Raw genomic sequence first — 97,275 nt, 5'->3', positions numbered from 1 at the left:
TTATGTCCCGGTTCGGCCTCGACGGGGGCGCGCCCCAAACGCTGGACCAGATCGCGGTCGTTCAGGGGGTGACCAGGGAGCGGGTTCGCCAGATCGAGAAACGCGCCCTGGCCCTGCTGAAGGTGCCGTGCCTGGAACAGTATCTGCGGGACTGATCCCGTGGGGGGACTGAGCGCCTGCTGACACAGTCGCTGTGGCACGGTTCTACTTCTCGACTCATGAACTGCCGCACGATACTCCGTGGCCGAGACTGATCTGCCCGCAGACAGGGCAACTGCAACACTGGAGCCATGTCTTCCACACCTTCCGCACCCGCGTCTCTGCCCGCCTCCGTTCGAATCGGAGAGGGCACGGGTGGGCTGACCGTGGTGCGGGTGGCCGGCCGCGGCGGCTCCGCCGAGGTCTACCTGCATGGCGCGCAGGTGACCGGGTTCAGGCCCGCCGGCGGTCTTCCCCTGCTGTTCCTGAGCGCGGCGAGCCGGTTCGAAGCCGCCGCCGCGATCCGCGGCGGCGTTCCGATCTGCTTCCCCTGGTTCGGCGCGAACGCGCACGACCCGGCCGCGCCTTCGCACGGCTTCGCCCGCCTGACCGAGTGGGACCTCGTCGACGCCCACGAGAGCGGCGACGACGTCGTGCTGGTCTTTGGCCTCACCGACACCCCCTCCACGCGCGCCTCGGCCTGGCCGCACCGCTTCGAGGCCCGGTACACGGTCACGGTCGGCGCCCGGCTGACCCTCACTCTGCAGGTCACCAACCTTGAGATGGATGCCGTCACGTTCGAAGAAGCGCTGCACACCTATCTGCGCGTGACGGATGTGCGTGTCACAACGGTCTCCGGGTTGGAAGGCATCCCGTTCGTGAACCAGGTCACCGGGCTCACCGAACCCGCGGAGAGCACTCCCGTGGACTTCACCGCCGAGACGGACCGCCTCTACCTGGGCAGCCGCGGCAGCGCCACCGTGGAAGAACCGAACGGACGCAGGGTCACAATCGAAGCCGACAGGTCGGACAGCACCGTGATCTGGAACCCCTGGATTGCCAAGGCTGCCGCGATGGGCGACATCGGCGACAACGAGTGGCCGGGCATGGTCTGCGTGGAAACCGCGAACGTGCGCCGGGATCAGGTGCGGCTCGACGCCGGCCAGAGCCATACCATGAGCGTCATGTTCGAGGTCTCCGCCTGATCCGCCGGACCTGCCTTCGCCACCCGCCGCACACCTTTCTTAAACTTTTTTCGACATTGGCGTGACGAATTCCGGCCGGCCCGCGTCATACTAGTGTCGCCCGGGCAAGTCCTGCGCGCCGCAACAGATTGGATCCCACATGGCTGACCCGAGCACCTCCGCACCAGCATCCGGTCCCCGGACCGGACCGGGGAAAACCATCATCACCGATAGCGTCGTCGCTAAGATCGTCGGCATCGCCGCTCGCGAGGTTCCGGGCGTGCACGCGCTCGGCGGCAGCGCGGCGCGGGCCCTCGGGGCACTTCGCGAGGCGATCAGCGGGACCGACCTCTCCCCGGGGGTGAGCGTCACGGTGAAAGACGGCTCGGCATCCGTCGCCATCTCCATTGTGGTCGAGTACCCGCACGAACTGCAGAAGGTGTCGGGCGACGTGCGCTCCGCGATACAGAGCGCGATCGAGACGATCGTCGGCATGCAGGTCAGCGACGTCGAGGTGACCGTCAGAGACGTGCACCAGGTGTCAGACGACGACACCGACTCGGACATCGACGAGGCAGAGACAACGCTGCCCGTCTAGTCCAACCCAGCTTCAATTTTTTCCATCCCCCTCACCAGCACCTAAACAAACAGAAAGACATAAGGACACATCATGGGCTTCATCGGATTCCTCATTCTCGGACTCATCGCCGGCGCAATCGCCAAGGCCATCCTCCCGGGCAACCAGGGCGGCGGCTGGGTCATCACCCTCATCCTCGGCGTGCTCGGCGCGTTCCTCGGTGGTTTCCTCGGCTCGGTCATCTTCGGCACCGGCCTCGAGAACTTCTTCGACATCTCGACCTGGCTCCTTGCCATCGCCGGCTCCGTCATCGTTCTGGTCATCTACGGCGCACTCACGGGGCGTCGCCGGGCCTAAGCCACGGTCTCTGCCACGGCAACACGAAAGAACGGGCGCACCATTGGGGGGTGCGCCCGTTTTTTTTTGCCCATTTCTGTGACCGGTGGGGCGTTTCCCGGGTGTCAGTCGCCGGCGACGTCGTGCAGGTGATGCACCGGATCGTGCACAAAGTACTGCGCCATTGTGGCCACGGTGAATCGGGCGCCGTCGCTACGGCGCCCTGTGCGCCCCAACCGCTCCACCGGAACGGCGGCGAAGGCGTCGGCGACGGATGCCGCAGCCTCAGCGAGTTCGCGGGCCACGACCACCGGATCCTGCTCGTTGTACCGCTCGGCCACCGCCGTGGCGTCCTGGTCCCAGTTCGGGAAAGCCGGGTCGTCCTCGGCCAGCATCATCGCCAGGCGCTGGTCGAACATTCGGAAGACGTCGCGAACGTGGGCCGCGTACTCCAGGGCGGACCAGGTGTGGTCATCGGGGCGCGCCGCGGCATCCGCTCGTTGCAGCACCGGCTGCCAGCGCGCCGCGTTCTCGCGAACTAGGCGGGGGATCAGATCGAAGTCGGCCTCGGCGGCGGCGAAACCGCACTCCGGGCAGGACCGCTCGAGCACCCAGGTCCAGTCTTTAGTGTCCGTGATGATTGCCATGCGGAGATCCTATCGTCGGGCCGGTTCGAATGCGGTGCCATTCGGTCGGATCGGGCGGCCGACAGGCTGCCCGGGGCAGGTGCCCGGGGCAGGTCGGCTAGGCGGTGGTGACCGGGCGGGGGGTCCCGGTCGGACGCGGGCCGCGCATGAACCGCTTGACATTCTCGTCGACGATCATGTCGCTCGGGCGCAACGGACGGGTCAGGTAGAGGCCGTCGAGGCTGGTTAGCCGGCTGAGGGCCACATAGGTCTGGCCGGGGCTGAACACGCGCGCTCCGAGGTCGACGACCGCGCGCTCGTAGGTGGCGCCTTGTGACTTGTGGATGGTGACCGCCCACGCCAGCCGCAGCGGAAACTGGGTGAACTCGGCCACGACGTCTTTGCGAAGCTTCTTCGTGGTCGGGTTGTAGGTGTACTTGAATTTCTCCCACACCGCCGGTTCCACCTCGTGCGTCTCACCGTCGATGTCGACGTAGACCGTGGAATCGACGCGGGTGACGGTGCCGATACTGCCGTTCACCCAGCGCGGTCCGCCATCCTGGTTGGAATCATTGCGCAGGAACATGACCTGGGCGCCGACCTTCAACTCGAGCACCTCGTCGGCCGGGAACGTACGCCCGCCGAAGTCTCCGGTGACGTCGGCCTTGGCCGTGAGCGCCTTGCCGGACAGCCGTTTGAGAGCGGATGCGTTGATGCGGTTCACGGAATCGTTGCGGGTGGCCAGCGTGATCACGCCCTCGCTGGGCGGCGTGCGCGCCCCCGCGGCGTTGAGGGCGCCGCCGATCTCGGCCGTGACCTGCCCGTGGCGCACCGCATTGAGCATGTGCTTGAAGTCGGCGTCGCGCTGACGGTGCACCTCGGTGAGCTCGAAGATGCGCAGGTCGGCGCCCTGCCACACTTTCGCGTCGAAGAACCACATCGACCGGTAGGTGTCCGCGAAGTAGGCGCGCTCGTCGGAGTCCCCCGGAACCGGGGCCAGCTGGTACGGGTCGCCGAACAGCACGATCTGGGCCCCGCCGAAGCTGTCGTTCGGCCGCTGCCTGGCTTGGCGCAGGCTGCGGTCGATCGCATCCATCAGGTCGGCATTCACCATGGACACCTCGTCGATGACCACCGTGTCGATGGTGTTGAGCAGCTTGCGCACCTGATCGGACTGGTCGATGGCGTTGTCGGCGATCACGCCGATCGGCAGGCGGAACAGCGAGTGGATGGTCTGTCCGCCTACATTCAACGCCGCGACCCCGGTGGGCGCGGCAATCACGATCTGCTTGCTCGTGTTCCAGGACAGGTGGTTGAGCAGCGTCGACTTGCCGGTGCCGGCCCGACCGGTGACGAACACGTTCTGCCGGGTCCCCTCGATGGCCTGGAACACTTCGGCCTGCTCACGCGACAGCGGAATCTCAGACACGGCGGCGCTTTCGATGGGTTCGGACGGGACATACCACTGTATCCGGCCCGGCTGCACGAGTCCGCCCCGGTTGACGGGTCCGTGGAGAAACCGCCCCGTAGGATGTGGGAGTGAGCAACCGGGATGGCAGGCGACAGCGTAACCAGCGGCGCGCGATCGTGGCAGTGGTGCTCATCGCGGCTCTCCTCGGCGCGGCCCTGGCGGCCACGATCGGTTCGCTCAACCGGGACCTCTACAGCGCCAGCGGCCTCGTGCGGCAGTATCTCGAGGCCCTGGCCCGCAAGGACACCGCCAGCGCGCTCCTTCTGCCCGGGGTCACTCCCACGAAGGCGCAACTGGAAGCCGACGCGCTGCCGCAGAACCTCCCCGAGACCCTGCTGCGGGACTCTGTGCTCGGTGAGCTTACCGGCATCCGTCTCACCGGCGACGACGAGACGAAGCCGGGTCACCACACGGTCAGCTACGAATTCCGTCTCGACGGCACCCCTGCGACGATGACCTTCCAGGTGGAGAGCGCAGGCACCTTCTTCGGCGTCTTCGACAGCTGGCGGTTCGAGACCAGCCCGCTCGCCGTGCTGCAGGTGACGGTGTTGCACGAGGCGACGTTCTCGGTCAACCGGCTCACCCTCGACACCCGCGCACACGCCGCAGACGACGCGCCCGCAACGTTCTCGAACCAGGCGGCGTACCTGGCTTTCGCCCCCGCGGTGTACGCGTTCGGGCACACCTCCCCCTTGCTCGACGCGGCCCCGCAATCGGTGCCGGTGGCCGCCTCAGGGGCGACGGATGTCACCATCGACGCCCAGCCCAACGACCAATTCCTCAGCCAGGTCCAGACCGAGCTGGACCGTTTCCTCGACGACTGCACCACGCAGCAAGTGCTGCAACCCTCGAACTGTCCGTTCGGCATCGAGATCAACGACCGGGTGCGGGATGACCCGATCTGGTCCATCGCCCAGTACCCGGCGGTCACCCTGGCGGCCGGTGACACCACGTTCGACATGCCCGACACCCCGGGGCAGGCGCACATCGTGGTCAAGGTCCAGTCGCTCTTCGACGGCGACGTCATCGTGCGGGACGAAGACGTGGCCTTCTCTGTCGCCATCAGCGTGACGGTGAACCCTGACGGGTCGCTCGCCCTCCAGCTGCGCTGAGCGTCACGCTCGACGGCTCCCGGTCGCCCGCCCGCTACTCCACGCGGTCGTGTGAGGCGAGCCGGGCCAGCGCGGCGTTGTACCGGATCAGTTCGGCGTCGCCGGTGCGGTCGGCGTTGCGGTCCTTGCGGCGGGTTTCCTTCGCATCACTGCGGCTCCACTGGATGGCCACGGCAATGGCCAGGGCGATTGTCGGGATCTCACCGACGCTCCAGGCGATGCCGCCGCCCATCTGCTGGTCCTCGATGCCGCTGAGACCCCAGTCCCGTCCCATGGCGCCGTACCAGTCGGCTAGGAGCAGACCGGTTCCCGTCATCATGGTGACACCGAAGAACGCGTGGAACGCCATGGTGCCGAGCAGGAGCAGCAGACGACCGGCGTAGGGCAGGCGGTAGGGCACCGGATCGATGCCGATCAGCGACTGAACGAACAGGTATCCGGTTATCAGGAAGTGCACGATCATCCACTCGTGGCCGATGTGGTCCGTCGTCGCCCAGCTGAACAGCGCCGAGTAGTAGAACACCCACAGTGACCCGGCGAAAAGCACGGCCGCGACGAGCGGGTTGGCCAGGAAGCCCGCATACCGGGAGTGCACGGCCAGCAGGATCCACTCGCGCGGTCCGCGGCTGTCGTCCTGTCGCTTGCGGATGGCGCGCGCAGCCAGGGTGACCGGTGCCCCGGGTACCAGGAAGACCGGAACGAGCATGGTCAGCGCCATGTGCATGAGCATGTGCGAGGAGAAGAGGTACTTCGCGTACAGGTTCGCGCCGCCGTTGGTGATGTAGAACAGGATGAGCATGCCGATCACCCAGAGCACGGTGCGGAAGAGCGGCCACTTGTCGCCGCGCAGGCGCAGGCGGCGCACCCCCGCGAGGTAGAAGAAGATCGCGAACGCGCAGAACAGAACCCAGGCCAGGTCGAAGTTCCACTCGGTGAAGTACCGGCTGAAGGTCAGGGGTGGCGGCAGCACCTCCCCGGTCAGAATCTGTGCCGGCGTCGAGGTCGGCACCTCGGTCGCCGTGATCTGTTCCACCGGTGTGGCGGTCTTGGCCAGAGCGGCAGCGGCACCGGAGGCGATTCCCATGAATGCCAGTTCGGCCACGACGAGCCACCAGAACCAGACACCGGCCCGGGGGGCGGGACCCTTGGTCTGCGTGGGGGTGCTCCGCAGCATCCGCGCGATCAGGAATCGGCGCTGCAGCACGCCGAATCCGCCGAGCGCGGTGAGGGCGAGCACCTTCACCAGCACGAGGACGCCGTAGGGCGTCAGCAGGCGGTCCCAGGTGCCCAGGCGCAGTTCGGCGCCGACGTAGCCGGACGCGGCGACAACGGTGAAACTCACGAGGGCGAGCGACGAGTATCGGGCGAGCACCACGTCGATGCGGCCACCCGCCAGCTGCTTGCGCAGCACGATGATCGTCAACAGCCCACCCAGCCACACCGCCGCGAAGGCTAGGTGCAGGCCCAGCGCGGTGATGGCCACGTCGTGCCCCTCGGCGCCGGCCGCGTGACCCTGAAGGGCCATCGGCACGAGGGCTCCGACGGCCAGGATCGCCACGAAGAACAGACCTGTCTGGGACCGCACCGCAAAACAGAGCACCGTGACGAAGGCGGCGATCAGCGTGGTGACCAGCCAGGCTTGCCCGATGGCGATGTCGCTGAAGAATTGTCCGGCGGTGGCGCTGAACCGGTCGTCGAAGCTCAGCGGGATCGCGGTCACCTGCAGGAAGGTGAAGAAACCGGTGAGGGCGGAAGCAACTGTGAATACGGCCGCGGACCCGGCCGCGAAATCGAGGGCCGCGTTGTATTCTCTCTCCGTCGGGCTCAGCGCGAAGAGGGTGAGCACGACTGCGCCGATGGTGCCCGCGGCACTGATGTTGACCAGCATCTTGGCCAGCGGCAGGCCCCAGCGAACGACGGGACCCGGATCTGCGAGGAGTTGCGCCGCAGCGCCTCCTCCGGAGGCCAGCGCGACGAGCGTCGTCAGCGTCGCCACCAGCAGGAGCACTGCCGGACCGGAAATCCGCACGAGACGAGGCACTGACTCAGCCTAACCGTGCCCGGTGGATGCGGGCTGCACCCTGGGCTCGATACACGAAAGCAGGGCGCCTACCGAAGTCGACGCCCTGCCCTCATTGGTGCGAAACCTACTTGGCGGCAGCCTTGAGCTTGCTACCAGCGGTCAGCTTGACGCGGTGGCCCGCGGCGATGGCGATCTCTTCGCCGGTCTGCGGGTTGCGGCCGGTGCGCGCTGCGGTAGCGGTGCGCTCGACTCCGAGCCAGCCCGGGATCGTGACCTTGCCGTCGTTCGCGACGGTGTCGGCGAGAGTTGCAAAGAAAGCGTTCAGAACGCTGTCGACTGCAGCCTGGCTCTGGCCAGAGTCTGCGGCAACCTTGGCAACGAGCTCGGTCTTGTTCAGCGACTTGTCAGCCATTGAGTGTCCTCCTCGGACCTTGTCTGTAAAAACAGATATTCACGTGTTGCGGGCGACGCTCCGGGGAGCGACTCCGTTTGGCCGGTTGGACCGGGTTGAATCTAGCAGAAATCCGCGGAATTCCGCGGATTTGCGGCGTTTCGAGCCTGTTTGCCTCTCTGAACGGCCCCATGTTCGCTGTACGCGAAAAAAGAGAGAGGATGCCGACCGAAGTCGACATCCTCTCTCACTCAGAACCGAGGTTCCGGCTGGCCGCCGAAGCGGCCGAGTACGGTGCTACCAGCTGGACTTGGTGATACCGGGCAGCTCGCCACGGTGAGCCATGTCGCGGAAACGAACGCGCGAGATTCCGAACTTGCTGAGGTGTCCGCGGGGACGACCGTCAACCGCGTCGCGGTTGCGCAGGCGAACCGGCGACGCGTTGCGGGGAAGCTTCTGCAGGCCGAGGCGAGCAGCTTCACGCGACTCGTCGGTGCCGGCCGGGTCGACCAGGGCCTTCTTGAGCTCAAGGCGCTTCGCCGCGTAACGCTCGACGATAACCTTGCGCTGGTTGTTCTTGGCAATCATGCTCTTCTTCGCCATTTTTAGCGCTCCTCACGGAAGTCAACGTGCTTGCGCACTACGGGGTCGTACTTCTTGAGCACGAGACGGTCGGGGTCGTTGCGACGGTTCTTCTTGGTCACATACGTGTAACCGGTTCCGGCCGTCGAACGGAGCTTGATGATCGGGCGAACGTCATGCTGCTTGGCCATTAGATTTTCTCCCCACGGGCGAGAAGGTCCTTGACGACCGATTCAATGCCACGAGCGTCGATGACCTTGATGCCCTTGACGGACAGGGTCAGCGTGACGTTGCGGCGAAGCGACGGTACGTAGTACTTCTTGGTCTGGACGTTCGGGTCGAAACGACGCTTGGTGCGTCGGTGCGAGTGTGAAATGTTGTGTCCGAAGCCGGGAACGGCTCCGGTCACCTGGCAAGTAGCTGCCATGGTTCTCCTCCAATACCGAAGGGCGAGTGCCCTTCCCAAGATCTCTTGTCGGCTGGCACGTCGACACTCCCGCGAAGGCGGAGGCGGAGGCGAAGAGAACCAGCAGTGCACGCACAGATATGCGCAGCAGCGTCCAACACTACGCGGTGCGCTTCCCCGGCGCAAACTCGCTAGTCGACGGATGTCGCGGAGCAGGCCGCACAGAGACCGAACACGTCGACCACGTGGGCAGCCTGGGTGAACCCGTGCTCGGCGGCCACATCGTGCGCCCAGCTTTCCACGGCATCCACTTCGATCTCGATGGTGAGCCCGCAGTTGCGGCAGATCAGGTGGTGGTGATGGTCGGTCGTGCTGCAGGCGCGGTAGAGCGCGCCACCGTCGGGCGACTGCAGCGAGTCGGCTTCGCCCTCCCCGGCCAGGTCGGCCAGGGCCCGGTAGACCGTGGCCAGGCCGATGGGCGAACCAGTGGCGTGCAGGCCGGCGTGCAGGCCCTGGGCGCTCACGAATCCCTCGGTCTCGCTGAGCGCGGTGCGCACAGCCTCGCGCTGCCAGGTGTTTCGCTTCATGCTGTCAACCGTAACCGCGCTCGGGCCAGCCGGCGACCGCCGAGGGCCAGCAGGAAGAATGCGGCTGCCGTGAGCGCGATCGCCGGCCCCGCCGCCACGTTGATCGCCCGGGACAGCAGCACGCCGATGAGGCCGGAGGCCGCGCCCAGCACCGGCGCCGCCACGAGGATCTGGGTGGTGGTGCGCATGACCAGACGGGCGGCGGCGGCCGGTGCAGCGATCAGCGCGATCGCGAGGATCGCGCCGACGGCCGGCATTGCGGTGACCACGGTGGCCGTGATGAGCGCGAGGGTGAGCAGCTCGATCGGCCATTCGCGGAATCCGGCGGCACGGAATCCGCTCGGGTCGAAGGTGGAGAACAGGATCTCCTTGCCCAGCAGCACGATCACAGCCACGGCCAGCGCGAACACGCTGACGGCCAGCACGAGGTCGCCGGTGGTGACGGTGAGGATCGACCCGACCAGGTAGGAGTCGACCTGCACCGGCAGGGACGGATTGAGCGCCTGCAGCAGCACTCCGAGCGCGAAGCCCGCGGTGAGCAGGATGCCCGACGCCACCTGGCTGCCCTGCCGCTTGACCCGGCCGATCAGGGTCATGATCCCCACGATCAGAACACTCGCCAACGCGGCGCCGAGCGGAATGCTCACACCGACGATGGTGGCGGCCACGGCGCCGGGAAAAGTGGCGTGGGTGAGGGCCTGGGCGAAGAAGGTGCGGCGACGCAGCACGACGAGCGAGCCGACCAGCCCGCTCAGAGCACCGATCACCGCGGCAGCCAGGAGCGCCCTCTCGAAGTAGCCCATCAGCGCACGGCCGGGTTCCGGGTCGACTGGTTCTGGCGTCCCGGCAGTCGGGGTCCCGGCAAGCGGCGCTGCCGCATCCTCCGCAGCCCGTCGACGACAAGGCGGAGCACGAGCACCACGGTGTAGCCGGCGACCAGGACCAACACCACCGTGGCGCCGCTGGGCAAGTCGAGGCCGGCCTGTGCGGAGGCCTGGAAGCCGAGCACGAGTCCGAGCCATGCCCCGATGGCGGCGAAACCGGCGGCGATCGGGAACAGAATCCACAGCCGAGTAGTGATCAGGCGGGCCACGGCGCCGGGCACGATCAGCACGGCCAGCACGAGCAGGTTGCCGACGGCACTGGATGCCGCGACGACCACGAGCGCGATCGCAACGTTGAGCACGAGGTCGAGCACCAGGGTGCGGTAGCCGGCGGCGGCGAAACCGACTCGGTCGAATGCTCGGAACACTTCTTCTTTGAGCGTGAGTCCGATCAGGAGGAGCGCCACGAGGCAGATGGCCACGGTCTGCACGACCTCGGTGGGGCTGACCGTGAGGAGACGGCCGAATAGGAGCTGTTCCAGCTGGCCGGCGTAGTTCGTCTCCCGGGAGACCAAAATAATGCCCATGCTGAACATGGCGGTGAAGACGATGGCGATCGCGGCATCCGAGGACACGGACTGGCGCACGATCAGGGTGAGGATGACAGCCGCGAACAGGGCGGCGACCATCGCCCCGGCGAACAGGCCCTCGCGCCCACCCCAGACGAAGCCGATCGCAATTCCGGGGAAGACGGCGTGGGTGAGGCCGTCGCTGATGAACTCGAGGCCCCGCAGGTTCACCAGCACGCCGACCACGCCGGCCACCAGGCTGAGTGCGGCGAGAACGATTAGCGCCCGCGCCATGAACGGCAGGGCGAAGGCGTCGAACAGCGGGGCGAAGAGGTCCACTTCAGTGCCCGGTGTGGCCGGGAACGACCACCGTGTGCTCGTCGATTTCCACGCCGACCTCCCGGAACGTGCGCTGCACGTTCTCCAGGATCAGTACGGAGTTGCGCGGCCCGAAAGCCACCTGGGTGCCGTTGAGCAACAGCACCTGCTCGCAGACCTCGCGGGCGAGCTGGAGGTCATGGGTGGACACCACCACCGCCACGCCCTCGGCCTTCAGCCGGTTCACGGTGCCGACGAGTGCCTCGCGGTTTTGCTGGTCGAGGCCGTTGAACGGTTCGTCGAGCAACAGGAGTCGGGGTCCGGAGGCCACCGCGCGGGCGAGCAGCCCGCGCTGCTGCTGGCCGCCGGAGAGTTCACCGAAGCGGGTCCTGGCGCGGTGCGCGAGCCCCACGGCCTCGAGCGCGTGCGCCACGGCCTGCCGGTCGCGCTTGCCGGGCAGGCGTAGCCAGCCCAGCGAGCGGTATCGGCCCATCATGACGACCTGTTCGAGGGTGACCGGAAACTCCTGATCGATCTCGTCGGCCTGGGGCACGTAGCCGATCGAGCCGACCGGGGCCGGTGAGGAGCCGAGAACCTCGACGGTTCCATTCACCCGCTGGATCAAACCGAGGATGCCCTTGAGCAACGTGGACTTTCCGGAGCCGTTGGGTCCGATCAGCGCCACGGCCTCGCCGGCGCGCACCTCGAAGTCGATGTCGGCCAGGGCCGGCTTCTGGCCGTAGGAGAAGGAGGCCCCCGCCACCCTGAGCGCGAGGGGGGTGCCTTGCCGTACTTGAGAAGGATTCTCGATCACTGACTAACTATCGCAGGTCTCCGGGCACCGCGGTGGGCAGCGCGCCCCAGGACTCCAGCAACAGGGTGACGTTGTGCAGCTGGGAGCCGATATAGGTGGCGCCATCACTGCCCGCCTTGCCGAGCGAGTCGCTGTAGAGCGCGTCGTCGCCGGAGTACACCGTGACGCCGGCCTCGCTGGCGATGGTGTCGGCGGCCTTGGGGCTGATTGAGGCCTCGGAGAAGACGGCCTTGACCCCGGTGGCCCTGATGGCGGCGACGAGCGCGTCGATCGCGGCAGCACTGGGTTCGGCGTTGTCGTCGAAGCTCGGGATGATAGAGCCGACGTAGGTCACGTCGTAGGACTCAGTGAAGTAGCCGAACGCGTCGTGGTTGCTCACGAACAGGCGTTGGTCTGCCGGGACGGCATCGATGTTCGTTTCGATCCAGTCGTCGAGCGCTTCCAGCTTGTCGGTGTACGTTCTGGCGTTGGCCTCGAGGTCTGCTGCCAGGTCCGGCTTCGCCTCGCTGAGGCCGGCGGCGATGGTGCCGACCATGGTCTCGGCGTTGGCGACGTCGGTCCAGATGTGCGGGTTGCCGCCCTCGTGGGAGTGCTCGGCGACATCCGTCTCGGTCGCGTCGTCGGCGTGGCCCTCCTCGTCGGCGTGCTCGTCGCCGGCCGCGACATCCTGGATCTCGATCCCCTCATCGGAGTCGATGGTCACGCCGTCGAAACCGCTCGCGCTGATCGCGTCGTCGAGCCACTCCTCGAGGCCGACCCCGTTGATTACGAGCACATCGGCGTCGCCGAGGGCCGTCAGATCGGCAACCGACGGGTCATAGCTGTGCGCGCTCTGGTTGGGCTGGATGAGCTGGGTCACCGAGATGCCGTCGGTGTCGCCGACCACGTTGCGGGTGAGGTCCGCCACCTGCGTGGTCGTCGCGACCACTGTGAGCTCACCGGCGCCGCCATCGGCGGAACTGTCGGCCGGCGCACAGCCGGCCAGGGTCAGGGAGGCAACTGCGGCCACGGCCGGAAGCACGAAACGTTTCTTGATCACATGGTGACGTTACGCCTAATGATAATGATTGTCAACACCAATAGGGCCGCTCAGTGCGTGGCAGGCAGGGTCAGACGACACCGGAGGTCCCGAGCAGGGACCCGATCAGGAAGGTGACGACCAGCGCCGCGGCTCCGCCGAGAACGACCCGGATACTGGCACGAAGCTTCGGGCTGCCGCCGAGGTGTGCGCCGGTCACACCGAGCGCTGCGAGGGCGATGAGCACGGCTCCGAACGTGATCGGAATGCGCACGCTCGCGGGCAGGAGCAGGATGGCCAAGAACGGCAACAAGGCGCCGAGGGTGAAGGCCGCGGCCGAAACCCAGGCGGCGTGCCAGGCGCTGACGACGTCGTCCTCGGCGATGTTGTGCTCGGCGAGCAGGTGGGCGCGCACCGGGTCGATCGCCGTGAATTCCACGGCGACCTGCCGGGCCGTCGCGGGGGCGAGTCCCTGCTTTTCGTAAAGTTGCGCGAGTTCATCGAGTTCGCCTTCGGGGTCGCTCCTGAGCTCGCGCTTCTCGCGCTCGATCAGGGTGCGCTGGCTGTCGCTCTGGCTGCTGACCGAGACGTACTCACCCAGGGCCATCGAGATGGCGCCTCCGACAAGTCCGGCGGTTCCTGCTGCACCTATGGCAGCGGTCGAGCCGGTCGCCCCGGCCACGCCGACGACGAGGGCGGCGACGGAGACGATGCCGTCATTGGCGCCGAGCACCCCGGCACGGAGCCAGTTCAGCCGGCCGGCATGGCTCTCGGTGCGCTTCGGTTCTGCGGCAGTGGCAGGGGCAGAGACCGACGGGCTGAGGGGAACGATTCCGGCGGTGGCGAGGGAGGTCATGTGAACATCAGAACACAGGCCGGCGCCTCGCTGCCAGCGTGGCGAGCCTTACCTCACTGACACGCAAAAGAGCTGGTGAGGTAAGGCTTTCTTTACATCAGTCTGCTATTCGAGCAGCAGCGCAGGCTCCTCGATGATGCTCGCGACATCCGCCAGGAAGCGGCTCGCGACATCCCCGTCGACGACGCGGTGGTCGAAGCTCGCGCCGATCGTCGTGACCTGACGCACCCGAACCTCACCGTCGACGACCCACGGCTTGGGCTTGATCGTGCCGAGGGCGACGATCCCGGCCTCTCCGGAGTTGAGGATGGGCGTGCCGGTGTCCATGCCGAAGACGCCGATGTTGGTGATCGTGATCGTGCCGTTGGACATGTCGGCCGGTGCGGTCTTGCCGTCGCGGGCCGTGATCGTGAGCTTCTCGAGCGCCCGGGCCAGCTCGAGCAGGCTCATGTCCTGCGCCTCCTTCACGTTCGGCACGATCAGCCCACGCGGGGTAGCCGCGGCGATGCCCAGGTTGACGTAGTGCTTGATCACGATTTCCTCGTCGGTGAAGACCGAGTTGACCGTGGGGTTGCGCCGCACCGCCCAGATCATGGCCTTGGCCATGATCAGCATCGGAGACACGCGCACGCCGGCAAAGTCGGTCGAGACCTTGAGCCGCTTGACGAACTCCATGGTGCGGGTGGCGTCCACATCGACGAAGAGGCTCACATGCGGCGCGGAGAAAGCGCTCGACACCATGGCCTGGGCGATGGCTTTGCGCACACCTTTGACCGGGATGCGTTCCTCGCGGTCACTGGGCCACTCAGGCGTCTGGATGTTGCGGAACACGCTGGCCTGGGTTGCCTCCCGCAACACGTCCTCGCGGGTGACGTCACCCACCGGGCCGGTCGCCTCGACCAGGAGAAGATCGACCCCGAGGTCCTTGGCGAGCTTGCGGATCGGCGGCTTGGCGACGACAGGTCCGGCGGATGCCGCGCGCGGCAGCTGCGGCAACGGCTGGGCCGCCGGGCGTTGCGGCACGGCCGGCGGCGCAATCGTCTCGTGGGCGACCAGGGCGGCACCGTGGCGCGTGCGCCGGGTTGGCATGGTCGCCGCGGCGCCACGCCCGACCAGGACTGCGCCCTGCGTCTCGGCCGGCTCGTCCGTGATAGTGGAGCCGGTATCCGCTGCCGCGACGGCCAACTCACCGAGGCCGACGACGGGCACGCTGCTCGGCCCCACGGCGGTGGCCGGCTCGGACACGATGGTGATGATCACCGTTCCGACATCGACGGTCGTGCCGGGCTGCACCAGGATCTCACCCACCACACCGACGAACGGCGACGGGAGCTCGACGAGCGACTTGGCCGTCTCGATCTCGACCAGGACCTGATTGATCGAGACGGCGTCGCCGGGGACGACCCGCCATTCCACGATTTCGGCCTCGGTGAGACCCTCGCCGACGTCGGGCAATGTGAATTTCAACACGCTCATCGAGTGCGCTCCTTGCGATTGGTGAGGTGGAGATGTGCAGGCATCAGTAGGAGAGGGCGCGGTCGACGGCCTCGAGCACGCGGTCCGGGCTGGGCAAGAAATGCGTCTCCACGGCGGCCGGCGGGAACGGGGTGTCGAAGCCGGAGACGCGCAGCACGGGAGCCTCGAGCACGTAGAACGCCTTTTCCATGACGGTGGCCGCGATCTCCGATCCGACACTGACGAAGCCGTGCGCCTCCTGGGCGACCACCAGGTGCCCGGTCTTCTCGACCGACGCGAGGATGGGTCCATAGTCGATCGGTGAGATCGAGCGCAGGTCGATGACCTCGATGCTGGTGCCTTCCGCCGCCGCGAGCTCCGCGGCCTGCAGCAGGACGCTGACCATGGCGCCGTGGCCGACGACCGTGGCATCCGTGCCGGTGCGCACCACGCGGCTGGAGTGCAGGGGCACACCGCTGTCGGCGAGACTCACCTCACCCTTGGGCCAGTAGCGACTCTTAGGCTCGAAGAAGATGACCGGGTCGTCGGAGGCGATGGCCTCCTGCATCATCCAGTACGCGTCGTGCGGGTTCGAGGGGCTGACCACGCGCAGGCCCGGCGTGTGCGCGAAGTACGTCTCCGGGCTTTCCTGATGGTGCTCGATCGAGCCGATATGGCCGCCGTAGGGGATGCGGATCACGACGGGCATGACGACCTGGCCCTCGTGGCGGTTGCGCATGCGCGCCAACTGGCTGGTGATCTGGTCGAAGCCGGGGAACACGAAACCGTCGAACTGGATCTCGCAGACCGGGCGGTATCCACGCAGCGCCAGACCGATTGCCGTGCCGATGATGCCGGACTCGGCCAGCGGGGTGTCAAGAACGCGCTTGTCGCCGAATTCGGCGAACAAACCCTCGGTGACGCGGAAGACACCGCCCAGCGGGCCGATGTCCTCACCCATCAGGAGCACCTTGGGGTCGTCTCGCATGGCCTGACGGAGGCCCGCATTGAGAGCCTTGGTCATGGGCAGGTTCACCGTGCCCGTGCCGGGAAGCGCCCGCGGAGGGGTCACCGGCGCGGCGGGCGCCGCGGCGTGGTGCGCCGTGGCCAGGCCGGGAATGCTCGTCACGATCGTGTCGCTCACGCGTCGCCTCCTTCGAAGGATGCCTCGTAGCCGTCGAGCCAGGCCTGCTGTTCCTGGATCAGGGGGTGCGGTTCTGCGTAGACGTTATCGAAGATGACCGTCCTGTCGGGCGAGTGGATGTCGAGGGCGCGCCGGCGCACATCCGCCGCGTAGTCGTCGGCCTCTACGTCGACGGCGTCGAGGAACTCCTGCTCGACGCCCAGTCCCTGCAGGTAGCTGCGGAAGCGCACGATCGGGTCGCGAGCGACCCAGTAGGCCAACTGCTCGGGGTCGCGGTACTTGGTGGGGTCGTCGGCCGTGGTGTGGGCGCCGACGCGGTAGGTCAGGGCCTCGATCAGGGCCGGACCGTGGCCGGCGCGCGCGTCGTCGAGGTGCTTGGCCGTCACCGCGTAGCTGGCGAGGACATCGTTGCCGTCGATCTGGGTGCCGGGCATGCCGAACCCGCCGGCGCGCAGGTACAGCGGAGTGCGGGACTGCCGGGTCACGGGTACCGAGATGGCCCAGTGGTTGTTCTGCAGGAAGAAGACCTGCGGCGTCTGGTAACTGGCGGCGAAAACGAGCGCCTCGTTGGCGTCACCCTGCGACGAGGCTCCGTCGCCGTAGTAGACGATGACGGCCTGGTCGGTCTCTGGATTGCCGGTCGCGGTCGCGCCGTCGAGCTGCATGCCCATCGCATACCCCGTGGCGTGCAACGTCTGCGAGGCCAGCACCAGAGTGTAGAGGTGGAAGTTGCCGTGGTCTTCGGGGGTCCAACCACCGAGGGTGACTCCGCGCAGCATCCGCAGGATATCGACCGGGTCGAGGCCACGGATCATGCCGACGACGTGCTCCCGGTAGGACGGGAAGACGTGATCCTGCGGCCGGGTGGCGTAGGCGGAACCGACCTGTGCGGCCTCCTGGCCGTGACTCGGTACCCACAGGGCCAGCTGGCCCTGCCGCTGGAGGTTCGCAGCCTCGGTGTCGAAACGACGCACCACCACCATGTCGCGGTAGAACCGCCGGTAGTCGGCTTCGGTCAGCCGATCGAGGTACGGCAGGAATTCGGCCGCCGACTCACTCGGGGCGAAAACACCCTCCGGGGACAGCAGTCGCACCGTGGGAGAGGCAGTGGGGATCGCTGGCACCGTTCTAACCTAACTTCCGGGCGAGGTGCCCCGTTGGTAGATCATCAACAATGTCAGCGCAGATGCCAAGGAGCTTGTCCACAGATTCTTCCTCGCCGATCGAGATTCGGATTCCCTCGGGAAATGGGCGAACAATAAGGCCCACGGCCGACAGAACGTCGGCGATGTCGGTGGTCTCCTCGCCCGTGGGCAGCCAGATGAAGTTGCCTTGGGGTGCCGGGATATTCCACCCCTGCTCACCCAGCAGGCGCCGGACCCGGTCGCGTCGTTCGGTCAGGGCACGCACTCGGCGCAGTAGCTGGTCGGCAGCGTCGAGCGACGCGAGCGCGGCCGCGCTGGCCACACCGGTGACCGAGAGCGGGATCGCGGTGGACCGGGCCGCGTTCAGCACGGCGACCGGGCCGATGGCGTAACCGACGCGGAGGCCGGCCAGGCCGTAGGCCTTGGAGAAGGTGCGCAGCACAACCAGGTTCGGGAACCGGCCCAGCAGCGGAAGGCCGTTGACCGCTTCGGGGTCGGTGACGAACTCGCAGTAGGCCTCGTCGAGGATGACGAGAAGATCGGACGGAACGACGGCCATGAAGGATTCGAACTCGTCCGCCGTGACAATGGTGCCGGTGGGGTTGTTCGGACTGCAGATGATGACGACACGGGTTTGCGGCGTGATGCGGGTGGCCATCTCTGGCAGGTCGTGGCCGTGGTCCGGCCGATTCGGCACCTGCACGCTCGTCGCGCCGGCAACGGTGACCAGACCCGGGTAGGCCTCGAAGGAGCGCCAGGAATAGAGCACCTCATCCCCCGGACCGGCGGCGGCGAGGATGAGCTGGGCCAGGAGGGCCACGGAACCGGCACCGATGTGCACCTCGTCGACGCTCAGGCCGAACCTCGTGGCCAATCGTTCACGCAGGGCCAGAGCCGAGGCATCCGGATAGCGGTTGTAGGCGGTTTCGGCGTTCACTGCGGCGATGACACCGGGCAGCGGGTCGAAGGGGTTCTCGTTGCTCGAGAGCTTGAACGCGCTGGCGGCGGCAGCTTGTCCCTGCCGATAGGCCGGCAAAGCGACAATCTCAGGGCGCAGGCGGACCGAAGTCGGGTCTGATGGGCTCACCCGGTGAGTCTACGCCGCGGCATATTCACGTGGCCGCATAGCCAGGCCTGGGGGGCGCGTCGGTGCGGTCGGGCGCCCCCGATGCCATAGTTGTGGCATGGCCAGATTTCTGATCAAACTGATCCTCAACTCGTTCGCCCTATGGCTCACGACCCTGCTCGTCACCGGGGTTCGTGTGCAGCCCTACGCGGAGGGCACGGTCCAGCTCGTGGTCACCTATCTCCTGGTCGCCTTGGTCTTCGGCTTCGTGAACAGCGTGGTGGGCGGGTTCGTGCGCGTGGTCGCGTTCCCGGTCTACATCCTCACCCTTGGCCTGATCTCCTTGATCGTGAACGGTTTCTTACTGATGATCGTGGCCTGGTTCTCCGACCTGATGGGCTTCGGGCTCGTGGTCGACGACTTCTGGTGGGGCGTGCTTGGCGCCCTGGTTCTGGGCATCCTCAGCTGGATTCTCGGTGTGCTGATCCGACCGGTCAGCCCCCGTTCGTAAGAGCGCCGCCAGCGGAGCCGCCGAGCAGACGGATGCCCCGCCAGCGGGACGCGGCACCGGCGTCCGTGCCGGTGACGCCCTTCAGGGTGTCCCTGAATTGTCGCAACCGCGGCTCTTCGGAGCCGTCCATCAAATAACCGGTGTCCCGGTATTCCGTGAGAGCGTGCGCCGGAAGCACCTGGTCCGGCGGCGGTATCCGATCGAGGAACGCCTCGCGGCGCACGATCAGGCGCCCATCGACGGCACTCGCCGCCCCGCCCACGGCGGGGATCAGGTCGTCGGAGTGCTCGACCGTGACGGCTGATACCTCGGTTGGCAGCGTCACCTGGCCGCCTGGAGCTCCGAAGGTTGCGACCATCACGGTGTTGAACTCATCGGATGCCGCCAGCTCGGCCGCCACCAGCCCACCCTGGGAGTGCCCCACCGTCACCACCGGGTCGCCCGGGGCCACTCCCGCCTCATGCAGGGCCTGCACGACCGCACGGTAGGAGCCGGCGCCCTGGTCGGCGACGGCGGCCAGGTTGGAGGTGAGGTCCCACGGCTGTTCACCGGTGACCGGGCTCCACGCGGCTGTGCCGCCGATGTAGACGATCCAGGATGCGTCATCCGTGCCGCCGTAGTGCTCGATCCGCACCTGGGCAGCGTTCGCCGACACCGAGGGAATGCGGGCAGCCAGGTCGCCGAATCCGGTCGGCGGGGCCACCGGTCGGGTATGGGCACCCGCGCCGGGCGCCGCGGCACCCGGCACGGGTGGGCCGGGCGCCGCCTGCGGGTGAGGCGGGCCGAGAGGGCGCGTCGGCGAATCGAGCCGCTCCACCGCGACGGGCGTCTCCCGAAGCAGCCCAAGCGATCGCGCGAGCACCACCACGACTCCCGCGGTGGTCGTCACGCCGAAGACGCCGGCCCCTTGGTCGCCGAGGGCGAGCGACACCGGGAACGGCACCCCGGCACGACCCGCGGCGGCATCGTCGACCGAGGAGACGAGCACCCGGACCGCCGCGACCAGGAAGGGATTGGTCAGGGCCCGAGGATGCACCTGAAGCCAGGCTGCGGTCATCGCGGCCGGATCCTGGATACGGGTTCCAGTCACCAGCAGTCCGAGCAGCAGCCCCACCGCCCCAGCCGTCAATGCGGGCACCGCCGCCAGCGCCAGGATGGGTGCCAGCAGCCCCATCGTGGAGCCCAGCCAGGCCCCGGACAAGCGGGTGCCCCAACCGACCATCCGGTCGGCCCGGCCGTAGCCCTCCGCCGCCGCGAGCAAGGCATCGGCGAGGGTGCCGCTGCGCTCCAGAACGGTGCTCAGCGCGTGCCGGGTCGCGTACACGCTCGCCCCCGCGGCGGGTTCGGCTCCCCAGGCCGGCCCTGTTGCCGGGTCGGAGTCCAGCGACTGGATACGGGCCAGCCGATCCAGCCAGTCCTCCGCCTCTGCCTGCAGCACCCGCAGCCGGGCGGCCTCCGTCAGCAGCGTGTCGGTGGCCACGAGCGTGATGCCGCCGCCGGACACGATCAGGGTGTCCCCCGGGCCGCCACGCCGCTCCCCCGTCATCGCGAAAGCACCGAGACGGGGGCCGGAACGGACACCGACGCAGGGATCGAGGCGGCCGCCGCGTTCCGGGCGGCCCGAATCTCGTCGATGGAGGTCACCACGGCGACGAGGGCTTCTTCGATGAGACCGACGGCACGACGCAGGTCGCCGGCGAGGTCGCCGCGCTGGGCGTCGTAGCCCTGCTGCGCCGGCGAGCGCCACGACCCGGTCAGGTCGCCGGCCGTGAGCCGGGCCGCGGCCAAGGCGACGTCATCTCGGAGCTCGCGCAGCAGCATCCGTCGCTGGCGGAGCTCACCGAGTCGCGCTTCCACCGCATAGTCGGAGAGGAATGTGTCTCCCGGGGCGCCCATGCTTGCCCTTCCTGCGCCGCCGCCGCCACGGTTCGCGCACTGCGAGCGTGCCACCCCGGGCCGGCCGCGCCGGGCCGAATCCGCGTGTTCATGAAATGTGCGTTCGCCCACCGACTGTGGAGGGGCGCGCGATACCACACAATGGGGGCATGGACTTAATGTCGATCACTCCCGATGAATCGACACCGTTCCGCATTATTTTCGTCTGTACCGGCAACATCTGCCGTTCTCCGATGGCCGAGGTGATGCTGCGCGACCTGATCACCCGGTCGGGCCTGGGCCGGCTGATCACGACGAGCTCCGCCGGCACGGGCGATTGGCATGTCGGGGAGCAGGCCGACGTACGCACGATCTCCGCCCTCGGCGCCCGCGGCTACGACGGCAGCCACCACCGGGCCCGCCAGTTCGACCCGGACTGGTTCGCCGATCTTGACCTTGTCGTGGTGCTCGACCGAGCGCAGGAGCGCATCCTGCGCAACTGGGCAACGACCGATCGGGACCGCAGCAAGGTGCGCCTGCTGCTCAGTTTCGACCCGGCCCAGGCCGCCCTGATGGACGTTCCTGACCCCTACTATTCGGACGATGCTTTTTTTGACACTGTTCTTGGCATGATTGAGAGCGCAAATGAAGCGCTGTTCGCGCAACTTGCACCCGCAATCAGACAGGGAGTCCGATGAGTCCGTTACCGCCCCAGGTCCTCAGCCCACTCGACGGCCGCTACCGCGCCGCCGTCACCGAATTGGGAGAATACCTGTCTGAGGCCGGCCTCAACCGGGCCCGCGTGCAGGTTGAGGTGGAGTGGTTGATCACCCTCACCGATCGCAGCCTCTTCGGATCCGAGCCGCTGGCCACCGAGCAGAAGCTGGCTCTGCGTGCCCTGGTCACCGACTTCGGCCAGGCCGAAATCGACGAACTCGCCGTTCTGGAAGCCACCACCCGGCACGACGTGAAGGCCGTCGAGTACCTCGTGCGCCGCCGGCTGACCACGCTGGGCCTCGACCACATCAGCGAGCTCACCCATTTCGCCGCCACCAGTGAAGACATCAACAACCTGTCCTACGCGCTGACCGTGAGTGACGCCGTTCGCGAGGTCTGGCTGCCCAAGTTCCGCGCGGTCATCGCCGCTCTGCGCCTGCGGGCCCTCGAATATCGCGCCGACTCCATGCTGGCCCGCACGCACGGCCAACCGGCGACGCCCACTACGGTGGGCAAGGAACTCGCGGTGTTCGTCTACCGGCTCGAGCGCCTGGCCACCCAGGTCGAGGACAGCGAGTACCTGGGCAAGTTCAGCGGCGCCACCGGCACGTTCGCCGCGCACGTCGCCGCCGATCCGGCCGTGGACTGGCCCACTGTGTCCCGCACATTCGTCGAGGGCCTCGGGCTCACCTGGAACCCGTTGACCACCCAAATCGAATCCCATGACTGGCAGGCCGAGCTCTACTCGCGGGTCTCCCACGCCAACCGGGTGCTGCATAATCTGGCGACGGATGTCTGGACCTACATCTCCCTCGGCTACTTCCGCCAGATCCCGCAAGCCGGGGCCACAGGCTCATCGACCATGCCGCACAAGATCAACCCCATCCGTTTCGAGAACGCGGAGGCCAACCTCGAGCTGTCCAGTGCGATCCTCGACTCCCTGGCGGCCACGCTCGTCACCTCGCGCCTGCAGCGGGATCTGACCGACTCCACCACTCAGCGCAACATCGGCGTGGGCTTCGGCCACTCCCTGCTCGCCCTCGACAACATCGCGCGGGGTCTCGGTGAGATCGACATCGACCGTGCCATGCTCGCCCGCGACCTTGACGCAAACTGGGAGATCCTCGGCGAAGCGATCCAGACCGTGATCCGCGCCGAGGTGTCGGCGGGGCGTTCCACGATCAAGGATCCCTACGCCCTGCTCAAGGAACTCACTCGCGGCAAGCGCATCAACCGGGAAGATCTGGTGGCCTTCGTGACCGGGCTGGAGATCGGCGACGCCGCAAAGGCTCGTTTACTCGAGCTGACGCCCAGCAGCTACGTGGGTCTCGCGGATCCGCTGCTGGACTACCTGCCATAGTTCGGCCGCGCTGGCGGTGCGCCGTTCCGCGGGTGGCGTGCCACGCGCGGAACGGCGCAGCACCCGCGTTCCGCGCTCAGGTCAGGACAGGTCAGGTCAGGACAGCGGGTGATTCTGCTCGTCGATGTCCGTGCGCTCGATCGCGTTCGGCTTCATATTCAGCACGAGCATCGCGATAACGACGAGCACGAGAATGAACGTGCCGCCGAAGCCGATCAGTGAGAGCACCACGTCCCGCGTGCTCATCAGCACGACGAGGCCGAGGAACAGCGCCATAACGGCCGAGAAGCCGACGAGTTCAGCCGGCTTGAGCTTCTCGGAGCGGGTGGGCTTGCGCGGCGTGTTCTGGGTCACAGGGTGTCCGAATCGTTGGGTGAAGTCGTGAGGTTTCGGGCGGCATCCGTCGCAGCCCACTTGAGAGAGAACCCGGCGATGGCGAGGTAGACGCCGAGCACCACGAGGTAGGCACCGAACAGCCCGACCGATACCACCGCATTAGGCGGCAGGAGCAGGAAAACCAGGGCCAGTAACGCCGTCACGGCCCCGACGAGCAGCCAGTCGCGGTCCGCCGGGTCACGACGACGGGCACGGATGCCGGTGTAGAGCTCGAGGAACCCCGTCACCGCTGCCCAGACCGAGACCAGAAAGAGGAAGAACCCAAGCCCGCCCGCGTGGAAGACCAGCGCAAGAAGGCCGGCAATCATCCCGACTGCCCCCTGCACCAGGAAGAGGGATCGCTCCCGCGCGTCGGCCAGCGTGCGCCGGCTGAGCAGACCCACCGTGAGTCCGCTGACCAGCGCGAAAGCACCGAACGCTACGAGGCCGAACTCCGCCGAATGGTCGGCGTTGAAGGTGATCGCCGCTGCGGGCACGAGGGCGATGGCTGCGCGCAGCACTGGCACCAGCCAGTACCGGGATTGACGTGAGTGTGGAGCCTGGGCGTTCGCCACGCGCGACCTCTTTCGTTGCGGGTTGAGACGGATCCAGTCTACGCGGGCGCACCTGCGCCCCCGGCGGGGCCGGCGGCCCGCAGCGGGTCAGAACAGGGTGTCGCCGATGTAGCCGTCGGACGCGCAGCCCGGGGGAATCGCGAACACCGCGGAACCGATCGGGGTCGTCCACTGGTTGAGCAGGTCCAGGGTGTCGAGGCGCGTCTGGATGGGAACGAACTGCGCGTCGACATCCGTCTGGAAACACGCGAACAGCAGTCCGGAATTGGAGACTCCGGTGCCCGAGGGTGCCTCGTCGTAGTTGTAGCCACGACGATGGATGCGTTGGCTCCGGTCCTCGGATCGGGCACGTCTCAGGTGGGAGAACTCGGGGATGACCGGGAACCCGAGCGCGGTCGTCGCCTCGAAGTCGGGCTCGTCGCGCTCCCTCTTTCCCGTCAGCGGCGCGCCGTTGGCCAGGGTGCGGCCCATCGTGGACTCACGGCCCGACCGGTCGAGCCCGTCCCATTTGTCCAGGTTCATACTGATCCGACGCAGCACGAAGCCGGTTCCCCCCGCCAGCCAGCCAGGGTTGCCTGCCCGGCCCCAGACCAGGGCGTCGAAGTCCGCTGTGCCGACGGCGGGGTTCGCGGTGCCGTCCACCTGACCGAACAGATTGCGCATGGTGGCACCAGGCTTCTCCGAACCGGCGGCACGACGGAAACCGGATTGCACCCAACGCACCACCGCGAAAGAGCGCAGGTCCTTGAGTAGCATCCGGGTGGCGTGGGCGACCGTCATCGGGTCATCGGCGGCGATCTGCAGCAGCAGGTCGCCGTCGTTCCACTCCGGCTGGAGCCGGTCGATCGTGAATGCGGGCAGCGGCCGCAGCCAGCCGGGCGCTGCTCCCCCGGCGACGGTGACGAGGTCCGGCCCGAAGCCGAAGGTCACCGTGAGCCGAGCCGGAACGACGGCAAGCTCCGGTTCGGAGTCGGCCAGGGCAGCCTCGCCCTGGGTGAGCCGGGCCGCGTCATCGGTCAGGATGCGCATCATCCGGCGGAGCGCCGCCCGGTCGACGCCTGGCAGCAGGTTGAGGGCCACGAATGTGGCCCGCGACTGCGGCTCGGTGTCGACTCCGGCCTGGTGCACGCCGAAGAAAGGTACGACCTCGGTGCCGCTGACGAGTGCAACCGCTGGAACCGCGGGCGCCGCGGAACCGCCAAGCCCGGCCTTGGCGACCAGGTCGACACCGATGGCACCGGCGGCACCGACCCCGGCGGCGGCCCCCCCGAGGAGAAGGTGCCGCCGACTGAGTCGGCGGTCCGGGTGCGCCGCCGGCGCAGGCTCCTCACGCCGGTCGTTCGTCGGTTCGGAACTCACTGGTTGTCGGTGTCCATATCCATCTCCGTGTCACCCTCATACGTCTCGTTGGCACCCGAGTAGTCCTTCACCGGCGCCGTGAACTCGAAGCTCGATCCGTCGTCCAGGGTCAGCGTGAAGGTGTTCTCCTCGCCGGCGGCCAGCGGTCCGGTGAGTCCCATCAGCATCATGTGGTTCGCGCCGGGCGCGAGCGCGATCGATCCGCCGGCCGGCACCACGAAGCCGCCCTGCTTCTCCTGCATGACCATGTCGCCGGCGTCGTTGGCGACGGTTTCGTGCAGTTCGATCATGGAGGCCGCCGTCGTTTCGGCCGAGACGATGGTGACGTCGTCCGTACCGGAGTTCTCGACCAGGCCGAAGGCACCGGTCATGCCGGACTCGGAGGCCTTGACCCAGGCATCCGTCATCGTCAGGGTATCGGCCGCGGTCTCGGGGTCAGCGGATGCTGAGGGCGTCTCGGTCGCGTCGGCGCAGCCAGAGAGGCCGAGCATCAACACGACAGCGACAACGGCGATGCGGGAGGGAGCGGTGGTGAGCTTCATGGGGAATTCTCCTGATATGGGTTTGGTGCGAGTGACACAGTGCGGTGGTCCAGCTGCTCCAGCTATTTCACGGGTTGCGGTGGCGCTTGGCTCTCCACACGGTGAACAGGGCGAAGATTGCGAGCCCGCCCAGGGCACCGATGAGACCCACCACGGCGAGGGGAAGTCCGGTTCCGGTGTCCGCGGCAGCGGCGGCGTCGTCTGCCGCGGCGGACTCTTGCGCATCGGGTGACGGTTCCGGCGTCGCGGTTGCACCCGCGCCGGCCCCGGCGTCGGGCAGAACCGCGTCACCGACGGCGAAGGCGAAAGCCCCCGACACCGGATGCCCATCGGCCGAGACGACCCGCCAGCGCACCTGGTAGGCGCCATCGGGCATCCCGAGCTCCACCGCCTGCGTGCCCTGGGACCCGTCGAGGCGCATTTCGCCCTCGGCCCAGTCGCGCTCCTCGTCATCAACGACCAAGATGACGGCGCCGATCTCGAGGATGTCGTCCGTGAAGGTGATGGTGACCGCGGACGGAGCACTGTCGACGTGCTCGCCATCGGCCGGGAGCGTTGACTGCACTTGGTCGTGCGCGTATGCAGCCGGAGCCATCGGGCCCAGGACGGACAGGGCGATCACGGTCAGGGTCAGCAGGACGCCCGTTGCCGGGCGTCGGTGGAAGGCATGGGTCATCGAAGTGCTCCGGTTCGTGGAGGTGTTGCTACGTTGGGTGGGTCGTGACGTCAGTGCGTCAGGGCACGGAGCGGCGGACCGCGACGGAGCACGCTCGGGAGGAGAACGCCGAAGTCGGCGGCCACGAAGACCCGGCCGGAAACCGGGCGTACGACGGCGGCATCCGCGCCGATCGAGACCGGGGCGACCCGTTCGATCAGAACCGCGACGAGACGGTTTGCAGTCTCCTCGAGCAGGGCCCAGAAGGTCTTCTCGCCGCGGTGGAGGGCGGCGATCGTGACGATGGCGGCCACGGCGTGCGCCACCCACATCCAGCTTGCGCCGGACATCGCTCCGGCCGCGTCCGCCAACGACGGGGCCGTCGCGTCGGTGATCACAGTCAGGCCAGCGCCGTGGTGAAGCGACGACCCGGTCATGGTGACGGGCGATGCCCCACCGAGTCCGAACAGAACGTGCAAGAGCAGTTGGCTGACCCCGACGGAGAGGGAGAGGCGAAACAGGGACAAGCTTTTACCGGCCAGCAGCACCGACGCGATCCCAGCGAAGGCGAGGGCAAGGCCCACGCTGAGCGGCCCGGGGGCGCTACCGCCGGCAGCGATGTGGGAGAGGGCGGCGACGAAGATGGCGACGGATGCCGTCAGCCAGCCGCGAACAAATCGCGCCCACCTGCTCGCCATGGCTTCTCCCTCGGAACACCCCGGCCCTATTCGAGTCCGTGCCGCTACTCTACCGCCCGGTCCTGGATGTCCGGGCGGGCGAACGCCGCGCGTGGAGCCGAGGGCGGAGGCTGTGAAGTTCAGAGTGCGTTGACCGCGCCCAGCACCTTCGTCAGGGAGTCCTTGGCGTCGCCGAACAGGAGCGTCGTCTTCGGGTCGTAGAGCAACTCGTTCTCGATGCCGGCGAATCCGGGACGCATCGACCGCTTGAGGAACACGACCTGCCGGGCCTCACCGACGTCGAGAATCGGCATGCCGTAGATCGGAGAGCCGGGCGACGTCTTCGCGGCCGGGTTGACCACGTCGTTGGCTCCCACGACGAGAGCGATATCCGTGTTCTTGAATTCGGGATTGACCTCCGCCATCTCCTTCAACACCTCGTAGGGCACATTCGCCTCGGCGAGGAGCACGTTCATGTGCCCCGGCATGCGGCCGGCCACCGGGTGGATGGCGAACACGACCTCGACGCCGCGGGCTTCGAGGGTCGTGGCCAGTTCGGCGATGGTGTGCTGGCCCTGCGCCACGGCCAGGCCGTAGCCGGGCACTATCACCACGCGCTGGGCGTAGTTGAGCAGCACGGCGACGTCTTCCGGGTTGGAGCTGCGCACGGGGCGGTCGCTCTGCGTGGTCGACCCCGCGGTGGACCCGCCCTTGAATGCCCCGAACAGGATCCCGTTCACGCCGCGGCCCATGGCGGATGCCATCGCGCGCGTCAGGATCGTGCCGCTGGCGCCCACAAGGGTGCCGGCCACGACAAGGAGCAGGTTGCCGAGAACAATACCGGAGGCCGCGACGGCCAGCCCGGTGAAGGCGTTCAGCAGGGAGATCACAATGGGCACGTCGGCGCCGCCGACGGGCAGTACGAGCAGCGCCCCGACGAGGAGGCCCAACACGAGCAGGGCGATGGCCCAACCGGCCGCACCGGTTGCGACGACGAACCCTCCGGCGACGAGGGCCACCAGCACAATGCCGCCCATCACGATCGCGAGGCCGGGAAAGATGAGCGGACGTGAGCTGATCAGGCCTTGGAGCTTGCCGACGGTGACCGCGGAACCGGAGAACGAGACCGCCCCGACGAGCATCGTGAAGACGACCGCGACCTTGCTCCACGGACTTTCGCTGCTGCTGAGTTCCAGCACGGCGACCAGAGCGGCGGCGCCGCCACCCACGCCATTGAACAGCGCGACGAGCTGGGGCATCTGGGTCATTTCGACGCGCCGGGAGATGGGGGCGGCGATCGCCGAACCCACCGCGATGGCAACCAGGATGGCTGGGATGTTCTCGATCCGGGCGGAGAGGAAGACCGTGACCACGGCCAGCAGTGCGCCGGCGGCCCCGATCAGGTTGCCGCGCCGGGCGGTCTTCGGCGACGACAGCCCGCGCAGGGCGAGGATGAAGCAGACCGCGGCGATCAGGTAGAGCAGGCCGGTCCACTCGGCGCTGAGCAGGCTCATTTCGTCGTGCCCTTCGGGTCGTTCTTCGTATCGGCGCCGGCCGGCTTGCGGGGGGCGAACATCTTGAGCATCCGGTCGGTGACGACGAAGCCGCCGACGAGGTTGGCGGTGGCCATGACCACGGCGAGCAGTGCGACTGCCAGCAGCCACGGTTCAAGAGCCTGCCCGGCGACGATGATGGCGCCGATCAGGATGATGCCGTGAATGGCGTTCGCACCGCTCATCAGTGGCGTGTGCAAGGTGCTCGAAACCTTCGAGACGACCTCGAAGCCAACGAAGACCGCCAGCACGACGACGGTCAGCAGGGTGATCGGATCCATCAGTGTCCTCCTGTCACGGCGGCGGCCGTGGGCGCGTGCCGGATGGTGCCGGCGTGGGTCAGGCATGCCCCGGCAACCACCTCATCCGTGAAGTCGGGCGTCACGGCGCCGTCGACGGTCATCAGGGCGAGGAGGTTGGCCACGTTCTTGGCATAGAGCCGCGAGGCGTCCGCCGGCATGGTGGAGGGGGCGTCCTTCATGCCGACCAGAGTCACCGTGCCGTCACCGCCCTCGGTGGGCACGAGCGTGTCCTGACCGGCGACGACACCCTCGACGTTCCCCCCGGTTTCGGCGGCCAGGTCGACCACGACCGAGCCGGGGCGCATCGCGGTCACCATGTCGTGCGTGACCAGCAGTGGGGCGGCGCGGCCGGGGATGGCCGCCGTGGTGATCATCACGTCGGCGGCGGCCACGTACGGCGCCAGTAGTTCGCGCTGGCGGACGGCACGGTCTTCGCTCAGTTCGCGGGCATAACCGCCCGCACCCTCCACGGCGTCCAGATCGAGGTTCACGAAGGTGCCGCCCATCGACGTCACCTCGTCAGCGGATGCCGGGCGCACGTCATAGGCAGAGACCCGCGCGCCGAGCCGCTTGGCCGTGGCAATCGCCTGCAATCCGGCGACGCCGGCACCGAGCACGAGCACGCGGGCCGGCGGAATCGTGCCGGCGGCCGTCATGTAGAGCGGGAAGAAGCGGGGAAAACGGATGGCCGCCTCCAGCACTACCCGGTAGCCGGAGACAAGCGACTGGGAGGTGAGGGCATCCATCGACTGGGCGCGGGAGATGCGGGGCACCAGTTCCAGGGCGAAGGCCGTCACCCCGGCCGTGGCCAGGGCGGCGACGGTGGCCAGCTCGGAGGCGGGCGATGCCAGGCCGACCGTGACAGTGCCGGCGGGAAGCGTGGCGGCGAACTCGGGCGTCAGCGGGCGCACATGGCAGTAGACCCCGAGGTCACCCGGGGTGAGCTGCGGCACGACTGTCGCGCCCGCGCCCGTGTAGGACGCATCGGTGTGACCGGATTCGGCGCCAGCGCCGGACTCGACCAGGACCTCAAGTCCGAGTGCCTTGAGTTGGGTTACCGTCTCGGGAGTCGCCGCGACGCGACGCTCACCTCGCAGGCGTTCTCGTGCGATTCCGACTCTCACGCGCATGTCTCCTTCGTGGCGGCCACGAGTTCGAGAACGAAGCGGTCCGAACACTTGCGCGGCACTTTCAGCCCCAGACGTAGCGTAGTGGGGATCGGTTGCCGTCCGGAGAATATGACGGGTCTAGTGCTGATGGCTAGGCGCCCGGGACCATATCCGCGAAGCGTGAGTAGTGGCCATGGAACGCGACCGTGACGGTGCGGGTGGGGCCGTTACGGTGTTTGGCGACAATGAGGTCGGCTTCGCCGGCCCGCGGATTGTCTTTCTCGTATGCGCTCTCGCGGTGGAGCAGGATGACCATGTCGGCGTCTTGCTCGAGGGACCCGGACTCACGGAGGTCGGAGATGGCCGGCATCTTGTCGGCTCGCTGCTCGGGTCCGCGGTTCAGCTGAGACAGGGCGATGACGGGAACCTGAAGTTCCTTGGCCATCAGTTTCAGTGCCCGGGAGAACTCGCTGACCTCCTGTTGACGGGATTCGACCTTCTTGCCCGAGGTCATCAGCTGCAGATAGTCGATGATGACCATCTTCAGACCCACCCGCTGCTTCAGCCGGCGGCACTTGGCCCGGATCTCGACCAGGGTCATGTTGGGGCTGTCGTCGATGTAGAGCGGCGCGTCGTTGATCCGGCCGCGGGTGGCCGCGATCGTGGTCCAGTCGCGAGCGTCGACGGCCCCCTTGCGCATGCTCTGCAGAGGCACGGATGCTTCGGCCGCGAGCAGACGCATCGCGATTTCACTGCGCCCCATTTCCAGGGAGAAGAAGATGCTGGGCATGTCATGTTTGATTGACGCCGCGCGGGCGAAGTCAAGCGCCAGGGTGGACTTACCGAGGGCCGGACGAGCCGCAACGATGATGAGCTGGCCGGGATGGAAACCATTGGTGAGTTCGTCCATGTCGGCGAAGCCGGTGGGGACTCCGGTCATCTGGCCGTCTTTGAGTTTCGCGGCCTCGATCTCCTCAATCGCAGCCGTGACGGCGTCGGTGAGGGGAACGTAGTCCTCAGTTTCGGTGCCGCCGGTGACCGCGTAGATCTCAGCCTGGGCGGTGTTCACGAGGTCGAGCACCTCGCCCTCGCCCGAGTAGCCCATCTGGGCGATGCGGGTTCCGGCCTCGACCAAGCGGCGGAGCAGGGCCCGCTCGGCGACGATGGAGGAGTAGAAGCCGGCGTTGGCCGCGGTCGGCACCAGACTGGTGAGCGTGTGCAGGTAGTCCGCACCGCCCGCGCGGGACAGCTCGCCGAGTTTAGTGAGTTCGTCGGTGACGGCGATGACGTCGGTGGGCTCACCCTGTGCGTACAGCGACAGGATCGCATCGAAGATGATCTCGTGCTTGGGAATGTAGAAGTCGGCGGCCCGTACGGTCTCGACGACGTCAGCGACGGCATCCTTGCTCAGCATCATTCCGCCGAGCGCGCTCTGCTCGGCGAGAAGGTCGTGCGGAAGTGTTCGCTCGGTGTGCCGGGGTTCCAGTCCGCCGCGGCCGTCGGCCCCACGCTTGTCTGCCAGACCCAAGTGAGCGATCGACACCTGTGCCTCCTTTTTCCTCGTGGTGAAGTTCTATCAGGACCCTCCGACATCTCTGCCCCGGCACTGTGCACACCTCGATTGTGGCCGCCTGCTCACAGTACGGACCCCGCTCGACTGACTCCAAAACGCCCTGTGGATAAGCCTGTGGAAAATCTGGGCGAAACGCCGCGTGTCTTGTGCACAACCTGTGCAATCGCTTGTGGAAAACTAAAGATTTTTAATGCTAAAAACGCTTTTGATCAGGGTATAAAATTATTCACAGCCCGATGTGGAAAGTAATCTAAACCATCCATTGAACCTTGGTGTGCTGTGGGCAAGGCTGTGCACAAAGGCTCATTTTCAAGATCTGAAATCACCCCTGAATAGGGTGTGCGGAATTCCTTAAACAGGTGTAGCGGCGGACTCCCGAGGGAGTCCGCCGCTACACCTGCGGTACGGCTTACTTTGCGGCTACCACCAGCAGTGTGATGGTCGCGCTCAGTTCGTCACGAAGACGAACCGTCGCCTGGTGCTCGCCAGTCATCTTGATCGGGCTGAGCTCGATCTTGCGCTTGTCGATGGCACCGAGCCCCGCGGCGGCAACTGCCTCCGCAACGTCCGTGGTCTTGACGGAGCCGAAGAGGCGTCCGCCTTCGCCGGCCTTGACGACCAGCTTGACCTTGGCGTTCTCGAGTGCAGCCTTGAGGGCCTGCGCTTCTTCCAGGGTGGCATGCTCGCGGGCTACGCGGGCGGCCTTGATCTGCTGAATCTGCTTCTCGCCACCGCGGGTCCAAGAAACAGCGAAGCCCTGCGGGTAGAGGTAGTTACGGGCGTAGCCGTTCTTGACCTCGACGATGTCACCGGGTGCACCGAGGCCGGAGACCTCGTGCGTCAGAATGATTTTTGACATGAGGTGTCCTACCTGCCTGAACCGGCGTAGGGCAGCAGCGCCATTTCGCGAGCGTTCTTGACGGCGCGGGCGATGAGACGCTGCTCCTGAACGGAAACACCGGTGATGCGACGGGCGCGGATCTTTCCACGCTCGGAGATGAACTTGCGGAGGGTGGGGACATCCTTGTAATCGATGACACCAACCCGGATCGACTTCGCGGGAGCGGCGTTCTTGCCACCCTTAGCTCCGCGGAGCGGCTTGCGGCGGTCGCCGCTCGACTTTCCAGCCATGATTTCCTTACTTTCTTAAGAAGTGTTTTTCAGCCAAGAACCTGAAAGGTTCGGCTTAGAAGGGTGTCTCGTCGCTGAAGTTGCCCGGAGTGTTCCAGACATCTCCGCCGGTGTTCGCGGCGGGGGCGCTGGCAGCCCAGGGCTCGTCGTTTCCGGCAACGGCAGGTGCGCTGCCGCCGCGAGGACCAGACGATGACTGCGCTCGAGTGAGCTGAGCGGTGGCGTATTTCAGCGAAGGACCGATTTCATCGATCTCGAGCTCCATGCTCGTACGCTTCTCGCCTTCCTTCGTCTCATACGAACGCTGCTTGAGACGCCCGGTAGCGATGACACGGGTACCCTTGGTCAGCGAACCGGCCACGTGTTCGGCGAATTCACGCCAAACGCTCGCGCGCAGGAAGAGCGACTCGCCATCTTTCCACTCACTCGTTGCGCGATCGAAATTGCGCGGAGTGGATGCGATGGTGAAGTTGGCAACCGCCAGCCCGTTCTGCGTGTAACGCAGCTCCGGATCGCTGGTGAGGTTGCCCACCACGGTAATTACGGTCTCGCCGGCCATGGGCTACTTGTCGCTTGCCTTGTCGGCGGACTCGGCCGCGACGGGAGCAACAGCTTCTGCCGTGGCAGGAGCGTCGGCAACCGGGGCGTCGGCCTTGGCCGGAGCAGCCTTGACCGCAGCGGCAGCAGCTGCCGAGGCTGGCTTCGCGGACGCGGCGACCTTGGCGGTCGGAGCGGCAGCGGCGGCTTCAGCCTTCGCAGCGATGACCTTCGGGTTGGCTGCCTTGCGGGCGGCCTTCTCGGCGGCAAGCTTGCTTGCGACGGCAACCTGGGCAATGCCCTCTTCTGCGCGAAGAACCTTGGTGCGCATGACGGCTTCCGACAGCTTCAGCTGGCGGTCGAGCTCGGCCGTGGCAGAAGCGTTCGCGGTGAAGTCGACAACGGCGTAGATGCCTTCGGACTTCTTATTGATCTCGTATGCGAGACGGCGGCGACCCCAAACGTCAACCTTGTCAATGGTTCCACCATCGTTGCGAACAACGTTGAGGAACTTGTCAAGGCTGGGAGCTACGGTGCGCTCATCGATCTCGGGATCGAGGATAACCATCAACTCGTACTGATGCATGACTAACCCACCTCCTTCGGACTAAACGGCTGCAGAATCTCTGCAACAGGAGGGTTGTGCATGTGTTGAACGCGGAGGCCGGGAATCCGGCGCACAGACAACCTGCCAAGGCTACCGGATGTCGCGGCCCTCCGCCACCGCTCCCGGCCTCTTTCTCCTGCATAACTGCCACTTCTCCCGCGATTTGGACAATTCCGGCATGAGGGCGACCTCGATCAACGCCGCCCGGCCTCGGGTAGGCCACCTGTCGTTCGGGTGCGGGCTTCCCGCTCACGTAGATGTTCGCGCGGTTCGCCCACCCCCCGGGTGACTCCGAATCACCATCGGCGAAATCGTGATTGTCCACGCCGACGATCTTGGTCCCGCACGCCCGCCCACACCGGCCCGTCAGTCTGACGGTGCACAACCACGCCCACGCCCACCTGGGGAGGAACCGTGCTTCCAGCGGACGAAGGCAGGGGCAGCGGTCACGGCTGAGGCGGCGCGATGCGCTACTGAGCGCGCTCGGCCCACCAGACGGTCAGACGGCGGGTGGCCTCTTCCTCACCGAGCGGCCCGTCGTCCAATCGCTGCTCGAGCAGGTAGCGGTAGGCCTCGCCGACCTCGCGGCCCGGTCGCACACCCAGTACAGCCATGATCTGCTCCCCGTCGAGGTCGGGGCGCACGGCCGCCATCTCCTCCTGCTCGTTCAGTTCCCGGATGCGCTGTTCCAGGTCGTCGTAGGCGAATCCGAGACGGTCGGCCTTGCGGCGGTTGCGGGTGGTCACATCAGCGCGGGTCAAAATGTGCAGCCGCTCGAGCTGGTCACCGGCATCGCGCACGTACCGGCGCACCGCTGAGTCGGTCCATGCCCCCTCGGTGTACCCGAAGAAGCGCAGGTGCAGCTCGATCAGACGCGCGACGGCCGCAATGGTGTCATTGTCGAAACGCAGCGCGCGCAGACGCTTCCGGGCCAGCTTCGCTCCGACCAAGTCGTGGTGGTAGAAACTGACCACGCCGCCCGGCTCGAGCTTGCGGGTTGCCGGCTTGCCGATGTCGTGCAGGAGCGCCGCGAGGCGCACGATCAGGTCAGGGCCGTCGAAGTTGCCGCGCGACGTCTCGTAGCCGATCGCCTGGTCCAGCACGGTCAGCGTGTGCTGGTAGACGTCCTTGTGGTGATGGTGCTCGTCGACCTCGAGCCGCAGCGCGGGAATCTCCGGCATCACCAGGGCGCATAGCCCCGAGTCCACCAGAAGTTCGACCCCGGCGTGCGGGTTGTCAGCCTTCAACAGCTTTGCGAGCTCGTCGCCGATGCGTTCGGCCGAGATGTTTCGGATGCTGTCCGCCATAGCTTCCAGCGCCACGGCGGTGTCGACGTCCAGGGAGAATCCGAGCTGGGCCGTGAATCGGGCGGCCCGCATCATGCGCAAGGGGTCATCGCCGAAAGAGACCTCCGGGGAGATCGGAGTGCGCAGAACACCGGCCAGGAGGTCGTCGATTCCGTTCGCGGGGTCAACGAGGGTGAGCTCCGGCAGGCGCAGGGCGAGCGCGTTGACCGTGAAGTCACGACGCAGCAGGTCGTCCTCGAGGCGGTGCCCGAAGACGACCTCGGGCTTGCGGGTCTGACCGTCATAGCTGTCGGACCGGTAGGTGGTGATCTCCACCTTGTCGCCGGAGACCTGCGCGCCGATCGTGCCGAACGCCCGACCGATGTCCCAGTGAGCGTCCGAGATCGGCTTCACGATCTTCAGGATCTGGTCCGGCGTGGCATCCGTCGTGAAATCGAGGTCATTGATCGGTCTATCCAGGAAGGCGTCGCGCACAGGACCGCCGACCAGGGCCAACTCGTGGCCGGCGTCCGCGAACGCTGACGCCAGGCGGGAAACCGTGGGGGTGGCAGCCAGGTCGCCCAGCCGCTTGAGGGCTGTCGCAACGCTCTGCATGCCCCCATATTAGTTGCTCGCGGGGCGCCGACCGCCCGGCGCAGCGTCATCCCACCCGCGTACGCCGTAGAATCCCCTACATGGTGGCCGTGTCTGTTCCTCAGCATCGGCCCGCGCTCCCCGGATCGATTCGGGGCCTCCGACGGCCGCCCAGGATGCCACTGCGCGCCGTTCTGGCCGCCCTGCTTGCGGGGGTGGTCCCGCTCGCAATCGTCTTGCCCGCGTCTGCCGCGACGGTCGCCACGGCTGCGCAGGCCTCGCAAACCGTGCAGGTCGCCGCAGCAGCGTCGGCCAACGAGGTGAGCATCACGGTGGCACACACCACGATGGAACCGCTCCGGGCCGACCAGGACCTCACGGTCACCGTCACGATTGACAACGCGACGTCCGATACCATCGCCCCGGGAACGATAGACCTCTACCTCGCGGAGCGTGCTCTGATCAGCCGCACCGCGCTCAACTCCTGGTTGAGCCCGGAGAAGTCGGGCAAATCCGGCGATCTGATGCTGACCCAGCCTCTGACGGCATCCATTCAGCCGGACAGCACCGAGATCTTCACGCTGACCGTGCCTGCTGATTCCGTGGGGCTTACCAGTGGCAACGCCTGGGGCGCCCGTGGGATTGCGGCCACCCTCACCGCCGGTGACACCGTGCGCGCCGAGGGCCGCGGTACCTTCGTCTGGTATTCGAATGAGGAGGTCACCCCGGCCAACCTGGCCGTGATCATGCCCATCACCGTTCCGACCCAGTCGACGGGTCTGATCACCGGCAAGGCGCTCGAGACCTACACCTCCCCTTCCGGTGTGCTCAGCCGCCAGCTTGACGGCGTCGCCGGGAAACCCGTCACCATCGCAATCGACCCTCAGATCATTGTTTCCATCCGAATCCTCGGATCCGCGGCGCCGGCTAGCGCTGTCGAGTGGCTGGACCGGCTCGACCAGGCCCCGAACGACATATTCCCGCTCAGCTATGCAGATGCGGACCTGTCCCTTCAGGCCCAGTCCGGCGCCATCACTCTTCTTGCACCCTCCTCATTCGACCAGGCCATCGACCCCGCCCTCTTCGCCGCAACGGACCAGAACCCAGCGCCGACCGATACCTCCGATCCCAGTGGGGCGCCCACGGACGCGCCCACAGTCGTCGAGACGCCGACACCGACGGACGAACCCGCGACGCCGAGCAACAACACACCGCCGACGATGGAAGAGTTACTCGCCTGGGAATATAGCGCTACGGATATCGGCTGGCCCGCCGAGGGTGACGTCGCCGCGAACGACCTGGACGTGTTCACGGCCAGCGGCCTCAGCACTACGATCCTGGGTGGCGCGAACACCTCCGGGGCCGCCAGCGATTTCACTCCCAACTCCGCCGTCGATCTCGGCGCCGGAAACGGCCAGGGTCTGGTCATCGACGACGACATCGCCGACGCCCTGCGCGCCGCCGCAATGGCGACATCGGATGACGCGTGGCGCGAGGCCATGGCGGAGGTCAGCTCGCAGCTGGCGGTGGTGTCGGCAGAGCGGCCGGGAACGGCCCGCACCCTCCTGGCCACCTTCGATCGCGGCTGGCCGCCGAACGCCAGTCGACTGGGCCAGACCATCGACGCCCTGTCCACCCTTCTCTGGTACGCGCCGTCCAGCCTGCCGGAGGTGCGGGCATCCGCCCCCGCCGACGAGGTCACCTTCGACAGCCTGTCCGAACCTGCCGACCGTGTCGACCAGGCCACCCGACTCCTCGAGCGCGAGTCCGACGTTCTCGCCTTCTCTGCAGCGTTGTCCAGCCCCGGGCTCGTCACGGGAACCCAGCGCCTTGACCTGATGGCCCTCCTGTCCAACTCCTGGGCCGCGCAGGATAAAAGCTGGTCGAACGCCGTCGGCAACAGTCTCGCGGCATCCTCTAAGCTCCTGGACTCCATCACGGTCGCGACCAAGGGACCGATCAACGTGGTAGGCAGCCAGGTGGACATACCGGTGACGCTGGACAACGCCCTCGACCAGGCCGTGACCGTCATGGTGCAGGTTGTTCCGTCGAACGGACGCCTGCTGGTCGGCGACGCCGTCGAGTCCACTATTGAAGCGCAGTCCGCGCGCACCGTGACCATTCCGGTGACGGCCGCCGTGGGCAACGGTGCCGTCACCCTGCGCGTGACCCTGCTCACCCCGACGGGATCGGTCATCCAGGAACCATCCCTGATCCCGATCAACGTGCGCGCAGACTGGGAAGGCCTCGGAGCCCTGCTTTTCGCGGCATTCGTGGTGTTGTTTTTCGGCTTCGGCGTGTGGCGCAACATTCTGCGGCGACGCCGGGAACGGGCTGATCCCGAGCAAATCGACCCTGAGCCGTCTGACGCCGGACCGACTGGCTCTGAGCCCGCAGACGCCGAGTCGTCCGCCCCCCGATCACCGATGGAGCCCCGTGGCTAAGACCGACAGCATCGGCCGGGCGAGCGCATTCCTCGCCTCCGGAACGATCGTTTCGCGCATCCTCGGCTTCGTGAAGCTGATCGTTCTGGCCGGGGTGATCGGCCAGGTCGGCCAGAGCACCAACGCCTTCGCCGTGGCCAACCAACTTCCGAACACGATCTATGTCATCGTGGCCGGCGGGGTGCTGACGGCCGTCCTGGTTCCACAGATCGTGCGCGCCAGCCTGCACGACGACGGCGGTACGGCCTATATCAACAAGCTGCTCACGCTGGCCCTGGTCATCCTCGCCGCGACGGCCATCGCGGCCACCGTTCTGGCGCCCGTTCTGACCCTCCTCTACGGGGCGAACATGAAGCCGGAATCGCTGGCCCTCGCCACGGCATTCGCCTTCTGGTGCCTGCCGCAGATCTTCTTCTACGGGCTGTACACGGTTCTGGGCGAGGTGCTCAACGCCCGCAAGTCCTTCGGCCCGTTCACCTGGGTGCCCGTACTCAACAACGTCGTGGCGATCGCCGGCCTGGTCGTCTTTTCGGCGCTCTACGGGGCAGACCCCAACGGTGACCGGCTGGCTACCGATTTCACGCCCGCCATGATCGCGGTGCTGGCCGGGAGTGCCACGCTCGGGGTCGTGCTGCAGGCAGTCGTGCTGTTCTATTTCTGGCACCGCATCGGCCTGCGCTTCCGCCCCGATTTCCGATTCCGCGGCGTCGGGCTCGGCGTGGCAGGTCGTATGGCGAGCTGGACCTTTGGCATGCTGCTGCTGACCACCCTGGCCGGAATCGTCGAGACCAACGTCGTCACGCTCGCCGGTGACTCCGACGCCTCGGTCGCCGCGCTCAACACCGCCTGGCTCATCTTCATGCTCCCGCACTCGGTGATCACCGTCTCGGTCGCCACCGCCTACTTCACGCGGATGAGCGAGCACGCCTCAGTGGGCAAGTTGGCCTTGGTGAGAACGGATGCCTCCTCCGCCATCCGCGGCACCACCCTGATCATCATGCTCGCCTCCGCCGTCATCGCCGTCTGCGCCTACCCGTTCGCCCGGGTCTTCGTCTCCCCCTTCGACCAGGTGCAAAGCATCGGCAACGTCATCATCGCCTACGTGCTCGGTCTTGTCGCGTTCTGCGTGTTGTTCGTCGTGCAGCGCACTTTCTACGCTCTGGGAGACACCCGAACGCCCTTCTTCTTCACCCTGTTCCAGGTGACCCTGGTCGTCGTCGGAGTGCTCGCCTGTGCTCTCCTGCCCAGCGCCTGGATCGCCGCCGGCGTTGCCCTCACGGTCTCCATCTCCGGCATCGCCCAAGCCCTGCTGGCCGCGTGGCTGCTCCGAGGGCGCCTGGACGGTATCGATGGACGACGCATCCTGCGCAGCCTCGTCAAGTACTCGGTGGCGGCTGTGCCCGCAATCCTGGCCGGCCTCCTGCTCCTGCTCCTGCTCGGCGGCGCCCAGGAGGCCGGATTCGCCCTGTCCGGCAAGCTCCCGGCCGTTCTGTCCATGATCGTCATCGGACTGGTCATGTCGGCCGTCTACTTCGGCCTGCTGCTGCTCATGCGTACCAGTGAGCTGCGCGGCTTCATCGACCCGTTGGTCGACCGCATCCGTCGCCGCTGACCGGCAGTCCGTCCTGCTGCCCGTCTGCCTTGCCCTCAGGAGGCTCGGAATAGCATCCGATTAGGATGTGTTGTATCCGGCAGCGAGGTAATCGAGATCGCTTCCCCCAACAACTTGAAGGAGTCTACGCGTGCGTCAGATCATCATCATCGGCTCCGGACCGGCCGGTTTCACGGCGGCGATCTACGCCGCCCGCGCGAATCTGAAGCCGCTTCTGATCGCCAGTTCGGTCGAAGCCGGCGGCGAATTGATGAACACGACAGAGGTGGAGAACTACCCGGGCTTCGCCGAAGGCATCCAGGGCCCCGAATTGATGGCCAAGATGCAGGAGCAGGCCGAACGTTTCGGCACCGAGGTGCTCTACGACGACGTCACCGAGCTCGACCTCACCGGCGACACGAAGACCGTCACCCTCGGCAACGGCGAGACGCACGAGGCCCTTGCCGTGATCTTCGCTACCGGTTCCGCCTACCGCAAGCTCGGACTCGAGGATGAAGAACGCCTGTCTGGCCGTGGCGTGTCCTGGTGTGCCACCTGCGACGGCTTCTTCTTCAAGGAGAAGACCATTGCCGTGATCGGCGGCGGCGACTCCGCCATGGAGGAGGCGACCTTCCTCACCCGCTTCGCGAGCAAGGTCTACGTTGTGCACCGCAAGGACTCCCTGCGGGCCTCCAAGATCATGCAGGAACGCGCCTTCGCCAATCCGAAGATCGAATTCGTCTGGAATTCCGAGGTTGTCGGCATCACCGGCACGGATGCCGTCGACGGCCTGGTCCTCCGCCACACCGTCACCGGTGCCGAGACGTCGCTCCCCCTCGGCGGCATTTTCGTGGCCATCGGCAACGACCCACGCACGCACCTCGTGCACAACCAGCTCGACCTGACCCCCGAGGGCACCATCGCCGTCGCGGGACGCAGCTCGAAGACCAGCCAGACCGGCGTTTTCGCCGCCGGAGACGTGATCGACCCGACCTATCGCCAGGCCGTGACCGCCGCAGCATCCGGAACCGTGGCCGCCCTCGACGCGGAGCACTACCTGGCCTCGCTGCCGGAGGCACTCCTGGCCAGCGCCGGCGAACCCGCACTCGCGTAAATCCCTTCCGAACTCGCATATCCCTCAACCAAGGAGTAATCACATGTCTGCACGCGCTGTCACCGACGCCACCTTCGATCAGGAAGTCATCAACAACGAGAAGACCGTTCTGGTGGACTTCTGGGCGGAGTGGTGTGGCCCGTGTCGCGCAGTCAGCCCGATCCTGGACCAGATCGCCACCGAAAACGCTGACAAGCTCGACATCGTCAAGTTGAACGTCGACGACTTCCCGGCGCTGGCCGCAAAGTACCAGATCACGTCCATCCCTGCGATGAAGGTGTTCCAGAAGGGTGAGGTCGTCAAGACCGTCATCGGCGCCAAGCCCAAGGTTGCGCTCGAAAAGGATCTTGCCGCCTACCTCGCCTAGTCCGCTCTGCCTCCACTGAGGCCCTGACCCGTCCGGCACTCGCCGGACGGGTTTTTTGGGATTCGGGCCGGATGCTGTCAACCCCATACGATTGGAGCCTCACCAGATCGGAAGTGACGTGACCGCACAGCGCTCCCCCCAGACCGGGAACAACCTCGACCCGTGGTACCACCACTACGCCGAGCGAGCCGCGGGGTTGCGCGCCTCCGAGGTCAGGGCCCTCTTCGCGGTGGCGTCCCGTCCCGAGGTCGTCTCTCTGGCCGGCGGCATGCCCTTCGTGGCCGCCCTGCCGCCCGACCTCGTCGTCAGCGCCATGGACCGGGTCATGCGCCAGCAGGGGCCCGTGGCCCTGCAATACGGCTCAGGTCAAGGCGTCCCCGTTCTGCGGGAGCAGATCCTCGAGGTCATGGCGCTGGAAGGCATCCGCGCCCACGCCGACGATGTGGTTGTGACGACCGGTTCTCAGCACGCGCTCGAACTGGTCAGCAAGCTCTTTCTCGACCCGGGAGACGTCGTGCTATCGGAGGGCCCCAGCTACGTCACCGCCATGGTCATCTTCAAGTCCTACCAGGCCGAGGTGGACCACGTACCCATGGATGAGCAAGGGATAATCCCCGAGGCGCTCCGTCAGCACATCAAGCGCCTGAAGAACGCCGGCAGGACCATCAAGTTCCTGTACACGATCCCCAACTTCCACAACCCCGCGGGGGTGACGCTCAGCTGGGCCCGCCGACTCGAGGTCCTCGAGATCGCCCGGACCAACGACATCCTCGTGCTGGAAGACAATCCCTACGGTCTGCTGTACTTCGACCAGCCGGCGCCGGAGGCGATGCGCTCGGTCGAAGAAGACGGCGTCGTCTACCTCGGCACGTTCTCCAAGACCCTCGCTCCCGGATTCCGGGTGGGCTGGGCACTAGCCCCGCACGCCATCCGGGAGAAGCTGGTGCTCGCCAATGAGGCCGCAGTGCTCTCGCCCAGCTCGTTCAGCCAGCTGGTGATTTCCGAGTACCTGGCGACGGCCGATTGGAAGGGACAGATCAACACTTTCCGCGGCGTCTACCACGAGCGCAAGAATGCGTTGCTGGATGCCCTTGACGAGTACCTGCCCGACCTCACCTGGACCAACCCCAACGGCGGGTTCTACGTCTGGGTCACTCTGCCGGAGGGGCTCGACTCGAAGGCCATGCTGCCGCGGGCGGTCAAGGAACTCGTGGCGTACACGCCGGGTACAGCGTTCTTCGCTGATGGAGATGGGCGACGAAACATGCGCCTCTCGTTCTGCTACCCGACGCCGGAGAACATCCGTCTCGGCGTTCGTCGCCTCGCGACCGTTCTCCGCGACGAGCTCGACCTGCTCGAGACCTTTGCCGGCACCGGTTCCCTCAACCCTCTCCGCGAAGACGACCGCTTCAATTCCCCTCCGCCGAACATCTCGTAGTTCGAATTCCCCGTTACTCTTTCAGCCAGAGCAAGGAAAACCCCAGATCATGAGTGATATTTCGCCCCTAGATATCGTTGTTCTCGCCGGTGGGATCTCGCACGAACGCGACGTGTCGCTGCGATCGGGACGACGCGTCGCGGATGCCCTGACGAGCCTGGGTCACACCGTCACCCTGATCGACCCGCAGGCCGGACTACTCGCCGACCTGACCCGCCGCAAGCCCGATGTGATCTGGCCCGTCGTGCACGGTGCAACCGGCGAGGACGGGGCACTCCTTGCCCTCCTCGAGACCACGGGGATCCCACACGTGGGCTCCCGCGGCGGACCGGCCCGTTTGGCTTGGTCCAAGCCCATCGCCAAGGAGCTCGTGCGCCGTGCCGGCTACGCGACTCCGGACTCGATCGCGCTGTCCACTGAGACGTTCCGTGACCTCGGTGCCGCGAGTGTACTCGAGCACCTGCTCACCGCACTGCCCACACCACTCGTGGTAAAGCCCGCCGAAGGAGGATCGGCCCAGGGGGTCAGTATCATCGACACCGCCGCCGGACTGCCCCGTGCAATGGTTGACGCGTACACCTACGCCAACGTCGCCCTCGTAGAGGAAAAGATTGAGGGCACCGAACTCGCAGTGAGCGTGATTGACACCGGCAATGGCCCCATGGCCCTCCCCGCGGTTGAAATCGTGCCCATCGACGGTGTCTACAGTTTCGAAGCCCGATACAACGCTGGTGACACCCTGTTCTACACGCCCGCTCGGATTCACGACCAGGTCGCTGACCTGGTGGCCGAGACCGCGGTCGCTATCCACACATTGCTCGGGCTGCGGCACATATCCCGCATCGACCTGATCGTGGACCCGGACGGTGTGCCGTGGTTCCTGGAGGCGAACGTCCTGCCCGGCCTGACCGAGACCTCCCTGGTGCCCCAGTGCATCGAGGCTTCCGGGCAGTCCCTTGGCACCGTCTACGACGCGCTTGCTCGCGCCGCCATTGCTGAGGGCTGATCCCCGCACCCTTCCGTTCGGCCTGGGCTCGGCGTGTTCTCTCTCTTCTCGGACGTTTACCTGCCCGTCGTTGGCTCCGTGCGCTCCGTTGGCTCCGTTGGCTCCGCGCTCTGCAGGTCCACTCCTGAGTGACGTTGAACGCACCGTTTCACGTGAAACGGCCACCTTCAGGCCCCTTGTCACCACCACCTGTACGCCGGATACGCCGCGAACTGTCGGAATACCTGAGGGCGACGGTCGGGCCAGTCACCCCACCATCACCTGAACAGTGTCTCACCGGCGCCAAACGGGCCCGCGATTCGACCTGGTGAACCCCGGGATGTCGTAGCCAGCTACGCTCTCGCAGCTACGCTCTCGCAGCTTCGCTCTCGCGGTCGCACTCTCGCGGTCGCACTCTCCCGGTCGCACAACCGCCGTCCCGCTACAGCCAACGAGGTGCCGCCACCTCGCAGCGGAACGATATTCCGTGAGCGCCCCGGTATAGATACGGTCGACGGTGGGAACGCACGAGGCATCGGCCTGAGACGCAACCGCCGATGGCCGGACGGCGATCGGCTCACGTCGGGCTGGCTCCTCCGCTGTCAACGGACTCGACTCTGTCGCGTCCCACACTATGGCCACACGCAATCCAAGGTCACGCCCGACGAAGCTCCGATTCAGCCTCAGCCACCGGTGACCCACATATTCCAGAGTGAAATGTCATCATCGCCCCTGCTCCACGGTCATCGTGGGCCGTGTTTCACGTGAAACACTTCCTTAGGGATCACATCGTCGATGACGGACCATGTATCCGCCCTGCCCTTTATGACGACTTCCCACACCAAACGTCCGTTCAAGGTTTACGTTCGGTGTTCACAACCGAATGCTGGATGGCCGCCAATGTGGACTGATCGGCGCCGAGAGAATTCGGTCGCGGCGCCCTGCGGGCGCCACGGCAAGGCTCCACACAGCGCCGATTTCTCGCGGCCGCAGCATCACATATCCGCTCCGCACCGCTAGTGCACGCCGGCCTAGACGTGTTTCACGTGAAACAGTCGGGCCGTTGTGGCCACCGGTCTTAGCGGTGGATCTCTGCTAGTCCATTACCGTCGACAGGTGTGCCGAGCCTCCGCGTCTTGTCCACCGCTCCCAACGTGATGGAGTCACTAGGCAGAACCGCCGCGCTCGGTCGGCTCCCGACCAGCAAAACCCCCGATGGCACTCGATCCGACGCGCCGCTGAACCGCCCCTCCTCCCCCGGAACCGTGAGATCTCGCTATACCGCAGGAGACCAATCTTTGAGCAAGACAGAAGACATGCGACCACCTCCGTCACGGGTCTGCTGAACGGGTTTCAAAACCCCGTTCGTCCCGGTCCAGACCCCCCTGCGCAGGGAACACTTCTCCCCGACCCAACAGGTGCGAACAGAATCGCCGGCACACTGTGGCCACGCCACCCAGCCCACACTGCCGTCATTTCGCTCGAAGACCGCGACCCGCTCAGATACCGTCGGGTCTCGCCTGCCACTTTGTGAGCGTCGGTTGTCTCGGTCGAAACGACGTATTCCGACCGGGTCGCGTCTACTCCCACGATTCGACATCGCCGTTGTCCGCGCGCTTCAGAGATCGAACTGCGGTATTTCCTGCTTGACGGGGTGGGCCCTCCGATCAGACAGGATGAGCGGGGGCCGAACCTCAGGCCCAGCACACAATCCCGCTCCTCTGCACCGCTTTCGTATAGTGCTCATTGAAAGTGAAGACAACGTTCACCGTCGAGTTGAGCCCATCCGCGGGCCCAATTTCACATAATTTGTAGAGATTTCGTCTTGCTCCCACCGGCCAAAAATCGCTAAGGATGCCTCCTGGTGACGTCTAATCCGCGAATTCGACTCGAGTTGAGGCCCTGAGAAGGTTTGTCGCCGGTCGCGAGAATTTTCGCCAGCACTATTTCACCCCAGATCACGACCGTGCGGACCAAACCTTGGCGACTCGAAGCGGCACACCCACCGAATATGGTTCCCGGGTCAGCGTCCGTGTTTCACGTGAAACACGACAGGTGCCAGGTGGAGCTGGATTCGGAATGGGTGCTCACTGATTGATCTCTCAAGCCGGTGTTGAGAACTCCCCACACAATGGCCGCACCCAGACGCAACCAGGACCCACCGTCATAGTGTCAGCGCGTCGTGCATCTCCGCCAAGGTCCGAGTGGGGCGCCCGCCATGCCGAAAGTGCGGTGCATCAGTGGCGACGTGCGACGACAGACGTTCTAGCACGGGTGCGAACACGCGCATGATGACCCACGCTGAATTGCCGGCGACCCGTCCCGAGCGCACCGAGTCCCGCCGGAGTCACACGCCAGAATTGTGAGTAGCGAGCGCTAATTGGCTCCGAAACCAGGTTCGCCGAGAACGCCGAGAATGCGGTTCAGATCGCCGATGGTCGCGAAATCGACCGTGATCTGGCCTTTTCTTGCCCCCAAATGAATCTTCACCCGGGTATCCAGACGATCCCCAAGATGCTCTGCGATCTCATCGAGATGACCCTGACGCCGCCCACGAACCGGTTTGGCAGTCTCTACGCGAGGCGTCGTTGCCGCGGCAGCCTCGGCAGCGCGCACTGACAGGTCCTCATTGACGATCTTGTCGGCCAGCTTCAGCATGCCCACCGGGTCGACAACCGACAGGATGGCACGAGCGTGACCGGCAGATAGTACACCGGCTGCGACACGTAGCTGAACGGACTCCGGCAGCTTGAGCAAACGGATGGTGTTCGTGATCTGCGGGCGCGAACGACCGATTTTGAGGGCCAATTCCTCCTGCGTTATGCCGAAATCGGCCAGAAGCTGTTGATATGCCGACGCCTCTTCCAGGGGGTTCAACTGCGCTCGATGCAGATTCTCCAGCAGCGCATCCCGCAGCATGTCGACGTCCGCAGTTTCGCGGATGATGGCGGGAATGGTGCCAAGGCCGGCTTCCTTGGTGGCACGGAGACGCCGCTCCCCCATCACCAATTCGTATTTGCCCGGCTGCTCCACGATGGACCGCACCACGATCGGCTGTAAAACGCCTACTTCCTGGATGCTTCGCACGAGCTCAGCCAGGTCCGCCTCGTCGAAGACATTCCGCGGCTGCACGTGGTTGGGAACGATGTCGTTCGGGTTCAGGTGCGCCAGTCGGGCCCCGGGAACGGGCAGCAGTCCCACGCTCTCGTTCGGCTGCACGGCGTCGCTATAGGGGAAGAACACGTCGACCGGACGCGCCTGAGTCGGGTCATCCTGGATGGGAATCAGTGCGCCGATGCCACGGCCGAGCCCGGTCCTTTTTGCCATTACAGTGCGACTCCAGTCTTGGGTGCGCCCCGACGGGCGATTTCTGCCGCTGCTTCGAGATAGGAGAGCGATCCTGCGGAATTCAGGTCGTAGCTGATGACGCTCTGCCCGTAGCTCGGCGCCTCAGAAACGCGCACAGACCGGGGAATGAGGGTATTCAGTACCTGTTTCGGGAAATGTTCGCGCACATCCTGCGCCACATGATTGGCCAGGTTCGTGCGGCTGTCGTACATGGTGAGCAGGATGGTAGAAACAGCGAGATCCGGGTTCAGGTGCTTCTCGATCAGCTCGATGTTCTTCAGCAGCTGACTCAAACCCTCCAGGGCGTAGTACTCGCACTGAATGGGAATCAACACCTCACGCGCCGCGACGAACGCGTTGATCGTGAGGAGACCCAGGGAGGGAGGGCAGTCAATGAGCACGTAGTCGTACGGGTCGTCCATCGTCTTCAGGTGCATCTCAAGTGCGCGATTCAACCTCTGCTCACGGGCCACGAGCGACACAAGCTCAATCTCCGCGCCCGCGAGGTGAATGGTCGCCGGAACACAGAACAGGGATCCGAACTCGGGGCTGTTCTGCACTACGGCGGACATTTCCAGATCGTTGACGATCACGTCGTAGACGCTGGGTGTCTCGGCACGATGTTCGACACCCAGGGCCGTTGAGGCATTGCCCTGAGGATCAAGGTCGATCACCAGGACGCGGGCACCCTGTCGGGCCAGAGCCGCGGCGAGGTTGACCGCAGTCGTGGTCTTGCCGACGCCGCCCTTCTGGTTCGAGATGGTGATGACACGGGTCTTCTCCGGCTTCGGAAGCTGATCGGACGCAATTCGCTGTCGGCGACGGGTTAGGTCTGAAATCTCCCGTGCGAGCGGAGTCGTGTCGTCGAACCCTGTGGTCGTCTTGCTGAATTGCTGGTCTTCGCCAGGTTGTTTCACGTGAAACCTTTGCGTTCGACGATCGATGAGCCATCCCACAGGGGCTCCGGCTGTGTCTCACCACTGACAATAAGCAGACACCGGGGACTAATCCACTGTAGCCCTTATGACCCGGGTCACGTCCTGCAGCACACCCTCACCGAGGGTGATCACCTCGACATTGCTCAATCGGAACTTACGGATGGCCTTCGCGGCCGCTTCGACCTCGGCCGGAGCCCCCGCGCCCTTCATCAGCACCAGCTCGCCACCCGGCTTCAATAGGGGTGCGGTCAGTGGGATCAGCGTGCGGAACGCACTCACGGCGCGTGCAGTCACCTGGTCGAGGCGTCGAGGCAGACGCACATCTTCCGCGCGAGCGCGCAGCACACTCGCATTTGTCAGGCCCAGAGCCGCTATCTGACCCGTGAGCCACGCAATCCGACGCTCCATCGGCTCGATCAGCACAAAAGTCACGTCAGGCCGGGCGATCGCGAGCACCAGACCCGGTAGGCCTGCCCCCGAACCCACGTCGCCAACGAGACCCGGGCGCAGGAGCGGCGCAACGATAGCACAGTTGAGGATATGTCGACTCCACAGGCGAGGCACCTCAAGCGGCCCGATCAAACCCAGTTCCTCGCCCTGCGCAGCCAGGTTGCGCACGAATGCGCGCGCAACCTCAACCCGATCTCCGAAGAGATTCGCGGCCACGGCCGGCTCGGCCTCGAGAATTTCAGTCACGGCGGGCGAACTAGGCAGGGGAGATGACCGTGTGACGGTCCCGGCCCTCGCCCTTGGATTCCGACACGAATCCTGCTTCGGACACCAGATCGTGAACAAGTTTGCGCTCGTAGGACGACATGGCCGGCAAGGAAGCCTCGGCGGCGCCGGCCTGGATCCGCTCGACGGCCCGGGCGACCAGTGAAGCCAACTCGGCCTGGCGGGCGTCACGCGACCCGCCGATGTCAAGGATCAGCCGGGAGAAGGACCCGGTCTTGTTCTGCACGGCTAGACGAGTCAGCTCCTGCAGAGCATTGACCGTCTCCGGCTTGGAGAGCAACCGCAGGTTCACCACGTCCGAGGAGTTGACCGACAGATATGCCCGTCCATTGCGGGCATCGATGTCGATGTCCCCGTCGAGATCGCAGATGTCGAGGAATTCCTCGATGTAGTCCGCGGCGATATCCCCCTCCTGCTCGAGCTGGTCGAGCGTGGGGGATTCGTCCGCCGGTCCAGGCGCGGCGATCACATCAGTGTTCTCAGTCACGTTGGGTCTCTTCTTATTTTTTGGGGCCGGTTTGCTTCTTGGCACGATTTTTGGCGATCGGCTGCTGACGCTGGGATTTCTTGGGCTCTTCAACGACAATCACGTCACCATCCGTGGCGATGAGCTTACCCTTGCGGGCCAACCTCTCTTCGCGGGCCTTGGCGGCCTCACTGCCCGGAGTGGGCATGTTCCGGATGACCAGGAACTGCTGGATCATCGTCCAGATGTTGGAGGTGAGCCAATAGAACATGACACCGAGGGGGAAGGCCACGCCCGAGAAGGCGAAAACGAGCGGCAAGAGGTACAACATGATGCGCTGCTGTTTGAACATGGGGCTCGCCTTAGTCTCCGGCGACATGTTCTTAGAGACGATCTGCAACTGCGTGATGAATTGCGAGGCCGTCATCAGAACGACCATGATGGCAGCGATCCACATGACCACGGCATTGAAGTCCTGACCAGCGATCATTTTCGTCCATTGGGACGCGAATGAGTCATGCAGTGGCGCATCGCCGAAGAGGGTGGCGCTGCCAAAGCTCTTGGCGAGATCGTCGTTGAGTGGACCGACTCCTGCCTGGCTGCGCTGTGCGTCGTTCAATACGGAGAACAGCGCGAAGAAGATCGGCATCTGGAGCAGGAGGGGCAGGCAAGAGCTCAGCGGGTTGGTGCCTGTGCGCTTGTACAGATCCATGGTCTCGCGGGACATGGCTTCACGCGAAAACTGATCCTTCTTGCCCTTGTACTTGTCCTGAATCTTCTTCAGCTGCGGGGCAACCTCAAGCATCTTGCGCTGGCTCTTGATCTGCCGCACGAAAATGGGGATCAGGGCCGCCCGCACGACGATCACGAGGCCGACGATCGAGAGCACCCAGGTCAAGCCGGCGTCTGTGTCCATCCCGAGGACGGAGAAGAGAGAGTGGAATGCGACGAGCAAAAGCTCAACTGCCCATTTCAACGGCCAGAGAATCGTACCTAGGAGGTCCATCTTTGCGTCAGCCCTTTCCGTGGCTCGTTGCGATAACAAAACCAAACGACGTCACGGTGTAGCGACGATTCCGCTTGGGGGGAACGTCGTCAATCCCGCCTTCGGCCCATGGATGGCATCGGCCCAGCCGGAGCCCGGCCCGTGCTGATCCCACGATGAGTCCGTACTCTTGCACGGCGCCGAGTGCATACGCCGAACAGGAGGGGTAGTACCGGCAGACATCGCCGTAGAGCGGGGAGATCAGGGCTCTGTACGCACGCAAGACGAGAACTCCCGCATTCCGCGGGAGGAGTATGAGCGTGGTCAGAAACCTGTTCATAGGTCATCGAGCCGATCGGATCGACGCCTGGGCCTTACCGGCAGGAGGAGAACCCGCGGTGCGCTGGAATTTCTCCAGGGCCGCGGTCAGCTCCGCATGCAGAGTCGACCACGAAGCATCCCTCGCCGAGGGCAGAGCCCGGATGACGACATCCGTGCCGGGCCGAGTTGAGGCCAGCACATCAAAGCTCGCCGCCTTCAACCGACGACGCACGCGGTTGCGCCGCACGGCGTCACCCACATTTTTCGCGACGATGAACCCGAACCGCACCGAGACTCCATCGGAATTCCGGCGCAGGTAGGTCACCAGATGCGGACCCACTACTCGCACACCCCGGCGGACGACCATCTTGTAGTCGTCACCGGTAGTGATGCGATGGGCCCCCGCGAGCACGAGTGTGCTTAGGCGGAGAGTTCGATGCGACCCTTGCGACGGCGAGCACCGAGGATCGCGCGGCCGGCACGGGTCTTCATGCGAAGGCGGAAGCCGTGCACCTTGGCGCGACGGCGATTGTTCGGCTGAAAAGTTCTCTTGCTCATAGTTTTGTCTCCACGTGTTAAATCTCCGTAGGCCAAACTGAGCGGCCGGGAAAGAGTGAGGTAGCCCTCGGGCTGGGGTCAACTGATTAAAACTACGGCTTTGGCCGGTGCTGGTCAAACTCGGCCTCCCAAAATCCTCGTTCTACACACCCTTTGGTTCACTTGGATCATCGACACGCGCACGAAATGCGAACGAATTTGGCCTGACTGGCGGTGATTGACTACCGTGAGGACAAGTTATCCACAGGTTTTCAACAAACCCTGTGAATTGGGGCTTATTTGCCCACAGGCGGTGGATAACCTTGTGGATGCTTTGGCTGGATCACGCGTTCAGAGTCGAGCCGCACCTCGATCTCCGTCGTTGTAGAAGGCAACAATGAGAGAAAAGCGGAGAAAAACCATGGCCACCGAAGAACAGCCCATCGCGGAGACCTGGCGGTCGGTCCTGACCAGTCTAGAATCCGACGACAGCATCACGCCCATGCTGTACGGCTTTCTCAACCTGGTCGAGCCCAAGGGAATCGCTGCGGGAACCTTCTACCTGGAGGTTCCCAACGAGTTCACGGCCAGCATGCTCAATCAACGGATGCGCGTGCCGCTGCTGACCGCAATGGGTCAACTCGATGAGTCCTCCGCGGTGTCCACTTTCTATGTCGTCGTCAATCCGGAACTGGAGAAGGAATCGATTCGGCCCGTGCACGAGTCCACCTCTCCCCCGGACGTCGAAACCCCGGCAGCACCGCAGTCCGTTTTTGAGAGCAGCTCCCCCGAGCGCCCGCACGACACCCGGCTCAATTCGAAGTACAGCTTCGATAACTTCGTGATCGGACAGTCCAACCGCTTCGCCCATGCTGCAGCGGTCGCGGTGGCCGAGGCGCCGGCGAAGGCCTACAACCCCCTTTTCGTCTACGGATCTTCGGGTCTTGGAAAGACACACCTCCTGCACGCCATCGGCCACTACGCCATGAGTCTCTACCCCGGCATCCGCGTTCGTTATGTCAGCTCCGAAGAATTCACCAACGACTTCATCAACTCAATCGCCAACAACCGCGGCTCGGCGTTCCAGTCGCGGTACCGCAACATCGACATCCTGATGATCGACGACATTCAATTCCTGCAGGGAAAGGCGGAAACCCAGGAAGCCTTCTTCCACACCTTCAACACTCTGCACGACCACAACAAACAGGTGGTGATAACGAGCGACCTGCCTCCCAAGCACCTCACCGGTTTCGAGGACCGCATGCGGTCGCGCTTCGAATGGGGCCTGATCACTGATGTCCAGGCGCCCGACCTGGAAACTCGCATCGCCATCCTGCGCAAGAAGGCGCAGAGCGAAAAACTCCAGGTTCCCCACGACATTCTCGAGTTCATGGCCTCGAAGGTCTCCTCGAATATCCGTGAACTCGAGGGAACCCTGATCCGGGTGACGGCCTTCGCCAGTCTCAACCGCACGCCGGTGGACATGGACCTGGTGCAAACGGTGCTCAAGGACCTGATCACCCTCGACGAGGACAACGTGATCGCGCCGGTGGACATCATCACGAACACCGCCGACTACTTCAAGCTCTCCGTGGACGACCTCTACGGCTCGTCTCGGTCGCAGGCGATCGCCACGGCGCGCCAGATCGCGATGTACCTGTGCCGGGAGCTGACCAACCTGTCATTGCCCAAGATCGGCCAGTTATTCGGCAATCGGGACCACACCACGGTGATGTACGCGAACAAGAAGATCAGCGAGCTGATGAAGGAACGCCGGTCGATCTACAACCAGGTGACCGAGCTCACGAACCGGATCAAGCAGAACCACCGCTATAAATAGCGTCTTTTCTTCAGTTTTCACACCTGTGGATAACCCTGTGGAAATTGTTTACACAACTGGGCACAACCTGTAGAAACTCCGCCGGTCCTTGTGCAAACTCCTTTGGACCGAACGACGGCCAGGCACCGAGGTGCGATTAACGCTCACAGGCTGCCAACAAGTTACAAGTTTGTAGTTCCCAGTCGTCAAGCGCCATCCAGAAAGTTATCCACAGTTTCCACACCGGTTATGAAGATTAACAATTAACTTCTATCTCTCTCCATCCGACAACCTTTAGTGCCCAGCGGTTACAAAAAAGTGCTCCGCCAAACACGACTACCATTGAGGCCGTATCCAGGTCTCAAACCGAACAGGAGTGACTTCGTGAGATTTCAGGCCAACCGGGACGTCTTCAGCGAAGCCGTCTCTTTCGCTGTCAAGCTCCTTCCCCAGCGCACGACGCTGCCCATTTTGAGCGGTGTGCTGATCGAAGCGACGGCAACCGGCTTGATTCTCTCCTCCTTCGACTACGAGGTCTCGGCACAAACCGAGATTGCCGCAGACGTGGAAGAAACCGGCAAGGTTCTCGTTTCCGGACGCCTTCTCGCCGACATCGCGAGCCGGATGCCGAATGCACCCGTGCGCTTTTCGACCAATGAATCCCGCATCACGGTCAGCTGTGGCAGCGCCAGCTTCACGCTCCTGTCCATGCCCGTCGAGGAATACCCGAGCATCCCGCAGGTCAGCGCGCAATCCGGTCTTGTGCCGGCCGAAGAATTCGCCGCCGCCGTGGCCCAGGTTGCCGTCGCTGCGTCTCGAGACGACGTGACCCCCGTCATCACCGGGGTGCAGCTGCAAATCACCGAGAACAGCCTCAGCCTCGTTGCCACCGACCGTTACCGCGTCGCAGTTCGCGAGATCGACTGGGACAAGGGCAGCACGACAGCAACCGAGACCGTGACGGCTTTGGTTCCGGCTCGCACGCTCCAGGAAGTCGGCAAGACGTTCGGTCACAGCGGCACGATCTCGATCGCGATCACCAACACCGACGACCGCGAGCTGATCGCGTTCACGGCCGATAAGAAAACCGTTACGTCGCTTTTGATCAAGGGAAATTACCCGCCCGTACGGCGTCTCTTCCCCGAGAATGTGGACAACTACGCGGTTATGAACACGGCCGATCTGATTGAGGCAACGCGACGCGTGCAGTTGGTTCTCGAGCGCGAAGCAGCCCTGAGGTTCACGTTTAGCGCGGACGGCCTCACCCTTGAAGCGGTCGGATCTGAACAGGCTCAGGCCTCTGAGACCATCGATGCGATCCTGTCCGGAACCGACACTGTCGTCTCGCTCAAACCGCAGTTCTTGCTCGACGGACTGGGGGCAGTGCACTCCGAATTCGTGCGCATCTCCTTCACGAAGACAGAGAACCCCAACAAGCCCGGACCGGTGTTGATCACCAGCCAGACCTCACGGGAGCAGGCCGGCGCCGACAGCTACAAATACCTGCTCCAGCCCAACCTGCTGTTGCGCTAGAGAATTTTGGAAGGATAGCCATGCACATCGGCATCGTCGGCCTCGGAAAAATGGGAGCCAATATGCGCGACCGACTTCGGGCGAACGGGATCACGGTTACCGGTTTCGACCGCAACCCGGTCATCTCGGATGTGAACGGCCTGGCTGAGCTGATTGCCACACTTCCGAGCCCGCGCGTGGTCTGGGTCATGGTTCCCGCTGGAGTCGTCACGGATGTCGTAATCGCCGAACTGTCCACGCTTCTGAGTGCCGGCGACCTTGTGATCGACGGCGGGAATTCGCGATTCACCGATGACTTCGCCCACTCGGCGCTACTGGCCACCACGGGCGTGCACTACATCGACGCCGGGGTTTCCGGTGGCGTGTGGGGACGCACCAATGGCTTCGGATTGATGGTCGGTGGATCGGCAGATCAGGTAAAACGGGCCATGCCCGTGTTCGATGCCCTGCGCCCGGCAGGTCCGCGCGACGAGAGCTTTGTGCACGCCGGCGGGGTCGGGGCCGGGCACTACGCGAAGATGGTCCACAACGGAATCGAATATGCGCTCATGCAGTCATACGCCGAGGGCTATGAACTGCTGGAAAAGCGCGATGATCTGATCACGGACGTGCCCGGAGTCTTCAAGGCCTGGCAACGCGGAACCGTGGTGCGATCGTGGTTGCTCGAACTTCTGGTGCGGGCCCTGGACGAAGACCCTGACTTGGCGAACATCGAGGGTTTTGTCGAAGACTCCGGAGAGGGCCGCTGGACTATCGAGGAGGCCATCAGCAATGCGGTTCCCGTTCCGACGATCAGCGCGGCCATCTTCGCCCGGTTCGTGTCCCGTCAGGATGATTCCCCCGCGATGAAGGCGGTCGCAGCCCTGCGCAATCAGTTCGGTGGACACGCCGTAAAAACGGCTGATTGAATCGGGTGCGGGTCACACACCTGTCCCTGACCGACTTTCGCAACTATGCGCAGGTCGAGGTTCCGTTCGCGTCGGGCCCCAACCTGATCGTTGGTCGTAACGGTCAAGGCAAGACCAATCTGGTTGAGGCGCTCGGTTTCCTCAGCACCCTCAGCTCGCACCGGGTCTCGAATACCTCGGCCATGATCCGGGCCGGGCAGGACGCCGGCATCATCCGGTCCCGACTCGAATACAACGGGCGCGAGATCCTGGCCGAGGTGCAAATCAACCGCACAGGCCTGAATCGCGCTCAGGTCAACCGCTCCGTGATCAAGACCCGGGAACTGACGCGGTACTTCTCCAGCGTTCTCTTCGCCCCCGAAGACCTGGCGCTCGTTCGCGGCGACCCGTCCGGTCGCCGCCGCTTCCTCGACCAGCTCCTGATTCTGCGCACCCCGAGGCTGTCAGGGGTGATTGCCGATTACGACCGGGTGCTGCGGCAGCGCAACACCCTGCTGAAATCTGCGCGCGCCTCGGGTTTGCGCACCACCCAACTCGGCACCCTAGAAATTTGGGACGACCGGCTGGTGGCCCTCGGATCCGAGATCATCGACGAGCGCGCCGAACTCGTGCGTCTGCTGAGCGAACCGTTGGGCGCGGCCTATCAGGCCGTCGCCGGCGAAAACCATGGGCCGGCCCTGCTGCCCTTGCTCAGCATCCTGGGTGCCGATGAGGATGCCGCCATCGAGGCTGGTGGCTTTACGGAACCGGTATCCACCGGCTCGGTATCGACCGGATCAACCACCGGGGACTCATTTCGCATGGCGCTGACGGCCCTCCGCCGCAAAGAACTCGACAGGGGCATGACCCTGGTCGGTCCGCACCGCGACGACGTGATTTTCATGCTCAATGCCCTGCCGGCCAAGGGCTATGCCAGTCACGGGGAATCCTGGTCGTTCGCGCTCGCTTTGAAGCTCGCCTCCGCAGAACTGTTGCGCCGCGATTCCGCTACCGGAGACCCGGTTTTGATCCTTGATGACGTCTTCGCTGAGCTGGATCTGTCCCGCCGCCGACGGTTGGCCGCTGCCGTCACCGATTTCGAACAGGTGCTGATCACCGCCGCAGTGCTGGAAGACGTGCCGGAGGATCTCACGGCCCACACCATCCATATCAACGCCGGGGCTGTCGTCGATGGCTGAGCCGAGCGAAGCCGCCCGCGTCTACCTGCGCTTCAAGGACGTCTTCGGCGACCCGAACGCAAAACGCTTCCGGGCTCGCCGACGTCCAGGAGCCGAGATCGGGTCGAGCGTACCGTTCGGCGCGGGACGCGATCCACGGGGACTTGGCGACACGATCAATTCCCTGACCCTGCAACTCGGCTGGAACTCGCCGCTTGCCCAATCCGAATTGCTGGCGTCCTGGATCCTGTTGGCCGGTGAGGAGACGTCCAAGCACTCAACGCCGGCCGGAATCGACGAGGGTGTGCTCACGGTGCAGTGCGAGTCGACGGCATGGGCCACGCAGCTGCGCATGATGAGGGTCGAGATCATGTCGCACATCGCCGTGCAGTACCCGGATGCTGGGATCGAGTCGATCCGTTTTCAAGGCCCTAACGCGCCCTCCTGGAAAAAGGGTCCCAGATCAATTCCAGGGCGCGGTCCGCGCGATACCTACGGGTGAATAGACAAAACAGGTCAACCCGGTGAAATAAACGCCGCAGATGCCCGATTTGGCCCTGACCCGTTGACCCGTTTGATAAGCTCAAGGGTCGCCCGCGCGACGGTCAGGAGCCCAATTTCAGATGTCAGTCGACCCACAGATCGAGCCGGAGCACGGATACGGCGCAGACGATATCCAAGTCCTCGAGGGACTGGAGGCCGTTCGCAAACGACCCGGAATGTACATCGGTTCCACGGGACCGCGCGGCCTTCATCACCTCGTCTACGAAATTGTGGACAACTCCGTCGATGAGGCCCTCGCTGGTCATTGCGACACCATCGACATTAGAATCCTGGCCGATGGCGCGGTTCGCGTTGCCGACAACGGCCGTGGGATCCCGGTGGATATTCACAAGGCGGAGGGCCGCTCGACCGTGGAGGTCGTGCTCACCGTTCTGCACGCCGGCGGCAAGTTCGGCGGCGGCGGTTACTCGGTGTCCGGCGGACTGCACGGCGTCGGCAGTTCTGTCGTCAACGCCCTGTCGAGCCGGCTCGAGGTCGAGGTGCGCCGTCAGGGGCACGTCTGGCGCCAGAGTTTCCATGACGGCGTGCCCAACGCTCCCCTCACCATGGATGAGGTGTCCGACGAGACCGGAACCACCATCACCTTCTGGCCCAGCTCGGAGACCTTCGAAACGACCATCTTCGACTTCGAGACCCTGCGGGCGCGCTTCCAGCAGATGGGCTTCCTCAACAAGGGGCTCAGCCTCACGCTCACGGACGAGCGGTCAGAGAACTTTGATGACGACGGCAAGCCGGTCACGAAGAACTTCCTCTACGAGAACGGCCTCGTCGACTACGTCGAATACTTGAACAAGGCCAAGAAGGCCGACTTGGTCAACGATGACATCATCTCGTTCGAGTGGGAAGACCACGAACGAAAGATGGCCCTCGAGGTGGCTATGCAGTGGACCACCGCATACACCGAGAGCGTGCACACCTATGCGAACACAATCAACACGCACGAGGGTGGCACCCACGAAGAGGGCTTCCGCGCCGCACTGACCACGCTGGTCAACAAGTACGCCCGCGAGAAGGGCATCCTGAAGGAAAAGGATGACAACCTCACCGGCGATGACGTGCGCGAGGGTCTGACCGCCGTGGTCTCGATCAAGTTGGCGGAACCGCAGTTCGAAGGCCAGACGAAGACCAAGCTGGGCAACACCGAGGCCAAGTCCTTCGTGCAGAAGGTCGCCAATGACCAGCTGTCTGACTGGTTCAACCGCAACCCCAACCCGGCGCGCGAGATCATCCGCAAGGCGCTCCAGGCGTCGAACGCACGGATGGCCGCCCGCAAGGCGCGGGAGACGGCGCGGCGCAAAGGTCTCCTCGAGGGTGGCGGCATGCCTGGCAAGCTCAAGGACTGCCAGAGCAAGGACCCGTCCCTCTCCGAGATCTTCATCGTGGAGGGCGACTCGGCCGGCGGTTCCGCTGTGCAGGGCCGCAACCCTGAGTTTCAGGCCATCCTTCCTCTGCGCGGCAAGATCCTGAACGTGGAGAAGGCCCGACTCGACCGGGCCCTCGGCAACGCCGAGGTTCAGGCCATGATCACGGCGTTCGGCGCCGGCATGGGCGAAGAGTTCAATCCGGACAAGGTTCGTTACCACAAGATCGTTTTGATGGCGGATGCCGATGTTGACGGCCAGCACATCACGACCCTGCTTCTCACATTGCTGTTCCGGTATATGCGTCCACTGATCGACCTCGGATATGTCTATCTGGCCCAGCCGCCGCTGTATCGCCTCAAATGGGCGAACTCAGCACACGAATACGTGTACTCCGACCGGGAGCGCGACGCACTCCTGGCTGACGGCGCCGCGGCCGGAAAGCGTATCCCCAAGGACAACGGGATCCAGCGCTATAAGGGTCTGGGAGAGATGGACTACAAGGAACTGTGGGAAACCACCATGGCCCCCGAGTCTCGCACTCTGCTCCAGGTCACCCTCGACGACGCTGCCGCCGCCGATGAAATCTTCTCCACCCTGATGGGCGAGGACGTCGAGTCCCGCCGCAACTTCATCCAGAAAAACGCGAAGGACGTGCGTTTCCTTGACATCTGACGACACCAATACCGGAGGCACGACGGGCGAAAGCTCCGACCCCACCGAGGTCGACACCGCGTTCGACGCGGCCGACAGCGCGGCCAAGGCCGCGCACTTCGTGCAACACGGCAAGATTGACCAGGTCGACCTGCAGCTCGAAATGCAGCGCTCCTACCTCGACTACGCGATGAGCGTCATCGTCGGACGCGCACTTCCCGATGTGCGTGACGGCATGAAGCCCGTGCATCGCCGCGTGATCTACGCCATGTTCGACGGCGGCTACCGCCCCGACAAGGCGTTCTCCAAGTGTGCGCGCGTGGTCGGCGACGTGATGGGGCAGTTCCACCCTCACGGCGATTCGTCGATTTATGACGCGCTCGTTCGTCTCGTACAGCCCTGGAGCCTGCGCTACCCGCTGGCCCTCGGCCAGGGCAACTTCGGCTCTCCCGGAAACGACGGCGCCGCCGCGCCGCGGTACACCGAAACGAAGATGGCCCCACTCGCCCTCGAGATGGTGCGCGACATCGACGAGGACACCGTCGACTTCCAGGACAACTACGACGGGCGCACACTCGAGCCCACCGTGCTGCCCTCGCGTTTCCCGAACCTGCTGGTCAACGGCTCGGTCGGCATCGCTGTGGGAATGGCCACCAACATCCCGCCGCACAACCTGCGCGAGGTGGCTGCCGGCGCCCTCTGGTACCTGCAGAACCCTGAGGCGTCTCGTGACGAGCTGCTCGAGGCCCTGATCCAGCGCATCAAGGGTCCCGACTTCCCCACCGGCGCGCAGATCCTCGGCATCAAGGGCATTCAGGACGCCTATCGCACCGGCCGCGGTTCCATCACCATGCGGGCCGTGGTCAGCATCGAAGAGCTCCAAGGCCGTACCTGCCTGGTGATCACCGAGCTGCCGTACCAGGTCAACCCCGACAACCTGGCGATCAAGATCGCCGATCTGGTCAAGGACGGGAAGATCGGCGGCATCGCCGACATCCGGGACGAGACCAGCGGTCGAACGGGCCAGCGCCTCGTGATCGTGCTCAAGCGCGATGCCGTGGCGAAGGTCGTGCTGAACAACCTCTACAAGCACACCCCGCTGCAGGAGAACTTCGGCGCGAACATGCTGGCCATCGTCGACGGGGTGCCGCGCACCCTGTCCCTCGACGGTTTCATCTCAGCGTGGGTGGCACACCAGGTCGAGGTCATCGTTCGTCGCACCCAGTTCCGCCTCAGGAAGGCCGAAGCGGACGCGCATATCCTGCGCGGCTATCTCAAGGCCCTTGACGCCCTCGATGAGGTGATCGCCCTCATCCGGCGCTCCCCCACCGTCGACGACGCCCGCACCGGCTTGATGGATCTGCTCGACGTGGACAAACTCCAGGCCGACGCCATCCTCACCATGCAGTTGCGCCGACTGGCTGCCCTGGAACGACAGAAGATCATCGACCAGGCTGCCGAGCTGGAACTTCAAATTGTGGAGTTTCAGTCGATCCTTGCCAGCCCGGAACGCCAGCGCACCATCATCAGCGACGAGCTCACCGAGATCACCGACAAATTCGGCGATGACCGGCGCACCGAGATCATGTTCGGTTTCGACGGCGACATGTCGGTCGAAGACCTCATCCCCGAGGAAGAGATGGTCGTCACGGTCACCCGCGGCGGCTACATCAAGCGCACCCGCAGCGACAACTACCGCAACCAGCACCGCGGCGGCAAGGGCGTCAAGGGCGCTCAGCTGCGGGCGGACGACGTGGTCGAGCACTTCTTCGTCACGACCACGCACCACTGGCTGTTGTTCTTCACGAACACCGGCCGGGTGTACCGGGCCAAGGCCTATGAGGCGCAGGAATCCGGACGCGACGCCAAGGGCCAGCATGTGGCCAATCTGCTCGCGCTGCAGCCGGGGGAAGAGATCGCCCAGATTCTGGACATCCGGGACTACGGTGTGGCCCAGTATTTGACGCTCGCCACCCGCGAGGGTCTGATCAAGAAGACGGCCCTCAGCGAATACGACACGAACCGCACGGGCGGCATCATTGCGATCAAGCTCCGCGAGGGCGACGAACTCGTCTCGGCTCTGCTGGTCGAGAACGACTCCGACCTGCTGCTCGTCTCCAAAAAGGGAATGTCGATCCGGTTCACGGCATCGGATGAGGCGTTGCGCCCGATGGGACGCAGCACGTCCGGCGTGATCGGCATGCATTTCCGCGGAGAGGACAGCCTGCTGGACGCATCCGTGGTCTCGGACGACGGTTTCGTGTTCGTCGTCACCGAGGGCGGCTACGCCAAGCGCACCGCTGCCGACCAATACCGTCTGCAGAACCGCGGCGGCCTGGGGATAAAGGTCGCCAAGCTGAACGACGATCGCGGAGACCTCGTCGGGTCGTTGATCGTCGATGAGGAGGACGAAGTGCTCGTGGTGCTCGCCAGCGGCAAGGTGGTACGCTCTGACGTCTCCGAGGTCCCCGCAAAGGGACGAGACACAATGGGTGTCGTTTTCGCTAAGTTTGCGGATGAAGACAGAATCATCGCGATCGCGAAAAACACCGAGCGCAACCTGGTGGCCGAGATTATCGCGGCTGAACCGGAAAGCGCCTTGGGAGAGGAAGAGCCTGTAAATGAGTAGTGTCGCTGAAAAGCTCGCCAAGAAATCCAGCCGCAAGCCGGCCGCGACCAAGCAGGTCCGGCTCAAGCTCGTATACGTGGATTTCTGGTCGGCCGTCAAACTGTCCTTCTTGATCGCGCTGTGTCTGGGAATCGTCACGATCGTGGCCACGTTCCTGATCTTCACGATCCTCAACGGAACCGGAATCTTCGGCAAGATCGACGACCTGTACACCGATATCGCCGGTGCATCCTCAGATCTGGCGAGCATATTGTCGATCGGTAACGTCATGGGTTTCGCCTTCGTCGTGGCGATCCTGAACACTGTCGTGATCACCGCATTGGGAGCCGTTTATGCGGTTCTGTACAACCTGAGTGTGAAGATCACCGGGGGCTTGCTCGTCGGTTTCACGAACAACTAGTCGTCGGTCTCTCCCAATCGGGCCGCTGGGCGGCCCGATTGGGAGATTCCCGCCGCATCGGGTAGTCTCAAACCTGCCCAAAGAGGGGGATATAGCTCAGTTGGTTAGAGCGCTTCGCTGATAACGAAGAGGTCCCAGGTTCAAATCCCGGTATCCCCACGCAAGATTGGTTCACCACCACAGCACACACTCCCCGTGATCATGCGGGGCCATAGCTCAATTGGTAGAGCGCCTGCTTTGCAAGCAGGAGGTCCGGGGTTCGATTCCCCGTGGCTCCACAAACGAAGAACGCCCGGCCCCGCTTTTCGGGGCCGGGCGTTCTTCATGTCATAGAACACCGCGAATCGAACGCGCAGTGAGCGGCGAAGGAGCGAACGGAAGGGCTCCCCGTGGCTCGAAGGCCCAGAGTGCCTCCGCAAGCCGTCTGTGGCCACCCAGCCCCGGCCACAGCCCCCGGGTACTACCGGTGAACGAAGAGCACCTCACAGCCCCGTCAGCGGGCACGGGGGCGCCAGCAGTGAGGAGGGGGTTACTACCCTCCTCCCCCGCACAAAAGGGGAGGGCCCGCATCCACTGGATACGGGCCCTCCCCTGTGCAGAACTCACTTGGTGCGCAGTACTAGTCCTCGGTCGATGTGGCGCCGGTGGGCTCGTCTTCGGCGACCCACAGTTCGTCGTCGGCGCGGAACGTCTGCCAGACCGCGTACGCGACGCCGGCGGCCGCTGCCAGGGCAATACCGAGTGCGATGTAGGAGCCGGCACCCGGACCCTTCTTCTCGATCACAACGGGCTTCTGGAACCGTACCCGGTTCAGCGCCGCGCGCACGCGGGCGTCACGCGCGATGTCGCCAACGCTCATTACGGACCCGATGGCCGTTCCGATGCCGCTGCCGATGCCGGGCAGCATCCGGTCGACCACCTGGTGGCGCACACCGTCGGCCATTTCCTGAGTGGCCTGCACTCCGGGGCGCAGGAGGTGATCGTAGCTTTCACGCACGCGGGGTACTACTTCTTCGCGGGTGAGGATACCGGCCTGGCGGCTGGCCTCCCGTGCAATGGCGTTGGCACGCTCTAGCACTTCCTGCTGGTTGTTCCATAATTCGTCTGCGCTCTTACGCAGCCGAGTAAGTTCCTTGCGGCGCTTGCGTGACAGGCTCATCTGGACCCTCCATCGATGTCATGTGGCGAACACTGTCCATCTTGCCACGCAATCGTCTGGGAGGGCTCTGGGTGCCCGGGTGTCCATCGGATTGCCCCAATCCGGCTGTGCAAGAATTACTCCATGTCTAAGCACACTGCTGTCGCCACACTCAATACCACCCTCGGACCGATCAAGGTCAACCTCTTCGGCAATCACGCGCCGAAGACCGTCAAGAATTTCGTCGGTCTCGCGACCGGTGAGATCGAGTGGAAGCACCCCGCCACCGGGCAGACCTCCAACGCCCCGCTTTACGACGGTACTGTCTTCCACCGCATCATCAAGGACTTCATGATCCAGGCGGGCGACCCGCTCGGACAGGGCACCGGTGGACCGGGCTACCAGTTCGACGACGAAATCAACCCCGACCTCGACTTCACCCAGCCCTACGTGCTCGCCATGGCGAATGCTGGCATCCAGGGCGGTCGCGGCACCAATGGCTCTCAGTTCTTCATCACCGTCGTGCCCACCACCTGGTTGCAGGGTAAGCACACCATCTTCGGCGCCGTCGAGGACGAGGATTCACGTGCGATCGTCGCGAAGCTCGCGACGGTTCCCACCGACGGTCGCGACCGTCCGCAGACGGAAGTCGTCATCGAGAGCGTCACCGTCGAGCAGGTCTAGGCTCCCCTCAATGACAGACCTGCCCGGAACCGCCGCTAACTACTGCTACCGGCATCCGGGCAGGCAGAGCTTTATCCTCTGTCAGCGTTGCGGTCGCACGATCTGCCCGGACTGCCAGACGCAGGCCGCCGTCGGCGTGATCTGCCCCAACTGCATGGCGGAGCAGCGCAAAAGCGCCCCGCGCACCAAGCCGGCCGTGCTGACCCGGCTCGCCCGGTCCTCGCATCCGGTGACGACCACGATCGTCGCGGTCACGATGGCTGTGTACCTGTTGCAGTTCGTCCTGGGTGACGATTTCACGAGAATCCTCTGGTACGCGGGCGTCTATTCCTATCCCGGCAACTTCGAGCCCTGGCGAATGCTGACCAGCGTGCTGGTGCACGGCTCCATCTTCCATGTTCTGCTGAATATGTACACCCTGTGGATCTTCGGGCAGATCCTCGAGGGAATGCTCGGCCGGGGGCGTTTTCTCGCCCTCTACGGGCTGAGCGGCCTCGCCGGATCTCTGGGCGTCCTGTTCCTGTCCGATCCGCGTATTCCGGTTGTCGGCGCGTCCGGTGCCATTTTTGGTCTGATGGGCGCATTCCTGATCATCCAGCGGCACCTGGGCGGCAACGCCACCCAGCTGTTGATATTGGTCGGGATCAACCTGGTGATCGGGTTCCTGCCGGGGTTGAACGTGGCCTGGCAGGCGCACGTGGGTGGTCTGGTGGCCGGCGCCGTAATCGGGTTGATCTTCGTGCAGACCCGCCGCATCAAGCAACAGCGGGTGCAGACGGTGTTGATCACGGTCTTCGGAGCGGTGCTGGGGCTGCTCAGCCTGTCGATGTTCCTGGTTTAGCTATTCGGTTCAGGAGAGGGCCTCGGCCGCCTGGTCGCGCAGATAGCCGGCGAAGCCGGCCGGGGCGCGACCGGTGAGCCGGCCGGAGGTGAGCACCGGGATCAGCTCGGTGCGGATCTCGCTCACCCGGAGACTACGCAGGTCGGAGACCAGCCGCACGTCCTCGTGTCTGTCGACGCGGGCGAATTCCCCGGCCTGAAGGTACCGGTCGGCGCGCACGCCGAGATTCGCGCCGTGAACATGGGTGTGTCCCTCGACCAGCCGGTGCTGGGCGTCCCATCGTTCCCGGACGCCGTCGGACAGCCCCTCGTCGGGGACCACTGTTCCCAGCACGAGATCAACAGAGTTGCGGGCGAATGTGAGCTGCGCGGACAACCAGTTGGGCGGCACGGCGGAGTCGGCATCCGTCGAGGCGATCCAGGTCGCCGACGTGAACAGGTGAGATGTCGGCAGCAGATGTCGCACACCCGCGCGGCGTGCGGCGCCGACGGCTCCGCTGTTCGTGCTGATGCTCTCGATTCCAGGCCAGATTTCGGCGATAGCGGCCGTGCCATCGGTGCACCGATCGAGCACAACCACCACATCGACGACGGGCTGCTTCTGGCCGGCCGCCCCGCCAACATCCGCGACGGCCACGGCCAGCGCCGATAGGCAGCGCGGCAGGAGCTCCTCCTCGTTACGGGCCGGGACCACGACGACGACCCTGTCAATCGAAACGTGCCCGGTCACGGCACCAGGCCCTCGCGTTGCGCGACAGAGCGAGTCGGCGCGGGTTCGAACACCTCGAGCAGGAAGTCACGCTCCCGATGTTCGACCGTGCGCTCGAACCCGGCCAGCCGGCCGAGTTCTGTGTGCACCTGGTCGCCGCTCAACGGATATTCCGGCACCGGATGCCGCCAATGGCAGGCCACGATCGCCCCGCCGTCGGCGAGGCTGTCGCGGCACCGTTCCAACACCCCGATCAGTTCTGCCGCGGAGAAGTAGTAACCGACCTCGGAGAGCACGATCAAGTCGAAAGAGCCGTCAGGCCATTCGGACGGCAGCGTGCGCCGCGTGAAACTGACGCTGGGTTGTTCGGCCAGCCGGGCGCGGGCCACCAGGAGCGGCTGCTCGGAGATGTCGACCGCGAGGACGCTGTCGCACCTGTCGGCCAGGCCGGCTGTGAGCACGCCGATCGAACAGCCCAATTCCAGCGCCGCACGAAAACGTCGGCGCGGCAGTGCGGCCAGGGTCAGGAATCGCTTGCGTTCCTCGTACCAGCGGGTCTCGAAACCCCACGGGTCGTGCCTGCCGGCGTAGAAATCCTCAAAGAACGCACCGGTCAAACTCGGTTTCGTCTCGGTCTGGGCTGGGGTTTCCGGTGCGGCCTCGCTCTCAAGGAAGGTCTCGTAGCCGCGGTCGAAGTGCGCACTGAAGCCCGCCTGGAGGATCGGTTCGTCTCCGGGCAGCTCGGAGAGTGGCTGCACCTGGCTGCGATGCAGGGCCATGCCCCTGGACTTGCGCCGTCGGTCTTCGGGTGCGAGGTGCAGGGTCCGCACCGAAACGTTCGACCAGACCGGGTCGTCCGGCGTGGACCAGTGCCAGGCCCAGATCGGGTACTCGAAGTGTCTGACGTTCCGACCCCGGGCGACGTGGCGGGCTGCGTCGGCTGCTGCCGTATGGTCCGGATGTCCGTCGAGGCTCCAGGGCGTGATCAGCCAGGTTCCCGGCCCGTCCGCCCCGATAGCGGCGGAAATCGCACGTGACGCCTCCTCCAGGCACGCGGTGAGGGAACCGTCGGGAAGCTCGGCCAGTCGCACCAGCGCTGTGGGTGCCAGGGCCGCGACGGCATCCGTCACCTCGAGCCGGCGCAGCGCCGCGAGCCGCGCGGGATCGTGCGTGCTGGACCCGGGATGGGAGGCCTCACCGTTGGTGAGCACCACCACCGTCACCGGTAGGCCGGCCCGTCCGGCTCGGGAGATCAGTCCGCCGGCACCGAGCGTTTCATCGTCGGGGTGCGCTGCGACCACGACGAGCTGGCGTAGTTCATCGAGGGGCAGTGCCTCCGTCGGCGGTTGCGACAAGCGATGCGCGGCCGCCCACACGGTCTCGGGTGTGCCGGCCTCGCCGTGCTGGAAACTCACCACGGGGACACCCCGGACTCGCGCAGACGACTGCCGAGGGCAACATCATCCCGTTCGGCGTGGTGCTGGCGAACGTAGAGTTGTAGGTCGGCCACGCGCGCGGCGTGCCGTGGATCGAAAGCGAGCGGCGCCGGGCCGAGCGCATGGCCCGTGCGGGCGACCACGTCCTCGACCGTTCGCGCAATCTGGCCTCGGACTCGCGCTGCGAGCAGCGCGCCCTGCTCGCCGACGGCGTCACCGGCGTCGATAGCCGTGGCGGCGGCAGCCAGGGAGGTCCCTGCCGCGGTCAGTGCGACGTCCAGGGCGCCCAGGTGGGAAAGCGCGATCTGGTCGGGTTTCCGCTCGAGAACGGACTCCCAGACGCGCCTGGCCAGGCCGACGGCGCCACCCCACCAGCAGGCGGCGACGCCGATTCCACCCCAGGCGAAGCCTGGCCTGCGGAGGTACCAGCCGTCGCTTCCGACCGGACGGGCCGAAACGTCTCGAAACTCGACCGGTCCGCTCGGCACGTCCGGCAGGCCTCGGCTCACCCACAGGTCCGTGCGAACGGTGATCCCGGGGTCGGTCAGGGCGACCATGAACAGCCGCCGGGTGGTGGCCGAGGTGTGCGCGGTGATCAGCGCGTGGCTGAGAGAGCCGGCAAGCGAGCACCAGGGTTTCGTGCCGTCGAGGTGCCACCGTTCGTGACCGGTCTGCCGCGCGTCGAGCCGGACGCCCGCGCCTTCGGCGGCGAAGACGCCCCAGGTCGGTTCCGTGCTGCCGCCCACGACGACCCCGGCCGGATCCAGGTCGGCCTGGTCGAGGATGGAGAGAGCATCCAGGTGCGCCTCGGCCACCCTGGCCGCTGTGAGGTCCACGGCGGCCAGGGTGGCCAGGGTTTCAAAGAGCCGGACGGTCTGTCCGTTCCCCGGCCGGGGAACGGAGCCACCGAGGGAACGGGACAGGTCCAGGGCTCGCCCGGCGTCTCCGTTCACGGCGAAGGCCGCCGCCGCGGTGTCCTGCAGGCCGCAGTCCGCCGGTCGCTTCCCCGGCGCGGTCAGCCAGACCGGCTCCCGGCTCAATCCTTGCCGGCCGGTTTGGTCGAGGCCTTGGACGTGGGCTTTCGCGGAGTACGGTTCTCGGCGCTGACCATCCAGGAGTACTGCTCCAGCTTCTCGATGAAGGCGTGCAGGATGTCGGCGCTCGTCGGGTCTTCCTCGTCGATGGCGTCGTGAACGGCACGGATGTTGTCAACGGTCGCGTCGAGGCGGTCGGTGACCAGGCCGACGGTCTCCGTGGTGTCCACCTCTCCGGCCGGGAACTTGGGCAGGTGGGTGGTCGCGGTGACAGTTTCACTGCGGCCGTCCGGCAGGGCATCGAGTGCGCGCATCCGCTCGGCCAGCTGGTCAGAGAACAGGCGGGCGTCGTCGATGATTTCGTCGAGCTGCAGGTGCAGATCACGGAAGTTCTTGCCCACGACGCTCCAGTGCGCCTGCTTGCCCTGTACGTGCAATTCGATCAGGTCGACGAGGACGGACTGCAGGTTGGAGCCCAGTTGTGCTGATGCTTTCATTGTGTTGCGCCTCTCTCACACGACGGAGACACAATCGACCGCGTTTCGGTCGGTGCCCCCCCGTTTGGTTTACAGAGCAGCTTAGCCACGGATGCGCCCGGCAATCGGGTTCACGCCGGGCAATCAGGTGAACGGAGAGTTATCCACAGGTTATCCACATGGGGATAATTACACCGTTGTCATTCTGGATGTGAGCGGGGGTGGGCCAGGGGGAGAGCTAGCGCCAGCGGGTGGTCATCAGGAAGCCCACGAAGGCGATACCGAAGCCGACCATGATGTTCCACGATCCGAAACTGGCCACCGGCAGGGTGCCCTGGCTCACGTAGAAGACGATGATCCAAGCCAGGCCGATGAGCATGAAACCGAACATCACCGGTTTGAACCACACGGGGTTCGGACCGGCCTCGCCGGAGCGGACGACCTCGTTGCGGGCGGGCTTCGTGCGGGGATTCGAGCGTGACATGACTGCGATTCTAGCGTCTTTGGCTGGATCCCACGCAGGCTTCCTGCGGGCGACACGCACCGTCACGATTAGAATCGAGACATGTCCGAGCGAGTAGATCTGCCTCCCGCAGCGCCGACCCGCCGAACCTTGCGCGACAGGCGTCGACCGGCGCAGATCAGCGTCATTGGGGTGTTCGGCGAGCTGCTCCTCACTGCGGGGGTGCTCGTGTTCGCCTTTCTGGGCTGGCAGCTCTGGTGGAATGACATGGTCATGGCGGGGCAGCAGTCGAATGCGGCGGCCGAGATCAGTCAGACCTGGATCGAAGACGACCTCTCCAGCCGAGACACGGCCCCCGAAGACGCTGCAGCGGTGGTCGATTTCGGTGAGCCGCTCGTCGGTGTGGCACCCGCAGAGTCCGAAACTTTCGCCGTGCTCTATGTGCCGCGTTTCGGTGCGGTATACAACCGGTCCATTGCCGAGGGGATCAACAACGACGTGCTCAACAGTTCCCGGTCGGGGATCGGGCACTACCCCGGCACCCAGATGCCGGGCGAGGTCGGCAACTTCGCCGTGGCAGCGCATCGCAGCGCCAATGGCGGTGGCATGCACCTGATCAACGAACTCCAGCTCGGCGACGCGATCTACGTGCAGACCGCCGACGGTTACTACACCTATCGGTTCCGCGACCTCGAGTACGTGGCGCCGACCACCGTGGATGTCATCGCGCCGGTGCCGCACAACGCGGATGTCACCCCAGTGGACCGTTTCATCACCCTGACCAGCTGCAATCCCCTGCTGTCCACGGCCGAGCGCATCATCGCTTACGGAGTACTCGAATCGTGGCAACCGACATCCGCCGGCCCGCCGCCCGAGGTTGCGACCGTCATCAACGCCCAGGCCAAGGGCTAGGAGGCCTCTATGTACGCTGCTCTCTGGCGGGTTCTGCCCGGACCGCTCTGGCTTCGGATCGTGCTTGTGCTCGTTCTCCTGGCCCTCGTTCTGCTCGCCCTGTCCACCTGGGTTTTCCCGTGGGTGGATTCCATTGTCAACAACCAGGAAGTCACGGTGGAAAGCCCATGACCCGCATCCTCGTCATCGATAACTACGACAGCTTCGTCTACACCCTCAACGGCTACCTGATGGAGCTCGGCGCCGAAACTGTCGTGTTGCGCAACGACGCCTTCGAGCCCGCGGATGCCGCGACCCGGATTGCGGAGTTCGACGGCGTTCTCATCTCGCCCGGGCCCGGCAAGCCGTCTGACGCCGGCGTCTCCATCCCCATCGTGAGGGCGGCCCTCGAGTCAGGACTGCCGCTGTTCGGCGTCTGCCTGGGTCACCAGGCGATCGCGGAGGCCTTCGGTGCCACGGTCACCAACGCCGACGAACTCATGCACGGCAAGACCAGCCAGATCACGCACGACGGCAGCGATTTCTACGACGGTGTGCCCCAGCCCTTCACGGCCACCCGCTACCACTCCCTTGCCGTTGTCGACGGCACGGTGCCGAACGACCTGATCGTGACCTCCCGCACCCAGGGAGGAGTGATCATGGGCCTCCGGCACGTGAGCGCACCGATCCTGGGAGTGCAGTTCCACCCCGAGTCGGTTCTGACCGAGGGCGGCTACCGCATGGTGGCCAACTGGCTCGCCTTGGCCGGCCTACCCGAGGCGCAGGAGACGGCGAAGGCCCTCACTCCCCTGCTGAAGCTGAACTGAGCGTCAGCCGGCGCAGTAGAACAGCGTGACCTCGGACTTCTGAGGCACATCGCCCGGGGCGAGAGACTGCCGGGTGACGGGCGAGCCGGCCGCCAGCGGGCACGTGTCGTCGGGGGTGGGGATGCTGATCAATTGCAGGTCTGATCCGTTGAGAAGATCGGTGGCAGCGCTCAGGGCCTGGCCCTCCAGGTCGGGGAGGGCGACGAGTCCACTCGAGACGATGAAGTTGACCGTGACGCCGGTCTTCTCCGTCGTCGCGGCAGCCGGGTCGGTGCGGAGTACCAGGCCGGCCGCGACATTCGGAGAGTTCTCCCGGGTCACCGAACCGGGGGTGAGACCCAGGTCTGTGATCGCCGTCTGGGCGTCAGCGAGGGGCAGGTTCGTCACATCGGGAACGTCGACCGGCTGAGCCCCGGTGGAGATGTACACCCTGATCAGGTCTGTCGGTTGGGCGATCGTTCCGGCAGGAGGGTCGGTGCGGATGACCTCGTCCTTGGCGACAGTGGCGCTGGGCTCCTCGGCACGGATGGCGGCGAGGTCCTGGTCCAGCAGGGACGTCTGCGCCTGGTCGTAGCTGAGTCCGGTGAGTGACGGCACCCGGCGGGAGTTGTCGGGCAGGTCACTGTTCGGGGTGAGGCTGAAGGCCCAGATCATCACGGACAACACGATGACGACGACGCTCAGGATGCCGGCCCAGATCCAGATCACCGGCGGGCGGCGCTGGGTGCGCACCATGGACTCGTCCTCGGAGAGTTGCTTGAGGGCGAGTTCAGAGGCGGAGGCGGACAGTGGGGCAGCGGCGAAGAGGCCGCCACCGGTGTCGTCGGCGCTGTGGAAGACCGGGATCTGCCCGCCCGCGGCCAGATCGACGTCGGCGCGGAAATCGACGGCGCTCTGGTAGCGATCGAAGCGGTCCTTCGCAAGCGCGTGCAGCACGACGGCGTCGAGGGCGGGGGAGACCTTCGGGTTGATCGAGCTGGGCTTGACAGGAGTCTCGCTCACGTGCTGGTAAGCCACGGCCACGGGGGACTCCCCGCGGAACGGCGCTCGTCCCGCGAGCATTTCGAACAGGACGACTCCGGTGGAATACAGGTCGGTGCGGGCATCCACCGATTCGCCCTTGGCCTGCTCGGGAGAGAAATAGGAGGCCGTGCCAAGGATGGCCGTGGTCTGCGCCACGGTCGTCGACGAGTCGGAGATGGCCCGGGCGATACCGAAGTCCATGACCTTGACCTGGCCGGTCTTGGTGATCATGATGTTGCCCGGCTTGATGTCGCGGTGCACGACGCCGGCGCGGTGCGAGTACTCGAGAGCCGTCAGGACGCCGTCGATTATGCGCACGGCCTCGTCGGCCTGCACGGGACCCTCGCGGATGATGTCCTTGAGCAGGCGGCCGTCGACGTACTCCATCACGATGAACGGGATCTGCGACTCGTGGCCACTGCCCTCGGTGATGGTCTCCTCGCCGGCGTCGAAGACCCGCACGATGGTGGGGTGAGCCATGCGGGCGGCTGCCTGCGCCTCCTGACGGAAGCGGGTGCGAAAAGCCGGGTCGGCGGCGAGCGAAGACTTGAGCAACTTGATCGCGACCGTGCGGCCGAGGCGGGAATCGGTGCCGATGTGCACATCGGACATCCCGCCGCGCCCGATGTGTGCCCCCACACGGTAACGGCCAGCGAGAAGACGGCCTTCATCAGTCACAGCATTACTCCCAGGTCGCAGACACAGATCTTCGTACTTTAGCCGTAACTCCTCGGGCCGCGGCTATCCGGCGGGAGCTGCGGTGACGGCGACCGGGTTCGACGGCGCGGAGTAGTCGGACGAGGCCTGACCGCAGATGTAGCGGAACTTGACCGTGAAGGTGCCGGCGTCGGGACCCGCGGTGATCGTGGTCGAGGTGGCGTCCGGGCCCACCGGACCGGGGGACTCGGCGGCACCGTCGGCGACGACCTCGTAGCCCGACAGGGTCTGGCCGCTGGGACAGGATTGCGCCGTCCAGCTGGCCGTCACCTGGGTGCCGGCCACGGCCGTTGCCGGGGCGACCGTGGGAGCGCCCGTCGGGGCGTCCGGTGGCTCGGCCGCGGTGTAGACCGTGACCGTGATGGTGGAGCCCTTCGTGACCGGGCCGGTCGGGTTCACCTCGTAGACGGTGTCGACGATCTGATCCGCGGCGGCTGCGGCGTTGCCGGGCTGGACGTCCGCGACGAGCCCGAGTCCGGACAGTTTGTCGCGAGCCTCTCCGCTGGTCAGACCCTGGAAATCAGCCAGGCTGACCTCGACGGTGGTGACCGTCGGTGCCTGAGTCTGAGTCTGAGTGGGCTTCGGTGTTGCCGTCGGCGTCTTGCTCGGAATCGGCGTGGCGCTGGACGTGGGCTTCTCGACCGGAGTACTCGGATCGTTCTGCGTGAACAGCGCGATCAGGGTGCCGGTGAGAACGAGGGCGAGCAGCGCGATCAGCGCGATCAGCGGCCAAGTCCACGGGCTACGCTTCTTCTTCTCCTCGTCGGTATCGGCCGCGACCGTGGTCGAGCGCATCGCGGGCGCGCCCGTGTTCAGCACGGTGGTGGCCGCCATGCCGGCGGCACCGGGCATCAGCATGGTCGCTGAGGTCGGTGTGGCGCCGTTCATGATGGCGGGTACGGATGCCGCGGCCGCCGCGATGTCACCGCGGCGGAGGGCTGCGGCGGCACGGGACAGGTGCGCGGCCGAGGCAGGTCGGTCAGCCGGGTTCTTGGCCAGGCAGGAGATCACCAGGTTGCGCACCGGCTCCGACACCGTGGCCGGCAGGTCGGGAGCGGTCTCGTTGATCTGGGCCATGGCGATTGCGACCTGGGACTCGCCCGTGAAGGGGCGGCGGCCGGCGAGGCTCTCGTAGGCGACGATGCCCAGGGAATAGATATCCGTCGTCGGCGAGGCGGAGCGTCCGCTGGCCTGCTCGGGGGAGAGATACTGCACAGTGCCCATGACCTGGCCGGTCGCCGTGAGCGGCACCTGGTCGGCGATGCGGGCGATACCGAAGTCGGTGATCTTGACGCGGCCTTCGGGCGTGATCAGCAGGTTGCCCGGCTTGATGTCGCGATGCACGAGGCCCGCGGCGTGGGCAGCGTGCAGTGCGGCAGCCGTCTGGGAGACGATGTCGAGGACCTTGTCGGCGGGAAGAACGTGGTCGCGTTCGAGGATCGTGGACAGTGCCTCGCCGGGCACGAGCTCCATCACCAGGAAGGCGCTGCCGTCTTCTTCGCCGTAGTCGAACACGTTGGCGATTCCCTCGTGGTTGACCAGTGCGGCGTGCCGGGCCTCGGCGCGGAAACGCTCGAGGAACCCAGGGTCACCGAGGTACTCATCCTTGAGGATCTTGATGGCGACCGTGCGACCGATTACGAGGTCGACGGACTTCCAAACCTCGCCCATCCCGCCAATGGCGATCCGGGACTGCAGCTCGTATCGTCCCCCGAAGGTGAGCCCTGATGTAGGTCTCATTTGTTCAGCACCGCCTCTAGTACCTGCTTTGCAATAGGTGCGGCAAGCAGATTGCCGTACCCCGTCTGGCCAAGTCCCCCGCCATCTTCAACGAGAACGGTGATCGCGTATTTCGGATCCTCCGCTGGGGCGAATCCGGTAAACCACAGCGTGTAAGGCTCGTCTTCGGCGTTCTCCGCCGTACCCGTTTTACCTGCCACGTTGACCCCATCTATTCTTGCATTGCTGGCGGCGCCATCCTGGACTCCATTGACCATCATTTGGGTCAGTGTCGCCGCCGTTTCGGCGCTCATCACCCGTTCCACGGTCTGCGGCTCAAAGACCTGAATCGGACTCAGATCGGGGGCCGTCACCGCATCCACCAGATTGGGGGCCATCAGCACGCCGCCGTTTGCGATCGTGGCCGAAACCATAGCCATCTGCATGGCCGTGGCACGGACATCCGTCTGGCCGAAGGCCGACAGTGCGGTCTGCGCGTCGTCGAGAGCCGTGGGGTATGCGCTCTGGGACACGTCGAGGGGAATCGAATATCCGCTGTTGAAACCGAACTTCTCTGCCGTTTCGCGGATGGCGTCATCGCCCAGCTGCAGACCGAGTTCTGCCAGCGGGATGTTGCAGGACTGCTTCAGGGCGGTCGCGATGGTGACCGTGTCGCCGCCGCCGCAGGTTCCGCCGCCGGAGTTGATGACGATCGACGATGACCCAGGCAGCTGGTAGGTGGCCGGGTTGGGGAAGGTGCTCTCCGGGGTGAACTTGCCCGATTCCAGCGCTGCGGTCACCACAACCAGCTTGAACACCGAACCCGGAGGGTTGAGCGCGTTGATGGAGCGGTCGATCAGCGGGTCGGACTCGTCGTTGAGGAGGGCCTGGTAGTTGTCGGTGACCTGCTGGTTGTCGTGCACCGTGAGCAGGTTCGGGTCGTAGCTGGGCTTGGAGACCATGGCGAGGATGCGACCGGTCGCCGGCTCGGTGACCACGACCGACCCGGTGAGGTCACCGAGGGCGTCCCAGGCGGCCTGCTGCGCAGCCGGGTCGATGGTGGCCTCGACGGATGCCCCCTTCGGGCTCTGGCCCGTGATCAGTGCGTTCATCTTGTCGAAGAACTGAGCGTCCGAGGTGCCGCTGAGTTCGCTGTTGAGGGCATGCTCGAGGCCGGTGGGTGCGCCGTTGAGGGGCAGGAAACCGGTGACCGGTGCGTAGAGCGGTCCGTTGCTATAAGTGCGCTGGAACTTGTAGTCGTCCTCAGCGGGCATCGACTGGGCAATCGGCTCGCCCCCGACGAGGATCGGACCGCGCTCGATGGAATAGCTGTCGTACAGCGTGCGGGTGTTGCGGGCATCCGCAGACAGGCTGTCCGCCTGGAACACCTGCACGATCGTCGTCGAGGTGAGGAGGGCCACGAACATGAGCAGAACGACCAAGCTCACTCGCTTGAGTTCACGATTCATCAGACCACCAGCCTGGGTTGGTTGCGCACCGTGTCGGAGAGGCGCAGAAGCAGGGCGACGATGATCCAGTTCGCCACGAGGGAGGACCCACCCGCAGCGAGGAAGGGGGTTGTCAGTCCGGTGAGCGGAATCACCCGGGTGACACCGCCGATCACGATGAAGCACTGCAGGGCGATGACGAAGGAGAGCCCGACGCCGAGCAGCTTGCCAAAGTCGTCGTTTCCGGCGAAGCCGATGCGGAAGCCGCGTGCGACGAGGAGAAGGTAGAGGGCCAGGATCGCGAAGATGCCGGCCAGGCCGAGTTCCTCGCCGAGGCTGGCGATGATGTAGTCACTCTGCGGGACTGGGGTGATCTCCGGACGGCCCTGGCCGAGTCCCGTACCGACGAGGCCGCCTTTGGCGAGCCCGAAGAGGCCCTGCACCAGCTGGTAGCTGCCGCCGTCGGCCGTGTAGACATCCGGGTTCAGAGCATCGAGCCAGTTCATGAACCGGCCGTTGACGTAGTCCAGGGTCTGGCTGGCGACGATGGCGCCGCCGAGGAAGAGGGACATTCCGAGAAGCACCCAGCTGAGCCGGCCCGTTGCGAGGTAGAGCATGACCAGGAATAGGCCGAAGTAGAGCAGGGCGGTGCCGAGGTCGCGCTGGAAGATGATCACGGACATGGACAATGCCCAGACCACAAGGATCGGGCCGAGGTCGCGGAGGCGCGGAAAACGCATCCAGAGGAATTTCTTGCCCACCATGGACAGGCTGTCGCGGTTGCGCACGAGGTAGCCGGCGAAGAAGACCGCCAGGGCGATCTTTGCGATCTCACCTGGCTGGAAGGTGGCGAAGGAGCCGATGCCGATCCACACGCGTGCTCCGCTGACCTCGCGGCCGAGGCCGGGCACGAGAGGGAGCAGTAGCAAGGCCACGCCGACGAAGCCGGCGATGTAGGTGTAGCGGAACAGCACCCGGTGATTGCGGATGATCAGCAGGACTGCAATAGCGCAGCCGATGGCCAGGGCACTCCACATGGTCTGGCGAACCGAAGCGCTGGCCAGGCCCGTTTCCTCATTGGCCAGGTCGATGCGGTAGATCATGGCGATTCCGAGGCCGTTGAGCAGGGTGGCGATGGGCAGGATGAAGGGGTCAGCTTCGCGGGCGACGAAGCGCAGCACCACGTGCATGGCCAGCACCAGCGCCGACAGGCCGGCGCCGAGCAGTACGAGGGTGGTGTCGATGCGGCCGAGGGCGCCGAGCTGCACGAGTACGACGCTGGCGGCATTGATGCCGCAGGCGATGAGGAGCAGGAACAACTCGAGGTTGCGCAGCTTCTGCGGTAGATGCAGGCGGCGCACGCGGGACGGACGCGCCGGCGCATCCGTCGTCGTTGACCGGTTACTGGAGGCTGGCATCTTGGAGCCGTTCGACGATGAGCACTGCGTCCGCGAGGGACGTCGCGCTGATGGTTTGTTCGACCTGTTGCCGGTCATAGACCCGCAGTTCGGACAGTTCCAGGTCGGTGTCTTCGTAGACGGAGGAGAGCGAGAGCGGGCCGAGGTCCTGCTGCACGCCCTGGTATATGGCGACCGTGCTGCCCTCCACCCCCACGTAGTAGCGGCTCTGGGTCCATTGGTAACCGAGGAAGCCGGCGCCGACGATGGCCAGGACCAGCAGGATGATGCCGACCAGCCAGGTGACCTTACGGCGGCGTGCGCGGCGGTTGTCCTCTTCGATCAATTCGGAGAGGTAGTCCTGGGAGTCGGGCTCGAAGTGAGTCTCCCGCACCGGGTGCAGGCGCAGGCTGGACATGCGCAGCGCGCGGCCGCGTGTGGGCTCCTCGCCAAACGCCAGGGGGGCGGCTGCCGACCCGACCACGACGGGGGAGTCGACCCGGTCGGCGGGCGAACCGATGTCGACGACGACGATGGTGACGTTGTCGGGGGCCCCGCCGTCGAGGCTTTCCTTCACCAGGCGGTCGGCGACGCCCTGCGCGTCGAGAGGGCTGAGCATGGCCGCGGCGATGCCCGTGTTGGAAACGACGCCGCTGAGCCCGTCGGAGCAGATCAGCCAGCGGTCGCCGGCGAACGTGGCGAGGATGGAGGTGTCGATCTCCGGGGACGACTCGACGTCGCCGAGCACCCGCATCAGCACGGAGCGGCGCGGATGCACCATGGCCTCCGCTTCGGTGATGCGACCGCTGTCGACGAGGCGCTGAACGAAGGTGTGGTCGATCGTGATCTGCGACAGCTCGCCCTCACGGAGCAGATAGATGCGCGAGTCGCCGATATGGGCGATCGCCACCTCATCGTGCAGCACGACGAGGGCGCTCACGGTGGTGCCCATACCGGTGAGCTCAGGGTGCTCGAAGACGGTCTCGGCCAACTGCGAGTTGGCGGCGATCAGGGCAGCCTGCAGGGCGAACTCGGCGTCCTGCGGCGACTGATAGTCCCGGTCGGCTTCCGTGATGCGCTTGGTGGCGATCGCAGAGGCGACGTCGCCGCCCGCGTGGCCGCCCATCCCATCGGCCACCAAGAATAGGTGACGCCCGGAGTAGCCGGAGTCCTGGTTGTTGGACCGAATCTTTCCAACGTGGGACGCGGCCGCGCTGTGACTGACTGTCGCCATGCAGCTACCGCCGAAGCTCGAAGCTGGTTGCGCCGATCTTGACGGTGGTGTTCAGCGGGACTGGAGTGGGGACGGCCATGCGCTTCCCATCGAGGAAAGTGCCGTTGGTCGAATCGAGGTCCTGGATCATCCACTTGTCGTGCCAGAGCATCAGGCGCGCGTGGTGAGTGGAGGTGTAGTCGTCACGGATGACAAGACTGGAGTCGCCGGACCGACCGATGGTGATCGAGTCGCCGGTGAGCGGGAACTCGGTGCCGGCCTTTGGGCCTGAGGTGATCACGAGGCGGGTCGCGTTTTGGGTGGTGGCCTTATCGTCCACGTCCGTGAATGCTGGGCTCGGCCTGGCCGCGAATTGCTCCGTGGGTGCGGATGCCGCGGCCGCGGGGGGCAGGGTCACGGGGCTCGGGAACGCGACGGGTGCACCGGCTGGGGCCGCGACATCCGCCTGCATCTTGCGTGCGCGCTGGCCGAATAGGTCGCTGCGGAGCGCGTAGACGATGCCAAAAATGAAGAGCCATAGCACCAGCAGGAAGCCGAGGCGCAGCACGAGCAGAGTGAGCTCACTGACGCTCATGCGTTGGGCCCCCAGAACCCGTCCATGTCGTGACGCTCGCGGCCGCCGTCGCTCCGACGGTCGCTCACGGGCTCGGACGACGACGAGGCCTGCGCTATGACGCGGAAAACGATGCGCGTGCGGCCGATGGTGACGACGGAATCGGGGTCCAGGATCGCCTGCGTGACCGGCGAACCGTTGAGCTGGGAGCCGTTGGTCGAGCCCAGGTCGCGCACCTGGGCGCGGGAGCCGTCCCAGAGGATCTCGACGTGACGGCGTGAGGTGCCGGAGTCATCGATGGTGATGTCGGCGTCGCTGCCGCGGCCGATAACCGTGTGCGACTGGGTTAGGGGGTAGCGCTTGCCATTGACTTCGACCACGGGAATCCAGGCGACGCTGCCCTTGATTGTGCTGGAGTCGATCTGGACCATTCCCTCGCTGAGTCCACGGTCGGCGGAGAGGCTGATGGATACGCCTCCTGCGAACTGATAACGCTGATCTCGACCGTGCTCTTGCACGAGGGAGGTGAGCTCCTCGAGGAGGGTCTGACCGAGGGCGGACATGCGCTGGAAGTCGGTGTTGCTCATGCGCACCGTGAAGCGATTGGGCGCGAGAATGCGGTCGCGGGACACAACCGCTGCTTTTGTGTCGAGTTCGCGACGCAACGCTGAGGTGATTTCCACCGGCTGCAGCCCCGACTTGAAGGTCTTGGCGAACGCACCGTTGACGGCGCGCTCGAGACCCTTTTCAAAACTATCCAGAATGCCCACAGGTCTCCCGATCCGATCCTTTCGGCTATGAGCATGTTACTTGTCTCAAGTGTTAACTCACGCGCAGGGCGATACCCAGCGGGGTTGTCATCCTACGGGGAGGGAGCCCGGAACGCTTTCTGCGGCGGATTCCCGGGGCGTTTTCTGGCCCGCGCCACGCCGTCCACCCCGGTGTTTGCGTGGCCTACCCGGCCCCGAATGGCGTAGTGCCCTCGGAAAGTGCTAATCTTCCTAAGTTCGCGCGAGTGGCGGAATTGGCAGACGCGCTGGCTTCAGGTGCCAGTGTTCGAAAGGACGTGGGGGTTCAAGTCCCCCCTCGCGCACAGTGAACAAGATGGGTTGACTGCCTTCAACCCAGTCGGACAGAGAGGCCCCCGAGGAATCGGGGGCCTCTCGTCGTTTCAGTGATCACGCTGTGAGGTCAGCCTCGGTCGGGCCTCTTGTTCCGATCTCCGGCATCGACGGGCGATTGGCGCGGTCTATCAGTGTGTGGGCTCTGTAGCTGATGTGCTGGAGTCGGAGTCTGAACCTACCGGACGTGTCGCAGATTCCCGGTTCGTGCCGCTGCCGCCAGGGATAGAACTGAACGTTTCAGTTCAGAACCTGGTCACATGAATTACTGCGTCGTCGTCGGATCGGGAGCAGATGACGTCGTCGACATTTGGTCTGGCGACCCGACTGTATCGGTCCCGATGCTCAGGCTCCCCGCCATGCTGAGCCGCTGACGTCGGTGGGCGGGGCCCTGCCTACGACCTGCGGAGCACGATCTCGAGAGGCGTGCGCAAACACGGCACCCGCTCGGCATCCCGGTATGCGTCACCGCGGAGGGACTCCCCGGTGGCCAGGCGGTGATTCGTCGACACCACGACGCGGCCGGCGGTGTTGACGATGGTGATGTCGGCACCCAACAGCGCGAGGCGGGGTGTGAGGTCGCGCTCGACGGTGTCGATGAGCAGGTCGAGTCCGGTGACGCCGACGAATACATCGTCGATCCGAACCGGTGCGGCCACGGTGATCGTGTACTCGTCACTGCACAGGTAGTCGACATAGGGCCCCGCGATGTGGGCCTTGCCGGTGAGCAGGGGAACCCGGTACCACTCGAGTTCGCTGTAGTCGATATTGCCCTTGTTGATCGCCTGATTGGCGAGGGTCAGCCGGGCGCGTTGCGGCCCCTGCCACCACGCGAGGTGGCTGGGGGCGTCGGCGAGTGAGTCGTGGGCGGCGATGAATCCCGCGCCGTAGACGGACATCCCTGGCGTGTCGAGGGTTTGCCGCGCGTACGGCGCCACCAGCGCGTCGAGTCGCGACGTGGTGATCGGGCCGGAGCGCCGCGCCGCGGCGATGTCGCCCGCGATGTCGAGCCGCCAGGCCTCCAAGGCGTCAAGGGCGTCGGCGAAGTACCCATCGACGGCTGCGACCGCGCGGGACGCGACCGTGGGGACTCCTGCCGTCATGGCAACCTCCTTGTTGCGAGTCGCGCCAGGGCGCTGATCCTCGGTGACTGGGATATACAGTACCGGGGGAGGGCGCCCGCAGTCACGACCGGGCCAACTCCGCCCGGTGATCGATCAGCCGGTCCACGGCATCCATGATGGACTCCCGCACCCGGTTGGTCGCCGCAGTGGAGTCCGCGGCGGCGACGGCGTCGAGCACGGCGAGGAGTTGGCTGCGGCTGCGAACCCGATCGGCCTCTGACGCGTCGACGAGTGCGAGGAATGGCGAGAATTCCGCCTGCAGGCGCATCTGCTCACGGGTGAGCCTGGCCGATTGGCTGAGGGCTGAAATTTCAAGGTGCGCGTCGTCGGCCAGCCGTCGCCACGTCAATGGATCGTTGCCGGTGTAGCGATCGACCCGGCCGCGGATGCGCAGGATCTCGCTCGGGTCGGCCCGCTGGGCGGCCAGGGCGACGCAGGCACCCGTGACGGCCAGGTAGTGTGCGGCCAAGTCGCGGAGGGCGACCCGTGACATGGCGCAGAGGGCCCGAGTGGCGAATTCGGCGGCGTTGGCGGTTTCGACGACGAAACTTCCACCACTGCGCCCGCGACGGGTGACGACTAGGCGACGTGCGCGCAGGGATTGGAGTGCCTCCCGAGCGGTTGCCGGGGCGACGCCGAACAGCCTGGCCAACTCGGACTCCGCGGGCAGCTTCGTGCCGGGAGCGAGGACGCCACCGGTGATCGCCTCGGCGATGCGCCGCTCAACCAGCGCCGCTCGTCCCGCGTCGCCGATGGGCTGGAACACGGCGCTCTGCAGACGCGAGGGCTCGCCCCGTCGAGAGGGCGTCGTCGTGGATGCGGGCACGGCATCATTCTCCCTCACACCGCCATGGCTGCCGCGATGAATGGACCACGAAATTAATCTGCTTGCGCCAAAACCTATGGAACTATATGTTTAGGCCAACCTCTTAGACCACCGTCGTTCCAAGGAGTCATCGACCAATGCCACAGTCTGGCCGCGCATTACTTGAAGCAGCATCATCCGCTTCATTCACCCCCACGGGCGTCAGCCTGCACTCCGTCACCAAAGTGTTCGGGGATGTTGTCGCCGTCGCAGAACTCAACCTGGAAGTTCACGCCGGGGAGTTTTTCTCTATGCTCGGGCCCTCCGGGTCAGGCAAAACCACAGTGCTGCGCATGATCGCCGGCTTCGAGGACGTCACGAGCGGAGCAATCGAACTCGACGGTGTCGACGTCACCCGCACGGCGCCGTTCGACCGCAACGTGAACACGGTCTTCCAGGACTACGCGCTGTTTCCTCACCTGACCATCGCCGAGAACGTCGGCTACGGCCTGCGGGTTCGCAAGATGGGGAAGCCCGAAACGGCGGAACGGGTCGAGCGGGCCCTCCAGCAGGTGCGCCTTGCCCACACCGCCGACCGCCTGCCCCATCAGCTCTCCGGGGGGCAGCGGCAGCGCATTGCGCTGGCCCGTGCACTCATCCTGCAGCCCAGCGTGTTGCTACTCGACGAGCCCCTCGGAGCTCTCGACAAGCAGCTTCGCGAGGAGATGCAGGTTGAGCTCAAGCAGATCCAGCGCGAGGTCGGCATCACCTTCATCTTCGTCACCCACGACCAGGAGGAGGCCCTCACCCTGAGCGACCGCATCGCTGTGTTCAACAACGGCTGCATCGAGCAGGTCGGAACGCCCAACGAGGTTTACGAGTTTCCTCAGACCGCGTTCGTGGCCGGATTCCTGGGGATCTCGAACCTCATCGCCCCTGCCCACGCCAGCGTGATCACCGGAATAGACAAGCTCATCAGCGTGCGCCCGGAGCGGGTGCGACTCGCCGATGCGGCTTCTACCGTCGCCGCGGACGAGACCTCCGTGCTCGGCACCGTCTACGAAACCGTCTACACCGGCCCGGCCACGCGGTACATCATCGAGACCGCCGCCGGCCTGCGGCTCACCGCCGAACGCCACAACGACCACCACCCCACGGCGGCGGCCGCTTTCGGCCGCGGCGACGCCGTGCGGGCCATCTGGAAGACCGACCACGTGTCGATCGTCCCTTGAGCCGAACGACCCTCACGACACCCACCCTGCACCACGAATCACTAGGAGAGTTCCATGAAGAAGAAGTACATGCTGCTTCCCGCGATGATGGCAGCGGCAACGCTGGTGCTCGTCGGCTGCAGCGGCACCGGTGACACGGAGAACGGCGACACGTCTGCCGGCGGCCTCAGTATCGACGTTCCTGACGTACCCATGATGGACAAGCTGGATAAGGCTGAGGGCGAAGTGAACATCGTCGCGTGGAGCGGATTCGTCGAGCCGGCATGGTCCGACCAGTTCACCGCAGAAACCGGATGCGTCGTCAACCGCCGTGTCGCAGGTACGAGCGACGAGATGGTCACGCTTATGCGCACCGGAGACTACGACCTCGTATCGGCCTCCGGCGATGCGAGCCTGCGCCTGATCGCCGGCGGCGACGTCGCGCCGATCAACATCGACTTGATCCCCAACTTCGGCGACGACACGGTCAAGGGAATGCAGGGCCAGATCTACGACACGATCAATGGCAAGAGCTATGGCGTTCCGATCGGCCGCGGTGCGAACATCCTGCAGTACAACAGCGAAATCGTCACCGAAGCGCCCACGAGCTGGGATGTCGTATGGGAGGAAGACAGCCCCTACGCCGGCGAGATCATCGCCTATGACGCTCCGATCTACATCGCCGACGCCGCCGTGTACCTGATGACGCACGAACCCGATCTAGGTATCACCAACCCGTACGCACTCGACCAGAAGCAGCTTGACGCGGCCATCGAGCTGCTGAAGACGCAGAACGGAATCGTCAGCGAGTACTGGGCCGACCCGGTCGCCCAGATCACCTCGTACGCCGGTGGAACATCGGTCGTGGGTACCTCGTGGGAGATCCTGCGCAAGCTCACCGAGGACGAAAAGTTCAAGAGCGTGCTGCCCGAAGAGGGCTCGACCGGCTGGGCGGACGCCTGGATGATTTCGGCCGAGGCGAAGAACCCCAACTGCGGCTACCTGTGGATGGACTACACCAGCTCCGCCGAGGTCAACGGCGCGATCGCGATGGGCTTCGGCATGGCCCCGGCCAACGGTGCGTTCTGCGAGACCAGCGATGAGGCCGCAGCGCACTGCGAGTACTTCCACGCCACCGACGAGGAGTACTTCGAGAACGTCTGGTTCTGGACCACTCCGCTCGAGCAGTGCATCGACGGACGTACCGACGTCACCTGCACCAACTTCCAGCAGTGGACGGATGCCTGGCTCACCGTCAAGAGCTAGTCACCTTTCGGTGGGGCCCAGACCAGGGCCCCACCGACCCCCATCCGCATCCGCACGCACCTAAGGAATCACCGTGACCAGCACAGTGCCCCGCGTCACGACACCCGGCCAGGGCCGGGTCCAGCCCGCCGGCAGAAAGCCCCTCTCGACCCGGCTGCATCGCAGTCCGCGGCTGCGCCTGCTCGGGCTGCTGGCGTTGCCCCTGACCTGGCTCGTCGGCGTCTACATCTTCTCCCTCGTGATGCTCCTGGTCACCGCTTTCTGGCGCACCGACCCATTCACCTCCAAGGTCATCCCAGGTTTCACCCTCGACAACTTCGTACGGCTGGTCGAAAACCCGGCCTACCTCTCGACCTCGCTGCGCACACTGTCGATTGCATTGCTGGTGACCCTCCTCAGTGTCATGTTCTCCATCCCGCTGGGCATCTTCATGGCCAAGGTGGCGTCGCCCTGGTTGCGTGCCTTCCTGGCCGTCGCCATCACCCTGCCTCTCTGGGCGGGCTACCTGGTGAAGATTCTCGCCATGCGCATCACGTTCACCGAGAACGGCTTCTTCAACTCAGCCCTCGAACCCCTCGGCCTCAGCGGTCCCGGATTCAGCTACACGACCGTGGTCCTCACCCTCACCTACCTCTGGTTCCCCTACATGGCCCTGCCCGTCTACACCGCAGTGCGCCAGATCCCGGCCAACCTCTTCGACGCGTCGGCCGACTTGGGAGCGCGCAGCTGGACCACCATCCGCACCGTCGTCGTGCCGCTGCTCAAGCCCGCCCTCATCGCCGGTTCGATCTTCACCTTCTCGCTCAGCCTCGGCGACTACCTCGCCGCCAAATTCGTGGGCGGGTCCACCCAGATGATCGGCAGCGTGATCGCATCGAACATCAACCTCAACCCGCCCATCGCGGCCGCATTCTCGGTCGTTCCCATCGTTTTCGTGCTGGTCTACCTGTTCGCCGTTCGCAAGACCGGCGCACTGGACCGGATGTAGGAGCCCGCCATGCTGAGACTCACCCGCAGCGCCAAGATCGGCCTTGGCACCATCGTCGGCGTCGTGCTCGTGTTCATGTACATTCCCCTGTCCCTCGTCGTGCTCAACTCGTTCAACGCCGCCCGGATCGCCACCTGGCCGGTGACGGACTTCTCGGTCGATTGGTGGGTCGTCGCCTTCACCAGCGAGCCCATTCGTGCCGCCCTGCTCAATTCGATCGTCGTGGGCCTCGGCGCCACCGTGCTGGCGTTGGTGCTCGGCACGCTCACCGCGTTCGCGCTGCAGCGGTACAGCTTCTTCGGCAAGCAGACCGTCAACCTGCTCATCGTGCTCCCGATCGCACTGCCCGGAATCGTCACGGGTGTCGCCCTGAGCAACACCTACAACAACATCCTCGAACCGATCGGTATTCAGATCGGGTACTTCGGAATGATCGTGGCCCACGCCACCTTCTGCATGGTCATGGTCTTCAACAACGTGCTCGCCCGGCTGCGCCGCATGAGCCCGAACCTGCAGGAGGCCTCGATGGACCTCGGGGCCGGGCTCTGGCAGACCTTCAAGCTCATCACCTTTCCCCAATTCCGCACCGCGTTCGTGGCCGGGGGCCTGCTGGCTTTCGCCCTCAGCTTCGACGAGGTCGTGGTGACCATCTTCACGGCACCGCCGGGAGTGGACACGTTGCCGTTGTGGATCATGAACCAGATGGCCCGTCCCAACGAGGCCAGCGTCGTCAATGTCGTCGCGACCGTCATCATCCTTGCCTCGTTCATCCCCGTCTACGTGTCGCAGCGGCTCTCAAGGGCTGAAGAGGAGGACTGACCGTTCGGATCGCGGTTTCACACACAGGGACATTCGGTAGCGCTCGCGGCTCGCTAGCGCCCAGCTACAGGTGCCCCCTGTCGAGCGGGCCGCGCAGCATCCCGCTGCCACCGGGCACGAGCAGGCCCGATTCGTAGGCGATGATCACCAGCTGAGCGCGATCGTGTGCGCCCAGCTTGGTCATCATGCGGTTCACATGGGTCTTGGCGGTGTGCGGGGAGATCACGAGTTCATCGGCGATCATGGTGTTGGCAAGGCCGCGGGCCACGAGCAGAAGAATTTCCCGCTCCCGGTCGGTAAGAAGCGCCAGCTCGGCCGGTGCCACGAGGGAGGGGCGTTCGGCCGGGGCCGTGTACCGGTCGATGAGCGCTCGGGTGGCCCGTGGCGAGAGCAGCGCGTCACCGCTGTGCACGGTGCGGATGGCGGTCATCAGGTCGTGGGCTTCCGTGCCCTTTCCAACGAATCCGCTGGCTCCGGCTCGCAGCGCCTGCAGCACGTACTCGTCCTCTTCAAAAGTGGTCAGCACGATGATCCGAGTACCGGCCAGGGTAGGGTCGGCGCAGATGGCAGCGGTCGCCTGGATGCCGTCCATCACCGGCATCCGGATGTCCATCAGCACGATATCGGGGCGCAGTTCCCGCACCAGGGCCACGACATCGCGCCCGTTGCCGGCCTGACCGGCCACGGTGAAGCCCTCTTCGTGCGACACCAGTTCGGCCACGGCCGTGCGAATCAGGGACTGGTCGTCGGCGAGAACCACGGAGATCATGAAGCACCTTTCGTGCGGGGTGCGGCAACGGCCGCGGCCGGCCCCGAAGCTGAATTCGGATCGGTGGCAGTGCCTCCGTCGGTCGGCAACCAGGCGGTGAACCGGAAGACCGGGCCAGGCCCCCTGGCCGCGGTCAGGCGGCCGGCGACCGATCCCACGCGTTCACGTGCGCCGAGCAGACCGTGGCCGGAACCAACCGGCGTTCGGCTCGCCGCGCCCGCCGATCCGGCGCGCCCGGTCATGGCCACCGTGTTGGTCACCGCGATTTCCACCCCCGCCGCCTGGTAGTCAAGGTGCAGCAGTGCGGAGTGGTCGGCGCCGTGCTTGTGGGCGTTGGTCAGGGCCTCCTGCACCACGCGGAAGGCCACCATGTCGACGGCGCCGGGAAGCGACCGAGGCGTGCCAACGACCCGGTGCTCCACGTTCAGCCCGCTGCGCTCGAAGTCGGTGAGCAACGCTTCGAGGTCGGCGAGCCCGGCGACGGGCGCCGTACCGGCGCCGGGGCCACTGGCATCCGCTGCTCGCAGCACGTTGAGCAGGCTGCCGATCTCACCCAGCACGCCGCGGGCTGCCTCACGGATGGTCGCCAACGACTTCTCGGCGTCGTCCGGTCGGTCAGGGAGTGCCTGCGAAGCGACGCTGGAGTGCAGATTGATCACCGCGATCTGATGGGCGAGCAGGTCGTGCAGGTCGCGGGCGATACGCAGGCGCTCCTCCGCCACGCGGCGCAGCGCCTCGGACTCCTTGGTTTCCTCGGCATGGCGGGCCCGGTCGGTGATCGACCGGATGTACGCAGCGTGCGAGCGATTCGCGTCGCCGGCGGCGGTGGCGAAACCCACGAAAGCCGCCAGCTGCAAGAGTGTGCGGATGTCGTTCCACGGGGTGTCCAGGAAGGACACCGTGGCTATCGACAGCAGGATCACCGTCACGCCGGAGAAGAACAGCGAGGTGCCCCGCCTCAACCAGCGGGCCATACCGAAAACGCCGATCAGCACCGCTAATAGTTGGGTGACAATGGACCCGTCGATGGCGAGGCCGAGCATGCAGGCGACAACCGCAACGGATGCCCCGACGAGCGGCGCGCGCTGACGCAGCAGGACCGAACCGGCCGAGACGAGCACCAGCAATGCTGCACCGACGCTCGACGTCGCGGCGCCTCCGAAGTCGTGGGTGGCGAAGCTCGGACCGAGCACGAACACCACCAGGATGGTGTCGCGCAGCCAAACGGGCAGCCGGGACAGCGGGGTGAAGTTGCGGTCGCCCTCCGAGACGTGGTCGCGCTGGATCAGCATGTTGTCCTCCCGCCCGTGGATCGGACTCGACACCATTCTGCCAACCGAGCCGCACGCTGTCCTCCCGCGGGCGTGGGTGCCCGGCGTACTGCGGTGGTGGTAGGCCGGACGCCACAGCCGGTCAAACCGGGCCCAGCGCGGTACGGCCAGGTTGCCACGAGGGGAGGACGACCTGCGCCGCGTGTCTGGCGACACTGGAGGTGTGCCGCTGGACCGGTTCGACGTGAGCCGGTCCGGCCGGCACGCTAACCACCGTCACGCAACCACCGTCACGCAACCTCCCTCACGCAATAACCAGGAGACCTCAACCATGTCCATCCCCGTTCTCGCCGCCCGCGACATCCACAAGTCGTATGGCCGTGGCGCCACCCGGTTCGACGCCCTCAAGGGCGTCTCCGTCGACATCCAGCAGGGTGAATCCGTCGCCATCGTGGGCAAGAGCGGGTCAGGCAAGTCCACCCTCATGCACCTGCTCGCGCTGCTCGACAACCCCACCACCGGTTCCGTCGAGCTCAGCGGCCGCGACGCCAGCGGGCTCTCCGGCCGGGTCGTCAACCAGACCCGCAACGAGACCTTCGGTTTCGTGTTCCAGCAGTTCTTCCTCACGCCCAACACGAGCGTGCTCGACAACGTGACGCTGCCGCTGCAAATTGCCGGCATCGGCGGCGCCGAACGCAAGCGGCGCGGGATGGCGGTGCTCGAGCAGCTGGACCTGGCCGACAAGGCCCGCAACAAGGCCACCGACCTGTCCGGCGGCCAGAAGCAGCGGGTGGTGATCGCGCGGGCGCTGGTGAACAACCCCAGCGTCATCTTCGCCGACGAACCCACCGGCAACCTCGACTCCGCCACCGGCAAGGTGGTCGAGGACATCCTGTTCTCGCTGCAAGAGGAAAAGGGCATCACCCTGATCATCGTGACGCACGACGAAGACCTCGCGGCGCGCTGCGACCGGCGGGTGTACATCCGCGACGGCCTGATCACCGACAGCCTGCACGCGGTGCCGGCCGCGACCGCTGCTACGATCGCGACCGCTCAGGAGGTGCGCGCATGAATGCCTTCGACCTGATCCGCTCGGCCGTTAAAAACAGCCTGCGCAGCAAGACCCGCACCATCCTCACGGTGCTCTCGATCTTCATCGGCGCCTTCACCCTCACCCTCACCAGCGGGGTCGGCACCGGCATCAACCAGTACATCGACACGACGGTGGCCTCGATCGGCGCCGACGACGTCATCACTGTCACCAAGGCGGCTGAAGACGGCACGGATGGTCCGGTCGAGTACGATCCCACCGCGGTGGCGGTCGATTCCCCGAACTCGCCACCCGGTGCTCCCGGGTTCAGCCTCATCGCCCTGACCACGGACGACCTCGACTCGATCGGCGCCATTGACGGCGTTCTTTCCGTGCAACCGCAGCTGAGCGTGAGCCCGGATTACGTGCAGGTCGCCGACGGCACCGCCTACGAGGCCAATGTGGGAAGCTTCATCCCCGGCATGGAGCTGGACCTCGCTGCGGGCGCCGAGCCCGACGCGGCGAGCAGCGACTACGAGGTTGCCGTGCCGGTCTCGTTCGTCACGCCCCTGGGCTTCACGGATGACGCCGCCGCCCTGGGTGCCATGCTCACCCTCGCCATCACCGACGTCACGGGCACCCAGTCCGAGCTGAGGGCCACCATCGTCGGCGTCTCCGAGGAAGGCTTGGCGGGATCGACGGCGTTCACGGCCAACAAGGTGCTCACCGAGGCCCTCTACGACGCCCAAAGCGGTGGACTGTCGGAGAGCAGCAAGGACAGCTATGCCCAGGCTGTGGTCCGGTTCGATCCGACCGGCGCCGAGGCGGACCTGACCACTCTCAAGTCCGACCTGTCCGACCTGGGCTACACCGGCACCACGGTGGAAGACCAGATCGGCTCGTTCAAGGCCGTCATCGACGGCATCGTGCTGGTATTGAACGCCTTCGCCGTGATCGCACTGCTGGCGGCCGGTTTCGGCATCGTCAACACGCTGTTGATGAGCGTGCAGGAACGCACCCGGGAGATCGGCCTGATGAAGGCGATGGGCCTCGGCGGCGGCAAGATCTTCGGCCTGTTCAGCCTGGAAGCCGTGTTCATCGGCCTGATGGGAAGCGCACTCGGTGTCGGCGTCGGCATGCTCGCGGGGATGGGCGCCAACGCGGTGTTGGCCGACACGCTCCTGGCCGACCTGCCCGGGCTCACCCTGGTGGCTTTCGATCCCGCCGCACTGGCCACGATCATCCTCGTGGTGATGGGGCTGGCATTCCTGGCCGGAACGATCCCGGCTCTGCGCGCAGCGCGGCAGGACCCGATCGAGTCGCTTCGCTACGAGTAGCAGCCGGCCCGCGCCCCCGGGGCCCCTATCCGCTCGCGCGCGTGCAGGCCCCGGGGGCGTCAGGAACGCGAGTGCGCTTGGGTATACGCGGCGCCCACGGAATACCTGGAGTACCCGGTGCGCTGACCGGTCGGCGCCGCGCGCGTCCGTCGCCCGTCGCGGCGCACCTTGTGGAAGTGGGCGCACGGTAGAACGTGCGCCCACTTCCACAACCTGCGCCGCGAGTCGTGAGTTGCGAGTCGCGCGACTTCGGGGAGGTGAGCGCACCACCCGGCGGACGTCGAAGATACATCTGTGCACAGGGATGTGGAAAAACCTGTGGACAGCAGCATGAAAACTGTCTGTATCCCGCTGAATGACTGCGAATGCGGGTGTGGATAACTCCGTGTAAAAGCTGTGGATTCCGAACCGGAACGCCGGTTGTCCTCAGCTCGATTCAGCGGATGCCTGGTTGTGAATACCTCGAATACAGGTTCGGAATGCGCGTGTCTAGCGAATTTCGGTGAGATACGTGGTGTACCCGGCGCTGCGCATTGCGGCCATGATCGGCTCGGTTCCGCCGGGCTCGGCGATGGCGATCATTGCGCCCCCGCCTCCACCGCCGGTCAGCTTCGCCCCGAGGGCGCCGGCCCGCCGAGCGATCGCCACGAGCGATTCGATCTCCGGACTCGACACCTGCAGTGCGTTGAGCAGACCCTGGTTGATGTTCATCAGCTCGCCGAGCTCGGCGATGTCGCCGCGGCGCAGCGCATCTACCCCGGCCAAGACCAGGCCGTCGATCTGGCTGAAGATGCCCTCGTACCGCGCCGGGTTGCGCTGCCAGGCACTGCGCACGAGGCCGACGGTCTGGGCGGTGAGCGATTCAACCCCGGACAGCCCAATCACGATGGGGATCGGGTGGGGAGTGAAGATGTCGCGGATCGTGTGACCGCCCGGGGCATCCGTTTTCTGGAACAGAACCGACCGGCCGAAGGTGGCGACGGTGTTGTCAATGCCCGACGGGGTTCCATGCACGATCTGTTCACATTCGAAGGCGAGGCCCGAGACCTCGGCGTCGCTGATCGTGAGCTGGAAGCTGTCGGCGACGGCGCGGATCACCGCCACTGCGAACGCGGCGGAGGCGCCCAGGCCGCTGGCCCGCGGCAGGTGCGAGAACACGTCAACCCGCACGCCCGCGGCGGTGACGCCGAGCCGGGACGCAATCAGCGCCGCGACCCGGTGCGAGAGGTCCGCGCGGATGGGTTCGCGCACCGAGCCGTCGATGTCCCAGTCGGCGATGACCGGTTTGCGGATCGATGCATGGCGGGTGACCTGCGCGCGCACGGAAAGCCCGATCGGGGCGGCGATCGCGTGGTAGCCGTAGACGACGGAATGCTCGCCCATCAGGATGATCTTGCCGTAGCCGAGGTGGGCGTCCGCTCCGGGGGCGCTCGGGGCGAGGGCAGCGCCGGGCGTGGTGGCGGGTGGTGGCGTGAGGGTGGCCGAGGTCGTGGGCGCGGGGTGTGGCAGGGGCGCCGCGACGGATGCCGCGGCGCGAGGCCCGGCATCCGGGGCGGCCGAATCACTGGCCGGGTCGCCGTCGCTGCCCCCGTCGAGGGACTGCATGATCTGGCGCGCCTTCCACACCTTGATCTCGCCGTCGGCGATGAGCCTCTCGACGACCTCCTCGAACCGAGCTCCGCTGGCCCCCGCGGCCGCGGCGACGGCCCGCGCGTGCAGACGCATATGGCCGTGCTGGATGCCGTTGGTGGACAGGGCCTTGAGCGCGGCGAGGTTCTGGGCCAGCCCCACGGCGGCCATCACCTCGGCCAGCTCGGGCGCCCCGGACACCCCAAGGATCGTGTGCGCGAGTCGCACGGCCGGATTCGACTCCACCTGGCCGCCGACAGTCCCGACCTTCAACGGAAGGGTCAGTTCGCCCACCAGATCGCCGGATCCGTTCACGCTCCAGGTGGTGAGCGGGCCGTACCCGTCACCCCGTCCGGCGTAGGCGTGGGCGGCCGCCTCGATCGCCCTCCAGTCGTTGCCGGTGGCCAGGGCAACGGCGTCGATCCCGTTCATAATGCCCTTGTTGTGCGTGGTGGCCCGGTAGGGATCCATGGCGGCGAACTCGTTCGCGAGCACGATACCGTCGCGCACGCGTGCGCCGGGGAAATCGGCGGTCTCGAGCAGCGCGTGCGGGATCACGGCACGGGCGCGCACCAGGGCCCGGTCGGTGAGGTTGGAGAGGATTCGCAGGAACACGCGGCCGCCGCTGATCTCCTCGACCAGGGGGGCGAGCCGCTCGCACATCGAGTTGACCAGGTTGGCGCCCATGGCATCGCGGGTGTCTACCACTAGGTGCACGACGAGCAGCTCGCCGTTCTGCGTGGTCGCCCCGCGCAGGAAGACCTCGATGCCGCGGGCCCCGCCGCCGCGCGCCGCCATGTTCGGATGCCCGCTGTTGGCCAGAGCGACGAGCTCGTCGCCGCGCGCGAGAAGGTCAGTTCGGGCGCGATCGGGGTCGATAAGGTCGACGACCTGGATCTGGCCGATCAGCAGCGGATCCTCGGCGACGCTCGTGAACCCTCCGGCCTGGCGCACCAGCCGGGCCGTGGAACTGACCGCGGCGACGATGGACGGCTCTTCGACCACCATCGGCACCAGGTAGTCCCGGCCGTTGATCTGGAAATTCAGGCCGAGCCCCATCGGCATCGAGAACACGCCGATCACGTTCTCGATCAACCGGTCGGCCGCCGCCACGTCGAGGGCGGATGTTCCGCCGGCGAGGTGCGCCGCGGCATCCTCGGTCAAAACACCTCGTTGCTGCAGGAGTGCGATGCGCTCGCTGACCGTCAGCTGGTAGAAGCGGGGGATCCGGGACCGGCTCATGACGTGGTGCCTCCCTGTAGGCCGGCGGCGAAAAAGCCGAGCGGGACGATGGCGGCGCCGGCTCGGGCGAATGCCCCGGCGAGGCGCTCGGTGGGTTCTCCGGCGTAGCTGAAAGCCAGGCCGACGTCGCCACCGCCGGCGCCGCTGGTCTTGAAGACGCTGCCTTCGCGCCGGGCGAGGGCGTGCAGTTCACGGTGCCGCTCACTCACAATGCCGGCCCGGGCGTGGTCATCGAGCTGGGACAGGGCGGCGAAGTAGTCGGAGGCCAAGCGCAGGAAGGCGGCCGGGCTGGCCAGCGCTGTCTCGGCCTGCTCGGCCAGGTGCGCAAGCCGATCGAGGTCGGCCCGATGCCGGGCAGGGCTCTCGGCGGCGTAGTCACCCACGCGGCCCACCAAGCGGGTCGTCAGTGCGCCCTCGCCGGTGACGACGGCTGAGATGCGGAGTTCCTCCGGCCAGCGGAGCGGCACGACTGCGACGTCCGGGGTGTAGCGGATCAGCCCACCGTGCACGCTCGCGGCGACGTCGCCGCCACTGCCGGCACCGTTCTGCGCGTTCCGGTGGGCGGCGTGGGCCAGCCGAAAGAGCTCGCGCCGGTCGAGGGTCAGGCCCAGGGCGCGGGCCAGGGCGTCGGTCAAGGCGGCGGCGGTGGCCGCGCTGGAGCCGAGGCCCAGCTTGTGGTCACCCCGGGAGAGTGCGCTGCTGTCGATGGTGATCGCGAGCGGGGGTACGGTGAGCAACGGGCGGCCCCGGGCCTGCAGCGCCGCGGCCTGCACCGTCGCGCGCACCTCGTCGAAGACGCGGAGATGGGCACGCTGCGTGGCGGTGAGGCCGGTCGGAAGGGCGCCGTCCGTTGCCAAGGTCAGATTGCGGATACCGAGATTGGGTGCGCTGACCTGCCAGGTGACTGTGGAGGACTCGTCGATCGTCACCTCCACCCGCCGGTCGACGGCGGTGACCAACGCGGGTGCGCCCTCGAGCACGGCATACTCGCCCAGCAGGAAGAGCTTGCCGGGCGCGGAGGCCCGGATCGTCGGCAATGACGGAATGGTCGGAAGCGTCATCGCCATCATTCCAGCCGGTAGGCGGCCGGGCCGAGCGCGCTGATCCGGGCCTCGTGCACGCCGGGCACGAGCGTCATCGCCTGCTGCACAGCGGCGGCGTCACCCGGCAGGCAGAGCACCTTGACCTGCGGGCCGGCGTCGATGGTGAAGTAGGCCGGCACGCCCTGGGCACGCAGGGCCCGCACGGCGTGCATGGCGGCGACGGTGGCCGCGTTCCAGTAGATCAGCGCGGGTCGGGTTGTGAGCATCAGGGCGTGCAGCTTGAGACAGTTGTACTCGGACAGCTCCCCGAGCCGGGTGAAATCGCGGTCCCGGATGGCCGCACGCATCTCCGCGAGGTCGTCGTCGGCCGAGTCCAGCCAGGCAGGGTAGAACGGCGAGGTGGCCTTGCTCTCGTTCATGCCGATTGTGGAATTTATCGATTTCTCGCCGTGCTCGGTAATCGCTACGACCACGGCGAGAGGCCAGGCGCCCTGGTCGAGCAACTCCTCCGCGTAGGCGTCCGAGCCGTCGGCGGCGGTGCCGGCGTGCATCTCGGCGAAACCGCCGAAAATAGACCGGGCGGCCGAGCCGGAGCCGTAGCGGGCCAGAATCGACAGCTCCCGGCTCAGCAAGGTGAGCCCGGCGGCTCCGGTGGCAGCCACAGCGAGGGCCGCGAAACCGGACGCCGACGAGGCGAGGCCGGCCCCCGTCGGGAAGTTGTTCGTCGACGACACGATGGCGTTCAGCCCCGAGGCGGGGAGACCCAGGCTGGCGGCATGCCCGCGCACCAGATCGAGAACGTGGCTGACGCGCGTGACCGGGCCTCGGCATCCGGCAAGCCAGAACTCGTCGGCGGCCAGGCCGGGCGTGAAGGTGACGCGGGTGTCGGTGTAGAGCGCGTCGAGCGTGACGGAGATCGAGCCGACCGCGGGTGTGTTCAGGGCGGCGTCGCGCTTGCCCCAGTACTTGACGAGGGCGATGTTGCTGTGTGCGCGGGCCACGGCGGTGGCTCCACCATCGATGGGTTGGTCCACAGTGGTGCTCCGATCGGGTTCCCTCGATTTTAGTCGCTTCCCGGGGCTCCGTATCGGCACCACGGGTCGGTTGCGCCTGACGATCCGCTTCTGGTCACCACTTTCACCAACCGATCCGTTGATAATGGAATGGTGCGTTTGAGACCCGGTGTGGGTGAACAACCACGCCAAACCTGAAGAGGGAACTGTTGACGCCTGGAATTAGTGGATTCTCCCTGTTCGTGCCGCCTTACCGCGTGCAGCTTGAAGACTGGTGCGAGTGGAACGACCAGCCGTGGGGGAAGGTCAAGAACGTCGTCGGCCGGAGCTTCCGCATGCGCGGCCCTGGCCAGAGCGTCTACACGCTGGCGGCGAACGCGGTGTGGCGTCTAATCCGCGACTACGACATCGACCCGGGTCAGGTCGGCCTCTTGGCCCTCGGCACCGAGTCCAGCAGTGATAACTCGGCAGGCGCGGTCATCGTCAAGGGCATGGTCAACGACGCCCTCAGTGCCCACGACATGCCCCTGCTCGCCCGCGACTGCGAGGTGCCAGAGTTCAAGCAGGCCTGCCTCGCCGGCGTCTATGGCATCAAGGCCGCCCTGCGCTATCTGGCGACGGATGGTGTGGGCCGCCAGGCCATCGTCGTCTCCGCCGACATCGCCGAGTACGCCCGCGGGGGCAGCGGTGAGCCCACCCAGGGTGCGGGCGCCGTCGCCGTGCTCCTGGAGAGCGAGGCGCGTCTGTTGGAAGTCAACCTGGCCGGGTCCGGCAGTGACTCCGACTACCGCGTCGCGGACTTCCGCAAACCGTTCGCGCGCTTTCGCGGTCAGCCGCCTCGCGACGACGGACAAATGCAAGACCTGCCCGTGTTCAACGGCCGCTACTCCACCAGCTGCTACATCGATGCCACCCACCACGCGATGACCGCCATGCTGGGCAAGCGCCCCGGAAAGTCCCTCGACTACTTCACCGAGGTCGACCGCGTGTTCATGCACCGCCCGTACCACCAGATGCCGGCGACCGGATGGGTGATGGCCTACCTGTTCACGCTCGCGGCCGACGAGGAAACGGGCCGGGACCAGCTGCGAACGCACTGCGCGGATGCCGGAATCGACGCCGACCTCTTGCTCGCCGAGCTCTGCGCCCCCTCGCCTTTCCACGGCAACGGTGCCGACATCGGCGAGATCACCGGCGACGTGTTCCCGCTGTCCCGCCGGCTGCGCCAGCACCTGCGCAGCACGGAGCTCTGGAACACCCTGGTCAGCGAAAAGCTCGGTCTCGGCTCCGACACCATGCGAGACCTGGGCAACCTCTACACGGCGGCCCTGCCGGCCTGGCTCGCATCCGGCCTCAAGCATGGCCTGACGGATGGTCTCGAGCTCGCCGGCCAGGAATGGCTGGCCCTCGGCTACGGCAGCGGCGATGCCGCCGAGGCTCTGCCGATGCGGGTCGCAGCGGGCTGGCAGGCCGCCGCCGCCCGGATCAACGTTGAGACCGCGCTACAGGACCCGGTCGACTTGACCGAGGCGCAGTACATCGCGCTGCACGAGGGCAGCCCCGGCGACCTTGTGCCTGCCCCGGCCGACGACCAGTTCGTCGTGGACCACCTCGGCACCGCGAACGGCCCCGACTTCTACGACCAGGGCATCGAGTACTACCGCTACGTGCCTCCCACCGCCTGAACGTCGTCGCCTTCCAACGCTTGCCTCTCTCCCAACGCGCGATCCACTGCCCCGACGGCCCGGACCAATTCGACGGAGATTTTGCACTAAAACGCGGTATTCGGGCGATGTCAAGCTGACTGGAGTCACTTGGGTTAGTTTGTGGCGGTTTCGTCGGCGAGGTGATTGATCCCGACGAGGCTGGCTGGTGCGGGTGTTGTTGGTCGTTCACGGAATCG

At 65.7% G+C, this 97,275-nt stretch carries 95 protein-coding genes, 3 tRNA genes and 1 pseudogene; 37 read left to right on the top strand and 62 right to left on the bottom strand.

Annotated elements, in window-relative coordinates; genetic code table 11:
* The first annotated feature begins 2 nt into the window (after nucleotides 1–2).
* The 4 genes from E3O65_RS17655 (at nucleotide 3) to E3O65_RS16475 (ending at nucleotide 2,097) form a co-directional block, all read left to right on the top strand.
* Nucleotides 3–155 carry a sigma factor-like helix-turn-helix DNA-binding protein gene (locus tag E3O65_RS17655; RefSeq protein WP_134364800.1) on the top strand — a complete coding sequence of 51 codons (153 nt, stop codon included), beginning with the start codon at nucleotides 3–5 and terminating at the stop codon, nucleotides 153–155.
* A 135-nt stretch (nucleotides 156–290) separates the two neighbouring features.
* Nucleotides 291–1,184, top strand: coding sequence for a D-hexose-6-phosphate mutarotase (locus E3O65_RS16485; protein WP_134364799.1), 894 nt, complete (start codon nucleotides 291–293; stop codon nucleotides 1,182–1,184).
* A gap of 139 nt (nucleotides 1,185–1,323) precedes the next feature.
* Nucleotides 1,324–1,761 (top strand): Asp23/Gls24 family envelope stress response protein, encoded by a 438-nt coding sequence (locus E3O65_RS16480; RefSeq protein WP_134364798.1) that lies wholly within the window; start codon nucleotides 1,324–1,326, stop codon nucleotides 1,759–1,761.
* A gap of 72 nt (nucleotides 1,762–1,833) precedes the next feature.
* The gene (locus tag E3O65_RS16475; protein WP_134364797.1) at nucleotides 1,834–2,097 is read left to right on the top strand and encodes a GlsB/YeaQ/YmgE family stress response membrane protein; all 264 of its coding nucleotides are present in this window, start codon (nucleotides 1,834–1,836) and stop codon (nucleotides 2,095–2,097) included.
* Nucleotides 2,098–2,201: 104 nt separating this feature from the next.
* On the opposite strand, the gene E3O65_RS16470 is transcribed toward E3O65_RS16475, so the two are convergent.
* On the bottom strand, nucleotides 2,202–2,723 hold the full coding sequence (locus E3O65_RS16470) for a DinB family protein (RefSeq protein ID WP_134364796.1): 522 nt from the start codon (nucleotides 2,721–2,723) through the stop codon (nucleotides 2,202–2,204).
* A gap of 97 nt (nucleotides 2,724–2,820) precedes the next feature.
* The gene (locus E3O65_RS16465) at nucleotides 2,821–4,131 is read right to left on the bottom strand and encodes an ATP-dependent DNA helicase (RefSeq protein ID WP_134364795.1); all 1,311 of its coding nucleotides are present in this window, start codon (nucleotides 4,129–4,131) and stop codon (nucleotides 2,821–2,823) included.
* Nucleotides 4,132–4,241: 110 nt separating this feature from the next.
* On the opposite strand from E3O65_RS16465, the gene E3O65_RS16460 reads away from it, so the two are divergent.
* The gene (locus E3O65_RS16460; protein WP_134364794.1) at nucleotides 4,242–5,285 is read left to right on the top strand and encodes a hypothetical protein; all 1,044 of its coding nucleotides are present in this window, start codon (nucleotides 4,242–4,244) and stop codon (nucleotides 5,283–5,285) included.
* A gap of 34 nt (nucleotides 5,286–5,319) precedes the next feature.
* Here E3O65_RS16460 and E3O65_RS16455 read toward each other — a convergent pair whose 3' ends face one another.
* From E3O65_RS16455 to E3O65_RS16385, 15 genes are all read right to left on the bottom strand, one after another.
* On the bottom strand, nucleotides 5,320–7,326 hold the full coding sequence (locus E3O65_RS16455) for a bifunctional copper resistance protein CopD/cytochrome c oxidase assembly protein (RefSeq protein WP_198411669.1): 2,007 nt from the start codon (nucleotides 7,324–7,326) through the stop codon (nucleotides 5,320–5,322).
* Between the two features lie 106 nt (nucleotides 7,327–7,432).
* Nucleotides 7,433–7,720: an HU family DNA-binding protein gene (locus tag E3O65_RS16450; protein WP_104099750.1), complete on the bottom strand. Its 288-nt coding sequence runs from the start codon at nucleotides 7,718–7,720 to the stop codon at nucleotides 7,433–7,435.
* 276 nt (nucleotides 7,721–7,996) lie between these two features.
* Nucleotides 7,997–8,302 (bottom strand): 30S ribosomal protein S14, encoded by a 306-nt coding sequence (rpsN, locus tag E3O65_RS16445; protein ID WP_134364793.1) that lies wholly within the window; start codon nucleotides 8,300–8,302, stop codon nucleotides 7,997–7,999.
* Between the two features lie 2 nt (nucleotides 8,303–8,304).
* Nucleotides 8,305–8,472 (bottom strand): 50S ribosomal protein L33, encoded by a 168-nt coding sequence (gene rpmG / locus E3O65_RS16440; protein ID WP_104099752.1) that lies wholly within the window; start codon nucleotides 8,470–8,472, stop codon nucleotides 8,305–8,307.
* Nucleotides 8,472–8,708 (bottom strand): 50S ribosomal protein L28, encoded by a 237-nt coding sequence (gene rpmB / locus E3O65_RS16435; protein ID WP_104099753.1) that lies wholly within the window; start codon nucleotides 8,706–8,708, stop codon nucleotides 8,472–8,474. The genes rpmG and rpmB overlap by 1 nt, the downstream gene beginning before the upstream one ends.
* Nucleotides 8,709–8,878: 170 nt before the next feature.
* Nucleotides 8,879–9,274, bottom strand: coding sequence for a Fur family transcriptional regulator (locus E3O65_RS16430; protein ID WP_134364792.1), 396 nt, complete (start codon nucleotides 9,272–9,274; stop codon nucleotides 8,879–8,881).
* On the bottom strand, nucleotides 9,271–10,077 hold the full coding sequence (locus E3O65_RS16425; protein ID WP_134364791.1) for a metal ABC transporter permease: 807 nt from the start codon (nucleotides 10,075–10,077) through the stop codon (nucleotides 9,271–9,273). The genes E3O65_RS16430 and E3O65_RS16425 overlap by 4 nt, the downstream gene beginning before the upstream one ends.
* Nucleotides 10,077–11,006 (bottom strand): metal ABC transporter permease, encoded by a 930-nt coding sequence (locus E3O65_RS16420; RefSeq protein WP_134364790.1) that lies wholly within the window; start codon nucleotides 11,004–11,006, stop codon nucleotides 10,077–10,079. Before E3O65_RS16420 ends, E3O65_RS16425 begins: the two co-directional genes overlap by 1 nt.
* Before the next feature lies 1 nt (nucleotide 11,007).
* Nucleotides 11,008–11,799 carry a metal ABC transporter ATP-binding protein gene (locus E3O65_RS16415; RefSeq protein WP_134364789.1) on the bottom strand — a complete coding sequence of 264 codons (792 nt, stop codon included), beginning with the start codon at nucleotides 11,797–11,799 and terminating at the stop codon, nucleotides 11,008–11,010.
* Nucleotides 11,800–11,806: 7 nt separating this feature from the next.
* On the bottom strand, nucleotides 11,807–12,838 hold the full coding sequence (locus E3O65_RS16410) for a metal ABC transporter substrate-binding protein (protein WP_198411668.1): 1,032 nt from the start codon (nucleotides 12,836–12,838) through the stop codon (nucleotides 11,807–11,809).
* Between the two features lie 70 nt (nucleotides 12,839–12,908).
* Nucleotides 12,909–13,673 (bottom strand): VIT1/CCC1 transporter family protein, encoded by a 765-nt coding sequence (locus E3O65_RS16405; protein WP_134364788.1) that lies wholly within the window; start codon nucleotides 13,671–13,673, stop codon nucleotides 12,909–12,911.
* Nucleotides 13,674–13,778: 105 nt separating this feature from the next.
* Nucleotides 13,779–15,149, bottom strand: coding sequence for a dihydrolipoamide acetyltransferase family protein (locus tag E3O65_RS16400; RefSeq protein WP_134364787.1), 1,371 nt, complete (start codon nucleotides 15,147–15,149; stop codon nucleotides 13,779–13,781).
* Between the two features lie 43 nt (nucleotides 15,150–15,192).
* Nucleotides 15,193–16,152: an alpha-ketoacid dehydrogenase subunit beta gene (locus tag E3O65_RS16395; protein WP_134364805.1), complete on the bottom strand. Its 960-nt coding sequence runs from the start codon at nucleotides 16,150–16,152 to the stop codon at nucleotides 15,193–15,195.
* Between the two features lie 116 nt (nucleotides 16,153–16,268).
* Nucleotides 16,269–17,387, bottom strand: a complete 1,119-nt coding sequence (locus E3O65_RS16390) for a thiamine pyrophosphate-dependent dehydrogenase E1 component subunit alpha (RefSeq protein ID WP_134364804.1) — start codon at nucleotides 17,385–17,387, stop codon at nucleotides 16,269–16,271.
* 13 nt (nucleotides 17,388–17,400) lie between these two features.
* Nucleotides 17,401–18,504 carry a histidinol-phosphate transaminase gene (locus E3O65_RS16385; protein WP_134364786.1) on the bottom strand — a complete coding sequence of 368 codons (1,104 nt, stop codon included), beginning with the start codon at nucleotides 18,502–18,504 and terminating at the stop codon, nucleotides 17,401–17,403.
* Nucleotides 18,505–18,601: 97 nt separating this feature from the next.
* Here E3O65_RS16385 and E3O65_RS16380 point away from each other — a divergent pair, with 97 nt between their 5' ends.
* Complete coding sequence (locus E3O65_RS16380; RefSeq protein WP_134364785.1) at nucleotides 18,602–18,994, top strand: phage holin family protein; 393 nt, start codon at nucleotides 18,602–18,604, stop codon at nucleotides 18,992–18,994.
* On the opposite strand, the gene E3O65_RS16375 is transcribed toward E3O65_RS16380, so the two are convergent.
* Both E3O65_RS16375 and E3O65_RS16370 read right to left on the bottom strand, forming a co-directional pair.
* Nucleotides 18,978–20,540, bottom strand: a complete 1,563-nt coding sequence (locus E3O65_RS16375) for an alpha/beta hydrolase (protein ID WP_134364784.1) — start codon at nucleotides 20,538–20,540, stop codon at nucleotides 18,978–18,980. The genes E3O65_RS16380 and E3O65_RS16375 overlap by 17 nt on opposite strands.
* Nucleotides 20,537–20,890 carry a hypothetical protein gene (locus E3O65_RS16370; protein WP_134364783.1) on the bottom strand — a complete coding sequence of 118 codons (354 nt, stop codon included), beginning with the start codon at nucleotides 20,888–20,890 and terminating at the stop codon, nucleotides 20,537–20,539. Before E3O65_RS16370 ends, E3O65_RS16375 begins: the two co-directional genes overlap by 4 nt.
* A 149-nt stretch (nucleotides 20,891–21,039) precedes the next feature.
* On the opposite strand from E3O65_RS16370, the gene E3O65_RS16365 reads away from it, so the two are divergent.
* Both E3O65_RS16365 and purB read left to right on the top strand, forming a co-directional pair.
* Nucleotides 21,040–21,567, top strand: a complete 528-nt coding sequence (locus E3O65_RS16365) for a low molecular weight protein-tyrosine-phosphatase (protein ID WP_422386437.1) — start codon at nucleotides 21,040–21,042, stop codon at nucleotides 21,565–21,567.
* Nucleotides 21,564–22,946 carry an adenylosuccinate lyase gene (gene purB / locus E3O65_RS16360; RefSeq protein ID WP_134364782.1) on the top strand — a complete coding sequence of 461 codons (1,383 nt, stop codon included), beginning with the start codon at nucleotides 21,564–21,566 and terminating at the stop codon, nucleotides 22,944–22,946. The genes E3O65_RS16365 and purB overlap by 4 nt, the downstream gene beginning before the upstream one ends.
* Nucleotides 22,947–23,042: 96 nt before the next feature.
* On the opposite strand, the gene E3O65_RS16355 is transcribed toward purB, so the two are convergent.
* The 15 genes and pseudogenes from E3O65_RS16355 to E3O65_RS16285 form a co-directional block, all read right to left on the bottom strand.
* Nucleotides 23,043–23,300: a hypothetical protein gene (locus E3O65_RS16355; protein ID WP_134364781.1), complete on the bottom strand. Its 258-nt coding sequence runs from the start codon at nucleotides 23,298–23,300 to the stop codon at nucleotides 23,043–23,045.
* Nucleotides 23,297–23,896 carry a DUF308 domain-containing protein gene (locus E3O65_RS16350; RefSeq protein WP_134364780.1) on the bottom strand — a complete coding sequence of 200 codons (600 nt, stop codon included), beginning with the start codon at nucleotides 23,894–23,896 and terminating at the stop codon, nucleotides 23,297–23,299. Before E3O65_RS16350 ends, E3O65_RS16355 begins: the two co-directional genes overlap by 4 nt.
* An 87-nt stretch (nucleotides 23,897–23,983) precedes the next feature.
* Nucleotides 23,984–25,255 (bottom strand): Dyp-type peroxidase, encoded by a 1,272-nt coding sequence (locus E3O65_RS16345; RefSeq protein WP_134364779.1) that lies wholly within the window; start codon nucleotides 25,253–25,255, stop codon nucleotides 23,984–23,986.
* Complete coding sequence (locus tag E3O65_RS16340; protein WP_134364778.1) at nucleotides 25,252–25,797, bottom strand: copper chaperone PCu(A)C; 546 nt, start codon at nucleotides 25,795–25,797, stop codon at nucleotides 25,252–25,254. Before E3O65_RS16340 ends, E3O65_RS16345 begins: the two co-directional genes overlap by 4 nt.
* Nucleotides 25,798–25,864: 67 nt before the next feature.
* Entirely contained in the window at nucleotides 25,865–26,473 is a 609-nt protein-coding gene (locus tag E3O65_RS16335) for a copper resistance CopC family protein (protein ID WP_134364777.1), read from the bottom strand.
* A gap of 50 nt (nucleotides 26,474–26,523) precedes the next feature.
* Nucleotides 26,524–27,150: a hypothetical protein gene (locus E3O65_RS16330; protein WP_134364776.1), complete on the bottom strand. Its 627-nt coding sequence runs from the start codon at nucleotides 27,148–27,150 to the stop codon at nucleotides 26,524–26,526.
* A 119-nt stretch (nucleotides 27,151–27,269) separates the two neighbouring features.
* Nucleotides 27,270–28,643 (bottom strand): NAD(P)(+) transhydrogenase (Re/Si-specific) subunit beta, encoded by a 1,374-nt coding sequence (locus tag E3O65_RS16325; RefSeq protein WP_134364775.1) that lies wholly within the window; start codon nucleotides 28,641–28,643, stop codon nucleotides 27,270–27,272.
* Nucleotides 28,640–28,963, bottom strand: a complete 324-nt coding sequence (locus E3O65_RS16320; protein WP_134364774.1) for an NAD(P) transhydrogenase subunit alpha part 2 — start codon at nucleotides 28,961–28,963, stop codon at nucleotides 28,640–28,642. The genes E3O65_RS16325 and E3O65_RS16320 overlap by 4 nt, the downstream gene beginning before the upstream one ends.
* A complete protein-coding gene (locus E3O65_RS16315) occupies nucleotides 28,963–30,108 on the bottom strand; it encodes an NAD(P) transhydrogenase subunit alpha (RefSeq protein WP_134364773.1) in 1,146 nt (381 codons plus the stop codon). Before E3O65_RS16315 ends, E3O65_RS16320 begins: the two co-directional genes overlap by 1 nt.
* A 136-nt stretch (nucleotides 30,109–30,244) precedes the next feature.
* On the bottom strand, nucleotides 30,245–31,636 hold the full coding sequence (gene dnaB / locus E3O65_RS16310; RefSeq protein WP_134364772.1) for a replicative DNA helicase: 1,392 nt from the start codon (nucleotides 31,634–31,636) through the stop codon (nucleotides 30,245–30,247).
* 439 nt (nucleotides 31,637–32,075) lie between these two features.
* On the bottom strand, nucleotides 32,076–32,525 hold the full coding sequence (rplI, locus tag E3O65_RS16305; RefSeq protein WP_134364771.1) for a 50S ribosomal protein L9: 450 nt from the start codon (nucleotides 32,523–32,525) through the stop codon (nucleotides 32,076–32,078).
* 8 nt (nucleotides 32,526–32,533) lie between these two features.
* Complete coding sequence (gene rpsR / locus E3O65_RS16300) at nucleotides 32,534–32,797, bottom strand: 30S ribosomal protein S18 (RefSeq protein ID WP_035835236.1); 264 nt, start codon at nucleotides 32,795–32,797, stop codon at nucleotides 32,534–32,536.
* A gap of 55 nt (nucleotides 32,798–32,852) precedes the next feature.
* Nucleotides 32,853–33,356, bottom strand: coding sequence for a single-stranded DNA-binding protein (locus E3O65_RS16295; protein WP_134364770.1), 504 nt, complete (start codon nucleotides 33,354–33,356; stop codon nucleotides 32,853–32,855).
* 195 nt (nucleotides 33,357–33,551) lie between these two features.
* Nucleotides 33,552–33,920 (bottom strand): annotated as a pseudogene (rpsF, locus tag E3O65_RS17505) (30S ribosomal protein S6); the annotation flags it as partial.
* A gap of 491 nt (nucleotides 33,921–34,411) precedes the next feature.
* Entirely contained in the window at nucleotides 34,412–35,842 is a 1,431-nt protein-coding gene (locus E3O65_RS16285) for a CCA tRNA nucleotidyltransferase (protein WP_134364768.1), read from the bottom strand.
* 155 nt (nucleotides 35,843–35,997) lie between these two features.
* Between E3O65_RS16285 and E3O65_RS16280 the strand changes: the two genes are divergently transcribed.
* The 6 genes from E3O65_RS16280 (at nucleotide 35,998) to E3O65_RS16255 (ending at nucleotide 43,781) form a co-directional block, all read left to right on the top strand.
* Nucleotides 35,998–38,265 carry a DUF6049 family protein gene (locus tag E3O65_RS16280; RefSeq protein ID WP_134364767.1) on the top strand — a complete coding sequence of 756 codons (2,268 nt, stop codon included), beginning with the start codon at nucleotides 35,998–36,000 and terminating at the stop codon, nucleotides 38,263–38,265.
* Complete coding sequence (gene murJ / locus E3O65_RS16275; RefSeq protein WP_134364766.1) at nucleotides 38,258–39,877, top strand: murein biosynthesis integral membrane protein MurJ; 1,620 nt, start codon at nucleotides 38,258–38,260, stop codon at nucleotides 39,875–39,877. The genes E3O65_RS16280 and murJ overlap by 8 nt, the downstream gene beginning before the upstream one ends.
* A gap of 130 nt (nucleotides 39,878–40,007) precedes the next feature.
* The gene (gene trxB / locus E3O65_RS16270; protein ID WP_134364765.1) at nucleotides 40,008–40,970 is read left to right on the top strand and encodes a thioredoxin-disulfide reductase; all 963 of its coding nucleotides are present in this window, start codon (nucleotides 40,008–40,010) and stop codon (nucleotides 40,968–40,970) included.
* A gap of 43 nt (nucleotides 40,971–41,013) precedes the next feature.
* Nucleotides 41,014–41,337 carry a thioredoxin gene (gene trxA / locus E3O65_RS16265; RefSeq protein WP_134364764.1) on the top strand — a complete coding sequence of 108 codons (324 nt, stop codon included), beginning with the start codon at nucleotides 41,014–41,016 and terminating at the stop codon, nucleotides 41,335–41,337.
* A 118-nt stretch (nucleotides 41,338–41,455) separates the two neighbouring features.
* Complete coding sequence (locus E3O65_RS16260; RefSeq protein ID WP_134364763.1) at nucleotides 41,456–42,775, top strand: aminotransferase-like domain-containing protein; 1,320 nt, start codon at nucleotides 41,456–41,458, stop codon at nucleotides 42,773–42,775.
* A gap of 49 nt (nucleotides 42,776–42,824) precedes the next feature.
* Nucleotides 42,825–43,781 carry a D-alanine--D-alanine ligase family protein gene (locus E3O65_RS16255; protein ID WP_134364762.1) on the top strand — a complete coding sequence of 319 codons (957 nt, stop codon included), beginning with the start codon at nucleotides 42,825–42,827 and terminating at the stop codon, nucleotides 43,779–43,781.
* 2,355 nt (nucleotides 43,782–46,136) lie between these two features.
* On the opposite strand, the gene E3O65_RS16250 is transcribed toward E3O65_RS16255, so the two are convergent.
* From E3O65_RS16250 to rpmH, 8 genes are all read right to left on the bottom strand, one after another.
* A complete protein-coding gene (locus tag E3O65_RS16250) occupies nucleotides 46,137–47,087 on the bottom strand; it encodes a ParB/RepB/Spo0J family partition protein (protein ID WP_134364761.1) in 951 nt (316 codons plus the stop codon).
* The gene (locus E3O65_RS16245) at nucleotides 47,087–48,025 is read right to left on the bottom strand and encodes a ParA family protein (RefSeq protein ID WP_277870417.1); all 939 of its coding nucleotides are present in this window, start codon (nucleotides 48,023–48,025) and stop codon (nucleotides 47,087–47,089) included. The genes E3O65_RS16250 and E3O65_RS16245 overlap by 1 nt, the downstream gene beginning before the upstream one ends.
* Before the next feature lie 87 nt (nucleotides 48,026–48,112).
* On the bottom strand, nucleotides 48,113–48,742 hold the full coding sequence (gene rsmG, locus E3O65_RS16240) for a 16S rRNA (guanine(527)-N(7))-methyltransferase RsmG (RefSeq protein WP_134364760.1): 630 nt from the start codon (nucleotides 48,740–48,742) through the stop codon (nucleotides 48,113–48,115).
* Between the two features lie 10 nt (nucleotides 48,743–48,752).
* Nucleotides 48,753–49,250, bottom strand: coding sequence for a Jag family protein (locus tag E3O65_RS16235; protein WP_241985691.1), 498 nt, complete (start codon nucleotides 49,248–49,250; stop codon nucleotides 48,753–48,755).
* A 31-nt stretch (nucleotides 49,251–49,281) separates the two neighbouring features.
* Nucleotides 49,282–50,253, bottom strand: a complete 972-nt coding sequence (gene yidC, locus E3O65_RS16230; protein ID WP_134364758.1) for a membrane protein insertase YidC — start codon at nucleotides 50,251–50,253, stop codon at nucleotides 49,282–49,284.
* 7 nt (nucleotides 50,254–50,260) lie between these two features.
* On the bottom strand, nucleotides 50,261–50,572 hold the full coding sequence (gene yidD, locus E3O65_RS16225; protein ID WP_134364757.1) for a membrane protein insertion efficiency factor YidD: 312 nt from the start codon (nucleotides 50,570–50,572) through the stop codon (nucleotides 50,261–50,263).
* 3 nt (nucleotides 50,573–50,575) lie between these two features.
* Entirely contained in the window at nucleotides 50,576–50,965 is a 390-nt protein-coding gene (rnpA, locus tag E3O65_RS16220; RefSeq protein WP_134364756.1) for a ribonuclease P protein component, read from the bottom strand.
* A gap of 8 nt (nucleotides 50,966–50,973) precedes the next feature.
* Nucleotides 50,974–51,111: a 50S ribosomal protein L34 gene (gene rpmH / locus E3O65_RS16215; RefSeq protein WP_104100646.1), complete on the bottom strand. Its 138-nt coding sequence runs from the start codon at nucleotides 51,109–51,111 to the stop codon at nucleotides 50,974–50,976.
* 400 nt (nucleotides 51,112–51,511) lie between these two features.
* Between rpmH and dnaA the strand changes: the two genes are divergently transcribed.
* The 10 genes from dnaA (at nucleotide 51,512) to E3O65_RS16165 (ending at nucleotide 62,393) form a co-directional block, all read left to right on the top strand.
* Nucleotides 51,512–52,930 carry a chromosomal replication initiator protein DnaA gene (gene dnaA, locus E3O65_RS16210; RefSeq protein WP_134364755.1) on the top strand — a complete coding sequence of 473 codons (1,419 nt, stop codon included), beginning with the start codon at nucleotides 51,512–51,514 and terminating at the stop codon, nucleotides 52,928–52,930.
* A gap of 363 nt (nucleotides 52,931–53,293) precedes the next feature.
* Nucleotides 53,294–54,442 carry a DNA polymerase III subunit beta gene (gene dnaN / locus E3O65_RS16205; protein ID WP_134364754.1) on the top strand — a complete coding sequence of 383 codons (1,149 nt, stop codon included), beginning with the start codon at nucleotides 53,294–53,296 and terminating at the stop codon, nucleotides 54,440–54,442.
* A 20-nt stretch (nucleotides 54,443–54,462) separates the two neighbouring features.
* The gene (gene gnd / locus E3O65_RS16200; protein ID WP_134364753.1) at nucleotides 54,463–55,350 is read left to right on the top strand and encodes a phosphogluconate dehydrogenase (NAD(+)-dependent, decarboxylating); all 888 of its coding nucleotides are present in this window, start codon (nucleotides 54,463–54,465) and stop codon (nucleotides 55,348–55,350) included.
* Nucleotides 55,351–55,355: 5 nt separating this feature from the next.
* Nucleotides 55,356–56,528 carry a DNA replication/repair protein RecF gene (recF, locus tag E3O65_RS16195; RefSeq protein WP_134364752.1) on the top strand — a complete coding sequence of 391 codons (1,173 nt, stop codon included), beginning with the start codon at nucleotides 55,356–55,358 and terminating at the stop codon, nucleotides 56,526–56,528.
* A complete protein-coding gene (locus E3O65_RS16190) occupies nucleotides 56,521–57,009 on the top strand; it encodes a DciA family protein (RefSeq protein WP_134364751.1) in 489 nt (162 codons plus the stop codon). Before recF ends, E3O65_RS16190 begins: the two co-directional genes overlap by 8 nt.
* Nucleotides 57,010–57,130: 121 nt before the next feature.
* Nucleotides 57,131–59,107 carry a DNA topoisomerase (ATP-hydrolyzing) subunit B gene (gyrB, locus tag E3O65_RS16185; RefSeq protein ID WP_134364750.1) on the top strand — a complete coding sequence of 659 codons (1,977 nt, stop codon included), beginning with the start codon at nucleotides 57,131–57,133 and terminating at the stop codon, nucleotides 59,105–59,107.
* Nucleotides 59,108–59,207: 100 nt separating this feature from the next.
* On the top strand, nucleotides 59,208–61,715 hold the full coding sequence (gene gyrA / locus E3O65_RS16180; protein WP_241985689.1) for a DNA gyrase subunit A: 2,508 nt from the start codon (nucleotides 59,208–59,210) through the stop codon (nucleotides 61,713–61,715).
* Nucleotides 61,708–62,115: a DUF3566 domain-containing protein gene (locus E3O65_RS16175; protein ID WP_134364748.1), complete on the top strand. Its 408-nt coding sequence runs from the start codon at nucleotides 61,708–61,710 to the stop codon at nucleotides 62,113–62,115. The genes gyrA and E3O65_RS16175 overlap by 8 nt, the downstream gene beginning before the upstream one ends.
* Before the next feature lie 85 nt (nucleotides 62,116–62,200).
* Nucleotides 62,201–62,274, top strand: a tRNA-Ile gene (locus E3O65_RS16170).
* Between the two features lie 46 nt (nucleotides 62,275–62,320).
* Nucleotides 62,321–62,393, top strand: a tRNA-Ala gene (locus E3O65_RS16165).
* Between the two features lie 341 nt (nucleotides 62,394–62,734).
* On the opposite strand, the gene E3O65_RS16160 is transcribed toward E3O65_RS16165, so the two are convergent.
* On the bottom strand, nucleotides 62,735–63,274 hold the full coding sequence (locus E3O65_RS16160; protein ID WP_134364747.1) for a hypothetical protein: 540 nt from the start codon (nucleotides 63,272–63,274) through the stop codon (nucleotides 62,735–62,737).
* 123 nt (nucleotides 63,275–63,397) lie between these two features.
* Between E3O65_RS16160 and E3O65_RS16155 the strand changes: the two genes are divergently transcribed.
* Both E3O65_RS16155 and E3O65_RS16150 read left to right on the top strand, forming a co-directional pair.
* The gene (locus tag E3O65_RS16155) at nucleotides 63,398–63,937 is read left to right on the top strand and encodes a peptidylprolyl isomerase (protein ID WP_134364746.1); all 540 of its coding nucleotides are present in this window, start codon (nucleotides 63,398–63,400) and stop codon (nucleotides 63,935–63,937) included.
* Nucleotides 63,938–63,947: 10 nt separating this feature from the next.
* Nucleotides 63,948–64,778 (top strand): rhomboid family intramembrane serine protease, encoded by an 831-nt coding sequence (locus E3O65_RS16150; protein ID WP_134364745.1) that lies wholly within the window; start codon nucleotides 63,948–63,950, stop codon nucleotides 64,776–64,778.
* Between the two features lie 9 nt (nucleotides 64,779–64,787).
* On the opposite strand, the gene E3O65_RS16145 is transcribed toward E3O65_RS16150, so the two are convergent.
* From E3O65_RS16145 to E3O65_RS16125, 5 genes are all read right to left on the bottom strand, one after another.
* Nucleotides 64,788–65,507, bottom strand: a complete 720-nt coding sequence (locus tag E3O65_RS16145; RefSeq protein ID WP_134364744.1) for a glycosyltransferase family 2 protein — start codon at nucleotides 65,505–65,507, stop codon at nucleotides 64,788–64,790.
* Nucleotides 65,504–66,904 (bottom strand): bifunctional PIG-L family deacetylase/class I SAM-dependent methyltransferase, encoded by a 1,401-nt coding sequence (locus tag E3O65_RS16140; RefSeq protein WP_134364743.1) that lies wholly within the window; start codon nucleotides 66,902–66,904, stop codon nucleotides 65,504–65,506. The genes E3O65_RS16145 and E3O65_RS16140 overlap by 4 nt, the downstream gene beginning before the upstream one ends.
* Nucleotides 66,898–67,962, bottom strand: coding sequence for an acyl-CoA dehydrogenase family protein (locus E3O65_RS16135; RefSeq protein WP_134364742.1), 1,065 nt, complete (start codon nucleotides 67,960–67,962; stop codon nucleotides 66,898–66,900). Before E3O65_RS16135 ends, E3O65_RS16140 begins: the two co-directional genes overlap by 7 nt.
* Entirely contained in the window at nucleotides 67,959–68,453 is a 495-nt protein-coding gene (locus E3O65_RS16130; RefSeq protein ID WP_134364741.1) for a Dps family protein, read from the bottom strand. The genes E3O65_RS16135 and E3O65_RS16130 overlap by 4 nt, the downstream gene beginning before the upstream one ends.
* Nucleotides 68,454–68,670: 217 nt before the next feature.
* On the bottom strand, nucleotides 68,671–68,916 hold the full coding sequence (locus tag E3O65_RS16125) for a cell division protein CrgA (protein ID WP_134364740.1): 246 nt from the start codon (nucleotides 68,914–68,916) through the stop codon (nucleotides 68,671–68,673).
* 81 nt (nucleotides 68,917–68,997) lie between these two features.
* Here E3O65_RS16125 and E3O65_RS16120 point away from each other — a divergent pair, with 81 nt between their 5' ends.
* From E3O65_RS16120 to E3O65_RS16115, 3 genes are read left to right on the top strand one after another with little or no spacing between them, the layout of a single operon-like run.
* Nucleotides 68,998–69,807: a class E sortase gene (locus E3O65_RS16120; RefSeq protein WP_134364739.1), complete on the top strand. Its 810-nt coding sequence runs from the start codon at nucleotides 68,998–69,000 to the stop codon at nucleotides 69,805–69,807.
* 9 nt (nucleotides 69,808–69,816) lie between these two features.
* The gene (locus E3O65_RS16855) at nucleotides 69,817–69,978 is read left to right on the top strand and encodes a hypothetical protein (RefSeq protein WP_166785806.1); all 162 of its coding nucleotides are present in this window, start codon (nucleotides 69,817–69,819) and stop codon (nucleotides 69,976–69,978) included.
* On the top strand, nucleotides 69,975–70,613 hold the full coding sequence (locus tag E3O65_RS16115; RefSeq protein ID WP_134364738.1) for an anthranilate synthase component II: 639 nt from the start codon (nucleotides 69,975–69,977) through the stop codon (nucleotides 70,611–70,613). Before E3O65_RS16855 ends, E3O65_RS16115 begins: the two co-directional genes overlap by 4 nt.
* Nucleotides 70,614–70,616: 3 nt before the next feature.
* On the opposite strand, the gene pknB is transcribed toward E3O65_RS16115, so the two are convergent.
* The 7 genes from pknB to E3O65_RS16080 form a co-directional block, all read right to left on the bottom strand.
* Nucleotides 70,617–72,248: a Stk1 family PASTA domain-containing Ser/Thr kinase gene (gene pknB, locus E3O65_RS16110; protein ID WP_422386438.1), complete on the bottom strand. Its 1,632-nt coding sequence runs from the start codon at nucleotides 72,246–72,248 to the stop codon at nucleotides 70,617–70,619.
* Between the two features lie 129 nt (nucleotides 72,249–72,377).
* Nucleotides 72,378–74,093, bottom strand: a complete 1,716-nt coding sequence (locus tag E3O65_RS16105; RefSeq protein WP_134364736.1) for a serine/threonine-protein kinase — start codon at nucleotides 74,091–74,093, stop codon at nucleotides 72,378–72,380.
* Nucleotides 74,090–75,541, bottom strand: coding sequence for a peptidoglycan D,D-transpeptidase FtsI family protein (locus E3O65_RS16100; protein ID WP_134364735.1), 1,452 nt, complete (start codon nucleotides 75,539–75,541; stop codon nucleotides 74,090–74,092). Before E3O65_RS16100 ends, E3O65_RS16105 begins: the two co-directional genes overlap by 4 nt.
* Complete coding sequence (locus E3O65_RS16095) at nucleotides 75,541–76,938, bottom strand: FtsW/RodA/SpoVE family cell cycle protein (protein WP_134364734.1); 1,398 nt, start codon at nucleotides 76,936–76,938, stop codon at nucleotides 75,541–75,543. Before E3O65_RS16095 ends, E3O65_RS16100 begins: the two co-directional genes overlap by 1 nt.
* Nucleotides 76,922–78,151 carry a PP2C family protein-serine/threonine phosphatase gene (locus E3O65_RS16090; protein ID WP_134364733.1) on the bottom strand — a complete coding sequence of 410 codons (1,230 nt, stop codon included), beginning with the start codon at nucleotides 78,149–78,151 and terminating at the stop codon, nucleotides 76,922–76,924. Before E3O65_RS16090 ends, E3O65_RS16095 begins: the two co-directional genes overlap by 17 nt.
* A gap of 4 nt (nucleotides 78,152–78,155) precedes the next feature.
* Entirely contained in the window at nucleotides 78,156–78,725 is a 570-nt protein-coding gene (locus tag E3O65_RS16085) for an FHA domain-containing protein FhaB/FipA (RefSeq protein WP_134364732.1), read from the bottom strand.
* The gene (locus E3O65_RS16080; protein WP_134364731.1) at nucleotides 78,722–79,474 is read right to left on the bottom strand and encodes an FhaA domain-containing protein; all 753 of its coding nucleotides are present in this window, start codon (nucleotides 79,472–79,474) and stop codon (nucleotides 78,722–78,724) included. The genes E3O65_RS16085 and E3O65_RS16080 overlap by 4 nt, the downstream gene beginning before the upstream one ends.
* A gap of 239 nt (nucleotides 79,475–79,713) precedes the next feature.
* On the opposite strand from E3O65_RS16080, the gene E3O65_RS16075 reads away from it, so the two are divergent.
* Nucleotides 79,714–79,797 (top strand) — tRNA-Leu (locus E3O65_RS16075).
* Between the two features lie 423 nt (nucleotides 79,798–80,220).
* On the opposite strand, the gene E3O65_RS16070 is transcribed toward E3O65_RS16075, so the two are convergent.
* Together E3O65_RS16070 and E3O65_RS16065 are read right to left on the bottom strand one after the other, a co-directional pair.
* Nucleotides 80,221–80,928: a cache domain-containing protein gene (locus E3O65_RS16070; protein ID WP_174722350.1), complete on the bottom strand. Its 708-nt coding sequence runs from the start codon at nucleotides 80,926–80,928 to the stop codon at nucleotides 80,221–80,223.
* An 82-nt stretch (nucleotides 80,929–81,010) separates the two neighbouring features.
* On the bottom strand, nucleotides 81,011–81,775 hold the full coding sequence (locus E3O65_RS16065) for a FadR/GntR family transcriptional regulator (RefSeq protein WP_241985688.1): 765 nt from the start codon (nucleotides 81,773–81,775) through the stop codon (nucleotides 81,011–81,013).
* A 137-nt stretch (nucleotides 81,776–81,912) separates the two neighbouring features.
* On the opposite strand from E3O65_RS16065, the gene E3O65_RS16060 reads away from it, so the two are divergent.
* From E3O65_RS16060 to E3O65_RS16045, 4 genes are all read left to right on the top strand, one after another.
* A complete protein-coding gene (locus E3O65_RS16060; protein ID WP_134364729.1) occupies nucleotides 81,913–82,986 on the top strand; it encodes an ABC transporter ATP-binding protein in 1,074 nt (357 codons plus the stop codon).
* 54 nt (nucleotides 82,987–83,040) lie between these two features.
* Entirely contained in the window at nucleotides 83,041–84,231 is a 1,191-nt protein-coding gene (locus E3O65_RS16055; RefSeq protein WP_134364728.1) for an extracellular solute-binding protein, read from the top strand.
* Between the two features lie 73 nt (nucleotides 84,232–84,304).
* Entirely contained in the window at nucleotides 84,305–85,219 is a 915-nt protein-coding gene (locus E3O65_RS16050; protein WP_134364727.1) for an ABC transporter permease, read from the top strand.
* Nucleotides 85,220–85,228: 9 nt separating this feature from the next.
* Nucleotides 85,229–86,038 (top strand): ABC transporter permease, encoded by an 810-nt coding sequence (locus tag E3O65_RS16045; protein ID WP_134364726.1) that lies wholly within the window; start codon nucleotides 85,229–85,231, stop codon nucleotides 86,036–86,038.
* Nucleotides 86,039–86,102: 64 nt separating this feature from the next.
* Here the strand turns inward: E3O65_RS16045 and E3O65_RS16040 are convergent, their stop codons facing one another.
* The gene (locus E3O65_RS16040; protein WP_134364725.1) at nucleotides 86,103–86,807 is read right to left on the bottom strand and encodes a response regulator transcription factor; all 705 of its coding nucleotides are present in this window, start codon (nucleotides 86,805–86,807) and stop codon (nucleotides 86,103–86,105) included.
* Nucleotides 86,804–88,135, bottom strand: a complete 1,332-nt coding sequence (locus E3O65_RS16035) for a sensor histidine kinase (RefSeq protein ID WP_134364724.1) — start codon at nucleotides 88,133–88,135, stop codon at nucleotides 86,804–86,806. Before E3O65_RS16035 ends, E3O65_RS16040 begins: the two co-directional genes overlap by 4 nt.
* 274 nt (nucleotides 88,136–88,409) lie before the next feature.
* Between E3O65_RS16035 and E3O65_RS16030 the strand changes: the two genes are divergently transcribed.
* Together E3O65_RS16030 and E3O65_RS16025 are read left to right on the top strand one after the other, a co-directional pair.
* Nucleotides 88,410–89,150: an ABC transporter ATP-binding protein gene (locus E3O65_RS16030; RefSeq protein ID WP_134364723.1), complete on the top strand. Its 741-nt coding sequence runs from the start codon at nucleotides 88,410–88,412 to the stop codon at nucleotides 89,148–89,150.
* Nucleotides 89,147–90,445 carry an ABC transporter permease gene (locus tag E3O65_RS16025; RefSeq protein ID WP_134364722.1) on the top strand — a complete coding sequence of 433 codons (1,299 nt, stop codon included), beginning with the start codon at nucleotides 89,147–89,149 and terminating at the stop codon, nucleotides 90,443–90,445. The genes E3O65_RS16030 and E3O65_RS16025 overlap by 4 nt, the downstream gene beginning before the upstream one ends.
* Nucleotides 90,446–90,934: 489 nt before the next feature.
* Here E3O65_RS16025 and E3O65_RS16990 read toward each other — a convergent pair whose 3' ends face one another.
* From E3O65_RS16990 to mvaD, 3 genes are read right to left on the bottom strand one after another with little or no spacing between them, the layout of a single operon-like run.
* Nucleotides 90,935–93,316: a hydroxymethylglutaryl-CoA reductase, degradative gene (locus E3O65_RS16990; RefSeq protein ID WP_198411667.1), complete on the bottom strand. Its 2,382-nt coding sequence runs from the start codon at nucleotides 93,314–93,316 to the stop codon at nucleotides 90,935–90,937.
* Nucleotides 93,313–94,377 carry a mevalonate kinase family protein gene (locus E3O65_RS16015; protein ID WP_134364721.1) on the bottom strand — a complete coding sequence of 355 codons (1,065 nt, stop codon included), beginning with the start codon at nucleotides 94,375–94,377 and terminating at the stop codon, nucleotides 93,313–93,315. Before E3O65_RS16015 ends, E3O65_RS16990 begins: the two co-directional genes overlap by 4 nt.
* A gap of 5 nt (nucleotides 94,378–94,382) precedes the next feature.
* Complete coding sequence (gene mvaD, locus E3O65_RS16010) at nucleotides 94,383–95,393, bottom strand: diphosphomevalonate decarboxylase (RefSeq protein ID WP_198411666.1); 1,011 nt, start codon at nucleotides 95,391–95,393, stop codon at nucleotides 94,383–94,385.
* Nucleotides 95,394–95,581: 188 nt separating this feature from the next.
* Here mvaD and E3O65_RS16005 point away from each other — a divergent pair, with 188 nt between their 5' ends.
* Nucleotides 95,582–97,057, top strand: coding sequence for a hydroxymethylglutaryl-CoA synthase family protein (locus tag E3O65_RS16005; RefSeq protein ID WP_134364720.1), 1,476 nt, complete (start codon nucleotides 95,582–95,584; stop codon nucleotides 97,055–97,057).
* Nucleotides 97,058–97,275 lie beyond the last annotated feature (218 nt).

The sequence above is a fragment of the Cryobacterium breve genome, from assembly GCF_004402375.1.
GTDB lineage: Bacteria > Actinomycetota > Actinomycetes > Actinomycetales > Microbacteriaceae > Cryobacterium > Cryobacterium breve.
The sequence above is the reverse complement of the archived record's forward strand: the minus strand, read 5'-3'. Positions and strand labels throughout refer to the sequence as shown.

Excerpts from the sequence above, each read along its gene's own strand:
- E3O65_RS17655 (WP_134364800.1), top strand. The coding sequence starts at position 3 with ATGTCCCGGTTCGGCCTCGACGGGGGCGCGCCCCAAACGCTGGACCAG.
- E3O65_RS16485 (WP_134364799.1), top strand. The coding sequence starts at position 291 with ATGTCTTCCACACCTTCCGCACCCGCGTCTCTGCCCGCCTCCGTTCGA.
- E3O65_RS16480 (WP_134364798.1), top strand. The coding sequence starts at position 1,324 with ATGGCTGACCCGAGCACCTCCGCACCAGCATCCGGTCCCCGGACCGGA.
- E3O65_RS16475 (WP_134364797.1), top strand. The coding sequence starts at position 1,834 with ATGGGCTTCATCGGATTCCTCATTCTCGGACTCATCGCCGGCGCAATC.
- E3O65_RS16470 (WP_134364796.1), bottom strand. The coding sequence starts at position 2,723 with ATGGCAATCATCACGGACACTAAAGACTGGACCTGGGTGCTCGAGCGG.
- E3O65_RS16450 (WP_104099750.1), bottom strand. The coding sequence starts at position 7,720 with ATGGCTGACAAGTCGCTGAACAAGACCGAGCTCGTTGCCAAGGTTGCC.
- rpsN (WP_134364793.1), bottom strand. The coding sequence starts at position 8,302 with ATGGCGAAGAAGAGCATGATTGCCAAGAACAACCAGCGCAAGGTTATC.
- rpmG (WP_104099752.1), bottom strand. The coding sequence starts at position 8,472 with ATGGCCAAGCAGCATGACGTTCGCCCGATCATCAAGCTCCGTTCGACG.
- rpmB (WP_104099753.1), bottom strand. The coding sequence starts at position 8,708 with ATGGCAGCTACTTGCCAGGTGACCGGAGCCGTTCCCGGCTTCGGACAC.
- E3O65_RS16430 (WP_134364792.1), bottom strand. The coding sequence starts at position 9,274 with ATGAAGCGAAACACCTGGCAGCGCGAGGCTGTGCGCACCGCGCTCAGC.
- E3O65_RS16425 (WP_134364791.1), bottom strand. The coding sequence starts at position 10,077 with ATGGGCTACTTCGAGAGGGCGCTCCTGGCTGCCGCGGTGATCGGTGCT.
- E3O65_RS16405 (WP_134364788.1), bottom strand. The coding sequence starts at position 13,673 with ATGACCTCCCTCGCCACCGCCGGAATCGTTCCCCTCAGCCCGTCGGTC.
- E3O65_RS16400 (WP_134364787.1), bottom strand. The coding sequence starts at position 15,149 with ATGAGCGTGTTGAAATTCACATTGCCCGACGTCGGCGAGGGTCTCACC.
- E3O65_RS16395 (WP_134364805.1), bottom strand. The coding sequence starts at position 16,152 with ATGACCAAGGCTCTCAATGCGGGCCTCCGTCAGGCCATGCGAGACGAC.
- E3O65_RS16380 (WP_134364785.1), top strand. The coding sequence starts at position 18,602 with ATGGCCAGATTTCTGATCAAACTGATCCTCAACTCGTTCGCCCTATGG.
- E3O65_RS16375 (WP_134364784.1), bottom strand. The coding sequence starts at position 20,540 with ATGACGGGGGAGCGGCGTGGCGGCCCGGGGGACACCCTGATCGTGTCC.
- E3O65_RS16370 (WP_134364783.1), bottom strand. The coding sequence starts at position 20,890 with ATGGGCGCCCCGGGAGACACATTCCTCTCCGACTATGCGGTGGAAGCG.
- E3O65_RS16365 (WP_422386437.1), top strand. The coding sequence starts at position 21,040 with ATGGACTTAATGTCGATCACTCCCGATGAATCGACACCGTTCCGCATT.
- purB (WP_134364782.1), top strand. The coding sequence starts at position 21,564 with ATGAGTCCGTTACCGCCCCAGGTCCTCAGCCCACTCGACGGCCGCTAC.
- E3O65_RS16340 (WP_134364778.1), bottom strand. The coding sequence starts at position 25,797 with ATGAAGCTCACCACCGCTCCCTCCCGCATCGCCGTTGTCGCTGTCGTG.
- E3O65_RS16335 (WP_134364777.1), bottom strand. The coding sequence starts at position 26,473 with ATGACCCATGCCTTCCACCGACGCCCGGCAACGGGCGTCCTGCTGACC.
- E3O65_RS16330 (WP_134364776.1), bottom strand. The coding sequence starts at position 27,150 with ATGGCGAGCAGGTGGGCGCGATTTGTTCGCGGCTGGCTGACGGCATCC.
- E3O65_RS16325 (WP_134364775.1), bottom strand. The coding sequence starts at position 28,643 with ATGAGCCTGCTCAGCGCCGAGTGGACCGGCCTGCTCTACCTGATCGCC.
- E3O65_RS16320 (WP_134364774.1), bottom strand. The coding sequence starts at position 28,963 with ATGGATCCGATCACCCTGCTGACCGTCGTCGTGCTGGCGGTCTTCGTT.
- rplI (WP_134364771.1), bottom strand. The coding sequence starts at position 32,525 with ATGTCAAAAATCATTCTGACGCACGAGGTCTCCGGCCTCGGTGCACCC.
- rpsR (WP_035835236.1), bottom strand. The coding sequence starts at position 32,797 with ATGGCTGGAAAGTCGAGCGGCGACCGCCGCAAGCCGCTCCGCGGAGCT.
- E3O65_RS16295 (WP_134364770.1), bottom strand. The coding sequence starts at position 33,356 with ATGGCCGGCGAGACCGTAATTACCGTGGTGGGCAACCTCACCAGCGAT.
- E3O65_RS16285 (WP_134364768.1), bottom strand. The coding sequence starts at position 35,842 with ATGCAGAGCGTTGCGACAGCCCTCAAGCGGCTGGGCGACCTGGCTGCC.
- E3O65_RS16280 (WP_134364767.1), top strand. The coding sequence starts at position 35,998 with ATGCCACTGCGCGCCGTTCTGGCCGCCCTGCTTGCGGGGGTGGTCCCG.
- trxA (WP_134364764.1), top strand. The coding sequence starts at position 41,014 with ATGTCTGCACGCGCTGTCACCGACGCCACCTTCGATCAGGAAGTCATC.
- E3O65_RS16255 (WP_134364762.1), top strand. The coding sequence starts at position 42,825 with ATGAGTGATATTTCGCCCCTAGATATCGTTGTTCTCGCCGGTGGGATC.
- E3O65_RS16250 (WP_134364761.1), bottom strand. The coding sequence starts at position 47,087 with ATGGCAAAAAGGACCGGGCTCGGCCGTGGCATCGGCGCACTGATTCCC.
- yidC (WP_134364758.1), bottom strand. The coding sequence starts at position 50,253 with ATGGACCTCCTAGGTACGATTCTCTGGCCGTTGAAATGGGCAGTTGAG.
- yidD (WP_134364757.1), bottom strand. The coding sequence starts at position 50,572 with ATGAACAGGTTTCTGACCACGCTCATACTCCTCCCGCGGAATGCGGGA.
- rpmH (WP_104100646.1), bottom strand. The coding sequence starts at position 51,111 with ATGAGCAAGAGAACTTTTCAGCCGAACAATCGCCGTCGCGCCAAGGTG.
- dnaA (WP_134364755.1), top strand. The coding sequence starts at position 51,512 with ATGGCCACCGAAGAACAGCCCATCGCGGAGACCTGGCGGTCGGTCCTG.
- gnd (WP_134364753.1), top strand. The coding sequence starts at position 54,463 with ATGCACATCGGCATCGTCGGCCTCGGAAAAATGGGAGCCAATATGCGC.
- E3O65_RS16190 (WP_134364751.1), top strand. The coding sequence starts at position 56,521 with ATGGCTGAGCCGAGCGAAGCCGCCCGCGTCTACCTGCGCTTCAAGGAC.
- gyrB (WP_134364750.1), top strand. The coding sequence starts at position 57,131 with ATGTCAGTCGACCCACAGATCGAGCCGGAGCACGGATACGGCGCAGAC.
- E3O65_RS16175 (WP_134364748.1), top strand. The coding sequence starts at position 61,708 with ATGAGTAGTGTCGCTGAAAAGCTCGCCAAGAAATCCAGCCGCAAGCCG.
- E3O65_RS16160 (WP_134364747.1), bottom strand. The coding sequence starts at position 63,274 with ATGAGCCTGTCACGCAAGCGCCGCAAGGAACTTACTCGGCTGCGTAAG.
- E3O65_RS16155 (WP_134364746.1), top strand. The coding sequence starts at position 63,398 with ATGTCTAAGCACACTGCTGTCGCCACACTCAATACCACCCTCGGACCG.
- E3O65_RS16150 (WP_134364745.1), top strand. The coding sequence starts at position 63,948 with ATGACAGACCTGCCCGGAACCGCCGCTAACTACTGCTACCGGCATCCG.
- E3O65_RS16130 (WP_134364741.1), bottom strand. The coding sequence starts at position 68,453 with ATGAAAGCATCAGCACAACTGGGCTCCAACCTGCAGTCCGTCCTCGTC.
- E3O65_RS16125 (WP_134364740.1), bottom strand. The coding sequence starts at position 68,916 with ATGTCACGCTCGAATCCCCGCACGAAGCCCGCCCGCAACGAGGTCGTC.
- E3O65_RS16120 (WP_134364739.1), top strand. The coding sequence starts at position 68,998 with ATGTCCGAGCGAGTAGATCTGCCTCCCGCAGCGCCGACCCGCCGAACC.
- E3O65_RS16855 (WP_166785806.1), top strand. The coding sequence starts at position 69,817 with ATGTACGCTGCTCTCTGGCGGGTTCTGCCCGGACCGCTCTGGCTTCGG.
- E3O65_RS16115 (WP_134364738.1), top strand. The coding sequence starts at position 69,975 with ATGACCCGCATCCTCGTCATCGATAACTACGACAGCTTCGTCTACACC.
- pknB (WP_422386438.1), bottom strand. The coding sequence starts at position 72,248 with ATGTCCGATGTGCACATCGGCACCGATTCCCGCCTCGGCCGCACGGTC.
- E3O65_RS16105 (WP_134364736.1), bottom strand. The coding sequence starts at position 74,093 with ATGAGACCTACATCAGGGCTCACCTTCGGGGGACGATACGAGCTGCAG.
- E3O65_RS16100 (WP_134364735.1), bottom strand. The coding sequence starts at position 75,541 with ATGAATCGTGAACTCAAGCGAGTGAGCTTGGTCGTTCTGCTCATGTTC.
- E3O65_RS16095 (WP_134364734.1), bottom strand. The coding sequence starts at position 76,938 with ATGCCAGCCTCCAGTAACCGGTCAACGACGACGGATGCGCCGGCGCGT.
- E3O65_RS16090 (WP_134364733.1), bottom strand. The coding sequence starts at position 78,151 with ATGGCGACAGTCAGTCACAGCGCGGCCGCGTCCCACGTTGGAAAGATT.
- E3O65_RS16085 (WP_134364732.1), bottom strand. The coding sequence starts at position 78,725 with ATGAGCGTCAGTGAGCTCACTCTGCTCGTGCTGCGCCTCGGCTTCCTG.
- E3O65_RS16070 (WP_174722350.1), bottom strand. The coding sequence starts at position 80,928 with ATGACGGCAGGAGTCCCCACGGTCGCGTCCCGCGCGGTCGCAGCCGTC.
- E3O65_RS16060 (WP_134364729.1), top strand. The coding sequence starts at position 81,913 with ATGCCACAGTCTGGCCGCGCATTACTTGAAGCAGCATCATCCGCTTCA.
- E3O65_RS16055 (WP_134364728.1), top strand. The coding sequence starts at position 83,041 with ATGAAGAAGAAGTACATGCTGCTTCCCGCGATGATGGCAGCGGCAACG.
- E3O65_RS16045 (WP_134364726.1), top strand. The coding sequence starts at position 85,229 with ATGCTGAGACTCACCCGCAGCGCCAAGATCGGCCTTGGCACCATCGTC.
- E3O65_RS16040 (WP_134364725.1), bottom strand. The coding sequence starts at position 86,807 with ATGATCTCCGTGGTTCTCGCCGACGACCAGTCCCTGATTCGCACGGCC.
- E3O65_RS16035 (WP_134364724.1), bottom strand. The coding sequence starts at position 88,135 with ATGGTGTCGAGTCCGATCCACGGGCGGGAGGACAACATGCTGATCCAG.
- E3O65_RS16030 (WP_134364723.1), top strand. The coding sequence starts at position 88,410 with ATGTCCATCCCCGTTCTCGCCGCCCGCGACATCCACAAGTCGTATGGC.
- E3O65_RS16025 (WP_134364722.1), top strand. The coding sequence starts at position 89,147 with ATGAATGCCTTCGACCTGATCCGCTCGGCCGTTAAAAACAGCCTGCGC.
- E3O65_RS16990 (WP_198411667.1), bottom strand. The coding sequence starts at position 93,316 with ATGAGCCGGTCCCGGATCCCCCGCTTCTACCAGCTGACGGTCAGCGAG.
- E3O65_RS16015 (WP_134364721.1), bottom strand. The coding sequence starts at position 94,377 with ATGACGCTTCCGACCATTCCGTCATTGCCGACGATCCGGGCCTCCGCG.